Genomic DNA, 114,971 nt, shown 5'->3' on the forward strand with positions numbered 1-114,971 from the left:
GCGATGCGGCGAAAGCGCTCGCAGCGGGCGCGTCTTCGGTCATGATTGGCTCAATGCTCGCCGGTACCGAAGAGGCACCCGGCGAGACGTTCATCTATCAAGGGCGCAGCTATAAAAGCTATCGCGGGATGGGCAGCGTTGGCGCGATGGCACGCGGTAGTGCGGATCGCTATTTCCAGCAGGACATCTCTGAGCAGAAATTGGTGCCAGAAGGTATTGAGGGACAAGTCCCGTATAAGGGCGCAGCAAGCGCGGTCGTTCACCAACTCGTTGGCGGGATTAAGGCGGCAATGGGCTATACCGGCAGCGCGACGATGGAAGATTTGCGTACGCGGGCTCAATTCGTTCGGATCACCAATGCAGGGCTGACCGAAAGCCATGTCCACGATGTGTCGATCACCCGTGAAGCGCCGAATTATCCGACGCGCTGATCCCACATGAGACCGGCGGCACGCGTTCAGACCGCGATAGAATTGCTTGATCAGATCATCGCGGCTGCTGCGGGGCAGGGCGCGCCTGCGGACCGCATTCTGGCGCAATGGTTCAAGAATAACAGATTTGCGGGATCAAAGGATCGCCGAGCCATTCGCGAACTGGTTTATGCCGCGATCCGCGCATGTGGTCCATTGCCGCAATCCGGTCGCGCAGCGATGCTGCGCCTTGCCCAGTTGGACGATACGATCGCTCCGCTGTTTGATGGATCGCAATATGGGCCAGCTGAGATAGCGGGGGCAGAAGCTGTCGCGGATGGCGGGGTTGCGCCCAAGTGGCTTGAGCAAATGCTGGGCAAATCGGGCATTGAGGATGAGGAAGCTAAAGCCTTGCTTGGTCGTGCACCGCTCGATGTGCGGGTGAATACGCTCAGGGCGGAACGCGCGACGCTGCAACTTTCGGTCGAGGTAGAGAATACTGTCGCGCCAAATGGCCTGCGCCTGCCAACCGGTACGCAGGTTGAACAGTGGCCCGCCTATCGCGACGGTTTGATTGAAGTTCAGGACACCGGCTCGCAGCTTGCTTGCGAAGCCGTGGCCGCTAAGCCCGGCGAAACGGTGATTGATCTATGCGCGGGGGCAGGGGGCAAAACTCTGGCCTTGGCCGCGCAGATGGATAATCTCGGTCGCTTGATCGCATGTGATACCGACCGCGGTCGTCTATCCCGTCTTGTCCCGCGCGCCGAGAGAGCTGGTGCGACAAACATTGAAACGCGGCTGTTGAATCCCAGACGCGAAATGGAGGCGCTTGAGGATTTGGTAGGACAAGCCGATGCAGTGCTCATCGATGCGCCATGTTCGGGCACTGGCACATGGCGGCGTAACCCAGAGGCGCGCTGGCGGCTGACCGAACGTGAACTTGCCCGACTTGTAGATCTTCAGGCCTATATTCTTGGTCTCGGTCAGAAACTCCTCAAACCGGGCGGACGGCTGGTCTATGTTACGTGTTCGCTATTGGACGCGGAAGGTGCTGAACAATTCGACATGTTCCTGACGAATAGTCCCACATTGAGCGCTTGCGAAATCGCCCTTCCAGCCGGACGTAGGCATGGTGCGGGCATGCGCCTCACCCCGCTCCATGATGAAACTGACGGATTTTTCATCGCATGTGCAGGATGAGCGTGTTACGACGTTGACAAATGGCTGTCACACCGCCTTCTACAAACACCTCCCCGACGGAGATATTTATGCGTTTCGCCCCCGCCGCAGCGGCCCTATCCTTAGCCTTGGCCGTTACCACAAGTGCAAGTTTTGGTGCGGAACGTGATCCTGAGCCGAGGGCAGCTATGTTGATCGCTCAAGGCGATGCAGCGCTAAAAGCCGGGGACACGCAGGGTGCCATCAACGCATATGAAGCAGCTTTGGTGATTGATCCGGGTTATACTCCGGTGTTTCTCGATCTTGCTCAAGCTGCAAGAGCCGATGGATTGCAGGGCAAAGCCATCCGATATTACCGCGAAGCGCTGACGCGTGACCCGGGCAACCTCGCCGCGATTTCTGGCGAGGGTGAGGCGCTCGTTGAAAAAGGCGCTCTCGAAAAAGCACGACTGAATCTGGCGAAGCTGGAATCACTTTGCGGTGGTGATTGCACTGAGACGAAGACGCTCGCGGCTGCAATTCTTGCAGGCCCGACGGAAACCGTTCTGACCGCCGAGGCAGTGATGCCTGATACTGAGGTTGTTCAGTCGAACTAACACGCTTCGTTAGTCGACAAATGCGGCAATGACCTGCTCATATACTTCGCGCTTGAACGGCACGATGAGCTGTGGAACCTGATCAGGTGACACCCACTGCCATTCGCAAAATTCAGGCGGGTCGTGCGCCTCCAAATTGATATCGCCGTCTGTCCCATCAAAGCGTACGAGAAACCACGTTTGCTCTTGCCCACGATATTTTCCGCCCCAGAGCTTTCCAACGAGTTCATCTGGCAGGTCATAGCGAACGGTCTCTTCCATACACGCCAGCAGAGTGCAGAGATCAGGATTCACCCCTGTTTCCTCAGCTAGCTCACGCAAAGCAGCATCCGCGGGCTCCTCACCGGGATCAATCCCGCCCTGAGGCATCTGCCACGCGCCGCTATCTTTGTTGTCGATCCTTTTACCGACAAACACTTTGCCATCCGCATTGATCAACATGGCCCCGACGCAAGGGCGGTATGCAAGTTCGCTATTCAAGAGTTCTGCTCCAGCATACATTTCATAGCCGCGAATATCCGTTCAAGATCACCTTGGGCGCTCGGGACTGCTTTGCGTAAATTTGTGAAGCTGTGCGTGATACCCTTCATTTCGATCAAGGAGTGGTCCACGCCCGCCTGCGCAAGCGCCGCCGCATAGTCCCGACCAGAATCGCGGATTGGATCAAGGCTGGCGGTGATTACGAGTGTTGGTGGGGTGCCGGTATGGTCAGCAAGCGTAGGGATCGCACGCGGGTCTGACTTGTCAGGCTGATAATTGGACTCAAAGAACTCGATTGATGCTTTGGTAAGGACAAACCCATCGGCGAACTCGTTGATACTGGCCGATGTTATCGCGTCGCTCGCGAGTGGGAAGATCGGCACTTGCAGCGCAACTGGAACGTCAGCCGCATTGTCAGCCAGCGCTTGTGACACGACAATCGAAGCGTTGCCGCCCGCGCTGTCGCCCATGAGGACAAGGCTCGTGACCTTTCGACCAAGTTCGGCCGGGCTGGTTGCTATCCAGCGGGTTGCAGCTTCGCAATCCTCTATCGCAGCGGGGAAGGGGTGTTCGGGTGCGAGCCGATAATCAACCGCCACCACTGGCAAATCCATCTGCGCCGCAATTTCGGTGCACAGGCTGTGATGCGTGTTGAGATTACCAATCACAAAGCCACCGCCATGGTAGAACACAATCACGGGCCCTGGTTCTCGCGTCTCGCGTGCGTCATACAGCCGAAGCGGAATGTCCCCCGCTGGCCCGGGACAACTCAAATCGCGAACCACAGCAAGATCGCGTGGCGGGGCATCGGCCATGATGTGCAAAGCCAGATAGGCGGTGCGGGCCTCTTCGAGCGATACTTCGCTGATCGGCGGTCCATTCATCGCCGTCAACATATCGAGAAATGCTTGCATATCCGCACGAATGAAGGGTTTGGTGTCTGCCATGAGGCCTCTCTGCATTGTGGCTTTGTAATCCACGGCTTAGCCAACAAAGCGAAATGTGCAAATCGGCATGTTCTATGGACCTGATCAATCGGTCTCGCTAGGCGGCGCGATATGGATAATATCACGCACTCGCTGGTTGGCGCGCTGATCGGGCAGACAGGTCTGAAAAAGAAAACTGGCTTGGCAATGCCCGCGCTTATCATCGGCGCAAACCTGCCCGATGTGGATGCGGCCTGTTTCTTCTGGCTGGAGGGGACAGAGCATCTAGGCTTCAGGCGCGGGATCACCCATGGGCCACCGGCGTTGATCCTCTTGCCGATCATCCTGGCCGGCCTGTTGTGGGGTTTTGATCGATGGCAGGCGAAACGTGGAAAGCGCCCCGAGGGGCGACGCCCGGTCAATTTTAAGTGGCTTTGGGCGCTCAGCTTTCTCGGTTGTCTGACGCACCCGGCGCTCGATTGGCTCAACGTGTACGGCATCAGGTTGCTGGAGCCATTCTCTTCGCGCTGGTTTTATGGCGATACTCTGTTCATCATTGATGTTTGGTTGTGGGCGCTAATGGGGTTCGCCACGTGGTTTTCCCTTCGCAGAGAAAAACGAGGTGGCGACTGGAAAAGGCCGGCACAAACGGCGTTGCTCATCAGTGTAGCCTATATCGCAATGAATGGCCTGATCACTGCGAGAGCTGAGAGTAACCCGCAAGACGCACCGACGGGCACGGACATTGTTATCGCCAGCCCGCCGCCGCTTGCGTTTTGGGAACGCGATGTGATTACCGGTGGCAACGGGCTTTACGCCATCAGCGGCCCGACTGCGCAGGGGCCAACACTGCCAGGGGTCCCGCTGGACCGCTGTGACCTGGACGCTGCGCGCGAACAAAGCACGCAGATTGACGCGTTCCTTTTCTGGTCGCGCACACCCTATATCGAACCCAGGCAGGATGGGACATTGTGGCTTAAGGACGCTCGCTTCAGCGATCCCCGCGCTAGCGGTCGTTTTGAAGTTCGACTGCCCGAAGGTACGTGCGCCGGATTGCGTACAGAGTTTTGAGGCGGAACCGTGAAGCGCTATGGCGGTTACTCTATTTATGAGTAAACCACAGATAGTTTGGCTGCGTCGCGACCTGCGCATGGCCGACAATCCGGCCCTGTATGAGGCCGCAAAACTCGGCCCGATTGTAGCAGTTTATGTGCTCGATGATGAGCGGCCCAAATCGCATGCCTATGGTGGTGCGAGCCGGTGGTGGCTGCATCATTCGTTGGAAAGCCTTTCTGCAAGTCTTGGACAGCGCAATGCCAAGCTGATTCTGAGGCGCGGCGATGCGGTTGAGCAGCTGCTAATGGTTGCGAAAGAAGTGGGAGCCGAAACGGTCCATGCGAACCGGCATTATGAACCGTGGTGGCGCAAGGCGCAGGGCGACCTGAAGGATCAGATCGACGTGCAGCTTTACGATGGCAATTATCTGTTTCCGCCGGGGCATATCACCACCGGATCGGGTGATCCGTATAAAATCTACACCCCCTTTTCCAAAGCTATGCTGACGCAGATGCCCCCGCGCGATGCAGTGCCGGAACCTGAAACAATCTCCTCACCGGGCACGCAGCCCAAATCAGACAGTCTTGACGATTGGGGGTTGCTGCCCACCAAACCTGATTGGGCAGGCGGCATGCGCGAATTCTGGGATGTGGGCGAGAACGCGGCCCATGAGCGTCTCGATTGGTGGGCGGATCACGTCGCTGATTATGACAATGATCGCAATTTGCCATCGGTCGACAAGACGTCGCAACTATCGCCGCATTTGCATTTTGGCGAGATCAGCCCGGTTCAGATCTGGCACGCATTGAAAGGGCGCCGCGGGGATGGCTGGGCGACGTATGAGAAAGAGCTGATCTGGCGCGATTACGCTCAAAACGCGATCTGCCAGTTTCCCTCATATGCGTCGCAGAATTATCGCGAGGACTTCGACAGACTTGAGTGGCGTGACCCCGACAACGAGGATCAAGCGGCGGAGGATTTTGAAGCATGGACCAAGGGGCAAACCGGCTATCCGATCGTCGATGCGGGCATGCGACAGCTGTGGCAAACCGGGTGGATGCATAACCGCGTGCGCATGATCGCGGCCAGCTTCCTCATCAAGCACTTGCTGATTGACTGGCGCAGGGGGGAGCAGTGGTTTTGGGACACGCTGGTTGATGCTGATCTCGCGTCCAATGGGGCAAACTGGCAATGGGTCGCTGGCACCGGAGTAGATTCCAACATGTTCGTGCGGATCATGGCTCCATTGACTCAGAGCGAGAAGTTCGATGCGGCTCGGATACATTCGCGCATACGTCCCGGAACTGGCCGATCTATCCGATGCCGACATCCACGATCCGCACGACGACAAGCGTGGCGACTATCCGGTCAAGATCATCGCCCATAAAGAGGGACGAGCGCGCGCTCTGGCTGCATACAAAGCCATTAAAGACTAGCCATCCGTCGCATGCACGCTTGCCAGCGGAATAGCGCTTCGCCATAGCATCCGATATGGATGGGATGACGGGCAATCGTGGCGTTGATCTGATCGACGGTGGGCAGAAATTTGCCCGAAAGCCGGGACTTGTCGCCCGATTGATCGCTCCCGGATTCTCCAAAATTGCCGATCGTGTTGACCGGGCACTGATTGACGGCGCAATTCACACTACCTTCCCGGATGGTTCCCAACGGACCGTCGGTGGCCGCGTTCCTGGTTTCGAATGCTCACTACACCTTCACAGCTGGAATGCCCTCGTTCGCCTAGCGAGCAACGGCTCCGTTGGTTGGTATCAGGCGTGGGAAGCAGGCGAATGGTCCTGTTCTGATCTGGTGGCGTTGTTTGCGCTGTTCAATCGCCATGCCGAGCGTTTGGGGGATACTGCGCGTGCCAAGGGACCATTCAAGCATGCGCTGAGGCTCGCGCATCTGTGGAACAGGAACACCCAAGCTCAGGCGCAAAAGAACATTTCGGCTCACTATGACCTGGGAAATGATTTTTACGCGGCGTGGCTCGATGAAACGATGAGCTATTCGTCGGCGCTTGAGCTGACCGACAGATCGCTTGCCGATGGCCAGCAACGCAAGTGGGAGGCGCTGGCCTTGCGGCTTGGAGAGCCAGAGGACGTGCTTGAGATCGGATGCGGTTGGGGCGGGCTTGCCGGTTTTTTCGCTCGGGGCGGTTCGCATGTCACAGCGATCAGTCTGTCGGACGAGCAGCTACGTTGGGCGCGAGCAACCCAGTCGCCCGAGATCGATTTTCGCAAGCAGGATTACCGCGATGTCGCGGGGCAATACGATGCTATCGTCAGTGTCGAGATGGTCGAGGCACTGGGTCGCGAGTATTGGCCGACATTTATGGATTGCGTCGCCAGCAACCTGAAGCCGGGCGACCGCGCGGCAATTCAATATATTTCGATGCGCGATGATTTGTTTGATGCTTATGCGGCCAGCGCTGACTTCATACAGGCGTACATTTTCCCCGGTGGATTGTTGATCCGCACGAGCGAATTCCGCAAGCTTGCGGAAAAGCGCGGCCTTGAATGGCGTGATCAGGTCGATTTCGGCCAAGACTATGCTGAAACGCTGAAACTCTGGCGTGAAAACTTTGACATTGCCGTACGTGAACAGCGTTTGCCTGCTGGTTTTGACCAGAGGTTCTGCGATTTGTGGCGATATTATCTTATGTATTGTGAAGGCGGCTTCCGCGCAGGCGGCATTGACGTCCATCAAGCAACTCTGGTTAAGTCCTCTTAATCGGAGGGGACCACCATGAAGAAAATACTTGTCACGGCTTTGATCGTCATAGCCGCCGCGGTCGGCATTGGGTGGTTCTCGCTCGACAAAGATGCCCGGGCCGTCATCGCGCAGATGCCGACCGATACAAACGTCCTGTTCTGGGATGTTGAGCAACGCGATGCCGCCTTTCGTGCTCTGGATGCATTCCCGGCGTTGGCAGAGGCGCGTGTCATTGAGTCAGGCGATACAGTGTATCCATTGCCGGTAGGTGAGCCGCTGACAATCGCGATGGACACCGTGCAGTATATGAAGGATCAGCGCGCCTCTTCTCTGATTATCATCCACGACGGCAAGGTAGTTTTCGAGGAATATGGGCTGGATTTCTCCGCTGATGGGAAATGGACCAGCTTTTCTGTGGCCAAGAGCCTGACCTCAACCATGGTAGGCGCGGCCATCAAAGATGGGGCAATCACGTCGCTCGACGATCCGGTGACAAAGTACATCTCTGACCTTGAAGGTTCCGCGTACGCGGATGTTTCTGTTGAGCAGCTGCTGACGATGACATCGGGCGTGCAATGGAATGAGGATTACACCGATCCAAACTCCGACGTCGCAAAATTCAATGATCACGTCGCCGAAGATGGTCTGGACGTGACGGTCAGCTATATGCGCCAGCTTCCTCGAGAGGCGCCTGCGGGCGAAAAATGGGATTACAAAACCGGTGAAACCAATCTGATCGGCGTCTTGGTGAGCGAAGCCACCGGTAAGCCGCTTGCTGAGTATTTGTCGGAAAAGGTCTGGAAACCCTTTGGTATGCAGCAGGATGCCACATGGCTACTCGGCCCGACGGGTCATGAGATTAGCGGCTGCTGTATTCAGGCCGCAACGCGCGATATGGCGCGCTTTGGCCTATTCATTGTGGGCGGTGGTCAAATCGACGGCGAGTCGATCCTGCCGGATGGATGGCTGGAAGCTGCGACGACCAAGCAAGCGCCCACAGGCGCTCCGGGCCGCGGTTATGGCTACCAATGGTGGACCAATGATAATGGTAGTTTCGCTGCACAGGGTATCTTCGGACAGGGGATATTTATCGATCCGGCGCGAAACCTGGTGATTGCATCAAACAGCAACTGGCCAACTGCAACAGATCACGCCGGCGTGGGTGCGCAGCGTGAGCGATTCTATCGGTCTGTTCAGGAAGCGGTGGACGCGCGAGAAATAGCGAGCAATTGAGGTCAGGGATATTGCGAGTCAGACGCGCGACCTTGCGCCTTGCACTCACACATCAAATGATCAGTTACCGTATACGCCTGCGCCGCTGTAGCGTGCGATGATGTTGTCATGCACGATTGGGCTAAGCAGTTCAGTGAATGCGCAACCGACCTGGCAGTTTTCCCACCAGACAACTTGTGCCTGAAGCGATTCGAGACCGGGCAGCGTTAACCAGCAAACCTGGCCTTCATGCATGCGATTGATCGCTGCGGCAGAAAAGCCGGACAGTGACAGGTCATGCACAACAGTTTGAAAGGCCCGACCTCCCGATGCACGCAACTGTCCGGGGATGGTCAGCTTTGTACGGGGTGAGCAGCGATCTTCCTGTGCTGCGATGTGGTAACGGTCCTGGGTGGCATAGGACATAGTAATTTCGCTCCTTAAACACTCGGTTAGGAATCACTTGCCCCCTGTGATCCGCGATGAGTTTTGGCACGTTTTCGGTTTAAGAAGTGTCTAAGGAAAAGGTTAAGGATTCCTTTCCACGCGCTCTTTGTGGCCCGTCGGGTAACCTGCCGTCACGAGTTCACAAATTCGCGCCGCCACATCCTCTGGTGGCTTCACGGTATTTGGGTCCTCACCGGGATATGCTTTGGCTCGCATGTCAGTGCGTGTGGCGCCCGGATCAATGATGGCGATACGAATATCACCAAGGTTTTCAACCTCTTGCGCATAGCTTACAAGGAGATTGTCAAATGCTGCCTTGGTTGAGCCATACGCACTCCAATATGCACGTGGCGTGGCCCCGACACTGCTGGTAAGGCCAATTACGTAAGCGGTATCTGCACGCTTTAGCATCGGATCAAATGCGGCGAGTAGTGCCTGAGTTGCGAGGACATTAATTGTTATGGCCTGACTGAACTGTTTGCCATCAATCTGAGTAATTGGTGTTAAGCTCGGCAGGTATGCCCCTGAAATAACGAGAATATCAAGTGTATCCCAGCGTCCGGACACGGCATTTGCCAGTCTTGCGATGCCGTCAGCCTCCGTCAGATCAACAGGCGCAATGGTTGATGTGCCGCCATCATCATGGATGGCGTCTTCGACGCCTTCAAGCGCGCTGACGTCGCGTGCCGTCAAAATGACATGGGCGCCAGCCGCAGCCAGAGCTTTTGCCGTCGCAGCACCGATACCCTTGCTTGCGCCGGTAACGAGTGCGGTCTTGCCCGCCAACGGGCCGGAATCCGAAGACGCTTGTTCTGTCATCAATCCACTTTTTCTACTGGAAGCGAGAGCTGGCTATCCTCGTTCGTGCGCTGAGCCAGATCGGTCAGCGAGGTTGGATAATTGCCAGTGAAACAGGCGTCGCAAAATTGCGGCGCTTCCTCTATCCGTGGTTTCTCGCCGACCGCACGGTACAAACCATCAATCGACACGAATGCGAGACTGTCTGCTTTGATGAATTCGCGCATCGGCTCCAGATCCATGCGCGCAGCGAGCAGTTTTGAACGTTCAGGCGTATCGACTCCGTAAAAGCAACTATGGGCGGTCGGTGGACTAGCCACTCGAAAATGCACCTCGGTCGCGCCAGCATCACGCATCATTTCGACGATGGAAAGGCTGGTAGTCCCCCGGACAATCGAATCGTCAATAAGAACGATGCGTTTCCCCTCGACCAATCCGCGATTGGCGTTGTGTTTGCGCTTCACCCCGGCGTGACGCGCGCCGTCGGATGGTTGAATGAAGGTTCTGCCAACATAGTGTGACCGGATAATGCCCAATTCGAACGGAACGCCCGATTCCTGCGCATATCCGATAGCTGCTGGCACACCGCTATCCGGTACAGGCACGACCAGATCGGCATCGCAAGGGCTTTCGATTGCGAGCTGCGCGCCGATGGCTTTGCGCGCTTCATAGACGCTCCGCCCGGCAAAATAGCTGTCAGGACGACTGAAATAGACATGCTCAAAAATGCAGGGCCGCGGATTGTGATTGCCGAAAGGTCTCAACGATTTGACTTTACCGTCAAATCCAACCTGGACTAGCTCGCCAGGTGCGATTTCCCGCTCCAATTCTGCGCCAACCACATCGAATGCCACACTCTCGCTGGCAAAGAGCACTGCATCACCGATCCTACCCATAACCAGCGGCCTGATGCCAAGTGGATCGCGGCACGCGATCATGCCCTCTGGTGTCATCACCACCAGCGCATAGGCACCCTCGAGCAAACGCAGGGCGTCGACCAGCTTGTCGACCATGGTGGGGTATCGGCTCGTCGCGACGAGATGAATGATCACCTCAGTGTCAGAGGTGGACTGGAAAATCGCTCCGCGCTGGACCAATTCTTCGCGCAGCACCTGAGCGTTTGAAATATTGCCGTTATGCGCGACCGCAAAACCGCCACTGGCGAGATCAGCATAAAGCGGCTGCACATTCCTAAGGCCCGCGCCGCCGGTCGTCGAATAACGGACATGACCTGCGGCCATATTGCCGGGCAGAAGGTCTAATGCTTCCTGGCTTGAGAAGTTTTCCGCAACATGGCCGAGACCTCGCTGCGAGTAGAACATCTTGCCGTCAAAGCTGGTGATACCAACTGCTTCCTGACCGCGATGCTGAAGGGCATGAAGACCCAAAGCCGTTGCTGCGTACCGCGTCAGTTGCCCCGATAGCGCCAAACACTCCGCATTCCTCGCGAAGTTTGTCACCATCTGCATCACACCATGGATGAGTGAAATTCATGCCGCCTGCGCCTGTCCCGTTCGCCGCCAGTGAACCGCGCTGGCAATGGCCATATTACGATCAGATTACAAGGGTGCTTTGGGTCTTATCGCACGATTGTTCGATTAGTTGGCCAAAGACACATGCATGTTGATGCAAGCGCGTGCTTCATTGCAGCGCAAGCAAAGAGCGATTAGTGGCTGAAAACTAATCTTCAGCAGGGCACCTAGTGTTACTTTCGACATTCGAACGGACAATCGCAAAACGGTATTTGCTGCCGGGCAAGGGCGAGGCGTTTATCGCGCTGGTCGCGGGTATCTCCATTGGCGTGGTGATGCTGTCGGTGGCGATGCTGGTTATCGTGATGAGCGTCATGAACGGGTTTCGTGCCGAGTTGCTCGACAAGATCGTCGGCTTGAACGGACATGCCATCGTTCAGGCCTATGGCGGTCGTCTCGATGATTGGGAGACTGTTCTCGAAGAGGTACGCGAGACGCCCGAAGTGGTCGAAGCATCGCCTTTGATTGAACAACCTCTGCTCACGACATTCAATGGCCGTGTTGAGGCGATATTGCTGCGCGGCAATACCGACGCCGACATTGGCAAGTTGAGCGATAAGCTGATCAGCGGCAATTTGTCAGAACTTCAAGCGGGGGCGAGCAACGTCGCGATTGGAGTGCGGCTTGCTCAGAATATCGGCGCACAGGTCGGCGATACCATCACCATCATTAACCCTCAGGGGCGCAGTACACCATTTGGAACTGTCCCGCGCCAGGTCGGCTATCGGGTCGCGGCCATCTTTGAGGTGGGCATTTACGACTATGATCAGGCGTTTGTTGTGATGCCGATGGAGGATGCGCAGACGCTGCTGCTGATTGGTGAGACAATCGGCATGATCGAGGTGAAGGTGACCGATCCGGATCGCGTCGAAGATATACTGGAGCCAATAGCCGAAAGCCTGTCCGGCAGGGCAATCGTAAACGATTGGAAGACAATCAACGCGTCGCTGTTTGAGGCATTGCAGGTCGAGCGTGTCGCCATGGCATTTGCACTGAGTTTCATGGTGTTGGTCGCCGCTTTTAATATCCTGTCGAGTCTCGTGATGCTGGTGCGAGCCAAAACGCGCGACATCGCAATCATGCGAACGATGGGGGCGACGCGGAAGAGTTTGCTCAAGATATTTGTCACAACCGGCTTCACGGTCGGGGCAATCGGAACGGTGGCCGGTTTGATCTTGGGCGCTGTGGTGCTGTATTTCCGTGAGTCGATTGTTGGCGTCATCGCGGCAGTGACCGGGCAGGAACTATGGGATCCGGAAGTGCGCTTTCTGTCCGCTCTGCCGTCGCGGCCTGATCCGGTGGAGATCGCGATGATTGTCGGGCTCGCGCTGCTGCTTAGCTTCCTTGCGACGCTGTATCCCGCGTGGAAGGCAGCAAGCACAGATCCAGTGCAGGTGCTCCGCTATGAATAGCGCCACACCCATTGTTGAGCTTCGCGGCCTGACACGCAGCTTTGAACAAGGCGGCGTGAGGATTGATGTGCTTCGCGGTGTAAATCTAACCATCAATCCGGGTGAGATCGTGGCGCTGCTTGGTCCCTCCGGCTCAGGCAAGTCGACAATGCTTCAGGCCGTTGGCCTTTTAGAGGGCGGTTTTGGCGGCGAGATTGTCATTGCCGGTGAGGCTGCTGAAAGAAGCAACGCAAAGGCGCGCACTCGGTTGAGACGCGACCACCTTGGCTTTGTCTATCAATTCCACCATCTCTTGCCGGACTTCGATGCGCTGGAAAACGTAGTTTTGCCTCAGCTGATTGCTGGCACTGCGCGCGAGATGGCGACAGAGCGAGCAGAGCATTTGCTGACATCGCTCGGGCTTGGTCATCGCCTCGATCACCGACCAAGCCAGCTTTCGGGCGGTGAGCAGCAACGCGTAGCTGTCGCGCGCGGCCTGGCTAATCAGCCCAAACTGGTTCTCGCTGATGAGCCAACCGGAAATCTCGATGAAGCGACCTCTGACCGCGTGCTCGCGCAATTCCTTGAACTTGTTCGCGGCGAGGGCAGCGCGGCGTTGATCGCTACGCACAATGAGCGGTTGGCGGCCAAAATGGACCGCGTGGTTCGTTTGCATGAAGGGATTTTGGAATGACCACTATTGCCGATTTCACCGTGAAAACGAACAGCGGCGAAGAGCTGAACCTTTCTGATAAGAAAGGCAAAGTCCTGCTCGTCGTAAATACGGCGAGCAAATGTGGTTTCACACCGCAATATGACGGTCTTGAGGTGCTGTTTCAGCAGTTCATAGATCGCGACTTTGAGGTGCTGGGCTTCCCGTGCAATCAGTTTGGCAATCAGGAACCGGGCGATGCCGATGAAATCGCGGAGTTTTGCAAGTTGAACTTTGGCGTCACATTCCCTTTGATGGAAAAGGTCGAAGTGAATGGCTCTGGTGCATCACCTTTGTTCGATTGGATGAAAGGTGAGGCAAAGGGATTGATGGGAACAACTGCGGTCAAATGGAATTTTACGAAGTTTTTGATCGACCGCGAAGGTAATGTAGTGAAGAGGTTCGGACCAAGCGACAAACCGGAATCTATCGCGCGGCACATCGAAAAACTACTGTAACCGGCAAGGCTCACCCATCGAAAGGAACCAATATGTTGGCAGACATCAATGAATGGTTCCTCGCGCTTGGCGCAGAGTATGGCGTAAACCCCTATATTTTCGGGGGAATTTATGTTGGCGCGATCCCGTTTTTCATTCTCTCAATCGGTTGGCTGGTGCGCAATGCACGGGCAGGTAAGTCGACCGTTTTGCCCACGATGCTCGCGGGTTTCTTCTTCGTATCTGCTTATATCTACCTCGCCATTGCAGGCCGTAACATTCCGGTGTGGGTCTGGATATTCCTGGCCGCGCTGATCGCGTATGGCGCATGGTCGACCATTCGCGATACGCGCAAGAAGATTGCCGATGCCAAAGCCGAAGCGAAGGCGGAGGATACCATCTAGGGCGCCTGTCTAGTCGATCAGGTGCCAGCGCAATGGTTTGCAATTTTCGCGAACCATGGCTCCCCTGGCTTCAAGGTCGAGCTGAACAGTTTTTGCCCACCAGCCAGATGTTTTTCCGCCAGGAAACAGGTCTTGATCAAGCCGTGGTTTTACGAGTTCGCGGATTTCATCTTGCGTCGCTCCGGGTGCCGAGCGGGGCAGTGCAGCCTCAAATGCGCGTTTCATCTCGGCATATTTGGCGGCGTTCACGCGCGTTTTCCGACCTGGATGGTTGATGTTCTCCACTTCGATCATGTCTGTCATGTTGGCCTCACGCGGGGTTCCCTCCACGTCTTAACACAGTTTTTCCCCAAGGCGACTTTGCCTGCCTCTTGAACCGGTGGGTCCGCCGTATACCGTGGCGTTCATGCCCTTCGCACCTTTCGTTCCATTTCGTGTCCTGTCCTCCTACTCCATGCTTGAAGGGGCGATTGAACCGAAGGCGATGGCGAAGCTGGCAAAGGAGCGGGGGTTCCCGGCGATAGCGTTGGCTGATCGTAATGGCCTCTATGGCGCAGTGATGTTTGCCAAGGCATGCCGCGATGAGGGCATCCAGCCAATCGTAGGGACGTTGCTGGGCATTGCACGCGACGAAGAAGGGCGGACAGTCGATTATCTGCCGCTCTTCGCGCAAAATGATCAAGGTTATGACAATCTGTGTCATCTGGTCAGCAAAGCGCATTTGGATCGCCCATTAGAGTTTGAGCCTCATGTCCAGATTGCAGAATTGGACGGTCGAACAAGCGGGCTGATCGCGTTTACCGGGGCGAGTGAGGGAGCCGTCACTCGCTTACTGGCGGAAGGTCAGGTTGAACATGCGACAACGCAGCTGGATCGATTGCAAGAGCTCTTCCCTGACCGCCTTTATGTCGAGCTTTCCCGTCGAGGCGATCCGGTCGAGCAATCGGCCGAAGAGCAGTTGCTTGAAGTCGCTTACGCACGTGATCTGCCACTCATTGCGACCAACCCTGCCAATTTTGGCGATCCGCATATGCACAAGGCGCATGACGCGATGCTGTGTATCGCAGGGTCTACCCATGTGGATGCGGAGGATCGGGCGCGTTCCAATGCTGAAAGCTTCGTCAAATCCGCCAGAATGATGGAGGAGGCATTCGCCGATATTCCGGAGGCGATTGGCAACACGTTGGTTGTCGCGCGGCGCTGCGCCTTTGCGCCGCCTTATCGAGACCCAATCTTGCCGAGTCTTGCCGGCGATATCGAAGGCGAGGCGAAAATGCTGGCGGAGGATGCGCGAAAGGGTTTGGAGGAGCGGCTCGCGCCTTATGGTGAGCTGACCGAGGACGAGCGTAAGGCCTATTTTGATCGGCTCGATTACGAGATCGAAATTATCGTCAATATGGGTTTTCCGGGCTACTTCCTGATTGTTGCCGACTTCATCAAATGGGCCAAGGATCAGGACATTCCAGTAGGGCCGGGCCGTGGGTCGGGTGCCGGTTCAGTCGTCGCATGGGCGCTGACCATTACTGATCTGGACCCTCTTCAGCTTGGCCTGCTGTTTGAGCGCTTCCTTAATCCCGAACGTGTCTCAATGCCCGACTTCGATATCGATTTCTGCGAAACGCGGCGCGGCGAGGTTATCCGTTATGTGCAGGATAAATATGGCCACGATCACGTCGCGCAGATCATCACCTTTGGTAAGCTGAAAGCGCGTGCTGTCCTGCGCGATACAGGCCGCATCCTGCAAATGAGTTATGGTCATGTGGATCGGCTCTGCAAAATGGTCCCGAACCACCCGACTGACCCCTGGACCCTGCCGCGCGCATTGAATGGGGCGGCGGAGTTCAAGCGCGAATATGACAATGACAACGAGGTTAAGCGGCTCGTTGATCTGGCGATGCAGCTGGAGGGGTTTCCGCGCAATTCCTCAACGCATGCCGCCGGCGTTGTGATTGGTGACAGGCCGCTGGCGCAACTCGTGCCGCTGTATCGCGATCCACGCTCTGACATGCCGGTGACCCAGTTCGATATGAAGCATGTCGAAAGCTCCGGTCTGGTCAAATTCGATTTCCTCGGTCTCAAGACGCTGTCCGTATTGCGCAAGGCCGTCGATCTGCTTGAGAAGCGGGATATCGCCATTGACCTGTCTGCGCTCGAACTTGATGATGCGGCAGTCTATGAGTTGATGCAGGCGGGTAATACGGTCGGCGTCTTCCAGCTTGAATCCGAGGGGATGCGCCGCACGCTGACGGCGGTGAAGCCTAGCAATTTCGGCGATATTATTGCGCTCGTTTCGCTTTATCGCCCCGGCCCAATGGACAACATTCCGCTGTTCGGCAAACGTAAGGCGGGTGTCGAGCCGATCGAGTACCCGCATCCCAAGCTCGAGGGCATTCTTGCCGAGACATACGGAATTTTCGTCTATCAGGAACAGGTTATGCAAGCCGCGCAGATCCTGGCCGGATACTCTCTGGGAGACGCGGATTTACTGCGCCGCGCCATGGGTAAGAAGGTTCAGGCGGAAATGGACGCACAGCGTCAGCGTTTTGTTGACGGCTGCCAGGAAGTCTCTGGCATTGAGAAAAAGCAAGCGAATGAACTGTTCGATTTGATCGACAAGTTTGCTGGCTATGGCTTTAACAAATCACACGCCGCAGCTTACGCTTTGCTGGCGTATCAAACGGGATGGATGAAGGCGCATTACCCAGAGGAATTTTACGCCGCATCGATGTGTTTCGACATGCACCAGTCAGAAAAGCTGGCCGTGTTCGTCGATGATGCGCGGCGGCACGACATCACTGTGCTGGCGCCTAGCATAAATCACTCTGAAGCCGAGTTCACCGTCGAGGCAACTGATGATGGTTTTGGTGTCCGGTATGCGCTGGCGGGCATTCGCAATGTTGGCGAAAAGGCGATGGACGCCATCGTTGCAGAACGCGAGGGCAGCGGGCCTTTTGTAAGCTTGAAAGACCTGTTTGAACGTTTGCCGAAAGGCGCAATGAACTCACGCGGGCTTGAGGCGCTCGCATGCGCTGGCGCTTTGGATGAGTTGGAACCAGACCGGGCGAAGGTGCACGGCAACGCTGACTTGTTGCTGGCCATCGCTGACGCTGCCGAACGCGAGCGGTCGAGCGGGCAGGGCGGCCTGTTCGGAGGCGAAGATCAAGCCGAAGAGGCCTTGCGATTAAAGGAGGTGGAGAGCTGGACCCGTGCCGGGCAGATGGCGATGGAGCGCGAAAACTTCGGCTTTTATTTCTCTGCTCATCCGGTTGAAAGCTACCGTCAGGTTGCATCGGCCAATGGCGCACGATCGTATTCCTCCTTGATGGAGGGCGGTGCGCCTGCCGGTGGCCGAGCGCCGGCTGTGATGGCGGCGATGGTCGAGAAGGTAAATCGCGGGAAAACCCGACGCGGTAAGGACTTTGTTCGCGCCGATTTCTCTGACAGTTCGGGGCAATTCAGCGCGGCGTGCTTTGAAGAGGCCATGGTCGAGAAATTCGAACAGTGGGCGGCTGATGGCTCATGCGTATTGCTGCAGGTGGAGCTGGACTCCCCGAACCCCGATGAACCTCCTCGCATTACCGTACGCGGAGGAACCCCACTGGAGCAGGTGAGCGCCAATGCGCGCATGCGGATGACGCTGGAGGTGTTGAGCGAGGAAGCGCTTGGCGAGTTACAGATGGAGTTAGGGGCAGGAGGTGGAACCGGAGAGGTTTACGCGACCTTGCGGATTGGCGGCGATGTTGAACCCACATTGCGGCTTGGCGGGAAATTCCAGCTTGATGGCGAGCTGGCAGAACGGCTTGCAGGAGTGGAAGGGTTGGAGAAGGTGCAGCTTACCTCGCGTCGCACTGGCGGCGCTCAACTACGAGCTGTCGCTTAGGCTCACGACTTTTTTTGATGCCGGACTCCGTTTGAAAATCGGTGTAAACCGCGCCGTCACCAGCAGCATAGTTGGCACCAGCATTGTGTTCCATAGGTCGGTGTAATGGTATTCCCAATTGGTCGTATATTCACGCGACACGTTCCACTGCCAATCGAGAACTTCGCCCAGTACCGCAGCAAATAGTACGAGCAGCCACGGCTTCACACTGGCTGCGGACCAGCGCATGATCAGGCATGATCCCAAATAGATGATCACCGCGACATAGATATGCAGTGCGTCTTTCGCGAGACCAACATTCTCAACGATCAACTGCTTCAGCTCAAAATACGGAGTGGCTAGGTCAAGATTCTCAATCATTGCCAAGCGCCTAATCCCTCGGCATGAATACCTCCAGAACATATTGGGAGAGAGATAATAATGTTGGGAGCAATGCAGGATTGGAGCATGCGGATCACGCATGTGATTGACCATGCAGCCCGCGAGTCAGGTACGCGCGAAATCGTGACGCGCTGGGCCGATGGCAGTGAGACCCGCACCGACTGGGCCGGTATCCGGCGCGATGCACTCAAGATGGCTCAGGCGCTGCAAGCTCTGGGCCTGAAGAAAGGCGATAAGGTCGCCAGCCTTGCGATGAATCACTCTCGCCATCTGGTCAGCTGGTATGGCGTTGCGGGTATGGGCGGGGTCCTCCACACGGTGAACCCGCGCCTGTTTGATGATCAGCTCGAATACATCGTCAACCATGCTGAGGATAAGGTGCTGTGTTACGATGCAGCGTTCCAGCCAATCGTCGATAAGATGAAGTCCAAATGGACCACCGTTGAGCACTACATTTGCTATGATTCTGGTGAGCACAGCCCCGCTTTCGAAGACTGGATCGGGGCGCAGGATGGCGAGTTTGAGTGGGTGACAGGGCCTGAAACTGAGCCATGCATGATCTGTTATACCTCAGGTACGACCGGCAATCCGAAAGGCGTTCAGTATGAGCATCGTTCTACCATGATGCATGCGCTGGCAGGTTTGCAGCCTGCTGCGTTCAACTTCAGCGCGTCATCGGTGATGCTGCCCGTTGTTCCTATGTTTCATGCCGCGAGCTGGGGGCTGCCCTATGCAGGCGCAATGGCGGGGATTAAATTCGTGTTCAGCGCGGTCAACGATCCCGCTGTCCTGCACGAATTGATGCTCCGCGAAAAGGTGACGGACAGCGCGGGTGTGCCCACGGTCTGGCTTGCGCACTTCCAATATTGCGACAAGGAAGGCATCGACCTCCCACCGCTCAAGGCCGCGACGATTGGCGGCTCTGCCTGTCCGCGCTTTATGATCGAGCGGCTGATGAAGAACGGCACGCGAGTACAGCATGCCTGGGGCATGACCGAAACCAGCCCCATTGGCACGGTTGGCGGGCCAACCTGGGATTGGGACGAGCTGACCTTTGAAGAGAAAGTCGACAAGACCGCGATGCAGGGGCGCCCGATCTTTGGGGTTGAGCTGCGCACGGTTGACCTCGACGACATGGCGACCGAGCTGCCGCGCGATGGCAAAACCTCTGGCGCGCTGCAAATTCGCGGGCCGTGGATTATCAAGCGCTATCTCAAGGCGGAGCAGGATGCGGCCAATAATGAGGGGTGGTTCGACACTGGCGATGTTGGCATCATCCATCCGGATGGCACGCTGCAACTAACCGATCGAACCAAGGATGTGATCAAATCGGGTGGCGAGTGGATCAGCTCAGTCGAGCTGGAAAACGCAGCCGTCGGGCATCCCGATGTGGCCGAGGCTGCGTGCGTCGGCATGTATCATCCCAAGTGGGATGAACGGCCTGTGCTGTTTGTGGTGCGCTGCGAAGGCTCCGAAGTCACTGGCGGCGAGATTATCGAGCATCTCAAGCCGCTGATCGCGAAATGGTGGTTGCCCGATGCAGTGGAGTTCGTTGACGACATTCCGCACACCGCAACCGGCAAGATCAGCAAGAAAGATCTGCGCGACCGTTTTGCTGATTATAGGCTTGAGGGATAACGTATTCGTCATTCCCGCGAAGGCGGGAAGCCAGCTTGCTACCATAGTGGCTCCTCATCTGGACCCCCGCCTGCGCGGAGGTGACAAGAAAGGTAAAAACAATGTTCCAACCCCATATCGACCCGTCGCGCGCAAATTGGCGGGCATTTAAAGACCTGCCGCGCGACGAGCCGATCCATATGCTTAACCTGCTGCTCTATCGTGATGCGGCAGAGTATCCAGATGGTCATGAGCATGCGGGTAAGGGGTGGTCTGGTCACCGGGCCTATGAGGAGTATGGCAAGACCAGCGGACCGATCTTTCGCCGCGTAGGCGGAGATATTGTGTGGCGCGGTGTGTTTCAGACGATGGTAACCGGGCCAGAGGAGCGCCCGTGGCACGATGGCTTTGTCGCGCAATATCCGGGTGCCGGGGCATTCTTTGAGATGGTCAGCGATGCAGACTATCAGCTAGCTGTAGTGAACCGAACGGTACCGCGCTGGTCGATAGCCGTCTGATCCGGTTTAAGCCGGGTGATGTTGGCGGGGGCTTTGGGTGAAGTCCGCTATCGACCCAAAGCTCGCCGAAGCTTTGTTGGCGCGGCCTAAAATTCAGAACAACTCGGAAAGTTGATCTGGCGGTCCTCAATATCAATCGTTACGATCCTGTTCAACGTAGAGGATTACCCATGTCTCAGCTACACCTATCTGTCGCTATCCTAGCATTGGGATTGTCGAGTCCATCGTTGGCTTTAGGGTCAAAGGACACCCCGCCGAATCCAGATGATTGGGCCGGCTACACACCGATTCCGAACCTCGATTGGGAAAGCCAAAGCACTCGTCGCGCCACCTTTATGCCGCAAGATATTGGAGCAATATCCATTGAACTTCAGGTGGACTACAAAGAACGCGTCGTTTTGATCAGAGTGAAAGACCAGCGCTCGCGGCGATCAGGTAATACCCCCGGAGGCCTTAGTTCCAAGATCATGTCCGGTAGTGCACCACTTGAGAGATGGAACGATCTGATTGCTTTGGATCAGACAATTTTGCCGCAACAAACCCGCTTTATTGTTGAGCCTGATCCGGATTTTATTCCGAGTACACGAGATTGTTTTTTCGACGAACTGTACATCGAAGCTTCGAACGGCAACGGTGAGTTTTGGCGTCGGGCTGTCGACGAGTGCAATCAAGACGATAGAGTTTCCGCCTACTTCGACAAGATGGTCGAGATTGCTCTTCCTGCCTTAGAAGAATGCGATCGATATGCTACTCTGACAGATACTCGGAAGGCACTGTTTAATTGCATTGGGGACTTTGGGCAGTCCGCTCAATAGCGAAGAAATCACGGAGCCAACGCGCGGCACTCCTTAGTTCGAGCTGACATGAACGTCCGCCTGGAGTCGACCCATTTGCGGACTGAGATCAGCGGCGAAAAAGAGCGAAGGATCGCTACGGACGACTACCTAAAGCCACACTTCCCGCTATCCAGCCGCACATTGAACTGTTGCGGGTCTTTGCTCCTTTTTCGCGGCGTAGAACTGATCATATAGCGTGCAGGGAACATTGCTGGTCGGTTGAAGCATTTCCAATACTTTACCATCGCGTTCCACAAAGAAAGTCGCGGCTTTCTCTGATCGACCATTAAACTCGAATGCCAGGATTAAGACGCCGTAGCTCCCGCTCCCGGCGGAATCATGTACCTCGAAATCGGCTGCTGCACTGGTTAGCTCATTGCGAAATCTGCTCCCGCCGATTTGTTCGCGGGCCCGCGTCATTTGCTCCACAAATGCGCCAGGATTATCCGTCAAACTCGCGGCATCTTGAAGACTGCCAGCCGCAGCTTTTTGACGAACCTGAACGTAGGTCTCTAGCATTGTAGCCTCATCCGTCGATGCGCTTGCTTCGCAGCCAGAAACAGATATCGCGACGACAACAAGGGCTGACCAAATGTACGTTTTCACGGCAACTCTCCGACAGAACCTACGAGCTTATCCGTCAGGCATTGAGAATTCGCAAACAGTCGAATTGTCCGCTTTCACCCCCAATTTCTGATATTCACAACAACCGCATCTGCCCGCCAACTTCCGGCCTTCTGAACTGCGTGCAATCCAGCTCAAACCGATCGCTCATCTCGCTGCTCAGGCCCGTCGCGTGAATGCCGGCGCGCTTGCAGGCCACATTAAAACGTCGTCGGAACAGCTCCGCCCAAACCCCGCTTGGTCTCAGCCGAGAGAAGAACTCCGGGTCATTGTCGCGGCCATTTCTGATAGAGCGCACAATGCTCATCACCTTGCCCGCGCGTTCGGGGTAATGCACATCCAGCCATTCGCGAAACAGCGGCGCAACCTCATGCGGCAGGCGTAGTGGTATCCAACCGGCGCTCTGCACACCCATTGCAGCGGCGCGTTCGACAATCTCCTCCATAAACTCATCGGTGATAGCCGGGATAATTGGCGCAATCGAGCAATGGGTGGGGATGCCAGCGTCCACCAACCTGCCAATCGCCGCCATACGTTTCGCAGGGGAGGCCGCGCGCGGCTCCAGCTTTTGCGAGAGGGTGGGGTTGAGGCTGGTCACTGAGGTTGCGACTGCAACCAGCCTCATCTCCGCCATAGCGGACAGGATATCGAGGTCATCACAAACCCGGTCCGATTTGGTGGTAATGGTTACGGGGTGGCGCGCGTCCAGACACACCTCGAGGATCTGTCGCGTGATGCGATAGCGCCGTTCAATCGGCTGATATGGGTCGGTATTGGTGCCCATCGCGATTGGTCGTGGTTTGTATTTTGGCTCGGCTAGTGTTTTGCGCAGAATTTCTGCCGCATTGGGTTTCGCGAATAGCTGCGTCTCAAAATCAAGGCCGGGGGAGAGGTCATGATAGGCATGGGACGGGCGCGCAAAGCAATACACGCATCCATGCTCGCACCCGCGATAGGCATTGATGGACCGGTCAAACGCGATGTCGGGTGACTGATTAAACGCGATAATGGTCTTGGGATTTTCTTCGGTCACATGCGTGCGCAGTTTGACGGGTGGGCCGCCTTCATCTTTGGCAAGCGCCTCAATATAGTCACGCCAGTCGCCGTCGGTTTCGCGCTCCGCAAGGCCGAAACGGGTCGAGACGTTTGCCGAGGCCGCTCCTCTGCCTTTTTCCACTTTCCGCGCGACGCCCATATGGGAACAAATAAAGAACAAAAGCGTGGATGGCAACCTGTGCCTAAAATCAAATTTCCTTGAGGCGCGGCATTAGCTCAACAAAGTTGCAGGGCCGATTGCGGCTGTCGAGCTGTTCATCGAGGATACCGTCCCAACCATCTTTCACCGCGCCGTTCGATCCGGGCAGAGCGAAGATGTATGTCCCGCGTGCCACCACTGCGCAGGCTCGACTCTGCACGGTGCTGGTGCCGATGGATTTAAGGCTGAGATAGCGGAAGACCTCGCCGAAACCGGGAATGTCTTTGCTTTTGACGCGGTCGAGCGCCTCCGGTGTCACATCTCGCCCGGTCAGGCCAGTGCCGCCGGTGGTGACGATGGCATCGATGCTTTCATCATCAATCCAGCGATGCAAATGCGCAGCGATTTCCTCGGCGCTGTCTCTGCTGATTTCGCGGTCGGCCAGCTCATGGCCTTTGCCTGTAATCCGCTCTGCCAGAATATCGCCCGATGTATCATCGGCGAGCGTGCGCGTGTCTGACACGGTCAGCAATGCGATACGGATCGGCTTGAAATCTCGGCTTTCGTCAATCGCCACGTGATTCTCCGTCTTATCGCTCTTGGGGAAATGCTGGCCATTCATTCTGCGCCAAAGCCTCGCGGCTTGCCGCCGGCGCATTAGCCTGACGCAGATACATCCAGTAGTTGCGCATTACGATATTCACATAGCCGCGCGTTTCCCAATAAGGGATCGATTCCATCCAAGTCAGCGGATCATTCTGGTCTCGCACCTCAAAGTTCCAACGGGTCACGGGGGTAAGGCCTGCATTATACGCCGCCATCACTTTTGGCAGATGGCCGCTTGTAATGCTGGACTGACTCAGCGCTTCCAAAGCCCGCTGCCCGAAGGCGAGGTTAGTCGAGGCGTCCTTAAGGTTGGCATAGCGCGCATCGAGGTTGATCGAGCGGGCATATTCACGCGCGGCAATCGGGCGGATTTGCATCAGGCCGATTGCATTGGCGGGGCTCACCACACGCTCGCGAAAGTTCGATTCCTGCAAGGCATGGGCAAAGGCCAGGGCCGGGTCCACGCGCCATCCGCCCAGCGGTTGTTGATAGGTAACGGGCCATCGCCAGCTGGGGTCAGGAGCAGCCCCACGCGGGGCATTGTAGGCCATAAACCGCTGCGTGCTTGCGAGGCCCAGCGCGCGGGCGAGCCTACCAAGGCTGCGGAATTCGCGCGGATTGCCAGTGCGTGCCTGAAACCGCAGCGCTTCATCAGCCGCGCTCTTGCGCCCCAGCTCGGCAAGCATGACCGCCTGACGAACGGCAGGTTCATCAGACAGGCTCTGCCAATCATCGCGCGACAGGTCGGGCGTCGCGTGATCGCCGGGCAGGGCATGTCCCAAGGCCTCGATCGCCAGCATGCCATACAGTGTTTCGTCATATTGCGACGCGGATCGTAGCTCGCGGACGGCCAGTTCGGGTTCGCGGCAACGGGTCAGCGCACGGCTCGCCCAGTAATGCCCGGCGGCTCTTAGCTCCACGTCGCCCGTCGCGGCGGCTACGCTGCGAAAGCTGTTGCTGGCCTCCCCACAATTGCCGAGCCGCCATGCCGCAAGCCCGGCAACCCATTCACCCTCCGCGACCCAAGGTCCGCTGCCTTCGGCTACCGTCCGCGCAAGACCCAGCGCCTCTGGATCTCGGTTCTCAATGTAGTAACTCCACGCAACGCGCTGACGCCATTCTGCCCGGGCGGCGGATGAGAGCGAGGCATCAATGCCATCAAGCAAGAGGCGCGCACCGTCCGGATCATCATCACGAATGTGTTGGAGGATCGCCGAGGAAACCGAGCCCGGCATCGTGCCATCATTAGTCGGGCGAGGGCGAATGCGCCGCGTGATCCCCGGTTGCCTGCTGAGCGATTGCGCGCGAGCGAGACGTGGTGGATTGGTAAGACCCCGCTTTTCCGCAAGCCGCACGATCCCCTCTGCCTCTGGCAAATCGCGATAGGCGCCGAGCCAAGCGGTAAGCCGCTCAAGCGGGATGGGTGGGCTATCGGGATGGAGGAAATACTCCGCCATTACCGCGCCATGAAGCGGACCGCTGGCTCGCTCAGTCAGCAACTCTTCGACCCGCAGCCAGTTTCGCGTGTCCAATGCCTCATAAAATGAGCCGTAATAAGCCCGGTCGTCTGTATTCAGCAGCGTTGGCAGCGCCGCCGCTTTCCCCTCGGTGAAATACGCAATGCTTTGCTCATTCGCATTTGCGGGTGCGAAGGTGAGCAGTGTTGCAGCGCTCAGCGCGATCAGAGTGGGTTTCATAGGGTTATTGAGACCAATCCAGCCATTGTTTCCAGAAGCGCTCTCTGCGTCCGGCAGAGCGCGCGAGATTGTCTAGAGAAGGAGCGAACATGACGGGCGGCAAGTCCTGATCGGCATCGCCAATCGCCTCTTGCAGCGCGCGGCCAAATACGATCACCCTTTTGGCCGCGGCGAGCCGAATATGATGCCGCGTCAAAGTGCCAAGCCCTTGAGAGGCGAGCGTCTCCCAATCCGGCATCGCCATTACCGAGGGCAAAACGGATCCGCGATATGTGCGCGCCGCATCAATCTGCATCGCCCGCAGCACACCCTGCATAATCTGCCCTTGAGGCCCGCTAAGCAGTTGATCTTTGTCCTGTTGATCGGGCTGCGCGACCAGAACCATCAACTCGGCATTGGCTGAGCCAATTGGAGCAACACGGTGTGCGGGTGCAAGTGGTGACAGGCTATCATCGCTCATCCAGAAGCTTTGGAAGGCAGCCAGATCGCTCGGCAGCCCTTCAGCATTTGCCGCGATCTGCGTCGCCGGTTTGTTCGACAGGGCACGCTCCAAAGCATTTGCCGGCTCCTTGGGCCGCTTCGCCGCTTCAACTTGTTTTGCCTGCGCCTGTTTCTTGATTGGCTCTGCAGACGTTTCCGGCGCGAGCCAGGTCGTGGTCTCACCCGCAAAATCGCAGTCGACCCCGGCCAGTTCCCACCATTGAGCTGCGGCGGCGAAATCGCGTGCCGGGTCAGAATTCTGCAAGATATGATGAGAAGAATTGCTCATGGATTACGTGGCGTCACTCTTGACCTCTCGCGCGCCTGCAATCAAGGCATGATCCACGTACTTGCGACGAAAAGAGAGAGTTATGAGCGAACGTGAATCGATGCCTTGCGATGTTGTGATCGTTGGTGGTGGGCCAGCGGGCCTTTCAGCAGCCATCAAACTGAAACAGCTGAATGAAGAGCTGGAAGTCGTTGTTCTCGAAAAAGGCTCTGAAATCGGCGCCCACATCCTCTCTGGCGCGGTGGTCGATCCCAAGGCGCTGGATGAGCTGTTCCCTGACTGGCGCGATATGGACTGCCCGATGGCGGAAACGCCGGTGACTGATAACTTGCACTGGGTGTTGAGCAAGAATGGCAAGTGGGATTTGCCACACCTGATGATGCCGCCGCTGATGAGCAATAATGGCTGCTACACCGGATCGCTCGGCAATTTGACTCGCTGGCTCGGTGAGCAGGCCGAAGCATTGGGCGTGATGGTGTTCCCTGGCTTTCCGGCGTCAGAGGTGATGTTTGACGATGATGGCGCGGTACGCGGTGTCATCACTCAGGATATGGGGATTGCCGAGGATGGCAGCCAAAAGCCAGACTATCAGCCGGGCATGGAAATCGAAGCAAGATACACGCTGTTTGCCGAGGGCGCGCGCGGCAGCCTGACCAAACAGATGAAGGCGAAATATGACCTTGAGGCGAATTGTCAGCCGCAGGTTTATGGCCTCGGAATTAAAGAGCTTTGGGACATTGCGCCCGAAAAGCATGTGCCCGGCCGTGTGATCCATACACAGGGTTGGCCCTTGTCCGAAAGTGAGAGCTGGGGTGGGGGCTTCCTCTATCATCAGGCGAATGGGCAAGTCGCTCTCGGCTTTGTGACTGCACTCGATTACGAAAATCCGTATGTTTCGCCGTATCAGGAGTTTCAGCGGTGGAAGCAGCATCCGGCGATCCGCGAGTATCTGGAGGGCGGCAAGCGCGTCGCCTATGGTGCCCGCGCGATTAACGAGGGTGGCTGGCAATCGGTGCCCAAGCTGACGTTCCCCGGAGGCGCGTTGATCGGCTGCGCAGCGGGCTTTGTGAACGTTCCGCGTATCAAGGGCAGCCACACCGCGATCAAGAGCGGGATGTTGGCCGCAGAGGCGATTGCCAAGGCTGCCGAGGGTGAAAAAGAGATCACCTCTTACGAAACTGAGCTGCGCTCAAGCTGGATCGCTGACGAGCTGAAGCTGGTGCAGAATGCGCAGCCAGCGGTCGCGAAATATGGCGGCGATATTGGCACCGTTCTGGCGGGCGCGGATATGTGGATGCGCACGCTGAAGATCGGCCTGCCAATCTCGATGAAGCACAAGCCGGACTATACCTATACCGGTCGCATGGATCTGTATCAGCCGATCAAATATCCCAAGCCGGATAACGAGATCAGCTTCGATCGCCTGACGAATGTCGCCTACAGCTATACCAACCATGCAGAGGATCAGCCGGTCCATTTGCAGGTTGAGGATCTAAGCCTGCAAAAGGTCAGCGAGCTGGGCGTTTATGGCGGGCCATCAACGCGATACTGCCCGGCGGGGGTCTACGAATGGCTGGAAGATGAAGACTCTGGCGAGATGAAGTTCCAGATCAACGCGCAAAACTGCGTCCACTGCAAGACCTGCGACATCAAGGACCCGAACCAGAATATCAACTGGGTCACGCCCGAAGGCGGCGGCGGCCCGAACTATCCGAATATGTGATTTTCCTCCCCAAATTGGGGAGGGGGACCACGAAGTGGTGGAGGGGCAGGCATGATTACTGGATCGCGCGACACGGTAAAGCTTGCCCGCAAGTTGCGTAGTGAAATGTCTTTGCCGGAAAGTAGGCTTTGGCAGGAGCTTCGGAAGCGTCCGGGAAATTACAAGTTTCGACGCCAGCATCCTGCCGGCCCGTTTGTGCTGGATTTTTATTGTGCTGTAATCCGTTTGGCGATCGAGATCGATGGTCAAACGCATGATGGTCCAGCCGCAATTTCTCGCGACAGGCGTCGTTCGGCTTGGCTTCGTTCTCGAGGAATAGCGACGACACGCATCCCTGCTCGTTATGTATTGGAAGACCTTGAAGCTGTTGTGACTAAGGCTGATCGAAATTTGTGATGTGAGGCGGATGAGGAAGAAGAGAGATCTTTGCTCGCCCCTTCACCATCCTCTGGATGGTTCCCCTCCCCAAATCGGGGAGGAAGAGTGATAGAAGAAACCGCCTACGCCAAAATCAATCTCGCGCTGCATGTTCGCGGGCGGCGGGATGATGGCTATCACGAATTGGAGACGGTTTTCGCCTTTGTTGACGCTGGCGATGTGCTCACCGCGCGCAATATCGACAGTGATGGCGACGACATGCGCAATGACGCGGGCAACATCGACAACACCGCAACTACTCCACTTCGCATGACAGGTGAGTTTGCGGACGGCCTGGATGCGGCCTCGCACAACCTTGTAACGCACGCTCTGGACACGCTTAGCTATCGTGACAAGTTACAGATAACGCTTGAGAAAAACCTGCCCATCGCGGCAGGGTTGGGTGGCGGCTCCGCCGATGCAGGCGCAGTATTCCGCATCGTAGATCAGCTTGGCGGCTTGCCGGATGACTGGCGGACGCGCGCAGCAAAGCTTGGCGCAGATGTTCCCGCCTGCGTTGAAAGCGTCACCTGTATTGGTCGCGGCACGGGCACGGAGTTGGAACCGATTGAAAGCGATCTTTCGGGAAAACCAGTTCTGCTTATAAATCCGCGAGTTCCGCTAAGCACCGGATCTGTTTTCGAGTGTTGGGACGGAGTTGACCGGGGGCCAATACCTACAGGACCGGTCAGCCAGATAGCCCTCACAGGACGCAATGATCTGGAGGGTCCCGCGATCAACCTCTGCCCGGAAATTGCGACGGTTCTCGACGCGCTCAGAGGAACAAATCCGTGGTTCGTCCGTATGTCTGGTTCAGGCGCCACGTGTTTTGCGCTGTATGATAGTGCCGAAAAACGCGACGATGCTGCGGCACACATCCAACGTGCCCACCCCAATTGGTGGAACATGGCCGGAGCGTTACGATGATGGGTGGGGCGATGATTGATGGCCAACCCTTTCGCCAAGTGGGTGAGCTCGGCACGCACGCGATCATGTGTGTTGCCGATCATGCCTCAAACTTCGTTCCTGACGACATTGAAATTGGCGTCGACCCAGCCTTGCTGAATACACATATCGCGGTGGACATTGGCACGGATGGTGTGGCTGACCGCCTTGGCCGGCGGCATGGAATTCCCGCGCATATTGCAACGGTTAGCAGGCTAGTTTGCGATCTTCACCGAACCGAAGACAGTCCGGCGGTCGTCCCGACGAGTTCTGACGGCCATCTGATAGCAGGCAATATCGGGGCTGATATTGAGAAGCGCCTGGATCGCATTCATCGCCCATATCATACCGAAATGGCGGCGATGATTAAACGTGTGTCACCGCGCCTGTTACTTGCAATCCATAGCTTCACACCGAAACTCGAAACCAGCGATGAAGACCGCCCCTGGGAGGTCGCTCTCCTGTATAATCAGGATGATAGCGCCGCTCGCCACGCCATCCGCATGTTTGGAGAGCAGGGCCTGACCGTCGGCGATAACGAGCCGTATTCTGGCAAACAACTGAACGCGACGATGGATCGCCATGCGGAGGCGAATGGCATCCCCTATCTAACCATCGAGATCCGCCAGGATCAGGTCGCGACCAAGGCTGATCAGGCGCGTTGGGCGAATATGATTGCTGATGTTGCAGGGCGAGTGTTGCTGGCGCTTGAGTCGCAATAACGAAGCAGTTGTCCTAGACCCGTTCGGGCTGAACTTGTCGAAGCCCTGCTTTTTCTTTCCCACCTAGTGCTTGAAGAAACGACGACCCTTCGACAATCTCAGGGCGAACGGAAATTGAAGGACCATCTAGTGTCAAGATTTGATAAATCTAAACTGCCAAGCCGTCATGTTTCCGTTGGGCCGGAACGTGCGCCCCACCGTTCATATTACTATGCGATGGGCCTGTCTGAGGAGGAGATCGCACGGTACGTTTGTTGCGGTCGCTTCTGCGGGCAATGACAGCGCGCCGTGCAACACCACGCTCGATGCCCAGGCGAACATTTGCCGTAGCGGGGTGGAGCAGGGCGGCGGCATGCCGCGCCGGTTCAACACGATCACGGTGACAGATGGCATCGCGATGGGTCATCAGGGCATGAAAAGCTCGCTCATCAGCCGAGAAGTTATCGCGGACTCCGTCGAGTTATCGGTGCGCGGGCACTGTTATGATGCGTTGGTCGGCTTTGCAGGGTGCGACAAGAGCCTGCCCGGCATGATGATGGCGATGCTTCGCCTCAATGTGCCGTCGATCTTTGTCTATGGCGGCTCGATCTTACCAGGTACCTATCGCGGTGAGGACGTAACTGTTGTCGATGTGTTTGAGGCCGTGGGTCAGCATGCGGCGGGCAATTGTCCGCTTCAGGAGCTCATCGAGTTGGAAAGGTTGCATGCCCCGGTCACGGAGCATGTGGTGGGCAGTTTACTGCGAATACCATGGCCTGTGTTGGAGAAGCGATCGGCCTTTCTCTGCCCAACAGCAATATGGCGCCTGCGCCGCTCAAATCGCGCGAAGAAGTTGCTGTCGCGGCGGGCAAGCAAGTGATGGCTTTGCTTGAGAAAAACCTACGCCCACGCGATATCTGCACCCGTGAAGCATTTGAGAACGCCGCGCGGGTTGTTGCCGCAACGGGCGGTTCGACTAACGCAGCGCTGCACCTGCCCGCGATGGCGCATGAGGCGGGGATCGAATTCACGTTGTTCGATGTGGCTGAGATATTTAAATCAACGCCTTACATAGCAGACTTGAAGCCTGGCGGGAAGTACGTCGCAAAGGATATGCACGAGGCGGGCGGGGTCTATATGGGTATGAAAACGCTGCTCGATGGGGGTTTTCTGGATCCGAATCCGATGACAGTTACGGGCAAGACACTTGGCGAAAATATCGAAGAGATCACCTGGAATCCCGATCAAAAGGTTTTCTACGATGTGAAATCTCCGATCACCCCAAGGGGAGGTGTTGTTGGCCTCAAAGGGTCGCTCGCACCAGAGGGAGCTATCGTGAAGGTTGCCGGCATGGAGCGGCTTGAATTCACTGGCCCTGCGCGGGTTTTTGAATGCGAAGAAGATGCTTTCGCCGCGGTGGAAGCCCGCGATATCGCGGAAGGTAGCGTCATCGTAATCCGCTATGAAGGGCCAAAAGGTGGCCCTGGTATGCGCGAAATGCTCTCAACCACCGCTGCGTTGTATGGGCAGGGGATGGGCGAGAAAGTTGCTCTCATCACCGATGGGCGCTTCTCCGGCGCAACACGCGGGTTCTGCATCGGGCATGTCGGGCCAGAAGCGGCGGATTGCGGGCCAATCGCGCTGGTAGAGGATGGCGACACGATCAGCATCAATGCCACCCAAGGCACGATTGATCTGGACGTTGACGAAGCAGTGCTTGCCGAGCGGCGCAAGGCATGGCAGCCGCGTCAAAATGATTATCAGTCCGGTGCTCTCTATCGCTATTCGAAAACTGTCGGCTCCGCGCTTGGCGGCGCTGTCACGCACCCTGGGGCCGCGAAAGAGACGCATTGTTTCGCGGACATCTAGTCTGAGCTTTGTTCTCGCGTTGGTTGCCGCGTGCTCTCCAACGCAGGAACAGGCCGATCCAGGCGCTATCCCCGTGCAATGCGCGCTCGGCCCTGGCAGTGAATTCACCGACGATTGCTTGGCGGAGCGCGCTGGCGAGCATATGATCATACGGCATCCAGATGGCAGTTTTCGCCGACTGGTAAGTAGCACGCTTGAGGCGGTCGATGGCGCGGACGAGGCCGAAATCGTGAATGATAACGGAATTATGCAGGTCAAAGTCGCGCAGGATCGTTATCGGCTCGACCTCGGAGCAATTGATGGCGAGTGACGCCGTTCTGACCGTTGCAGAAATGCGCTCTGCGGAGCAAGCTGCTATCGATGCTGGCGTCAGCGAGTGGGCGCTGATGCAGTGCGCCGGGAAGGGTGCCGCTCAATGGATTTGGCGTATCGCTGCGGGCCGCTCTGTGACAATACTCTGCGGACCGGGGAACAATGGCGGCGATGGCTATGTCATCGCCGAATGGCTGCGCATGAAGGGTTTAGAGGTAAGCGTTGTTGCTCCGGTTGAACCAAAGACAGAAACGGCGCGTGTAGCGCGGGAGCGTTATGACGGTGATGTGGTCACCAGCGTCAGGGGCACTTCTGCTTCGATTATGGTCGATGCCCTGTTTGGATATGGGCTGTCACGCCCGGTCGAGGGTGTTTTTCAGGATTGCTTGCAGACGTGCGCTCGCAATCATGAGTACCGTGTTGCGATTGATGTGCCGAGCGGTGTGGATTGCGATTCCGGCCAGTTTCTCAGTGATGTGCCGCAATACGACCTGACGCTGGCGCTTGGTGCCTGGAAATGCGCGCATTACCTTATGCCATCGCGAGCGCGCATGGGAGCGTTGAGAAATATCCCCATCGGATTGAAACTGAACAATTTTTCCCGTGCGCTTTCACTTAGACCGTCCCTCGATACGCCACCTGTTGATGCTCATAAATATACGCGCGGCCTTGTCGCGGTCGTTGCTGGACAGATGCCCGGTGCTTCATTGCTTTCTGCCGGCGCGGCGATGCATTCGGGCGCAGGCTATGTGAAGTTGCTTACGGACAATGAAAAGCCCTCTGCTCCCGCTGATTTGGTGGTAGAAAGTGGCGAGCTGACAGAACAGCTGAACGACGATCGCCTAGGCGCGATCCTGATCGGGCCCGGTTTGGGTCGGAATTCAGAGGCTCAGGAGAAGCTCTCGCATATCCTGGAGGCTGCAAAACCGACCGTTCTGGATGCCGATGCTCTGCATTTGCTTGATAGCGACATGCTGGAAGGCGTCGATACATCGAGGATCGTCGTGACACCGCATGAAGGCGAATTGGGCGCGCTGTGTGCTGCGCTCGGCATCGGAGAAAAGCATAAGATAGCTCGCACGATGGCCCTTCGCGATATGACAGGCTTGACGGTTTTGGCGAAAGGTCCCGATACGATCCTCGCTATGGCTGGTGGGAAGCTGCGCTTCTTCCCACAAGGCTTAAGCTGGCTGTCTGTTGCCGGTAGCGGCGATGTGCTTGCCGGAATTATCGCGGCGCGGCTTGCGAGTGGTCTTTCGCCGGGTGAGGCGGCAGAGCAGGGCGTATGGTTGAATAATGTGTCTGCGCGGCTCGCTGGTCCAGCATTTAGCGCGAGCGATCTAACCAAACATATCCCTGCGGCGATTGGGCAGCTTTCATGACAACTGAAATCGTGAGGATTGCCGCGAAAGGTGACGGCGTCACTCGGGACGGTCAGCATGTGCGTGGGGCCGTCACCGGCGACCGCGTTACGGACGATGGGCGGATATTGCGCGGACCGCATCATATCGAACCGGCGTGTCGGCATTTCGACAATTGCGGCGGTTGCCAATTGCAGCATTGCGATGAACTGGTCCTTCGAGACTTCGTCACAAGCCGTGTAGCGAACGCCGCCGAGGGACAGGATGTGGCGATTGGGACGTTGTTGCCGACTCACCTCTCGCCGCCACAATCAAGGCGCCGAGCAACCCTGCATGCTCGCAAAACGCAAGGCGGCGTGCAGCTTGGTTATCGCGAGGGACGATCGCATCGCATCGTCGCGCTAAAGGAATGCGCCGTCTTGCGACCGGAAATCCTTACACTTCTGGCGCCACTACGGCGTTTCCTAAACGTTGCGGGTGGTAGCGCGTCCATCGATATTGCGATGACGATAACAGATCAAGGCGTCGACTGTGCGATAAAGGGCTTGGAAGTGGACGGCTTGGCTCCGACTGAGGCTGCGCTGGATTTTGCGCGTAACAATGAGTTGGCGCGACTGTCGCTTGATCAAGGTTTCGGCGCAGAGGCGATGTGGGAACCAGAGCCGGTCACGGTGACGCTGGCTGGGAAATCGGTTGCATTCCCCGCAAACGCGTTCTTGCAGCCAACCGATGATGGTGAGGCTGTGCTGCTGGATGACGCACGAGTGTTTCTCGATGATGCGGCGACAATTGCGGATCTTTTCTCAGGTCTAGGTACCTTCGCATTTGCACTGACCGATCCGGCCAAAGTGCTGGCGGTAGAAGCGGCCAGGGACGCACATCTTGCTTGCAAGAATGCTGCTGCGGCAGTGCAGCTCCCCATCCATGCACTACATCGCGATCTGTTTCGCGCGCCGCTGCAAGCCGACGAGTTGAACCGTTTCGAGGCCGTTCTACTTGATCCTCCGCGTGCAGGAGCGCGTGAGCAGGTGGCTCAGATTGCTGACAGCCAGGTTCGACGTGTCACCTATGTGAGCTGCAATCCATCGAGCTGGGCGCGAGACGTGAAGACGCTAGTCGATGCTGGCTTTAAACTTGAGAAGCTGCGTCCAGTGGGACAATTTCGCTGGTCCACACACGTCGAACTCACCAGCTATTTGTGTCGTTGACTGCGCAAGATTGCGATCAGCTGTTCCTTTAGCCAGACGCTCGATTCCGGTTCGACATAGGCGTGGCTAGCGCCCGGGCAGCGGGCGATCCGCGGGTCGTCCATCGGCCATCCATCCATGAAAACCTGCGCGGTGCGATCACTTTCGGCGAGGAAAAGGGTTGTGTCACCGCCGAACGCGTCGAGACCGTCCTTAAACTCCTGTAAGAGTGAGGAGGGAGCTTGCTTTGGCCCGATAGCTCGGCCCAACCCTCCCATCAATTTGCGCAGGTCAACTTTGCCGGTCAGCAGTCGGCCAATCTCCGCCGGGTTCTTGAGCTTCTCAACATATCGTGTGCGGAGTGCTGAAGGCGGGGGCGTATCATTCGACGCTTCGTCGATCACCCATGGATTGCTTAAAACCAGGGCATCGAATTCATCGCCTGAACTCAGCGCTAAAGCGGTCGCCGCATCGCAATTACCAAAGCCAACAACTTTCGAAATGTGCGGAGCAATCGCCTTGAATGCGGATAATGCGGCGGCGATGTCCTTCGCCTCTTTTCGGAAGCCGCGATTCTCACCCTCGCTATCGCCTGTGCCACGCCGATCAAAGCGGAAAACCGGGAACCCTTGCTTGGCGATCTCGCGCGCAAGTGAGGCCTGTCCGCAAAAGGCGCCGCTGCGGATCTCGTTTCCGCCAGAAACGATCAATAGCCCGACTGTTCCCGGAGCGTTGTCGAATGTGGCGGCCATTTCGCAGCTACCACAGGCAAAGGTGAGCGGTAGACGGGTCATTCGCCCATGATCCCCAGGGCGAGCATCGCCGCCAAAGCGTCGGCCTGTTCGGGATCATCGTCAGGCTCCGCTCTTAACCAGAGCGACGATCCGCCAAGATCTGACTGGGCGATCTGAACGGCATTCTGATTAAGGTCAAACTCAGCGATGGACAGCTCGTGGACCATGCTCGGACCAAGCGAATAACCCGCCAGAACCAGCCCTGATTTTATACCGCCCGCGAGCAATTTATCCCGGTCCTCTGACTGCCCAGCCTCCCGCGCGGCAATGACGCGCGCTCGCAAAAGACCATTAAGCAAGGATTTTCCTGTTTGCGAAGCATACGTAAATGTCGGCAGATCTGCTGGTGCTATGAGCGCTCCAGCTCGTACAGCCAAGACATGCGTAGCTGCAAAGTGCTCCGCTGCAGCGGTCGTCGCGTCTCGCCACGAGGACACTGACTGCAATTCAAGGGGAGCCAGGCTCTCATTACAACCCGGCAAGTCTGGCAAAAAGGAATCAATTCCGCGCAAATCGAGGCGCCGCATGACTTCAACCAGCTGATGACGTGTCCTGTTATGCTCATCAAACCACGGTGGCAGGATGAGCAGCCGATCGTTTCGCTTCTGATCGAAAACTAGCGCGATTTCCTCGCTGGTCTCTCCGTTGGTGAGAGGGGCTTTCCAGCTAGTATACACCGGGTGATCAGGCCTCTTTGGCCTTCATTTGCGCAAAGCCGAGCAAACCGCCGAAATCTTCAAGCATTTCACCATCAATCTCATCATCGTCGATCACGATATCGAGACGATCCTCCATTTCGGTGAGGAGACCAGCGACCGCCATAGAATCCAGTTCTGGCAGGTGGCCAAACAAACCGGTGTCCGCGTCGAACTCGGCGACATCTACAGGGTCGAGGCCCAGAACATCGCATAGGATCGCGCGGACTATAATATCTACGGATACCCCGTCCGCTGCACTCTGATCAACCGCTTGCGCCGTTGAGTTTTCCGCGTCCTGCTCGGTCGTTTTAGCAGTATTGTCGTCCATATTCGCGCGGCGTCCCCTTAATCATCGCGAATTCTGGTGATGCTCACATGCGATCACCCATTGGGGGCAGCGCATTAGCGATGTGGTTAGGGCGACGCAAGGATACGCAGCCCATGCTTTGCTATCGCAGGCCATGCTTTGGGTTGGGAGGGATTGAGGCAGGTCAGGCGAAAACGTGGTCGTACCTCTTCCATCCAGTCGCTTTTATACGCATCACTGCCAGTTCCAAAGTCGACCATGTTGACACTGTCGACGTCTATCGCGTGCTCAAACAAGGCCGCAGATAGTGTGGTGCCGGCTGAAAGCGCCTTGGCTGCCTCAATATGCGCCAGCTTGTGGATGTAGGCCGTGCCATTTTCGACCGTCCAGAATTGGGCGGCAACGGGTTTGCCCTCGTGGCGGGCCAATCCGATCCGTAGATTTCCCTGCGCTCCTTCGGTTTCGGCAAACGCTTTCAGCAGTGCGTCTTCCTCTTCTTCCGGCTTCCAGCTTTGTTGGTACACTTGTTGGTAGGCCGCCCATACCGTCTCATCAAATGCGGCGTGAAGCGAGACGTCGACCTTCTTCGCTTTTCGCTTCAGCGTGGTGCGCATACGGCCCGGGCGACCCGCCCAGTAATCCGAGAAAGTCCGACCGTTAATGGGTAAGACGTGGTTCTCATCTGACTGCTCTCGCCTTACAATCCATCCAGCTGAGCGAAATGCCTGCTCTAGCAGAGTGGCTTCTCCGTGTTCATCAGGCAGTGGAGCAAGCAAAACACGATGTGTCTCGGACCGCAGCCTACGGGCGATTGCAGCCAATCCATCGCGGTTCTTGCCAAGTGGACGCCATGTAAAATTGAACCAGTTTGCGAGTGAGGCTAGCCCTCCGCCTTGCGTCATGAGCGGCAAGGCAACGGGATTGTCAGCTTCTGCAACCCAAAGCTGGATGGGATATCCCTGTCTTACCAGCAGCTCATACCATTCGACCCGGTCAAATGGTCCGCGAGCAAATTCAGCAAACTCTTGCAGTTTGTTCACGCTATCGTGATAGCTGACTGAGATGCTCACCAAATCACCTTTGCGTTCAAAATCAATAGGGCACGTTTGCCTAAATGCCTGATCCCACGCCCCATCCGCTTGATCAACTGACGCAGAAAGGCGCTCCACAGGCACCTGCGCTTGTCCTGCGCGATAAAACGCTGAGCTATGCCGATCTTGAGAAACGTATCGCACGTTTGGCCGGATGGTTGAGTGGCCAGGCAAATACAGGTGATCGCGTTGCAAGCTGGGCGGCGAAGGGCGAGTTAACATGCTTGTTGCCACTGGCTACTGCGCGCGCAGGGATGGTCCATGTGCCGATCAACCCCCTTCTGAAACGGGCTCAGGTTGCGCATATTTTGGCGGATAGCGGCGCGGTTCTTTTGATGGGGACGACCGCCCGCCTGAAATCGCTGGAAGACGGTGATGCATCTGACATTTGCACCATTCTGACCGAACAAGAGGTTTGGGGGGCGGTAGACGCCTGCGACACTACTTTGCCTCTCTCACGCAATAATCCAGATGATCTGGCTGCGATACTGTACACCAGCGGCTCCACGGGCAAACCCAAGGGTGTGATGCTCAGCCATGCCAATTTATGGCTGGGTGCGGTCAGCGTGGCGCACTATCTCAAACTGGCGGATGATGACGTTACTTTAGCTGTGTTACCGCTATCTTTTGATTATGGACAAAACCAGCTCTTGAGCACCTGGCATGCCGGGGGATGTGTAGCACCATTGGATTATCTGTTCCCACGCGATGTTGTAAAGGCGTGCGCAAAGTATGGCGTGACAACTCTCGCCGCTGTACCGCCGCTATGGGTCCAACTCACGGAGTGTGATTGGGATAACAAAGCTACCGCCAAGATGCGACGACTGACCAATAGCGGCGGAGCGCTAACGCGTGATTTGGTACAAGACTTGAGGGGCTTATTTCCCGAAACTAACATTGTTCCGATGTATGGTTTAACCGAAGCGTTTCGATCCACATACCTTGATCCTGCCCTGACAGACGCGAACCCGACCTCTATGGGCACCGCCATTCCTTTCGCAGAGATTCTGGTGATCAATGATGAGGGTAACCTGGCCGCACCTGATGAGGAGGGGGAACTTGTGCATTGTGGCCCCCTGGTTGCGCAGGGATATTGGGAAGACCCAGAAAAAACCGCAGAGCGCTTCAAGCCTGCGCCACTGCAGAGCGAGTATGGCGGGGTGGCCGTGTGGTCTGGCGACCGAGTGAAACGCGGTGAAGACGGTCTTTTGTACTTTGTCGGTCGAGGTGACGCGATGATCAAGAGCGCCGGCAATCGGATTAGCCCGCAGGAGCTGGAAGATGCAGCCCTCGCGACAGGGCTTGTGGCCGAGGTGGTTGCGTTGGGGGTTCCGAACGAACGATTGGGCCACGAAATTCATCTGGTGGCGCGGCGGGATTTATCCGTCACGGCTGATGAAGCCGAGGGACTAGCTAAGGTATTATCAAAGAACCTCCCGAATTTTATGCAGCCGCATGCAATCCATTGGCGCGATGAAATGCCGACAAATCCCAATGGTAAGCTTGATCGAACGACTATTGCCAAACAGATCATCGCCGCGGAGATCGAAGGATGAGTGTGAAGCCGAAACCACTTGGCCCAATCCCCGCTGGGTATGCCGCGATTGATGGTGAGTTGGCGGTGCCCGGAAAACGGATATCTTATCTAATTGAGGAGGCTGGGCAAACCCCGCTGTTTGTCTATTCCCGCAGTTTGTTGGACCAGCGGATGCAAGCTTTGCGCGAAGCGATGCCAGATCAGTTGAAGATAAATTATGCTATCAAAGCCAATAGCTTCAGGCCGGTTCTTGAGCGCATGCATAAACTTTCTGATGGGCTTGATATAGCGTCTGGCGGTGAGTTGGCGATGGTACAGGCCATTGGCGCAGATATGGCCAATGTGAGTTTTGCAGGGCCCGGCAAAAGGGATAGTGAACTGGAAGCTGCCATAATTGCTGGTGTGACTCTTAACCTCGAAAGCGAGGGTGAAGCGCGGCGCGCACTCAGGATCGCTGACAGTGTTGGGCGCACACCGCGGCTTGCTATTCGTGTAAACCCGGATTTCGAGCTGAAGGGCTCGGGCATGAAGATGGGTGGCGGCGCCAAACCGTTTGGCATTGACGCCGAGCGTGTTCCCGCACTGGCGACCGAGATCATCGCCGCAGGATGCGAATGGCGCGGTCTACATATTTTCACTGGAAGTCAGGCTCTTAGTGCTGATTTTGTAATCGAAGCGCAGGGCAATATTCTGGACCTTGCTGCACGTCTTGCCGACGAAACGAAGCAAGTGTTACCAAAGCTCAATATGGGTGGTGGATACGGGATCCCCTACTTTCCCGGTGACCAGTCGCTGGATGTCAAAGCGGTTGGCGAACGCTTAGAAAAGCGGTTTGCTGATCTGCCAGAGAGTTTGTCATCCACGGATCTCTTCATTGAGCTGGGACGCTATCTCGTGGGTGAAGCGGGTGTCTATCTCACTCGCATTATCGACAAGAAGGTGAGCTACGGTGAGACCTATCTCGTCACCGATGGCGGTCTGCACCACCAACTTGCGGCTTCGGGCAATTTTGGCACGGTGGTTCGGCGGAATTATCCCGCCGCAATCGCCACCAGATTTGATGCTGAACCCACTGAAATTGCAAGCATCGTCGGTTGCTTGTGCACTCCGCTCGACCGATTGGCTGACAGGGCCTATCTGCCCGCTGCAGACGTTGGGGATATTGTCGCGATCTTCTGCGCAGGTGCGTATGGTGCAAGCGCATCGCCAAGTGCATTCCTGGGCCAGGGCACAGCGACAGAAATACTCGTTTGAGACAGTCCCATTTTGAGACAAACCGAGCGCAAATGCCGGAATTCTGCCGGATTCTGGAGTATAACTAACGCAATGTTCACCTTTCCGCGCCAATGAGGCTCGGATAAATGGGGGCAATGGGTTTGCGATCGACGTCGCTGACCTAGCGCCTTGCATAGGTGTTTAGGGAAGCCGATTGATGAAAAGACGTTCTTTCGCCGCCGTCTCACTGGCCGTCGCAACTGCTGCGACAGGTTTGTCTGGTTGCGCATCCTCACCGAGCAGTGAGCTGCCTCCTGCGACGTTCGTTGCCATGCAAGAGGGCCCGGGCGAGGAATATGTCATCGGCCCGCTCGACAACCTGACCATCCATGTCTGGCGCAATCCAGAACTTGGCGCTGAGAAAATTCAGGTACGCCCCGATGGTCGCGTGACCATTCCGCTCGTCAAAGACATGCCCGCAGTGGGCAAGACACCAGCTATGCTAGAAGAGGACATTCGTCTTCAGCTTTCTCAATATATCGAAGACCCGTTGGTTTCGGTGATCGTCAACGAGTTTGCAGGCACCTTTAGCCAGCAAGTACGCATCGTTGGCGCGACAGAGAAGCCGGCGTCTCTTCCGTACCGGGCAAATATGACCGTGCTCGACGCGATGATCGCCGTTGGCGGGCTTTCTGAGTTTGCCGCTGGCAACAAAGCGCGCCTCATTCGTTTCGATAAACAATCCGGCAAACAACGTGAATACGCGCTTCGGCTAAGCGATTTGCTCAAACGCGGCGAAAGCGAGGCAAACGTTCTGCTCAAGCCCGGTGATGTGATCATCATCCCCGAATCAGCGTTCTGAGGACTAATCCGGAATGAACGAAGTCTTCGAAGAACTGCGCGCAGCGCTTTATCAGGTCTGGAACCGGCGTTGGCTGGCCCTTGGCGTTGCCTGGGGCGTTGCCGTTTTGGGTTGGCTGATCGTCGCACTGATCCCCAATAGTTATGAGAGCAACGCGCGCATTTTTGTTGAGCTTGATGACGTCTTGAGCGAGCAGCTTGAGATATCCGGCGATGGAAAGCAGGAAATCACTCGCGTTCGTCAGACTTTGGTGAGCGGCGTAAACCTGCGCAAGGTTATCCGTGAAACGAAGCTCGGCGAAGACATTCAGACTGAGAATGAACTGGACGCAGCGGTGCAGAAGCTCACGGAAAACGTCACAGTTGAAAGCGAGCAAGATAGCCTGTTTGAACTAACTGCAACGATTGGCAAGGGCGATCTCTCTGATGCCGAAAACGCCAAACTGTCGCAGGATGTTATCCAAAAACTGATCGACATCTTCCGAGAGGATAATGTTGCTGGAAATCGCGGTGAAGTGGCCCAAACTCTGGTCTTCCTCGATGAGCAATTGGAAGAACGCAAGCGCGAGTTAGAGGCGGCGGAGCAGCGCCGTCTGGCATTTGAGGCGCAGAACCCTGAATTGATCGGAGGTACAGCAACTGTGTCGACCCGTTTGCAGACATTGCGCAGCGAAATGCGCGGTGTCGACGCAGACATTGCCGCTGCTCAGAGCGCGTTTGCGGCGATAAATGGGCAAATTGCGGGCACACCTCGGACGCTAGTGACCTCTGGCCAGGCTAGCGGTGCGCGAGGCGCATTGATCCAGGCACAATCTCAGCTTGCGGCTATGCGCGCACGCGGGCTGACTGACAGCCACCCTGACGTAGAGGCCGCAACACGACAGATTGCGCTGCTCGAAGCTCAAGCCCGCAACGAAGACCCTAACGCGTCTGGCGCGCCAAACCCGGCCTATACATCGCTACTATCGATCCGTGCAGAGCGTCAGGCCAACGTACAAGCGCTACAGGCACGTAAAGCCGCGCTGCAAGCCGACATTTCCGGTTTGATCGCTGCGCAGGCGCAAGAGCCTGCTGTGGCTGCAGAAGCAAACCGTATCAGCCGCGATTACACCGTCCTGAAGGACAAGTATGACGAGCTGCTACGCAATCGCGAGGAAATGCGCCTGCGCGGTCAGGTTGAGACACAGAACAGCGCGCTGAAGTTCCAGATTGTTGATCCGCCGACCTTACCACGCAAACCCGCTGCGCCGAACAGGCCACTGTTGTTGTTAGGTGTACTGTTTGTTGCTTTGGCATCAGGCGCGGGCGCGGCGTTTGTGATGAGCCAGCTAAAGTCGAGTTTTGTGACTGCGGACAAGTTGGAGCGTAGCTTCGATCTACCGGTGGTCGGCACAGTTTCGCGCGTCATGAGCGACAGCAGAAAATCGGCAGAGCGCACGCAATTGAAGAAGTTTGTCGGCGCATCCGCTGCACTTGTTGCCATCTGCGTGCTGCTACTCGCCGTGGAATTCATCCAAGTCGGTTCGGTCGCGTGAGGGAGCAGTGAGCATGAACAAGCCCACCAAGATCACGCCGCCGACAGAGGCAGAAAAACAAGAGGATACGTTGCTTGAACGTGCCAGCAGCACATTCGGCCTGGGCAAATTGAGCCCAGCCAAAGTGCCGCAGAAGCTGGCCGATGAAAAAGCGCGACGGATGCCGCCGAGCAAGAAAGCTCAGCCTGCCGAACGTAAGCTTGATAAAGAGGCATCACCACAGCCCAGCGCTAATGCTGAACCGGTCGAGGGATCAGCGGCAGATGCGCACGAAACCGTTTCAGAGAAAAAGAATCGCGTTGCTCAACGTGGGCCCGCGATAAAGCTTCCAACGCGCAAGCAGGAGGTATCGCGGCAACGACTGGCTGAGCTTGGCTTTATCGATCCAGATGGCGGAGCGAGCGCGCTTCTCGAAGAATTCAGGATCATCAAGCGCCAGATCCTCGCGACTGCCGAGGATGAGGATACCGCACAATCACGCCGTGTTCTGTTGTGTTCGCCGCATTCGGGTGAGGGCAAGACATTTTGCGCGACCAATCTGGCACTGGCTATGGCGGGCGATAAGGATCGCGAGGTCATCCTGATTGATGCCGACTTCGCAAAACCATCGGTGATGCAGACATTCGGCCTCGAAGCGGAGCACGGGCTGCTCGATGTTCTGTCTGATAAGACGATGAAGCCTGAAGCTTGTGTTGTCGCCACTGATATTTCAGGTCTGTATTTGATGTCTGCGGGCAAGCGGACCGGGCGCGACAGCGAATATCTGTCGAGCGAGCGCACTTGGGAGGTGCTGGGCCGGCTTACACGCGGCGCACCAGAACGGATTGTAATTTTCGATAGCCCGCCAGCGCTAGCGGCCTCTCCAGCAGCGGAACTTGCCAAACATGTGGGCCAGGCAATGCTGATCGTGAGAGCGGACAGCACGGGCCGGGCGGCGATTGATGATGCGCTGGATTTGCTTTCGGCATGCCCAGACGTGCGTCTGTTGCTCAATGACGCGACATTCAGCCCCAGTGGCCGCCGCTTTGGCAGCTATTACGGGGCGGGGGAGTAAATGATGTTTGGTAAGCACCTGACGGCGCCAATCGCCGCGAGCATCCTTGCCGTTAGTCCGCTTTCGGCACAGGTAAGTGATGAGGGGCAAAGCGGCGGATTTGGTGATCGTGAGCGGAGCGAGGAAGCGACGTCCGGTCCTCGAACCTCCATCGATCCGTACATCGAGGCATCGCAGATATTCTCGCAAGAGTTATCGCCCGGCGATGACTTCGTGACTTATACTCAACTTGCTGCCGGTGTTGATGCGACCATTGCGGGTCGTCGCAATGCGGGCACCGTGTCGCTGCGTTATGAGCGTAACATCGCCTATGATGACGACGATTTTGGTGGAGATACGCTAACCGGTATTGCGCGCGGCTACACAACGATCGTTCCGAACAATCTGACGCTCGAAGCTGGCGCACTCGCTAGCCGTACGCGGATTGACAGCAATGGCAGCAACATCATCAATCCGATCAGCGGCAGCGATCAAACAGCCGAAACTTATTCAGGCTATGTTGGCCCGAACTTTCAGGCACGTGCTGGTGATGTCGAACTGACTGGCAATTACCGTCTTGGCTACACTAGGGTCGATTCTCCAGAATTCACAACCAACGGCACTGACACGATCAGCGTCTTTGACGAGAGCGTTACGCACAGCGCGCAAGTGCGCGCAGGAACGCGACCGGGCGAGCCATTGCCGGTTGGTGTTGGAGTTGGCGCGGGATATTTCCAGGAGGATGTGGATACGCTGGATCAGCGGGTTCGCGATGCCTATGCCCGCGCAGATGTGACATTGCCGGTGACGCCCACCTTGGCGGTTGTTGGTGGCGTCGGGGTCGAGGACGTCGAGGTATCAAGCCGAGACGCCCTTCGCGATGCAGGTGGTGTGCCGATTATCGATGGCAGCGGCAGGCTCGTCACGGATGAAGCATCGCCGCGTCAGATCGCCTTCGAAGCCGACGGCTTGATCTGGGATGTCGGTGTTGTCTGGCGGCCAAGCCGCCGCACGCATCTGCAGGCAACCTTTGGCCGCCGCTATGACAGCGAAACCTATTATGGCAGTTTCACGTGGCAGCCATCACGCGACACCAATCTGGGTATTGCTGTTTACGACGGCATTTCTGGCTTGGGGGCAGGCTGAACAACTCGCTGGCCTCGTTGCCAGTTGATTTCGATGTTGTGCGTGATCCGATCAGCGGTGATGTTATTGGCTGTTCCAACTCGCTTGATGGCTCAGGCTGCCTTAGCGGTGTTCTTGGCTCCGTTCGTTCATCGGTGTTTCGCGGACGCGGCGTTGCTGCAAACTTCTCTCGCCGTGTGGGGCGCATGACCGGCAGCATCAATGCCGGATATGATCGTCGCAAGTTCCTTGGCGCAACTGGCACTATCTTGGCCGCTGCTAACGGCGTCGTAGATGAAAGCTATTACGTCAGCGGCTCGGTTGGCGGACCTATCGGTCCGAACTCTGATTTTGCGGTCACAACTTACGCAAACTGGTTTGACAGCGGATTTGTAGGCGTGGGCGATGTTTCCGCATTGGGCACATCAGCGGCGTATAACCATCGGTTAACGCGCGGTCTTACCGCTCGCGCGGCTGCGGCACTCAACTATCTCGACAGCGACATCGTAGCCGAAGATTTAAAGATTGTTTCGGCGCTGGTCGGTTTACGTTATGATTTCTAACGCTGTGAATTGGGCAACAGGGCACATCAGCTATGTATGAAGACTTTTACGGCTTTTCAGAGCGTCCGTTTCAACTGACGCCAGATCCCGCTTTCTATTTCGAGAGCGTGACCCACAAGAAGGCGCTGTCTTACCTGGGCTATGGGCTTAGCCAGGGCGAGGGCTTCGTCGTCATAACTGGTGAAATCGGCGCGGGCAAGTCTACGCTCGTGGCGCATTTGAAGCAAAAGCTTGAGCAAGAAGACATGGCCGTCGCGGAAGTTGTGACCAGCGCACTTGATGGTGAGGAAATGATCCAGGTCGCTGCGCGTGCTTTTGGCCTTGATGTCGATGGCTCAGATAAGGCTGCTGCCCTGGCCGCGATTGAAGGACACCTGCATGATCAGGCGCGTGAAGGTAAGCGTAGTCTGCTCATCGTTGATGAATCTCAAAACCTGTCGATTGGCGCGCTCGAAGAGCTACGCATGCTGTCGAACTTCCAGCTCGGCGCGCATCCATTGTTGCAAATGCTCCTGCTGGGTCAGCCGGAATTCAAGCAGCTGGTGCATCAGTCAGACGAATTGGAGCAGCTGCGCCAGCGAATTATTGCGGCACACCATCTTGCACCCATGCAACCGGGCGAGATTGAACACTACATACGTCATCGTTTGCAGCATGTGGGCTGGGACGGGCACCCAGAACTTGATCGCGGCCTGTTTAGCATCCTGCACAAGGAAAGCGGCGGCATCCCGCGCAAAATCAACCAACTCATGACACGCCTGCTTCTGCTCGGTGCCATAGAGCAACAATCGGTGCTTGAGCCGGGCATGCTCGAATCGGTTATTGAAGAGATGGCTGGTGATGACAGCGCGTTTGATGAAGAGGATGCGATAAGGCCGCGCCCGGATCAAAATTTACCCGCTGCACATGCAGTTGCAGAGGCAAAGCGAGCTGCGCAGATTACACCTGTACAAGCGTCAACCGAGCCGCAGAAAGCAGGCTTGAGCGAGGCACAACTGCGGGCCATCGAACAAGCATTCGATAATCATGGGGCTGATGTCGCGCAGCTACGCGAGGAGTTGGCCGAGCTCAAAGAGCAAGCGACCAAGGTCGATTCGAACGTACCCGCCAATGTGGCGGAGCGTCTAACGAACATCGAAGCACGATTGGATGAGCAGGAAAATTCGCTCCGCCACGTGATGGAAATGCTCATTGAGTTCTTTGAGGCTAACGGCCATCGTCGCGCGGCCTGAACCGCAAGACAGGAAGCCAATCTGACATGAGCGAGCATTCGCATCAGACACCAACACCGATCAACGGCATGTCGGTTGATGTTGAGGACTGGTTTCAGGTTGGCGCATTCGAGCACACAATCTCTCGTAATGATTGGGACGGGCTGGAGCTGCGCGTTGCCGACAATGTCAGTCGCATTCTCGATCTGTTTGATGCGGCAGGTGTCAAAGCAACTTTCTTCACATTGGGCTGGATTGCGGAACGCGTGCCCAGCACCATGCGTGCGATCGCGGATCGCGGGCACGAGGTCGCGAGTCACGGTTATGATCATGTGCGCGTATTCACACTGTCGCGCGAGGAGTTTGCGCAGGATATCGCAAAGACGCGGACTATTCTTGAAGACCTGAGCGGGAGCGCAGTCACAGGATATCGCGCTCCGAGCTTCTCTATCGACAAGCGCACACCATGGGCTCACGAAGTGCTGGCCGAACAAGGCTATGCCTATTCATCCAGCGTCGCGCCGATTGTGCACGATCACTATGGTTGGCCGGAAGCGCCTAGATTTGCGTTTGAGCCTGTTGCAGGCTCGCCGATGATGGAAATTCCTGTGACAACCGCGATGCTGGGCAATCGGCGTATGGCAGCAGGCGGCGGGGGCTTCTTTCGCGTTCTCCCATATGCATTCACAAAATGGGCAATCAATCAGGTGAACCGTCAGGACCGTCGACCGGCGATCTTTTACTTCCACCCATGGGAGGTCGACCCCGACCAACCGCGTGTTGCAGGCGCACCACTCAAATCTCGCCTGCGCCATTATTCGCGCCTCGATGCGATGGCCGACAAGATCGAGTATCTCGCTCGTGAATTCAAATGGGGTCGCATGGATGCCCTCGCGCAGATCGAGGCTGACAGGGCATTGCAGCGTGCAGCATGAATGCACCGATCCAAAACTCATCGAGAACGCTGACCACCCTTGATTTCGGCGACCCTCTAGAGGTCGCGCGGGTGGAAATGTTTGTCGCGCACCAAAACGGATCCCCCTTTCACCGTCCTTTGTGGCTGAGCGCAATTGAGCGTGGTACAGGGAATGAAGCCCATGGATTGGTGCTGTCTCGTGGTGATGACATCGCTGGATGGTTTCCTCTTACACTCATGCACTCGCCACTGTTTGGGCGTGCGCTCGTATCGAGCGGCTTCGCAGTCGAAGGCGGTGTCTTGGCTGAGAATGATGACGATGTGATTGCGCTATGTCGCGCGACGGAAGAACTTGCGAACAGGCTGGCCGTACCAAGCATCGAAACGCGCGGTGGGGCTGTGCCTAATGATTGGCATTCGACCGATGAAACCCATTGCGGGTTCGTGCGCCAGCTAGGCAGCGATGACGAAGAACAATTGCTGGCTATCCCGAGAAAAGCACGCGCCGAGGTGCGCAAAGGCTTAAGGAATGGTCTGACTGTGCGGGTTGGTACAAGCGCGCAGGACCGAACCGATCACTACGCCGTGTATGCGGAAAGTGTTCGCAATCTCGGCACGCCTGTTTTCCCGCGAAGCCTGTTCGACGCTGTCCTTGATGCGTTTGGTGACCACGCGGATATATTGACCGTCAGCAAGGATGACGAACCAATCTCTAGCGTTTTGTCGCTCTATCATCAGGGTAAAGTCATGCCGTTTTGGGGTGGTGGACGCTGGGAAGCGCGCGCGCTCAGAGCCAATGAGCATATGTACTATTCGCTGATGTGTCATGCGCGACAGCGGGGATGCACTCACTTTGACTTCGGTCGCTCAAAATCGGGGAGCGGACCATACAATTTCAAGAAGAACTGGGGTTTTGAACCTCAGGCGCTGACATATTCGACATGGTCAGCCGACCCTACGCAGGCGCGTAATATCGATCCCACCGATGATACGTATTCTCGTGCGGTCGAGCTATGGCAGAAACTGCCGCTGACTATCGCAAACCGGGTTGGTCCGTTCATCGCGCGTGGCCTCGGCTGATGGGAGGCATACTTTTCCTCGCTCATCGAATGCCCTTTCCGCCCAATCGCGGCGACAAAATTCGCTCGCACCACCTGCTCAAAGGGCTGGCTAAGATCGCGCCGGTGCACGTAGCTACATTCGCTGAAACTGATGAGGACCGGGCCGAAGAAGCTGCGCTTGCGGCAGTTGCCGAGACTTACTGTCTGGTTGATAGCGCAAAACCCCTGCCGGTTGCTGGGCTCCAGGCACTTGCAAGCGGAAAGCCCGTAAGCCTAACAGCATTTGATGATCGGCGCATTCGAGACTGGGTGCGCGAGACTTTGGCAAAACAACAGATCGACACGATCTTCGTTTTTTCGGGTCAGATGGGGCAATACATTCCAGGCGATTTCGCGGGCCGAGTGATCGTGGATCTATGCGATGTCGATAGCGCCAAGTTCGCTGACTATGCCGCGGATGCCACTTGGCCAAAGAGCGCCTTGTTCAGACGCGAGGAGCGACTGCTCAGTCTTGAAGAAGAGCGACTGCGAGTTCAGGCTGACCACATGCTCCTGATCTCGCAGGAAGAAGTCGATTTGCTCGAGACGCGCCTCGGGCGCGATGAAAAGGTGACGGTGACAGCGCTTGGCAATGGGATCGACGTAGCGTTCTTTGATCCGGCACAGGTGAGCACCAATGACGAAATCGCCGCGCAGGCGGGACCACATCTGATCTTTACCGGCCAGATGGACTATCCCCCAAATGAGCGGGCGGCTTTGTGGGCAATCGATAATTTTATGCCAGCACTTCGAGAACTTCACGACAGCGCGCAGTTCCATGTTGTGGGGCGCGCTCCGACGGCCACTCTCAAATCGCGCGAAGGCATTAACGGCGCGCGCATCTGGGGCGAGGTTCCGGACATCCGCCCATTTTTGGCCGCATCAGATCTAGCGTTCGTGCCTCTGACAATTGCACGTGGTGTTCAAAACAAAGTTCTTGAGGCGATGGCGATGCAACGCTGCGTACTGCTGACACCTGAAGCCGCAACTGGAATACCCGGCGTCGATGGGCGCGATTTTGTCATGGCAGACGCCGAGCTCAAGGATACGGTCGGAATAGCGGACGGTCTGATATCCGACGCAGCGCAACGCGAGACTATTGGCAAATCTGCTCGAGCATTGGTTCAATTGCAGATGAGCTGGGACTCGGTCTATACGCAATTGGCGGACTTAATAGCCGGGAATGCAAAAGCGGTGGGATCGCGCGATGCCGCCTAGCGCAAGCGTAACTAACCCGACAAACCCAACCGATGCTTTGGAGACGAATTGGCGGAAGCATACCGCGCTTCTTCTGGTTCTGTGGTGCTGCTCTCTTGTTGTTACAGGTCGTGAATGGGCCGAAATGATCCACCAATGGTGGAATATTGACACTTACAACCACATCACGCTGATCCCGTTCATAATTGGGTGGCTGGTATGGATGCGCCGTGATGAACTTTCGAAAGTAGAACCACAAGCCTGGTCTCCCGGTGTCGGTCTGGTCATCATCGCAAGCGCACTTTGGGCAATTGGCAAGGGCACCGGCATAAATCTGCTTGCGCATGCCGGAGCGGTTGGTGTTGCGCAGTCCATGGTTGTCGCAGCCTTGGGACTGAGAGCGTCCGCAATCCTGTTGCTCCCGCTCGGGTTTTCGGTGTTTCTCGTGCCTTTCGGCGATGAGATCATTCCGCAATTGCAACACATCACAGCACAAATCACAATCGCGCTCACCCAATGGAGCGGTGTCCCCGCGACGATCGAAGGCATCTATATTTCTACGCCAGTCGGCCTCTTTATCGTTGCTGAGGCATGCTCAGGTGTGAAATTTCTCGTGGCCATGGTCGCGCTCGGCGTTCTGGTTTGCTTCACTGCCTTTGATAGCTGGTCAAAACGCCTTGTGTTTTTACTCGCGTCAATCATCGTTCCGATCATCGCCAACGGAATTCGGGCATGGGGCACCGTTTTTATCGCGCAGAGCCAGGGCGTCGAGTTTGCCGAAGGATTCGATCACATTGTCTATGGCTGGATCTTTTTTGCGATTGTCATCGCGATCTTGATTGGCGGCTCATTCCGTTACTTCGAAAGAGAACCAGAAGATGCAGGATACACCGTAGATGAACTGGATGACATCGGGATGATCAAACGCCTGCAGAGTCAGGCCAGCAAGCCATGGTTCGTTGGGGTGCTGACAATTGCGACTTTGGCCGTAAGTGCTCTGGCCGTTGGCACCGTCAACGGCTAGCGAACACCTATGTGCGGAATTGCTGGCATCTTTCATTGCGGCACACCCAAGCCGGTTGACCCAAAGCGCGTTGCGGCAATGTCTGACGCACTTGCGCATCGTGGGCCGGATGGTTCAGGCGTTTGGACAGCGCCGGGCATTGGCCTTGGCCATCGCAGGCTATCGGTGATTGATGTGGCCGGCTCTCTACAGCCGATGCTTTCGACCGACCGGCAGGCAGTTATCGTCTTCAACGGCGAGATCTATAACTATCGGGAATTGCGCAGAGAGCTGGAGGCAGATGGGGCAGTCTTCCGAACAGAAGGCGACACTGAAACGATCCTGGCCGCATGGCAACGATGGGGCCCCGATTGTCTGGCGCGCCTCAACGGCATGTTTGCATTTGCCATATATGATTTGACGAGCCGCCAACTCTTCCTCGCTCGGGACAGGTTTGGCGTTAAACCCCTCTATACGGCAATGCTTAGCGATGGCAGCATGGCTTTCGCCTCCGAACTTAAGGCTTTACTCAAGCACCCGTTGTTCAGGCGCTCGATCGATCCGCTGGCGATCGAAGATTATATGACCTGGGGCTATATTCCGGATCATCGGGCTTTCCTGAAAGGCGTAAGGAAGCTGCCTGCAGGGCATTTTCAACTGCTGGACCACGGTCGTGATGTCGCGCCACCTAAGCAATGGTGGGACATTTCGTTTGAAGCGCGCGCCAAGGGTTCTCGTCAGGATATGTCAGCGCAACTGCTTCACCATCTGCGTGAAGGCGTCACGAGCAGAATGACCGCAGATGTTCCTCTAGGCGCATTCTTGTCGGGCGGGGTCGACAGTTCCAGCGTTGTCGCGCTGATGGCGGAAGAAAGTAGGGCTGCGGTGAAGACCTGCTCCATCGGCTTTGATGTCGATGACGTTGATGAAACCTCATATGCCCGTCAGATTGCCAAGCTGTTCAATACAGAACACTTCGAACAATCGGTACAAGCCAACGAGATCGCAGAACTTGATACGCTTGCGCGGATTTTCGATGAACCGTTTGCCGATGCGTCGGCGTTGCCAACGTTAAGAGTGTGCGCCTTGGCGCGACAGCATGTCACGGTCGCGCTGTCCGGCGACGGCGCGGACGAAGCATTCGCGGGCTATCGCAGGCAGGTCTTTCATCGGCGTGAGGAACAGGTGCGCCGGTTACTGCCATCTGCACTGCGACAGCCGGTTTTCGGTGGTCTTGGCCGTGTATGGCCCAAGGCGGATTGGGCGCCCCGTTTCCTGCGCGCGAAAACGACATTTCTCTCACTCGCTGACAATGGTGCGCAGGGGTATGCGCGGGCCTTGTCAATCACATCGCCCGAGCAACGCAATGTGCTTTACGGCCCGCACCTCAAAAGTGAGCTTCAGGATTATCGGGCGGAGCAGCCATTTGTGGAGCTGATGGAGAACGCGCCTGCACGAAGCGGTTTGGACGCTGCGCAATATGCCGATCTTAAATTCTGGCTACCTGGCGATATTCTCACCAAGATTGATCGGACGAGTATGGCGGTGAGCCTGGAGGCTCGCGAACCATTACTGGATCATCGCTTGGTCGAATTTGCTGCTCAACTGCCAGATACGATGCGTGTGCGCGGCAAACAGGGCAAATGGCTGATGAAGAACACAATGGAGCGGTATTTACCGCAGGATATTCTCTATCGTCCCAAACAGGGGTTTGTCGTACCGCTCAGCGCATGGTTTCGCGGTCCACTCCAATCCGAAGCGCGTTCGATCGCAAATAGCGAGCTGCTGCTCGATAATCGATGGTTTGATCAGGATGCGCTTCTGCAGCTGAGTGAGCGGCATATATCCGGGCGAGCAGATTATGGCAGGACGCTGTGGCAATTGCTGATGCTCGAACGATCAATCGCGAACTTGCAGACATCGACTTGAGGGTCGGGACCACTAACCAGCCACTCCGTGACCCTGTGCCATATAGTCTGCACTCTGCATTTCCTTTAGCCGGCTAACGGTTCGATCAAATTCGAAGCTGCCATCTCCTTTGGTGTAGAGGTTCTCAGGCTCTGCCGCAGCAGTCACAAACAGTTTCACGCGCATCTCATACAGTGCGTCGATCAGCTTGATGAACCGGATCGCTTCGTTGCGCAGTTCCGGGCTCATTTGGGGGATCCCGACCACGATCACCGTGTGAAAGGTCTGTGCGATGGCGAGGTAATCCGCAGCACCCCGGTTCTCTCCACACAACCGCTTAAAACTGAAAACGGCAACTCCCTTTAGGCATTTGGGAACATGAAGCGTCCGTCCACCTGAGAGCCCTAGCTCTCCGCTTGGAACATGCTCCGCATCTTCCGGCTTGAAGTCAGTAAGGCGAAAGAAAACCTCACGCACTTGCTCGGTAGATTCGTCGCCGAGTGGCGTGTGCCAAGTGTCGATGTCACCGAGCCGATCAAGCCGATAATCAACCGGTCCATCGAGCGGCACTACGTCAAGTTCCTCAAGTACCAAATCTATAAAGGGCAGAAACAGCGATCTGTTCAATCCATCCTTGTAAAGATCTGGGGGAGGGCGATTGCTGGTTGTGACCACAGTAACGTGCTCATCGATGATGAGCGCCGTGAAAAGCCGGCTCATTATCGCTGCGTCGGCCGTGTTTGTGACTACCATCTCATCAAAAGCAAGGCACTTTATATCTTGCGCAATATCCCGTGCGACCCGCTGGATTGGGTTTCCTTTGCCAGTGTCGCGCCATGCTTTCATCATCTGGTCAACTTCGATCATAAACTGATGAAAATGGACCCGCCGCTTTTCAGCGATGTTTAGCGTATCGACAAACAGGTCCATCAGCATCGATTTGCCGCGCCCGACGCCGCCCCACATATAGACGCCCTGCGGCCTTGTCTTTTTGGGGCCGAAGAGTTGGGCCAGCAATCCGCCAGATGTCTCAGCCTCAAGTTCTTTCTGAAGATCATTGAGCCGCTCTGCCGCTCGGCGTTGATCTGGATCAGGCCGCAATTCTCCAGATGCGACCAATTGCTCATAACGGGCGAGAACGCCGCTCATCAGTCTTCTTTGCGCGGGGTGAACTTGCATACGATCCCAGAGAACGCGGCGACCTGATGATCCTCCTGCTCTACCACGCCGCGCAAGAATGCGAGCTTGCCTGTTTCCCGCATGACTTCGGCCACTGCGTCGAGCGGCAGAGCTGGATCACCGCCACCGATAAACTGAGTCGAGATTTCAAGAGTAACTGACGGGCCTGCGTTCCCCGAACCCACGGTGTGCATCGTCGTGAACAGAGCGATATCAATCAGTGACTGTGTAACGGCACCGTGGATGATGCCTTGCAGGTTCTCGTGCCGCCGTTCTGGAAACATCCGCAACCGACAATGGTCACCTTCGCGGCGTGTGATGAGCTTGCCCATCACCGCGCCATTGAACAACGTGTCGTCTTTCAAATTCCAATGGTTCCAACCCGGATTATCCGGATCGGGCAGGTGATCAAATACGTCGTCGGTCAGCGCCATGGGAGAGGCAGATCAGATGTGACGTTCAGCCATCATCTTCTTGGTTTCGGCGATCGCTTTTGCTGGCGAAAGTCCCTTTGGACATACATTCGCGCAGTTCATGATGGTGTGGCAGCGATACAGACGGAACGGATCTTCCAGATCGTCAAGGCGTTCACCAGTCATCTCATCCCGGCTATCCGCCAACCAACGATACGCCTGAAGCAGGATGGCTGGACCCAGGAATTTGTCCTGATTCCACCAATATGATGGACAGGATGTGGAACAGCATGCGCACAAAATGCATTCATACAGGCCATCAAGCTGCTCGCGCTGCTCAGGGGTCTGTAGACGCTCTTTGCCGCTTGGCGTCGGTGTTACGGTTTGCAGCCAAGGGCGGATTGACGCGTATTGAGCGTAGAAATGCGTAAAGTCAGGCACCAAATCCTTGATCACGTCCATATGTGGCAGAGGCGTAATCTGAATTTCGCCCTTGAGGTCGTCAATTGCGGTGGTGCACGCAAGACCGTTTTTGCCATTCAAATTCATTGAGCATGACCCGCAAATACCCTCGCGGCACGAACGACGGAATGTCAGCGTCGGATCAATCTCGTTTTTGATCTTGAACAACGCATCCAGAACCATGGGCCCGCAATCATCGAGATCGATCTCAAAGCGATCATAGCGCGGATTCTCACCCGTATCGGGATCATAACGGTAAATCTTGAATTTCTTGACCCGGCTCGCACCCTCGGCCTTGTGCACCTGACCCTTACTGCGGATCTTGGAATTCTTAGGAAGAGTGAAGGTAGCCATATGTCGTCAATTATCCTGATATCTTTCATCACCTATCTAGCGGCTCAGTCGCTTGAGGCAAGCTGGCTTTGTTGCGAGGATTGAGACGATTGTTGAGCGCCTCTCACCTGCAGCCACACAATAGGCTTTCGCTTGCTGAATTCCTACCGGATGGAACACATGGAACACGGTACTGGATCGAAAAGTACATGTAGCGCGCAGATGCTGCTGCCTGCCATCGCGTTGATCTCTTTTGTGGCTTTGTGGAACTTGTGAACCATTGCGGCTTTGTATCGGGCATGGACGATGTAGGACAGCAACAAAGCCAAGCGCCCAAGGTAGCCGTCGTGTTCGGCGCATCGGGCGGTATTGGAGCGGCGCTGACCGAAGCTCTGTTGGCGCAGGATTACGTTGTTCACGCAGGGGCTAGAACTGCGCCAAATAGCACCTCTGACACGCTTATTCCCTTTGCCTTCGATCTCACAGATGAAAACTCAATCGCCACAATAGCTGAGAAGCTGAAGCCGACACCTCCGGAAATGGTCATTGTCGCGACCGGCGTGCTCACACTTCTTAATGGGCTTGGGCCTGAGCGTTCCTTTCGCAAGCTCGACGCTGCAGCCATGGAGGAAGTCTTGAAGTTGAACACGATCGGGCCAGCTCTGATCGCCAAGCATTTTCTTGCACTTATGCCGCGCGATAAGAGGGCCATTTTCGCCGCTTTGTCGGCCCGTGTAGGGTCGATTTCTGATAATGCGCTTGGAGGCTGGCATAGCTACAGGGCAAGCAAAGCCGCCCTCAACATGCTGCTAAAGAATTTCGCGATTGAGCTGGGGCGCACGCATAAACAAAGCATTGTCGTGGGCCTGCATCCCGGCACGGTCAATACATCCTTGTCAGAGCCTTTTCAGTCAAACCTACCGGATGGGCAACTGACTGCTCCCGCCGATGCCGCCGCCAATCTGTTGGGCGTTCTGGATGCTCTCACTCCGAGCGACACGGGAAAAGTGTTTGACTGGAGAGGCGAGGAAATTCCCGCTTAAGAGATCAGGGCATTCCTTCGAAACGCCTCGGCCAGGAGCGTTTCCAGCAAATCGGCATGACTCAGTCCAGCCTCCGCCGCCGATTTCGCAACGACCTTCTCAGACCATAAGTTGCAGTTGAGGTTGATTTCGATGAAATTGATGTCGCCGGTGTTCAGGTCGAGGCGGAACTCGATGCGACCGTAGTCGAACGGCAAAAACTCGCGTGCAACCCTCTTGGCCATCGCCTCTATCTTCGGTGCAATGTCGGGATCGTCGAAGCGTTTCAGCGCCGCCTTCTCGGTATTCTGCACCAGATCGCGTTTTTCGTAATAGGTCCACAGGCGCTGCGTATCCTCACGCTCATACCAAAGCATGGGGAGGGCGGTTGGCTCGCCGTTCATTGTGATAAATGCGCATTGGACATCATAACCGTCGAGATACGGCTCCACGATTGCATCATGACCCTGGCCGTGAATGTCTGCGACGGCGTTAGCCACGCCGGCGAAATCATGGGCATCACTGATCCCCCAGCTCGCCGAGGACGCGTTTGGTTTTATGACCCAACGGCTGTTGGCCGACGGCGGAAGATTTGCCTCTTCTACAGGCGCTCCACGGCGATAGCAGAACCACGGCGCAGTCGGCACGCCAGCATGCGAACACACGAGCTTTGAAACGGATTTATCATCACCCAGTCCGCGCAAGAATGGCATCGCGCCCAGATATGGTATGCGGTGCATATTACATAGCACCGGGATGACCATCTCCGAATTCACGAACCCGCCACGGTTGAGCAGTGGGAAAACAAAGTCGGTATCCGGGCCGGAGAACAGCACATCATAGCTGTTGGCGAAGCTGAGATTGAGACCGAGGCTTTCGAGGGTGGTACGGACCTCGTGATGGTAGATCGCGTGATTGCCATCCTCTGGATGCATGCCGCCACCCCATAGCGCGTGCTTAGCCATAAACAGGATGCGAATACGCTCCTTGGCTTCTTCTGGAATGCGCAGTGGTGATAGGTGTGCTGACATTAAGCGTCCTTAGGCGATCGAAGCGACAGTCAGTGGCCCTAGGCAAATTTAACGCGCCTAGCCAGAGGGTACAACTAAGGGACGTGTCCGAATTAACTTGCGATTTGCATAAGCAGCGTTAGCCTCCAACCACAACCGAGCCACTTGGGAGAGGGTATGGGGCTCAAATCCTGGTATGATGCGCACTGCATGCCGCGCCTTGTTACCTTTGCCTGCAGTCAGGGTGGAATATCCAAACGACGCGCGGATGTCGTACCTCTTGCGCGCGGTAAAGTGTTCGAACTTGGCTGCGGAGGTGGATTAAACCAGGCTTTCTATAACGCCGATGCGGTCGCCGAGTTTGCGGGCATAGATCCCCATGACAACCTATTAGAAGGTGCCAGAGCTCTAGCCAAAGAGCGGGGCTGGGACGTAAACATCAAACAAGGCGTGGGTGAGGACATCCCTTTCTCCGACAGTATGTTCGATACCGTGGTGTGCACATACACTTTGTGTACCGTACAGAACCCCGATCAAGTCATGCGCGAGATGCGGCGTATTCTTAAACCGGGCGGGCAATTGCTATTTTTGGAGCATGGCCGGGCGCCAGATGCGAGCATCGCCAAATGGCAGGACCGGATCGAACCGGTGTGGAAACCGCTCGCTGGCGGCTGCCATTTGACTCGTCCCATCAGCAGCGCGCTTCGGGGTGCAGGCTTCGATGTCGAGCCGCTTGGGCAGGATTATCTTGCAAAAACACCGCGCCCGTTTGGCTGGATGGAGTGGGGCATTGCCCGCAAGGCTGGCTTTTAATTAAGGCGCTGAGGCAAAACAAAAAGGGCCAGCGAAGCTTCTACCTGCTGACCCTTTCCAATACCTAAGTCTTATTGGCGTCATTCGCCAAATGTGCGTTGCCACCATCCGCGACGCGGTTTGCCGTCTGCTTTCTTATCCTCCGGCGCAACGCTGGCTTTGGCAGATGCCGGCTCTTTCTCGCTTGTCTGAGCGCTATCAGTGTCAGCCTTCGCAGCAGCCTTTTTCGCGGGTGCCTTGCGCGTGCGCTTCGGCTTTTCCGCAGGCGCAGCTTCCTCGGCATCCGCTTCACTCGCTTCGGTCTTTGCCTTTTTCGCTCTAGCTGGCTTCTTGGCCGGTTTCTTTGGCTTAGGCTTCGCCTTACCTTCATCGTCAGCTTGGTCGCCAGTTGCCGCCACCTCAGCATCGTCAGCCTTCTTGCGGCGACGCGTTGTCTTGGCCTTCTTCGGCTTTTCTTTCGCGTTCTCTGCTGCCATCGCTTCGGCGGTCTGGGGCGCGTCATCCGGACCGGCGACAACCGGCATATCTTCGACGACCTGCTCCGATATGTCGTCTAGAGCCTCGGTGGCTTCATCCTGTTCATTTGCAGCATTGTTGCGACCCTTCCCGCCACGACGGCCACGTCCGCCTCTACGGCGACGCTTCTTGGGTTTTTCCTCACCGTCATCATCAGCGGCGTCATCGCGCTCGTCAGAGGCATTCTCATCCTCGTCAGAGCTACCTTCTGCGCCGTTTTCATCCTGTTTCTTGCGACGCCCACGGCCGCCTCTGCGACGACGACGACGTTTTTTGCGCGGCTCACCGTCCTCGTCGAGTTCGTCTTCCTCGTCGATTTCGAGTTCGTCATCTTCGTCGTCATCGACAATGGGATCAAATTTCGGTGCGTTCGCCGGGCGAGGGCCAGAGCTTGCGACCCGCATTTTCGCACCCTCGTCTTCACCCTCTGGAATGACCTCAACGGTGACCGAATAACGGTCCTCGATTTCCTGAAGATCCGCACGTTTGCTGTTGAGCATATATACGGCAGCTTCGGTGCTGGCGGCAAGCGTAATGACCGAGCCTTTGCCCTTGGCCGCTTCGTCTTCGATAAGGCGAAGAGCAGAAAGGCCAGCGCTTGAGGCAGTCCGCACGAGGCCAGTCCCATCGCAATGCGGGCATTCGCGCGTCGTCGCCTCGAGTACGCCGGTGCGCAGGCGCTGGCGGCTCATTTCCATCAAGCCGAAGCTTGATATCCGGCCAACCTGAATGCGTGCACGATCCGATTTGAGCGCATCTTTCATCGCACGCTCAACCTTACGGACGTTGCCGTGCCGCTCCATATCAATGAAGTCGATCACGACGAGGCCTGCCATATCACGCAGACGCAATTGGCGTGCAATTTCGCGGGCTGCCTCAAGGTTGGTATTGAGCGCGGTTTGCTCGATACCATGGCCTTTGGTTGAGCGGCCCGAGTTGATGTCGATCGAGACAAGCGCTTCGGTCGGATTGATGACCAGATACCCGCCTGATTTCAGCTGAACCATCGGATCATACATGGCCCGCAACTGATCTTCCGCGCCATAACGCTGGAATAGAGGAACCGGATCGGAATACGCTTTCACCCGGCGAGCATGGCTCGGCATCAGCAGCTTCATGAAGGCTTTGGCTGATTTATAACCTTCCTCGCCCTCAACGATGACTTCTTCAATCTCGCGATTATAAATGTCGCGGATTGCCCTTTTGATCAGGTCGGAATCCGAGTGAACCAGAGAGGGTGCGCTGGACGTGAGAGTCTTTTCTCGGATCTCGTCCCACAAGCGTGCCAAATAGTCGAAGTCACGCTTAATCTCTGTCTTTGTGCGCGACAGTCCGGCTGTGCGAACGATAAGTCCCATAGTCTTGGGCAGCTTAAGATCGGAGACAACCTGCTTTAGGCGCTTACGATCAGAAACGGAATTGATCTTGCGACTGATACCACCGCCATGGCTGCTGTTCGGCATGAGAACCGTGTAGCGACCGGCAAGGCTGAGATATGTGGTGAGAGCGGCGCCCTTATTGCCACGCTCTTCCTTAACGACCTGAACTAGCAGAACCTGCCGACGCTGGATAACGTCCTGGATTTTGTAGCGACGGCGCAAGGCCATGCGTTTTGCACGGACCTCATCGACCTCTTTGGCACGTGAGCGGCCTTTTCCTTGTTTGCGGCGACCGCGGCCACGACGCTTCTTCGGCTTCTCATCTTCGGAGGCTTCTTCGTCAGCATCCTCGTCGCTGTCATCGTCTCCGTTCTCGTCATCATCTCTGTCGAGATGACCTTCCTCGATCGTTGCCACATCGTCTTTCTCCGACGTGTCGATTTCTTCCAGACCGTCTTCGGCGATTTCTTCCGCTAGAGCTCCGGAGCTTTCATCATCTGCGTCGTATTCGTCACCGGGCAGTTCGCCGCGCTCTTCCTCTTCGGCGCGAAGGCGAGCCTCTTCTTCCGCGGCTTCGGCTTCCTCCGCCAGCAGAGCTTCGCGATCTTCCTTGGGGATCTGATAATAGTCAGGATGGATTTCGCTAAAGGCCAGAAAGCCGTGGCGATTGCCACCGAAGTCGACAAACGCCGCCTGCAAACTCGGTTCGACTCGAGTCACTTTCGCTAAATATATGTTGCCTTTGATCTGCTTGTGTTCAGCAGATTCGAAATCAAATTCCTCAATCCGGTTGTTCTTTACGACCGCCACCCGCGTTTCTTCCGAGTGGCGCGCATCGATTAGCATGCGCATTGCCATGTATAATTCTCCAGGCGCGAACTGCGGGCATTGTATGCCGCACATGATCACGCATTATTGTTTGGGGAGCGCCGATTGTGGTGTTGCGGCGCCAAGTTGCTTGCCGGGATACAGCCAGATTGCTGTCATGCCGGAATTTCGTGTCTGCAAGATAGAGCGTGCGTCCTCTTGACGCGACCGGACCCGCAACGCCGCAGGCACAGACATTTGTCTGCACTGCCATCGTGGGTGAGGTACGGCTCATAATCTGCATCAACCTCTCATCGGTTACGTCGGTTGTTCGCCGGTAACCTCGGTATTCAAAGAAAAACTTGTAGCACGAGACATCTTAACAAGAGCCCGCGTGGCAACTTCTTCAGTGTTTTGAGCGCTAGCACCGTGGGTATCATTCAGCAACCTTATTGCGCGATACACCCTATTCCTTTTAACGGTTGCCGCAATGTTATTGCGCTTTTCGCCGATTGCGCCGGTAATGCTGGCGCTCTTGATCCTCGCTGTTCTGGCAGTTGCCGGGGTGAAGATACCGCTACCTTTTGTGAATGAAGGGTATCTTTCGCGGATTGAGCTTCCGGAGGCAGGGCAAGTCGCATTGCCTGAAGTTGTCGGCGCAAACGCAAGAGAGCTGCCTCTTATAGTGATTGATCCAGGGCATGGCGGACGTGATCCGGGCGCCACGGGGCAGGGGCTTCAAGAAAAAGCGCTCGTCCTCAATCTTGCTAAGGTGTTGCGGGATGAATTGGTTGAGCAACGTATCGCAAGGGTTGCGTTGACGCGTGATGATGATCGTTACCTAGTTCACGAAGAGCGTTTTGGCATTGCACGGCGGCTAAACGCTGATTTGTTTCTATCGATCCACGCTGATTCGGCAGGAGAAGCGACCGAGATAGCGGGGGCGAGTATTTACACCTTATCGAATGACGCTTCGAGCGAGGCAGCAGCGCGCTTCGCCGCAAGAGAGAATAGTACGCGTCAGATCAATGGTCTGCGGGTGGAGGATCAAGATGATGCTGTAAATTCAATCCTTGTTGATCTTGCCCAGCGTCGCACGCAGGAGCAATCGCGCGAGTTCGCACGGCTGATCGAGCGGGAGGGGGCACAAAATGTCAGATTTCACCCGCAGGCTCAGCGATCCGCCGCGCTGAGAGTTCTGCGTGCTCCTGATGTGCCATCAGTGCTTTATGAGAGCGGATTTATCACCAACGCCGCTGAAGCACGCAATCTGACCACGTCTGAGGGACAGGATCGTTTTGCACGCGCGCTTGCAAGAGCGATCCAGATTTATTTTGTGCGCAATCCAAGAGATCGGGAAGAAGCGCAGGGCAGCTGAATTTGAGATGCTCATAGCCGGATAATTCAGTGTGGCTTTTGTCAAAGGCACCATGCTATCGAACACTGTCGACAAATGCAGAGTATTGAATGACCGAACAATCCACCATTGATCGATTTCGCTATCGGATCAGGCGTGATGCCTCAGGCGTTCTTGCCTGGTTTCGCGAGCGGATGGACAATCGCCCTCGTTTCCGGCTGCTTGTGATCGGCTTGGTTATCGTGCTGGCGGTCTTCGCATTGGCATGGGCTGCGCTAGCGCGCGGCCTTCCCGATGCATCTGGGTTGGTTGATTACGAAACGCCTCTGCCCACGGTTGTTCGCGGCAATGATGGTGAGATCGTCCACTCCTATGCGCGGGAGCGGCGGGTACAGCTGCAATATCGCGATTTTCCACAACCATTGATCAACGCTTATCTCGCCGCAGAGGATAAGACGTTCTTCAGCCACGGCGGTGTCGACATTACGGGAACGGCCAATGCAGTTTTTGACTACGTAACGAAGCTTGGGTCTGGCGAACGCGCGGTTGGTGGCTCGACCATTACACAGCAAGTCGCAAAGAACCTTCTCTTGGGCGATGAGTACTCTGTTACGCGCAAGCTCAAAGAAATGATCCTGGCTCGCAGGATTGAGAGTGTGCTGGACAAGGAAGAGATTCTCGAACTCTATCTCAATGAAATACCGTTGGGCCGCCGCAGTTTTGGCGTTCAGGCGGCCGCGCGTGCCTATTTCGATCGTGATGTCAGTGATCTCGACCTCCATCAGATGGCGTTTTTGGCGATTCTTCCCAAGGCGCCTGAACGCTATGGCCGCTCACAAAACCGCGAGCTTGCCCTCACGCGTCGTAACTTCGTTCTGGACCAGATGGAGGATAATGGCTTCATCACTGCAGACGCGGCGTCCTCTGCAAAGGCCGAGCCACTTGGCCTGAGTCACGCAGCGCACTAGCCGCTCCGCCGATGCAGGTTATTTCCTAGAGGAAGTACGGCGTCAGCTAATCGATCAGTTCGGCGAAAATGCAGAAGACAGCGCCAACAGTGTCTATGCTGGCGGTCTGTGGGTACGCACCTCGCTGGATATGGGTTTGCAAGACGCGGCACGTGATGCGCTGCGCGAGGGACTTCTCCGATATCACGGACGGAGGGGGTGGAGCGGATCCATTGCAACTATCAATTTTGATGACGGCCCGTGGGCAAGCCAGCTGGCCAGCTCAAACCTTGGCATCAATTACAAGGATTGGCGTGTTGGCGTTGTGACTGCACGCTCTGGCTCTCAGGCCACCATTGGTTTTTCGAATGGTGACGAAGCCCCGCTCATCGGTGCGCCAAACGCGCTCGAGGCGGGCGATGTGATTGCCGTTGCGCCTAGCGGTGGGGGTTACCGCGTCGCAACATTACCTGCAGCGGAGGGCGGATTGGTCGTCCAGAATGCGCAAAGCGGTCGAATTCTGGCAATGCAAGGCGGTTTTGATAGCCGTCTGGGATCGTTCAACCGGGCAACGCAGGCTGAACGGCAGCCGGGCTCCACCATCAAACCATTTGTTTATGCCACCGGTCTCGACAATGGCATGACACCATCGACGCAAATTGACAATTCCAGCTTCTGCTATTTTCAGGGGCGCCGTCTCGGTGAGAAGTGCATCCGTGGTGGCCGCGCGGGCGAGTTCCCAATGCGCTATGGGCTTGAGCAGTCGCAGAACATCATGACGGTCCAGATCGGTGTTCAGGCGGGCATGGAAAATGTCGTCGATACGATTGAGCGGCTCGGGATCGGTGAGGCAGATCCTTTTGCGGCCACGGCTCTGGGTTCTGAAGAAACCACCGTCATGAAGCTGGTGGCGGCATATGCGGCCTTGGCAAATCACGGTAAGTTGAACACCCCGACGGTCATTGATTACGTCCAGGATCGCCGGGGCAAGGTGATCTGGAAAGCCGATGACCGCCTATGCAACGGCTGCAACATGGAAGAATGGGATGGCAGCCCAATGCCGCGCTTTGGCCTGAAAGGTGATCAGGCGATGGATGCGCGTACTGCGTTTCAAATCATGCATATGCTGCGCGGGGTTGTTGATCGCGGCACTGCCACAGTCTTGCGTGATCTCGGCCTGCCGCTGTTTGGCAAAACCGGAACCACTACCGGCCCGAAAGACGTTTGGTTTGTGGGCGGCACGCAGGAACTTGTGGCGGGCGCATATGTCGGGTTTGATCAGCCGCGTAACATGGGCGGTTATGCCCAAGGTGGTACGATTGCCGCGCCGATCATCAAGAGCCTCATCCGGGAATCGCGCCCGTACTGGTCCGACGTACCGCCCATCGCACCGTCTGGTGTTCAGATGGTGAAAGTGGACCGTCAGACCGGCAAGCGCGTATTCGGCGTGACACCAGGCAATGATCCAAGGGCCGCTGTCATTTGGGAGGCCTTCAAGCCGAATACGGTGCCTCCACGCGCAACCCGGCAGGACAAGATCGAGGCGATGCGTAAACAGATTCTGGAACAGATCCGTGCTGGTCGCGCCCTGCAGGAAGATGGTGGCCTGGCGTCTGGCCGTAATGACGAACCGTCTGACTTTGTCGAGGATCAGGGCGGCATTTATTAGCAGGCGAGCGGTGCCCGCCGCTTTACTTTCGCAGTTGGCTCATTAGTGCCATCGCTGGCGTAGACGCCTGCGTTCAGGCGCGGATGTTAAGAATAAGGATGTGCTTTATGCGTGCCGAAGGGCAGGCTCATATTGATCGTATCGAGGCAGCGCTCTCTCTGGTTCGGCAATCGCTGGATTGGGAGAAAGCACTACGTCGCCTGGATGAGTTAAATGCGCGTGTGCAGGACCCGACTTTGTGGGACGACCCAAAAGAGGCGCAGGCAATCAGCCGTGAGCAGAAGCAGCTCGAGAACGCGGTAAATACGGTCAACGAGATTTCATCTGAGATGTCTGACGCGATCGAGTTCATCGAAATGGGCGATGCGGAGGGTGATGAGGATATCGTTACCGATGGACTGGCAAGTCTGGAGAAGCTGGCCGACCGCGCTGATGCCGACAAGGTGCAGGCGCTGCTTTCAGGCGAGGCAGATAGCAATGACACATACCTAGAGATCCACGCTGGTGCTGGCGGTACGGAAAGTCAGGATTGGGCCGAGATGCTGTTCCGCATGTATGGCCGTTGGGCTGAACGGCGCGGCTTCAAAGTCGAAACGGTGGAATATCAAGCCGGTGATCAGGCCGGCATCAAAAGCGCGACGTTGCTGATCAAAGGCGAGAATGCGTTCGGTTATGCCAAGACCGAGAGCGGCGTACATCGCCTTGTCCGGATCAGCCCGTATGACAGTTCCGCTCGTCGCCACACATCGTTCAGTTCGGTCTGGGTTTATCCCGTGATCGATGATGATATCGACATCGAAATCGACCCATCCGATCTCAAGATCGATACGTACCGCGCCAGCGGCGCTGGTGGTCAACACGTCAACACAACTGACAGCGCGGTTCGAATTACGCACCAACCGACCGGCATCGTTGTGGCGAGCCAGAATGATCGCAGCCAGCATAAAAACCGCGCGACAGCGATGAACATGCTCAAAGCGAGACTGTTCGAACGCGAGATGGCGGAACGTGAGGCAGCTGCTTCGGGCGAGTATCAGGAAAAGAGCGAAATAGGGTGGGGACACCAGATCCGCTCTTACGTCTTGCAGCCCTATCAGATGGTCAAGGATCTGCGGACTGGCGTTACATCTTCGTCTCCTGATGATGTGCTGGATGGCGCGCTGGAACCCTACATCTCGGCCGCGCTGGCGCAGCAGGTCACTGGCGAAAAAGTAGATGTGGAAGATGTCGAATAATGCGAGGCTTGCTGATCCTGACTGTGATGGGATTGTGCGTAGCGGGATGCAAAGAGCGCTCGCCTGACCGCCCCGCGACCGCTGTCGAATTTCCGTTGCCCGACCGACCTGTTTCTCAATTAGGGTCGAACCAGTTTTCAACCGAAGCTGAGCGTGACAATCGCGGCGAAGCGCAAGCTGTCATGGATCTCGCCGAAATTAATCCCGGTATGAATGTCGCCGATATCGGTGCCGGTAATGGCTATTACACGGTTCGGCTTGCCGAACGCGTCGGTGAAGACGGTCGCGTTCTGGCACAGGATATTGATGAAGATGCGCTCAGCCGTCTAGGGGATCGCGTTGTACGAGAGCGGTTCGACAATGTCTCCATCAAGCTTGGTGCAGGGGATGATCCGCGCCTGCCAGAAAACAGCTTCGACCGAATATTTCTCGTTCACATGTATCATGAAGTGCAAGAGCCATATGCTTTTTTATGGCGCTTGTGGCCCGCTTTGCGCGAAGGTGGGCAGGTAATCGTCGTCGATATTGACCGCCCCACGGACCAGCATGGCATTGATCCGCTATTACTCTCTTGCGAATTTGAGCAGGTCGGTTTTGAGCTCGACAAGTTTAAGAATGCGCCTGAACTGGCTGGTTATTATGCGCAATTTACACGAGCGGACACGCGACCAGAGCCAAGCGACATCAAGACCTGCCGCGAATCTGTCGTCAACGGTGGGGATGGCGGCTGAGCGCCCTTTTCCTTGCAGGGGTGGGGTGCTAGGCGCGGCATCAAATGACCCGCATTTTGCTTAGGAGTACTGCCTGGGATGACAGATTTCCCAACCAGCTTTGATCGTGAAGATTTGCTGAAATGCGCGCGGGGCGAATTGTTCGGTCCAGGCAACGCACAGCTGCCTGAACCGCCGATGCTGATGATGGATCGGATAACCGACATCTCCGGCGATGGCGGACCTGATGGCAAGGGGCACGTGGTGGCGGAATTTGATATCAAGCCAGACCTTTGGTTCTTCGACTGCCATTTTCCCGGCAACCCGATCATGCCCGGCTGCCTTGGCCTTGATGGCCTGTGGCAGCTTACCGGCTTCAACTTGGGATGGCGGGGTTGGAAGGGGCGCGGATACGCTCTGGGTGTTGGCGAGGTAAAGCTTACGGGCATGGTACGCCCCGATCGCAAGATGTTGAGCTATTACGTTGACTTCACAAAGGCGGTGCAAACACGGCGTTTGACCATGGGCGTGGCTAACGGCCGTGTTGAGGCCGACGGTGAGGTCATCTACCAGGTAAAAGATATGAAAGTCGCTCTTTCAGAGGCCTAGTCAGGCCGCAGGTCTGAGGGATTCTTAGAGTGGGAAAAGGGGAACATGCGTCGCGTCGTCATCACAGGGCTGGGGATTGTATCCTCAATCGGTCACAACACTGGTGAGGTGCTAACCGCGCTGAAAGCTGGCAAATCTGGCATCACTTTTAACGAGGACATGGCAGAACACGGTTTTCGTTCGCAGATAGCCGGTGCGGTGGACCTTGATCTGACTGACCATGTCGACAAGCGCACCCTGCGGTTTATGGGGCCCGGAGCGGCATACGCCCATATCGCTATGGGTCAGGCCATTAGCGATGCTGGTCTGGAAGAAAAAGATGTCATCAACCCAATGACTGGGGTGATTGCCGGGTCTGGCGGGCCATCAACCTCGGCCATGCTGGCGGCGCATCAGACCGTGTTGAAAACTGGCGCCACCAAGCGGATCGGACCGTTTGCAGTGCCCAAGACCATGTCTTCGACGGTGAGCGCGAACCTCGCCACGGCATATCAGATCAAGGGTATGAACTTCTCGATAACGTCGGCTTGCTCCACCTCACTTCACTGTATTGGCATGGCCGCACAGCAGATCGCGTTGGGGCTGCAGGATGTGATGTTTGGCGGAGGCGGTGAGGAGCTGGATTGGACGTTGTCCTGTCTGTTCGACGCCATGGGCGCGATGTCGAGCAAGTATAACGACACACCAGAGCGAGCCTCACGCGCTTTTGATGCAGACCGCGATGGCTTTGTCATTGGTGGTGGAGGCGCGATGGTGGTGCTGGAAAGCCTTGAGCATGCTCAGGCTCGTGGTGCGAAGATTTATGCAGAGGTAACTGGTTTTTGCGCAACGTCGGATGGTGCTGACATGGTGGCGCCCTCAGGCGAGGGCGGAGAGCGCGCTATGCGCGGAGCGCTCAAGGCGTTGGGTGAAGACCGCAGAGTTAGCTATATCAATGCGCATGGCACCTCGACACCCGTCGGCGATGTGGGTGAGATTGAGGCAGTGCGCCGAGTTTTCGGTGAAGGTTCGACACCTCCAGTCAGTTCGACCAAGTCGATGACTGGTCACAGCCAAGGGGCCACAGGAGCGCAGGAAGCAGTCTACTGCCTACTCGCGCTCGAGAACGATTTCATCATTCCATCGATCAACGTGGAAACTCTTGATCCGGCTTTAAAGCCAGAAGAGATTGCCACCGAGATCGTGGAAGACGCTGGGCTTGATACAGTGATGACCAACAGTTTCGGCTTTGGCGGCACAAATGGATCGATGTGCCTGTCAAAGTTTCATGGGTGAGCCTGACCGCCAAGATATGAGGTGAAGTGGATATGAGCGTGCTTGCAGGAAAACGCGGCCTGGTGATGGGAGTAGCTAATGAGCGCTCAATTGCCTGGGGAATTGCCAAGGCCTGTGCAGAGGCGGGGGCAGAGCTGGCCTTCACCTATCAAGGGGAAGCGTTCGGCAAGCGTTTGGAACCACTCGCGGCAAGTGTTGGGTCAGATTTCATGCTCGATGTGGATGTGACAGATGACGCCTCACTCGATGCCGCTTTCGGCGCACTTCAAGAAAAATGGGGCACGATCGACTTCGTAATTCACGCCATTGCTTTTTCCGACAAGTCGGAGCTGACGGGGCGCATACTCGACACGTCACGTGCGAACTTCAAAAACTCGATGGATATCTCTGCGTACAGCTTCATCGAAGTTGCGCGCCGCGCGCACCCATTGATGGTCGAAAATGGCGGAACGTTGATTACGCTCAGTTATATGGGCTCAAACCGGGTGACACCGAATTACAATGTGATGGGTGTGGCCAAAGCGGCGCTGGAGGCGGCGGTGCGTTATCTGGCGAATGACCTTGGGCCAGAGGGCATCCGTGTCAACGCGATAAGTCCTGGTCCGATGAAAACGCTGGCAGGCTCAGCCATCGGTGGTGCTCGCAAAACCTGGAAACATACTGAAACCAACGCACCGCTTCGCGCTAATGCCTCGCTGGAAGCGGTCGGTGGTACGGCGGTATATCTGTGTTCTGATGCTGGCGCTTGCACTACCGGCGAGATTATTCGCGTCGATGGCGGCTTTCACGTTCTTGGTATGCCACAACACGACAACCTTTGATTTTGGCCTTTGACGATGCGCTTTGGCGAAGCAAATGTTGATGATCGAGCAGTTCGTGATCTGCTGGAATACCATCATCGCAATATGTTAGAAGTATCACCGCCGGGCACCGCTTATGCTTTTGATGTTGAACGGCTTCGCGAAGCAGACATCCGCGTTTTTGGCGCGTGGGAAGGCGAGCAATTGCAAGCCGTTGGCGCGCTTCGATTTCATGAGAACTACGCCGAAATAAAGAGCATGCGAACGCTGCCAGAGTTCGCAGGCAAAGGGTTGGGTAAGGGGTTGCTCACTCATCTTCTCAATACGGCACGCAAAGCAGGTTTTACTACGGTCCGACTGGAGACCGGGATCAGTGCGCCTTTCACGCCCGCAAACCGCCTCTATAAAGCGTTCGGTTTCTCTGAGATCGGTCCATTTGCAGGCTACCAGGACAATGGCGATAACCGTTTCTACGAAAAGATGGTATAATCCACAGCCACCCTGCGTAGTCCCAAATTGGGTCATCGCGGTGCGATGTCGCTTTTTAACAAGCCATAGCGAATCAGTTTGGTTACTAGCGTCTTAATCGTGGCATAGATCACGAAATTTTAGGGACGCATTCTAGAAACTTATTCGGAGTGCAAACATCATGATACTATCAAAAATCTCGACATTGGGCACGGTTTCGCTTGGCGCATTGGCGCTGGCTACAGCTCCTGCGCAAGCCGCAACGGTAACCGTTGATCTCAGCGGTGCATCGACCGGTTCCACCGTGACAGGTGTTGGTGCATCCTTTGCTCAGGGCTTTACGTTTGGCCCAATCGCGTTGGATCCATCAGGTACAATCACCGTGAGCTTTTTTGCCCCTGGCCCTACGCCAGCCAGCAACTCATTGCTTTCACAGCCAGGAAATGCGGTCGATTTGGCCATGCTTCTTGATGGCGGGGCGATCGCTGACAGCCTCACATTCACCGCCGGCTTTTTCAATGGCGGCACGATTGACGCTATCGGTTATGACTCTGCTGGCAACGTTACTGGGATGGAGACATTCGGCGGTGGCAATGGCTATTCAGAATTCACTCTCAATAGCCTTGGAAACTTCGCCGGTGTTTTGTTCACGAATAACAACGACCCCGCAGGCGTCCGCTTCCAGAACTTCAGCTATGAGTCCGTGATGGGTGGCGCTGTTCCAGAGCCAGCAACTTGGGCGATGATGCTGCTCGGCTTCTTCGGTCTGGGCGCAGCTTTGCGGAGCAATAAGGGCCAGCAGCGTATCCGGGTGTCATACTCGTAACGCAATCGCCTGCTGACAATAAGGACGCCGCTGACCCGATGGTTGGCGGCGTTTTTCGTATCAGTCGGCTAAAGCGCGCTGAGCACCTGATCAGGAGGTCGGTGCCCGTCGATCCACATCTGGATGTTCGCTATGACCTTGAGGCCGGAGTCCTCGCGACCTTCCTGTGTTGCGCTGCCGATATGAGGGAGTGTCATCACGTTAGGGCTCTTGAGTAAACGCGAATCTACAATCGGCTCATCCGGATACACATCCAAACCGGCCCCGCCCAAGTGACCACTGTCGAGCGCATCCGCCAGAGCATTGTAATCAACCAGATCACCGCGTGCAGTGTTGATCAGACAGCTACCGGGCTTCATCAATCCTATCCGCCGCGCATCAAGCATGCCGCGTGTCTCGTCGCTGGCTGGACAATGCAATGTGACAATATCCGCTTGCTGCAAAAGCTCGTCCAAGTCGGCAATGAAACGCACGCCGAGCATCCGCTCGACCGCCTCCGGGAGAGGCTTGCGATTGTGATAGACAATGTCGAGGCCGAATGCGCGGGCGCGGTGTGCCACCGCCTGGCCAATGCGCCCAAGACCCACGATGCCGAGCACTTTTCCGCCAAGTTTACGCCCTAGTAGCGCCGTCGGGGTCCACCCGCTCCATTGTCCTGTCCGAACCAACTCAACACCCTCGCGAATACGTCGCGGCACGCCAATGATCCCAGCCATGGCCAAATCAGCAGTGTCGTCGGTGAAAACACCCGGCGTATTTGTCACCATGATCCCCCGTTCTGCTGCGGCTTTCAGATCAATATGATCGGTGCCGGCACCAAAACTGGCGATAAGTTTGAGTCTTTGCCCAGCCTGCTGGATCAAGTCGCCGTCAATGCGATCAGTGACAGTCGGAACGAGGACATCGCATCCCGCCATCGCGGTACCGATAATTCATCCCGGGTGAGGGGCTGATCATCGCTGTTTAGCTGCGCATCGAACAGATCTTGCATGCGCTCCTCAACAAGAGGCAGGAGATGGCGCGTCACAAACACACGGGGTTTGTGATCAATGCGTTTGGTCGGTGTGTCGGGATTAATAGCCATCACCACCCGGCTAGGCGGTGAAAGCCCATCTGGTCAAGCAGGTATGGGCGATAGCAACTGTTGCGGCTGAGCCAACTCGTCGGGTATCGGTAAGCCATGAGATTGATTCCCATGCTTCTTGCACTTTCGGTGCTGTGGATGCCGCCAGCGAGCGCGCAAACTCGTGAAGTGCCATACTGGGCAACCATTCGAGATAGCGCGACAACGCTCAACATGCGTGTGGGGCCCAGCAAGGATTATAAGATCGTTTGGGAGTATCGCCGTCCCGGCCTGCCGGTGAAAGTGGTTCGCGTATTGGACGGATGGCGCTTGATCGAAGATCCCGATGGTGATCAGGGCTGGGTTTCAGCACCTCTGTTGAGCCCGGCGCGTGGAGCGTTGGTCACTGGTTCGCAGCCTGTTGCACTGGTCAGTCAACCTGAGCCAGAATCAGCGGTACGTTGGATGGTGGAGCCAGGTGTCGTTGCGCGACTGAACAACTGTGACGAGGGATGGTGCCGCATCGATATTGACGGTCGTTCAGGGTGGATGCGGGCCACAAACCTGTGGGGCAGTGGCGACCCTTAGATATGACCGGAGCTAGCTCCCAGCGGTCGGGTTAGCCTTAGCCTCGTCTATCTTGCGCGCGGTCAGCATTATTTCGCCATCGGCGTCCATAACCTCAAAAACACCGTCGGTGTTAGGTTCACCACCAAAGAAGCATGAGGCACCTTCATCACCTTCGGGATCGAAGCAAATCTGCCCGCTTGCAACCACCCAAGTGCCCGTTTCGATGACCTCTCCATCGGACACGTCTTCATAAGTGCCATCCGGGTTGATCGTTTGCGTCACGATTGTACCATCGTCGAGCGTCGCTTCATACGTACCAACCGGAGTATCGTCTTGCGTTCGAGAGTTTTCGGAAGCCGCCTCACTACAGCCAGCGGCAAGCAAAGCGCAAACGCAGCCTACCACCACCGCTCGCGACCTCATACGAGTTCGACTGCGACAGCGGTTGCTTCACCACCGCCGATACACAGGCTTGCAATGCCTTTGGTCTTACCCTGAGTTTTGAGAGCATTGAGCAAGGTGACAATAATCCGCGTGCCGCTTGCGCCGATCGGGTGACCAAGCGCGGTACCACCGCCGTTTATGTTGATTTTGTCATGGGCGATGCCGATGTCCCGCATCGCAAACATAGCGACGCATGCGAAAGCCTCGTTCACCTCCCACAGATCAACGTCATCAACGCTCCAACCGGCATTTGCCAGAACCTTCTCGATTGCCCCCACAGGCGCGATGGTAAAGTCTTTGGGCTCACGTGCATGAGCCGCCATCGCGATGATCTTCGCCACTGGTTGCTGACCGTTTTCGCTCGCCACACTTTCACGGGTCAACACGACCGCCGCGGCACCGTCGGAAATTGAACTGGAAGTCGCCGCCGTGATTGTGCCATCCTTCGCAAAGGCAGGCCTCAGCTGTGGGATTTTGTCAGGACGACCTTTGCGCGGCGATTCGTCATTTTCGACGGTGACTTCGCCTTTGCGCGTGGCGAATGTAACAGGCACAACTTCATCGGCAAAAGCGCCGCTCTCAATGGCGGCATTCGCGCGCCGCAGGCTTTCGATGGAGTATTCGTCCATCTCTTCGCGCGTCATTTGATAGTCATTGGCCGTGTCCTGCGCGAATGTGCCCATAGCGCGCCCTTCCTCATAGGCATCCTCGAGGCCATCCAGAAACATGTGATCATAAGTCGTGTCATGGCCCAGTCGCGCACCCGAACGGTGCTTCTTAAGCAGATATGGCGCATTGGTCATACTTTCCATGCCGCCCGCCACGACATAGTCGATCGTGCCACTCGCCAGCGCTTCAGCACCCATGATGACCGTCTGCATGCCACTGCCGCACACCTTATTGACGGTGGTCGCCTGGACCGATTTGGGCAGACCGGCCTTTACCATCGCTTGACGGGCAGGGGCTTGGCCGAGGCCCGCTGGCAAGACGCATCCCATATAGGCACGGTCGAACTTGTCGCCATCAACGCCTGAGCGTTCAACCGCCGCTTTAACCGCAGTCGCGCCAAGATCTGTAGCGGACACATCGGCTAGCGTGCCTTGCATGCTGCCCATTGGGGTGCGTGCATAAGACAGAATGACGACAGGATCGGCTGAGGAGAACTGGGTCACTTGTTAAATCCCTTCGGTTCTGGAATATCAGTTTTGAAACGCGACTTAGTGTTGCGGTGCAACAATAGCAAATGGCCAGACTTTGGGGAATGCTCCAAATGGCTAAAGGAGAGAGCGATGGCCGATAATCAGCAGCAGATAATGATAGACATTCTTCGCAAACAACGGTCGGCGCACACCCAAATGCGCCCAGAACCGCTCGCAATGCGCCGCAACCGCATCGAACGCGCGATGAAACTGCTCAAAGACCACGGTGATGATCTGTGCAAAACGATGGCGGTACGATTTTGGCAATCGTTCGCCTCATCAATCGATGATCACTGATATCGCTGGCACAGTTGGCTTTGGTAAGTACTGCCTCAAGAACCTCGACAAATGGAGCAGGACGCAGAAGCGCAGTGTGCAGTTTCCCTAGGCCTGCTCGGCGCAAAGGCAGAAGTGCGGTACGAAGCGAAGGGTGTGATCGGTATCCTCAGCCCTTGGAATTTCCCCGTAAATCTGACCTTTGGCCCACTCATGCAGATTTTCGCTGCGGGTAATCGCGCGATGATCAAGCCAAGCGAATTCACCGAAAAGACCAGCATGTTGATGCGCGAACTGGTGGCGGATTACTTCACTCCCGATGAGTGTGCCGTTTTCACCGGTGGCCCGGAAGTGGCGCAGGCATTTTCCGGCCTTCCCTTTGACCACTTGGTCTTTACCGGTTCAACGCCGACTGGCGCAAAGGTGATGGAGGCCGCAGCTAAAAATCTCGTCCCTGTAACTCTCGAGCTTGGCGGCAAGTCCCCTGTGTTTATGGGAGAGAGCGCGGATTTCGCGAGAGCTGGTGAGCGCGTGGCTCTGGGTAAGATGCTCAATGCGGGGCAAATCTGCCTCGCACCAGATTACATGTATGTTCCGGAAAGTAAGCAGGATGAGGCTGTTCAGGGCGTTTCTGACGGAGTTCACAACATGTATCCGTCGCTGCTCGATAATGAAGACTACGCTAGCGTCGTTACGGATCGCCACTTTGACCGGCTTCAGTCAATGGTTTCCGATGCCAAAAGTAAGGGCGCTGAGGTCATTGAGGTCAATCCGGGCAACGAGGACTTCAGCAACACGAACGCTCGCAAAATGCCTCTTACGATCCTTAAAAACGTTACGGATGATATGCAGGCAATGCAGGAAGAGATCTTTGGCCCGGTCCTGCCGGTGAAAACGTACAAGAATATTAGCGAAGCGGTCGACTATGTGAACGACCGCGATCGTCCGCTGGGTCTCTATTACTTTGGCAATGACAAGGCTGAGCAGGAGCAGGTGCTCACCCGTACCATCTCTGGCGGCGTGACCGTAAATGACGTGATTTTCCATATATCGATGGAAGATTTACCGTTTGGCGGGGTTGGACCATCTGGCATTGGCTCTTATCACGGGGTTGAGGGCTTTAGAGAATTTAGTCACGCCCGCAGTGTTTACACACAGCCTAAGATCGATGTTGCAAAACTGGGCGGGTTCAAACCCCCTTATGGAGCAGCCACAGCCAAGGCGGTGAAAGGCATGATGAAGTAGTCTGCATGGCTCGTGGCGCGGATTGCACGATTCGCGCCCTTGCACCCTGCGCAAGAGCGGCTTAAGGGCGACCCAATTGTAAGCCTTCTGGGCTTCTTTGTGGGTGTTATCTGTGGTCGATCTAAGCCAATATCTTCCGATCTTCATCTTCCTGGTCATCGCACTCGGTTTGTCCGTGGCGTTCGTGTTTCTGCCCATGGGCGTTTCTCGCCTTACCGGCGCGCACAATCCGGATGCAGAAAAACTCAGTGAATATGAGTGCGGATTCCCCGCATTTGATGATGCGCGTAGCCAGTTTGATGTGCGGTTTTATCTCGTGGCAATTTCGTTCATTCTCTTCGACCTTGAGGCATCGTTCCTGTTCCCATGGGCGGTGAGCCTTGAACACACGGGTTGGACCGGTTGGATTGGAATGGTGATCTTCCTCGCGATCCTTGCCATTGGTCTCGCATATGAGTGGAAGATGGGGGCCCTTGATTGGGATTGATCGGATATGAATCAGCCAAACATCATAACGCCGCCATCCGAATTGCCCACAGCGAAGGGCGGCGAAATTCGTCAGCCGGATCAGGACTATTTCAACGCGCTCCAATCCGAGGTGAATGACAAGGGCTTTCTCGTTACCTCGACAGAGGATGTATTCCAGTGGGCGCGCACGGGCTCGCTCTGGTGGATGACCTTCGGTCTGGCATGCTGCGCGGTCGAAATGATCCACGTGAACATGCCGCGCTATGATATGGAGCGGTTCGGTGCCGCGCCCCGTGCTTCGCCACGTCAGTCAGATCTGATGATCGTCGCGGGCACTCTGTGCAACAAAATGGCTCCCGCTTTGCGCAAGGTTTATGACCAGATGTCTGATCCCAAATATGTGATCAGCATGGGCAGCTGCGCGAACGGTGGTGGTTATTATCACTATAGCTATAGCGTAGTGCGCGGCTGCGACCGGATCGTGCCGGTAGATATTTATGTGCCCGGCTGTCCTCCAACTGCCGAGGCGCTTCTTTACGGTGTGATGCAGCTGCAGCGCAAAATCCGCCGCGTCGGGACGATTGAGCGCTAAGATGGCCGTTCTTCACTCAGCCCCCAAATTCACGCAAATTGATGGTCTTGCCGACACACTAGGCAAGGCGATCGGCGGTGATCTGCTGGCGACCACCGAAGCGAATGGCGAGCTGATTTTTACCGTCAAACGCGGCGCGATTGAGACTGTCCTTCGTACCCTTCGTGATGAGCACGGCTACCAGCAATTGATGGAAATCGCCGGTGTCGACTTTCCCGACCGCGATGAGCGCTTCGAGGTCGTCTACATGCTTTTGAGCGTGACTAAGAATAGCCGTATCATGATCAAGGTTAGCGCATCGGAAGATACGCCAGTCCCAACCGCTACCACGCTATGGCCAAATGCGGGCTGGCTCGAGCGTGAAGTGTTCGACATGTATGGCGTGCTGTTTGACGGCAATACTGATCTGCGCCGCATCCTCACTGATTACGGCTTTGAGGGGCATCCTTTCCGCAAGGATTTCCCGCTCACTGGTTATACCGAACTACGTTATTCTGAGGAAGAGAAGCGGGTGGTGTATGAACCTGTTGAACTTGCGCAAGACTTGCGTCAGTTTGACTTTCTGAGCCCTTGGGAAGGTACGGACTACGTGCTGCCCGGCGACGAGAAGGCCGGTGCACCCGATGTCGATAAGCCGAAGGTGACCGAGGATACCGGTGATACCGGCGCGGGTAAGAAAACCGACAAGAAGGCAGCCAGAAAAGTCAGCGCTGATGCGTCGGCCATGAAGAAGGCCGAGGGCAAGGGCGCGGCCAAATAGTGGGACGTGGCGGTCTCTTGATCTCGGCACTGGCTATGGGTGTTGGCGCATGTAACGAACAGCCTGCTGCGCCTGAAACCGTCGACGAGTTTGCCGCGCGCGTAGGCGCGACGACAACGAGTGGGTCGGCAGCCGAAGGAAACACGCAGCAGCCTCAGGTCGTGCAGGCCGCGCCGGTTGCCGAAGAGGCGCAAACAACGGTGAATCTTCCCAAGCTAGAAACACTCGGCGATTTCAGTGAGGTGAATCTTGGTCCCAAAGCGGGTGAGTGCAATTTTAGCTCGGGCAGCACTCAAATTGTGAGCGCCGTGGGTCCCGAAGACAAATCCCTGCCTGGCAAAGCGGCTGTACGGATCGGCGGTGAGTTGGTTGTTCTCGACGCTCCTCCGGGTGGGTATGAGGCCGTAAAAGCTGGTACGACATTCCGCGGCGAGGGCTTCGCGGTTCAGGTTTTCCCGTCCGCAACGGGTGCCGCGCAGCTCGCAATCACTAACGGGCAGGGCGGCAGAGAAATACTCGACGGTCAATGGGTGTGCGCATGAGTAACGGTTTGCAAATCGAAGAATCGCCAACCACTGGCGACCAGACGATCACCAATTACACGATCAATTTCGGGCCTCAGCACCCGGCTGCCCACGGCGTTTTGCGGATGGTCATGGATCTGGATGGCGAGATTATTGAGCGGATCGACCCACATGTGGGTCTGCTGCATCGCGGCACGGAAAAGCTGATCGAGAACAAGACATATCTTCAGGCGTTGCCGTACTTTGACCGCCTCGATTACTGTTCGCCGCTGTGTCAGGAGCACAGCTATGTGCTGGCCATTGAGAAACTGCTCAATGTCGAGGTGCCGGAGCGCGGGCAGTATCTGCGTGTGCTGTTCGCCGAGCTGACCCGGATATGCAATCACATGCTCAATATGGGAGCGCATATCCTAGACGTAGGCGCGTTCACGCCGAACCTGTGGATAATGGATCTGCGCGAGGACATGCTCAACTTCTTTGAGCGGGCGTCGGGCGCGCGTATGCATATGGCGTGGTTCCGGCCAGGCGGAGTGCATCAGGACGTCCCGGAAAAGCTGCTCGTCGATATTGGCGAATGGCTTAATGCGCGGTTCTTCCCACTGTTCGAAGATGCGATGAGCCTGGTGATGGACAACCGCATCTTTAAGCAGCGCAATGTCGATATCGCCGTGGTCAGCAAGGAAGACGCGCTTGCCTGGGGTTTTAGCGGCCCGATGATCCGTGCGTACCGGCATCCCGTGGGATTTGCGCAAATCGCAGCCTTACGACGTCTATGATCGGATGGATTTTGACATCCCCGTCGGCACCAATTCTGACTGTTACGACCGGTTCATGGTCCGCGTGAAGGAAGTTTACGAAAGCGCGAAGATCATTCGCCAGTGTCTGGCTGAGATGCCAAGTGGCCCGGTGTGCTCGGATGACCGCAAGGTTTCCCCGCCCAAGCGCGGCGAAATGAAGCAGTCGATGGAGGCACTGATCCATCATTTCAAGCTTTACACCGAGGGCTTTCACGTTCCTGCTGGCGAAGTCTACGTCGCGACCGAAAGCCCCAAAGGCGAGTTCGGAGTTTATCTGGTGAGCGACGGGACCAACAAGCCCTATCGCTGCAAGATCTCGCCCGACCGCTTTCAGCCACCTGCAAGCGATGGATTTCATGAGCAAAGGGCACATGCTGCCCGACGCGACCGCGATCCTGGGCGCAATTGACGTTGTGTTTGGGGAGTGTGACCGGTGATCCTCCGCGAGCTCCTCATATTTCTTGCCGGCTTCGGCGTCTTTGCCGCTGCAATCGCTGCATATTTGCTGCTGTTCCATGGCGAGGCGCCGCGCAAGGAAGTCTTCTCGACTGCCGCTGCGGCGGTCATTGGCCTCTACGCAGGTCGTTATTTACAAAACAGGTTGAGCAATGGCTGACCGGACACCCGCACCAGATACACCCGAACTGCGCGAGCGGTGGGGCTCTTTCGCATGGACGAAAGAGAACAAGAAGACCGCTGATTGGCATATCGCCAAATATCCCGAAGGCCGCCAGAAATCGGCGGTGATGCCGCTGCTCGATTTGGCGCAGCGTCAGGTTGGCGCAGAGACAGACACGCAAGGCTGGCTCCCGCTGCCGGTTATCGAATATGTCGCGGATTATCTCGACATGCCGGTGATCCGCGTGCTCGAAGTCGCAACCTTCTATTTCATGTACAACATGAAGCCTGTCGGCAAATATCATGTCCAGGTGTGCGGCACGACGCCGTGTATGCTGCGCGGGTCAGACGACATCATCAGCGCGTGCAAGAAGCGTGGCATGGTGAAGGGCGGCGTATCTGAAGACGGCCTTTGGACCCTGACTGAGGTCGAGTGCATGGGTAATTGCGCGACTGCGCCGATGGTTCAGATCAACGATGATAATTACGAAGACCTGACGGTCGAGCGGCTCGATGCCGTGCTTGATGGGTTGGCCGCGGGTGAGCAACCCAAGGCAGGCACGCAGGAGCCAGGCCGACACACGTCAGAACCCGCAAATGCGCTGAGCAATCTTAAAGAGATGGTCGATGCCAATCATGACTATCGAGGGGAGTGGTAATGGATAGCTCGATTATCACTATAGTAGTGGCGGTAATTGCCATTGCGGTCGTCTGGAAGCTGCTGAAAGGGATTGTGAAAACGCTTGCTTTGCTCGCCATTGCGGGTGTCGCGGCACTGCTCGTTTCTGGAGGTTATCTATGAGCCTTCTCGATAAGGATCGCATTTTTACAAACGTCTACGGCTTCCAGGATTGGGGCCTCAAGGCGGCGCAGTCTCGCGGCGATTGGGATAACACCAAGGCGCTGATCCAGCGCGGTAACGATGCTATCATCGACGAAATCAAAGAGTCCGGTCTTCGCGGTCGAGGCGGAGCGGGCTTCCCGACCGGCCTAAAATGGTCGTTCATGCCCAAGGAAAGCAAGGATGGCCGTCCAAGCTTCCTCGTCATCAATGCCGACGAATCCGAGCCGGGCAGCTGCAAGGACCGCGAAATTATACGCCATGATCCGCACAAGCTGATTGAGGGCGCACTGGTCGCAGGCTTTGCTATGCGTGCACGCGCGGCATATATCTATATTCGCGGTGAATACATTCGCGAGGCCGAAACGCTGCAAAAGGCGATTGATGAGGCTTATGACGCCGGACTGATCGGTAAGAACGCCAGCGGTTCGGGCTATGATTTCGATGTGTTTATGCATCGCGGAGCGGGCGCGTATATCTGCGGTGAAGAAACCGCGATGATCGAAAGCCTGGAGGGCAAGAAAGGGCAACCGCGCTTAAAACCGCCATTCCCGGCGGGTGCGGGTCTTTATGGTTGCCCCACGACCGTGAATAATGTTGAGAGTATCGCGGTGGTACCGACGATCCTGCGACGCGGCGCGAGCTGGTTCAACAGCTTTGGCCGCGAGGGCAATCACGGTACCAAGCTTTTCCAGATCAGCGGCCATGTGGAGCGACCCTGCGTTGTTGAGGAAGCCATGAGCATTCCTTTCCGCGAGCTGATTGAGAAGCATTGTGGCGGAATTACGGGTGGTTGGGGTAACCTCCTCGCAGTCATTCCAGGCGGGTCGTCTGTGCCGTTAGTGCCTGCGGAGCAGATCATGGACGCACCGATGGACTTTGATGGGCTTAAAGAGCTCGGCTCTGGTCTGGGTACAGCGGCGGTTATTGTGATGGACAAATCCACCGATATCGTCCGCGCGATTTCGCGTCTCAGTTATTTCTACAAGCACGAGTCATGCGGCCAGTGCACGCCGTGCCGCGAAGGCACCGGTTGGATGTGGCGCATGATGGAGCGTTTGCGCACAGGCGATGCCGCGATTGAAGAAATCGATATGCTGCAAGAGGTTACCAAGCAGGTGGAAGGTCACACAATTTGCGCGCTGGGCGATGCCGCAGCATGGCCTATTCAAGGCCTAATCCGCCATTTCCGTCCCGAGCTGGAGCGTCGTATTCACGAGCATAATGCCCAATTCGCGGAGGCTGCGGAATGAAGTCTCTCTTGGTCTTTGCATGCGCGGCATTCGCATTCATCTCGCAGGGCGCTCTAGCCAAGGGCCAAGATCCGGCCATTGCACTGGCAGAATGCGCTTGGGAGAAAGTTCCCGCAAGCGCTTCCATCTTGTCAAAGAAGAAAGCCAAAAAGCGTGTGGTCTACGATGAGCCGGAAATTGAGGGGGCTGGGCCGTTTATGCGGGTTTACGCGGCTTGTGCTGAGGAGCGGGCGGCGCTGCTTAACTCCGTCGAGCGCGGCGAAGCAGCCTACAAGCTCTTGAGGGCGGTTCGAAAAGCAGAACCTGATGCGGTGCCAAGTGATACCTTTAGCATCCCGGTTTACCGATGCGAGGCTAACTTTCCGGATAAAAGCGACTTAAATCAAAGCCCGGTCATCTGGTGGGGTTACGGCGCAGACCGCTCAAAGAGCCAACTCGGTCGAAAACAGTCGGTGTTCAACAATCAGGTTTCGATAACCGCTGGCGATCTTGCGGCTCTTGAGAAGCGGGGTGATGGACTTCAAAATATGCTCAAACTTCTGGAGCAGGCCGAGAAGCAGGAAACGGTTGAGGCAGAGTCCTTTGAGATAGGCATGGCTTCTGAGAAGGCTTTTGTGATCAAGCCTACCGAGGCCAATACGTCTTGCCAGCTAGTCACCCTCGAAGGAGGACTGCGCGATGCCTAAAGTCACCGTAGACGGCGAAGAGATCGAAGTCCCAGCAGGTGCGACGGTTCTGCAGGCGTGTGAGCTTGCGGGAAAGGAAATCCCGCGTTTCTGCTATCATGAGCGCCTGAGCATTGCTGGCAATTGCCGCATGTGTCTGGTCGAGGTGGCTCCGGGTCCGCCCAAGCCGCAGGCATCGTGTGCGCTTCCGGCCACTGATGGTCAGGAAATCCGCACTGACACGCCAATGGTCAAAAAGGCGCGGGAAGGAGTGATGGAGTTTCTCCTCATCAATCACCCGCTTGATTGCCCCATTTGCGATCAGGGTGGCGAATGCGACCTGCAAGACCAGTCGATGACCTATGGTCGCGGCGCGACGCGCTATGACGAGAATAAGCGCGCCGTTAGCGAAAAGCACATGGGCCCGCTGATCAAGACGGTCATGACCCGCTGCATTCACTGCACGCGCTGTGTGCGTTTCTCCGAAGAAGTTGCAGGCGTTGACGAAATCGGCGCGCTGTATCGCGGCGAGGATATGCAGATCACGACATATCTTGAACAAGCGGCTGCGCACGAGATGAGCGCCAATGTGATCGATCTGTGTCCGGTCGGTGCGCTTACGTCGCGCCCCTACGCTTTCGAAGCGCGGTACGTGGGAATTGAAGAAAACGCTCAGCATCGATGTTTCGGATGCCGTTGGCGCGAACATCCGCCTCGACAGCCGCGGGCGTGAAGTCATGCGCGCGCTCCCGCGGGTCAATGATGACGTCAATGAGGAGTGGATTTCAGACAAGGCCCGCTATCAGGTGGATGGCCTGACCAAGCGGCGTCTCGACAAGGTTTACCTGCGCAAGCGAGGCAAACTTACCGAGGGCACGTGGGACGAAGCCTTCAAAGCGATTGCCAAGCAATTGAAAGGCAATGCATCTTCCATCGCGGCAATTGCAGGCGATATGGTCGATTGCGAGACGATGTTTGCGGCCAAGGCGCTGCTCAAGGCGTCTGGTTCGACCCTGCTCGAAGGCCGTCAGACTGGCATGGACTACGACGTGTCGAACCTCGCAGCGGTCAATTTCAACTCGACACTAGCGGGGATCGAGACGGCTGATGCAGTCCTGATCATTGGTAGTCACGTTCGATGGGAAGCGCCGCTGGTTAACACGCGGCTGAAGAAAGCCAGCAAACGCGGAGCCAAGATTTTCGTGGTTGGGCCAGAATGGGATACGACCTACCCCGCGACATTCCTCGGCGATGATCTCAGCGTGTTGAACCGCGTTCCCAAAGAGCTCGGCGATGCGATGAAAGCGGCTGAACGGCCAGCAGTGATCCTGGGTGGGGCGGCTCTGGCGAAGGGTGCACTGGCACCTGCGCTCAAGCTCGCTGACAAGTTCAAACTGGTCCGCGATGGTTGGAATGGCTTCAATGTGATGCACTTCTCCGCCGCGCGGATGGGGGGCTGATGCTTGGCTATGCGCAAGAGAACGGGATTGCTGACATTGTGAAAACAGCGCCAGAGGTAGTGTTGTCGCTCGGCGCGGATGAGATGGATTTCGAGCCATTTGCTGATGCGCTCAAGGTCTATATCGGCCATCATGGCGATAAGGGCGCGCATGCGGCGGATATCATCCTGCCAGCGGCGTCTTATGCGGAGAAAGATGGCACTTACGTCAATACCGAAGGGCGCGTGCAGTTTGCCGAGAAAGCTGTGTTTGCACCGGGTGACGCGAGGGAGGATTGGACAATTCTGCGCGCTCTCGCGGATGCACTGAAAGTGGATGTTGGATTTGACAGCTTTGCCGAGCTGCAAAGCGCCATGATTGCAGAAGTGCCTGCCCTGGGTGAAGAGAGTCTGGCCGATTATGGCGACCTGCCGAAAGCAGACAGCAAAGCGAAGTTTGAAGGCGTCATTGCTGGCTATCCGATTGCTGACTTCTATCTGACCAACCCAATCGCCCGCGCCAGCGCAGTGATGCAGCAATGCTCGGTACTGAAATCCTCCACGCGGATGAACTTAAGGAGGCGGCAGAGTGACGGAAGAATTATCATACGTCATTGCGAGCCTCGTTAAGCGAGGCGCGGCAATCCAGGGCTGGCGAGCAGTTCAACTGGATTGCTTCGCAACGCTCGCAATGATGGGGAAGGGGCATAACGCGTGACCGAATTCTTCCAATCTATCGGCATGAGCTATGAATGGGCGTGGTTTGTTGCCACGGTCAGCGGCATTTTGCTGATCGCGTTTCCGGTGATGCTCGCCGTTGCGATGGTCATTTATGTCGACCGCAAGGTACTCGGCGCAGTCATGCTGCGGCGTGGGCCGAATGTTGTGGGTCCGTTCGGACTGCTGCAAAGCTTCGCCGATGGCCTCAAGGTCTTCCTGCAAGAAACGATCATCCCCAGCGCCGCGAACAAAGGCATTTTCCTGCTTGCGCCGATTGTGACATTCACCGTCGCGCTGCTCGCCTGGGCGGTGATCCCGTTTGATGCGGGCGTCGTGCTCTCCGATATCAATGTCGGGCTGCTCTACGTGCTCGCGATCAGTTCGCTGGGTGTCTACGGCATCGTTATGGCGGGCTGGGCGAGTAACTCGAAATACCCGTTCTTCTCCGCGATGCGCGCTGCCGCGCAGATGATCTCTTACGAGGTCTCGATCGGTTTCATTCTGGTGTGCGTCGTGCTGTGGGCGGGGACGTTTAACCTGACTGAGATTGTCGAGTCGCAGCGTGGTCACGGTCTGGGCGTGGTCAACGGATACTTCTTCAACCTGCTGCTTTTCCCGATGTGGGTGATGTTCTTCATCTCGTGTCTGGCAGAGACGCAGCGCGCGCCGTTTGATCTGACGGAGGCCGAATCCGAACTCGTTGCCGGATATCAGACCGAATACAGCTCGATGGCGTTCGCGCTGTTCTGGCTCGGAGAGTACGCCAACATCCTGCTGATGTGCACGCTCAACACGATCCTTTTCTTTGGCGGATGGCTGCCTCCTGTTGATTGGGCGCCACTTTATGCTGTGCCCGGCATTATTTGGTTCCTGCTGAAGACGTTCTTCTTCTTCTTCCTGTTCAGCTGGATCTGGGCGACTGTGCCACGTTATCGGTATGACCAGTTGATGCGGCTTGGCTGGAAAGTGTTCCTGCCGCTAAGTCTCCTGTTTGTTCTGCTCATATCGGGCTATCTTATGCTCACGAGGTATGCACCGCTATGACCTCCGTTTCCCAACTCATCAAATCCTTCACCCTGTGGGAATTCCTCAAGGCGCACGCGTTGACCTTGAAGTATCTGTTCAAGCCGAAGGTGACGCTCAACTATCCGTTTGAGAAGAACGCGCTCAGCCCGCGTTTTCGCGGTGAGCATGCCTTGCGCCGTTATCCAAATGGCGAAGAACGGTGCATCGCGTGTAAGCTGTGCGAAGCGGTTTGCCCTGCGCAGGCGATCACCATTGAGAGTGAGCCGCGCGAAGATGGCTCGCGCCGCACGACCCGCTATGACATCGACATGACCAAGTGCATCTATTGCGGGTTCTGCCAAGAGGCATGCCCGGTCGATGCGGTCGTCGAGGGGCCAAACTTCGAATATTCCACCGAAACACGCGAGGAGCTGCTCTACGACAAGGCGAAATTGCTGGCGAACGGGGACAAGTGGGAGCGTGCAATTGCCGCAAACCTTGAAGCCGACGCGCCCTATCGCTAGGCGGCGCGCAGTCCTGGACGGGGTTCAATGATTCAGACGATAGCCTTTTACCTTTTTGCGGCCATGTTGATCGCATCCGCTGTGCTGGTGATTACCGCGCGGAACCCGGTGCACAGCGTGCTGTGGTTGATCCTGGCTGTTCTTTAACGCGGCGGGCCTGATGGTGCTGGTCGGCGCGGAGTTTATCGCGATGCTTCTCGTCATCGTTTATGTAGGTGCGGTCGCGGTGCTGTTCCTGTTCGTGGTCATGATGCTCGATATTGATACCGCCGCGATGCGTGCTGGCTTTGTGCGGAACTTTCCGCTTGGCCTGGTGGTCGCATTCATTCTGCTCGCTGAGCTTGTGCTGGGTATAGGGGCCTATCAGTCGGGCGCGCTTGAATTGGGCACACCATCGCCGACCACAGCTCCGCTGCCGGATGCGGGCAATATCGAGAGCCTCGGCGCATTGCTTTACACGGATTACATCTTCCTGTTTGAGATCGCGGGCATCATTTTGCTCGTCGCTATGATCGGCGCGATTGTGCTGACACATCGCCCAAGCAAATCGACGCGCGGGCATCAAAATATCAGCAAGCAGGTTGCGCGCCGTCCGGAGGATGCAACCGTTATGAAAGATCCGAAGGTCGGCGAGGGGGTCGAGCTATGATCGGCGTCGAACATTACGTCATCGTCAGCGCGATCCTGTTCGTGCTCGGTGTGCTGGGCATCTTCATCAATCGCAAGAATGTGATCGTCATTTTGATGTCGGTTGAGCTGATCCTACTTGCAGTAAATCTGCAATTGGTGGGTTTCAGCGCATTTCTAAACGATCTGGTGGGTCAGGTGTTTGCTATGTTCGTGCTGACAGTTGCCGCTGCCGAGGCGGCGATCGGCCTCGCCATTCTGGTCATTTATTTCCGCGGACGCGGGACGATTGCCGTCGACGACGTCAATCAGATGAAGGGATAATGTAAGCGGTGCAGACCTCCATTCTCCTCATCGTGTTCCTGCCCTTGCTCGCGGCGATCGTCGCGGGGCTAGGCAATCGCGCACTCGGTAACACTGTTTCAAAGTCGATCACCACGGGTGCACTATTTGCCTCGTGTGCGCTTAGCTGGCCGATCTTTATTGGCTTTCTGACCGGCAGCGCTGAAGCAGGCGTGGTGCCGGTTCTGAAATGGGTTGAAAGCGGCGCGCTGACATTTGATTGGACGCTGCGGGTCGATGCACTCACTGCCGTGATGCTGGTGGTGATCACCAGCGTTTCCGCACTCGTGCACCTCTATAGCTGGGGCTATATGGAGGAAGATCCGGATCAGCCGCGCTTCTTCGCCTATCTCAGCCTCTTCACATTCGCCATGCTGATGCTGGTGACAGCAGACAACCTCGTCCAGATGTTCTTCGGTTGGGAAGGGGTCGGTCTCGCCTCTTACCTGCTGATTGGGTTCTGGTTTAAGAAGCCAAGCGCCAACAAAGCGGCGATCAAAGCCTTTGTGGTCAACCGCGTGGGTGACCTTGGCTATATGCTAGGCATTTTTGGTACGTTCCTGGTGTTCGGAACGGTGTCTATCACCGAGATACTGGACGCTGCGCCTGCCATGAGCGGTGCGACCATCGGTTTCCTCGGATACCGCGTCTACACGATGGATGTGTTGTGCATCCTGTTGTTTATCGGCGCGATGGGTAAATCAGCCCAGCTCGGCCTGCACACATGGCTTCCCGATGCGATGGAGGGGCCGACACCCGTGTCTGCACTGATCCATGCCGCGACCATGGTTACCGCTGGTGTATTCATGGTCTGCCGTCTGTCACCGATGTTTGAGGCCGCACCAACGGCGCTCGCGCTGGTGACATTTATCGGAGCCGCGACATGTATTTTCGCCGCAACCATTGGCACGACACAGTGGGATATCAAGCGCGTCATTGCGTATTCCACCTGCTCGCAGCTCGGTTATATGTTCTTTGCAGCGGGCGTCGGCGCTTATGGCGCGGCAATGTTCCACCTGTTCACACACGCGTTCTTCAAGGCACTCTTGTTCCTCGGCGCGGGTAGCGTAATCCATGCCATGCATCATGAGCAGGATATGCGCTATTACGGCGGTCTGCGTAAGAAAATCCCGCTGACCTTCTGGGCGATGATGGCAGGCACCCTCGCAATTACTGGTGTAGGTGTTTACTGGCTTGGAGCTGGTTTTGCTGGTTTCCACTCGAAAGATGCAATCCTCGAAGCAGCGTTTGCACGCGGCACCGAACTATCCATGTTTGCATTCTGGATGGGCGCGTTCGCGGCGCTGCTGACCAGCTTCTATAGCTGGCGTCTGATGTTCCTCACCTTCTGGGGCAAGCCGCGCTGGATTGAGAGCGAGCATATCCAGCACAGCGTTCATAAGACACCCGAAGAAGCTGGCGAGGACACAACCGGCGGGTATCACCCACATGAGAGTCCGATGACCATGCTCATCCCGCTGGGTGTGCTCACCGTAGGCGCAATCTTCGCAGGCTTCGTCTTCAAATATCCGTTTATCGACGGGTCAAGCGAGGCGGTGAACGGCGCGTTCTGGGGCAACTCCATCTATTTCAACGAAAATTTGATCCACGCGCTGCACGCTGTGCCACTCTGGGTGAAGCTAACCGCGACGGTCGTGATGCTCGCTGGGCTTTTCTTCGCATGGCTTGCGTATATCAAGGATACATCTCTGCCCGGCAAAACGGTGGAGCAGCTCGGTCCGATCCATAAATTTGTCTACAACAAATGGTATTTCGACGAGCTCTATAAATACCTCTTCATCAAGCCAGCATTCTGGCTTGGCCGCCAATTCTGGAAGATCGGCGATGTTGGGATCATTGATCGCTTTGGCCCCAACGGTGCCGCATGGGTCGTCTCGCAGGGAAGCGCACTCGCGAAGCGGGTGCAGACCGGATATGTTTACAGCTACGCGCTGGTGATGTTGCTGGGCCTGGTGGCCGCCGTCACCTGGGTTCTGTTTTAAGGGGAGTGTGAACCAGTGAGCTTCCCAATTCTCTCGATCATGCTGCTTGTGCCCTTTGCAGCGGCAGCGATTTGCCTGTTCCTTCATGCGAGGGCGGCGCGCAGCACGGCGTTGATCGCAACATTGATCAACCTCGCGCTCGGCATCGTTCTCTGGATCGGTTATGAAGTCGGCGGGCCACAATGGCAGTTCACAGAGCGCGCCGACCTATTCGCAGGGTTCAGCTACGCGCTGGGCATTGATGGCATCGCGCTGATGCTGATCATGCTCAGTGTGTTCCTGATGCCGATTTGCATCCTTGCCAGCTGGGACAGCATCAACAAGCGGGTGGGCGAATACATGGCCGCTTTCCTGCTGATGGAAGTATTGATGATCGGCGTGTTCGCCGCGCAGGATTTGTTCCTGTTCTACATCTTCTTCGAGGCAGGCCTTATCCCGATGTATCTGATCATCGGCGTGTGGGGCGGCGATAACCGAATATACGCGAGCTATAAGTTCTTCCTCTACACGCTGCTCGGCTCCGTGCTGATGCTGATCGCGATGCTGTGGATGGTCAACGAGGCTGGCACGACCGACATCCCGACACTGATGCAATTCGACTTCGCCCCCGAGGCACAGACTTGGCTATGGCTGGCCTTCTTCGCCAGTTTTGCGGTGAAAATGCCCATGTGGCCTGTCCACACCTGGCTGCCCGATGCGCACGTTCAGGCGCCCACGGCGGGCTCGGTCATTCTCGCTGGCGTTCTACTGAAGCTGGGCGGCTACGGGTTTATCCGTTTCAGCCTGCCGATGTTCCCAGAGGCTAGTCACCAATTCATTTGGTTGATCTTTGGCCTATCGATGGTCGCGGTTATCTACACCTCGCTTGTTGCGTTGGTTCAGCACGACATGAAGAAGCTGATTGCCTATTCCTCGGTTGCCCACATGGCGATTGTGACCGCAGGCTTGTTTGCATTCAACGTGCAGGGCCTTGAGGGCGCGATGATCGTCATGCTCAGCCACGGATTGGTATCGGGCGCGCTGTTCCTGTGCGTTGGCGTTATATACGATCGACTGCATACGCGCGAGATTGACCGTTATGGCGGGCTGAGCATTAACATGCCCAAATATGCGATCTTCTTCCTGCTGTTCACAATGGCGAGCATTGGCTTGCCCGGTACGAGCGGGTTCGTCGCCGAATTCCTCAGTCTTGCCGGGGTCTATCAGGTGTCGACAACCGTCACGCTATTCCTGACAACCGGGATCATTCTCGGCGCAGGATATATGCTCTACCTCTATTGGCGAATTGCCTTTGGCGAACAGAAGAATGCCGACGCGGCGGCCATGACGGACCTCACCGCGCGCGAATGGATCATGCTGGGCCCAATCGCAGCGGTCGTGTTGTGGATGGGCGTGTATCCAGAGAGCTTCCTGGCGCCGATGCGCGAGGACATCAAAGCGCTTGATGTGCGACTTGCACGCGCAGCGCCTGAAGGAGACTCCCAGCTGAAAATCAACGCGCCCAGAGAGCAGTCTGCGAACTTCATCGCCGAAGGTGAGCATGGGGAGGGAGCGCACTGATGGCTATCCTCTCTTCATTGTACTTTGTCGCTGTTGAAATCGGCCTGTCAGTCGCCGGTCTGATCCTGCTGCTCGTAACGGCGTTTGGCGGCAAGAAGGCCGCGCGCGCAGTCACAATTGCTGCAGTGGTCGCGCTGTTTGGCGGTGTATTCTTCACCTTCGATCTGCTGACCAATCCAGCCTTTGAACTTGGCGCGGATGCATTTGGCGGCCTCTATCGCATGGATGCCTTTGGCAGCTTTGCGAAGATCCTGATCTATATCGCGACTATCGCATGCCTGATCGTGACGCCCCCATATTTTGAAAGCCGTGGTGCCTATCGCGGTGAGTACGCGGTGCTGATGCTCTTCGGTGCGGTGGGCATGGGCATGATGGTATCGGCTGTCGATCTGATGACGCTTTACATCGGCATCGAGCTTTCGAGCCTTGCATCCTATGTGCTTGCCAGTTTTGCGCGCAATGACGCCAAATCAAGCGAGGCGGGCCTCAAATATTTCATTCTTGGCGCTCTTGCCTCAGGCATCATCCTCTACGGAATGAGCTTGGTCTACGGCTTTGCCGGAACGACGAACTATTTCGAAATTCGCCAGGCATTCGGCGCTGAGTTCTCTACCGGCGTATTGTTCGGTGTGGTGTTCGTACTCGCCGGTCTCGCCTTCAAAGTAGCCGCGGTGCCGTTCCATATGTGGACACCCGACGTTTATGAGGGCGCACCGACACCGGTCACCACATTCTTTGCCAGCGCTCCCAAGGTTGCTGCGGTGGCGATGCTTGTGCGGATCGCTCTTGATCCGTTCGGTGATAATCCAGAGGTTTGGCAGCAGATCGTTATCTTTGCCGCTCTCGCATCAATTGTTGTTGGCGCACTCGGCGCCATTGGACAGCAAAGCCTAAAGCGCTTGCTTGCCTACAGCTCCATCAACAACGTTGGATTTATTCTGGTCGGTCTTGCGGCGGCAACAGAGGCCGGGGCCAGTGCGGTCCTTGTGTATCTCGATATTTACGTAGCAATGACTATCGGTGCGTTTGTCGCCTTGCTCATGCTGCGCGATGCGGATGGAAACCAGTTCGACACATTCGATGACATTGCCGGGCTTGCGACCAAAAACCCCGCGCTCGCATGGTGTCTGCTCGCTATCATGTTCAGCCTAGCTGGAATCCCGCCATTGTTCGGGTTCTGGGGCAAGTTCGTCGTCTTTCAGGCTGCTGTTGAAGCGGACATGATCACACTCGCCGCGATTGGCATCGCCGCCAGCGTCATCGGGGCGTTCTACTACCTCAAATTCATCAAAGTGATGTTCTTTGACGAAGCTAGCGATGCCGTTGTCGCGCCTGCGCCGGCAAGTCACTGGGTCGTACTCGGCCTGTGCACTGCGTTTATCTCGCCACTAGGGTATTTCGCGACGATCTGGCTCGGCGGACTGGCCGACAAGGCAGCCTCTGCGCTGTTCTATATCATTTGATTGAAACTGTCCCTGAAACCGGATCAACGAACACAGACTTGATCGCTCGTCTTCGTGATGGGGCTACGATCACAGAGGGTTACTGGCTGCGTACTGAGAGGCAGACCGGCGGACGTGGCCGATTGGGCCGGACATGGGATAGCCAGGCTGGCAATCTCATGTGCAGTACGGTTGCAAACCTGCGATCAAATGACCCATCGCCCGCATCACTCTCGCTCGTTACTGGCCTTGCCGTTTATGATGCGGTGGAACGGTGTCTCCAGCCCGATACACCCATGCTGCTCAAATGGCCCAATGACGTATTGGTCGACGACGCCAAGGTTGCTGGCATCCTGTTGGAGCGCCATGCTGATAGCGTTGTCGTTGGCGTTGGGATAAATGTAGCATCTGCACCTGATTTGCCAGATCGCAAAACCATCTCACTGGGTGAGGCGAACGGCAAGTTCGCCAATGGTCCAGAATCCGTGCTGACAATACTCGCGGAGGCGTTTCAAACGCGTCTCAAGAATTGGCGAGAAAGGCCATTGTCGAAAACGTTCCTTGAGTGGACGATCCGCAGCCACCGTTACAATGAGCACATCCGGGTCACGTCGTCGGATGGTAAAGTGACACATGCCCGTTATCGCGGTATCGACGCCGAAGGGGCGTTACGAATACTGCCAATAGGCGAAGTTGAAACAAGCGTGCATGCCGGTGACGTAACGCTGAATTGGCATGATAAGGAGTAATCTTCATGCTGCTTGCAGCTGACGTAGGAAACACCAATGTCGTTTTCGCCGTGTTCGAAGGACGCGAGATCAAGGCGCGTTGGCGCATTGCAACCGATCCCAGGCGAACAGGGGATGAGTATGCCGTCTGGTTACTGCAGCTGTTGCAAATCGAAGGTATCGCCCGCGAGGACATAACTCAGATTATCTTTGCCAGTGTCGTTCCACGCGCCGATCATAATCTTACGGTTTTATCCCAAAAGTATTTCGGAATTACGCCTCTTACCGCGGGCAAGGCGGCTGCGGCCTGGCCATTCGAGATCGATGTCGATCAGCCATCTTCGCTTGGCGCGGACCGTGCGCTGAACATTCTTGCGGCGCATGAGAAATATGGCGGCGATCTGATCGTGGTTGATTTTGGAACAGCCACAAAATTTGAGGCAGTCGATTTCAACGGTACTTACAAGGGTGGGATTATCGCGCCGGGCATCAACCTCTCGCTCGATGCATTGGTGGGCAAAACTGCCAAATTACCGCGTATCGCTATCCGTGCCCCAGAAAGCAGTAGCGTCATTGGGCGAAATACCGAGGATCAAATGTTAATCGGCATCTTTTGGGCGCATGTCGCGATGATGGAAGGGCTGATCGAACGGATGCGGGCCGAGGTAGGACGACCAGCCAAAGTGATCGCGACCGGGGGCTTAGCAATTCTGTTTGACGAAAAGACGGGCATTTTTGATCACGTGGATGCAGACCTCACAATCGAAGGCCTGGCCATTCTGGCGGAGCATGCGAGCAAGTGAAGCATGATTTTACTCCGGAAAAAGAACTGCTGTTTCTGGCCCTTGGTGGGTCAGGCGAAATAGGCATGAACGTCAACCTGTATGGCTGTGATGGCCGCTGGTTGATGGTCGATTTGGGCATGACCTTCTCGGGCAATGAATATCCAGGTGTCGATCTGGTGTTTGCGGACCTCGAGTTCATCGAAGAACGTGCAGACAAGCTGGACGGTATTGTGCTCACACATGCGCATGAGGACCACATCGGCGCCTTGCCATACTTTGCTGGTGAACTGGACGTGCCGCTATATGCGACACCTTTCACCGCTGAGCTGATCCGGCGCAAGCTACAGGAAGCGGGCCTGCTAGATCAGATCGAGTTGCATGTGATCGAAGATGACCACGGTTCTTTCGACGTCGGACCATTCACGATCGAATACATTCCGCTTGCTCACTCTATCGCAGAAGGCAACGCGCTCGTGATCGACACGCCTTATGGCCGCGTCTTCCATACCGGTGACTGGAAGCTCGACGAAGACCCAATTATCGGCGAGCCAACTACCGAAGAAGAGCTGCGTGCGATTGGTGATGATGGTGTCCTGGCGCTGGTGTGTGACAGTACGAATGTCTTCAATCCGGAACCGAGCGGTTCGGAAGGCGCCGTATATAGAGGCTTACTTGAGGAGGTGGCAAAACACTCTGGCAAGCGCGTCCTTGTCACGACCTTCGCCAGCAACGTAGCTCGTTTGCAAACGCTGGGTAATGTGGCGCGCGAAAATGGTCGGCAGCTATGCGTCGCTGGACGTTCGCTTGATCGCATAATCGAGGTCGCGCAGGATAATGGCTATCTGGAGGATTTCCCGAAGCCGGTTGATTTTGACACAGCAATGCGGCTGCCACGCGGCGAGGTTCTGATCCTTGCAACCGGCGGGCAGGGTGAGCCACGCGCCGCTCTATCTCGAATAGCAGAGGACAATCACCCGCTTTCGCTGAGTTCTGGTGACGTGGTTCTGTTTTCCAGTCGAAATATTCCAGGCAATGAAATCGCCATTGGTGCGGTCCAAAACCGTCTATCGGAACGCGGCATTGTGATGGTTACCGATCGTCAAAGTCTGATCCACGTTTCCGGTCACCCCGGCAGGCCTGAACTTGAGGCGCTATACGAATGGATACGTCCTGAGGTGCTGATCCCCGTGCACGGCGAAATGCGTCATATGCAGGAGCAGGGCAGGCTGGGCCTTGCGAGTGGTATTCCCAGCGCTGTTGTTCAAAAAAATGGTGAAGTTGTTCGCTTGGCACCCGATGCTCCCAGCAAAGTCGGTGCGATCGAGGCCGGACGTTTGGTGCTCGATGGTGACATCATCGTTCCAGCGGATGGCGAGGCGATTACCATGCGCCGCCGTCTTGCGCGCGAAGGGTTAGTGATCGTGGCGCTCGACAATGATCTCAACCCGCAGATCGACAGCGTAGGCCTTCCTCTTGATGAGGACTATGAGGAGTTTGTTGAGGAGGCAGAAGACGACATCCGTAACGCTATCGGTACGATTAAAGGGGCAAGCGGCGCGCGATCCCGCCGAAGTCCACGAAGCCGCAAGGCTTGCAGTTCGCCGCGCAGCCACCAGATGGTCAGGCAAGCGTCCGCAGACGCGGATACTGTTGCCGAAAGTACGCTCGAAAGACTAGGCCGTCATGCATTGGACCTCCATCCTTGCGATCTACATCCTGTTCTGGGTGATGTGCGCCTTCATCCTACTACCGTTTGGTGTGAGGACGCACGAAGAAGCCGGTGTTGAAAAAGTGCCGGGCCAGGCTGATAGCGCACCGGTCAATTTCCGACCTTGGCGAGTGGCGGGCAGGGCAACGATCCTTTCTGTGTTGTGCACGGCACTATATGCGGCCAACTATGTGTACGGGTGGGTCACGCCGGACGACATCAATATCTTCGGAACACCCCCTACGATCGCAGAGCAAGTCGAGGCGGCGAACTAAGGCTTACTGCCTCAAGCGCTCCAGTGACTGTGCAAGTGCGACATAGAGCTTGCCCATGTCCGAGCCCAGCAGTGTCACACTAACGGCATTACCATCCCGCGTTGACAACAACGTGCGAAGCATCGCTTCAAAGTCGTGAATGTAGCGGCTGACATGTTCTCTGAAGTCGCTGTCTGAATCGTATAGCTCGGCAATTTCGCGAGCCTCTGTGCTGTCCATCAGATGCACGGCGCGCCGGGTGAAGATACCACGGTCACCGCGCAAGTAAGACGCCCAGGCCGTGTCCGTGACCTCAGTAGAAAGTGCCTTGCCAATATCGATCGCATTCGAGTTGAGGCTTTCTGTGATCAAAGCAACCCTGCGTGAGAAGTCGCTATCCACCTGCTCCTCGGCGCGTTCCCGCGCTTGGGCAACTCTCGCTTCGATATTCGCCACCAACTCGTTGACCTTGCTGAGTTGAGAATGAAGTTGCTCCGCCGCAGCGCGCGACGCGCTCGTCGCCTTTGCCGAGGCGACATCAAGGTCAGCGATGATGGTGGTAGACCGCTCGCCGAGAGCGCTTTCAATTGCATCGGCACTTTGCTCAGAGACCTGCGCAGCGATCTTGCGGATAGTGGCACTTTGTTCGGTCTCAATGGCCGCTACCGCTTTCTGGCTGCTTTCCTCAAGTTCCCGCAATGCGTGGCGAAGTTCACCCTGCGCACGCTCGGCCATCGCATCGGCGTCGACGCCAAACTCGGCAAGTTTCGAATACAATTCATCGAGGGCGCCCGCTTGCTCATTTAATCCGCCACCAATCTTGGCGATTGCCGTTTCGATGTCAGCAGTTGCCTTCGCGCTACGCTCTGTGGCGTTGCTCACTTGCATGGCAAGCGCATCCCCAACGGATTGCGCGCTTTCCAATTGGGTGGTGAGGGCAACGGTGCGTTCTTCAACGCCACGAAGGCTCGCTTCAAATCCGTCAACCGCCGTCGGAAGTTCATCCATACTGTGCTTGGCGCTTGCCTGAATCAATTCAAGCAACCGTACGCTCGCATCGGTCAGCTCGGCCACGGCTTGGTTTGTTTGGGCAAGCTCCGCGCCGCTCTGTTCCAAAATCCCAGCGAACTTTTCAGCCCCGGTGGTCAGAGCGGTTTCAGCAGAAGCGCTCTGAGCAACAAGCCGCTCGACAGTCTCATCGGCTTGAGTGACTGCGTTAACAAATGCATCACCTTTCGCAATCAAGCCTTCGAATTCTTCCGATTGCTGACTGCGTCGTTCGCTTACCGCGCTATCGAATTTGGCGAGCCGCTCTTCAAGGCGGGCCAATGCCGCTTCTTCTTCAGTGTCGAAATCGGCTCGCCGCTTTGCAGTTTGAGCAAAGAACATTCCACTCCGTTCCGCCATGCGGGTATCGAGCACCTCGGCCTCTTTCGCCAGATCACGCAATTTCGCCTTTGATGCATCGAGCGCCTTGGCATCAATTTCTGCCACTTGAGAGATGACAGACTGCAGGCGATCCCGCATTTCATCCACCTGCCCATTCCACGCGGTGATAGCAGCCTCTTCACCTTCGCGAACATGCGCGCTGGCCTCGTCGGCCTGCCGCTTGAGCATGAACGCGCTTTCTTTCAGCGTCGCCACCGTCTGTTCATGCGTCGCTTGCTGAGTTTCTTCGATATCGGCAAGCTCTTTGCGCATCGCCTCCGCGCGCCCTCGAATGCCAGCAAGCGCGACAACTTCGCGATTGTCCAGCTCTGTTCGGAATTCCTCGCTTTGCCCCCGCAGAGCATCGAAACGGGCGTTAGCCACATGTTCAATATCGCTGAGCTGAGCCTTGAGCGTCGCGAGCGTTTCATCGATATTCTCACTCAACGCCTGAACCTGGCGTTCGCTCGCCTGACCAAACTCATTCAGCCTCTCAAAGCCGGACACCAGCTCTCCAAGGTGAGTATGCGCAGCGCGGTCGGCATTGCCGATCTGGTTGGTCACATCTTTCGCAGAGTTCGCAATTACGGGCAGATCATCTCGCAATTTTGACATATTGTCGGTTGCCGTTGCGCTTGCTCCTGCAATGGCGTCGATCTGAGTACCATTTACCGTAATGAGCGCCTGCAATTTGTCGGCATGCTCCGAAATTCGCTCGCTTGCTGTACGCCCCAAAAACTCAAGATCTTGCGATTGCGAGCCAAGAAACTCGCGCGCCAAACTCAACTCACGATTCACAGTCGTCAATCGCTGTTCAAGAAGCGCAGATTCGTCTGACAGTAACCTTGCTGCATCACCAAACCGGCTAGCCTCACGAGACGAATTTCGCATCACCAAGAGCCAGATTGCGACTACCAGCAGGACTGGTGTGGACCAGTTAACGATCAGGCCAACTGCCGTTTGCGGGGTGATCCCACCAGCGATCTGCGCGCTGTTTGCCCAACCAAAAAAGGCGGACCAAACCAGAATTATGCCGATCGCAACCGTAGGCAAAACCCATGCGAAAGAATGTTTTGCGCCTTCTTCCTCGAAGAACTCAAACGCCTCTTCATCGAAGACTTCGTCAGTCAGCAGCAAATCCTCTTCAGCAGAAGTGTCGCCGTCAGTGACAGTTTCAATCTCAGCATCCGATCCCGAATTGTGATCGTCCACAGCGCGAATATATTTTCCCGTACCCATTTGCCGATTCTACCACGATATGCGCTCGGTTAAAGTCATTTTAACGCTTAGGCATCACCACGTGTCGCATGACGTTAGAATCTGGACAATTTGATGCCGCTCTTACCGCTGCGGCGGGCGATGATCCTGCGCTGCAACTTGAGCTGCGTAACGCATTTCTCGAAAGCGCACTTAAGCAGCTGGATTTGCTTCGTCGTTCGCGTTGCGATGCCAACTGGGAACTCGCCGCAATACGCCTTAAAGGCCTGTCGGCGAGCTTTCATGCAGAGCGTCTTCAGGAACTCTCCGAAGAAGCGCTGACCTCCGCGCCGGGTGAACCAACGGTTATGCGCGCAATCAGCGAACACCTTACCGAAATCGGGGGAAAGCAGGCCGCCTAAAAAGGGTTTGCCGTTTGGCATCATTACCAAACCTCACTAGTCTCGTCCGACAGCACTCAGGCGAGAGACATCAATTTGCGAATTGCCCTGCTATCCGCTTTGGCAGAAAACCCGGATTTCAAGGGTGAACGGCTCGCATTCCGGCGTTTCGTCGGCAAAAGCGTGCTCGCACATCAAGTCAATCTGGCGCTGGCACTTCAGTGCGAAAAGATTCTCTGTCTAACCTCAGGCCTCTCTCAAGAAATCATTTCTTGTCAGCATCTTGCAGAGCAGAACGGTGCGCGGTTTGTGACCATTGACAGCAGCCGCCGACTACCCAGCATAGTCACGGCAGATAGCGACGTAATTGTCCTTGTTGACGGCTTGTTAGCGGATCCTGACGTGATCATTGCTGGTTTAGAAGCCAATGCACGTGTTTTGACACTGCCCGCTGAACTAGGTGTGGTCAGTGGTTTTGAACGCATCGACCAAGAGCGTGCCTGGGCAGGTGCAATGCGGGTGCGCGGTTCGCTTGTCGATCGTTTGGCCGATTTGCCGGACGACACAAATCCATCCTCTGCGCTGCTGCGTATTGCGCTGCAATCCGGCGTGAAAACGTCGGAGCTTGATCCGCAAATCATGCGCGAGGGGCGGTGGTCGCTTCACGAATCCCACTCAGCGCGCGAGACCAGGGAAAAGTCCTGGCTTGCCAGTCGTGTTTCGCCAGCACCTTACAGTGCGCCGGGTTTAGCCATTGCGGAACGTATCGGGATGCGACTGGCGAGGGATTTGCTCGGCGGAACACTGCAGCGGCTTCCCTGGATTAGCGCAGCAGGCTTCGGAATAATCGCCGCCGCTTTGGGGGCTTTTGGGCATCCATTGGCGGGACTGAGCGTCGCATTGGCGATGGTTTTTGCAATTGCTCTGGCAAGCGTGTTTGAACGCCTCACCCAAAACCAGACTGCAATTGCAAAGACGCTGACTATTTCCCAAGTCCTGGCGTTTGTAGCGGATGTTATGATCGCCAGTCTGATAGCCCTTTCAACGCCGGACGAAATTGGCTGGACCCGGGTGTTCATCCCCTTCGCGATGATTGCTGTCTTGCTATTGGGTGAACGCACAGGGCCAACCCGCTGGAGGGCAACGTTTGGCGATCGGATTGTCCTTATTGCGATAGTGCTTCCGGCCTGCGTTTTGGGGTATCCTCAAGAGGTTAGCGCTGCGCTGATCGCAGTCGGGCTGGGCGCGCTGTACTTTCTCCATCAGAGCGACGACGGACGACCCGATCCGGTCGACGATAAACCTGCAAAAAGCTAACTGCTGATTAACCATGACCTGCTACGCAAATCGGCATGATGCTGACCGAGACTATGGCTGAGACAGAGTGGCCCGAAAGCGATGCGCTGAGCGATGCGCTGGAGCGGAATGCTGCCTTGCGCCGCAAGCTGGGCCCAATCCTCGGTCTGCTGCTTACGACACCAGACCAGACCCTGTTCAGTGACGCCGTCATTGCGCGGGTTCGCGGAATGCTGCTGCATATTGCGAAGCACGTCTTGCGTATTCAGGCAGAAGCGACCGGCACCAAGGGTGCTGAGCAATTTGCCGTTCAAGGCGGCGATGGCTTGGCCGCCAGCCTTGCAGAGCGGCAACGGTTGATAACGCATTGCCATGCGCTCGCAATTGAGACGCTGACTACCCAGCGGCTGCAGGAACTTTACGCTTTGGATCCGGTACTTAGCCCACTGATACAAGAATTTATCGAAAGTGAAGAATCTGATTTGTCGAGCGCTGCGATGGGGGCGCTCGCAGCGCAGGCTCGCTTCACACAGCAGCAAAGACGGATGGAACTCCCTCTTAACGAGCTTCCGGCAGACCTGTTTCATGATGTCATCGAAACCTGGCGCTCATGCAGCAACACCGTTCATACTGATGGCCTCGACCGCGCCGAAAGCAAACTGCGCAGCGAGTATGACGAAGCGGGAACACGTATCGCTCTGTTAGAGCGGGTTGCAAATGCCGGTGGCGACAACATTGAGCGGGCAGTTGATATCGATCACGCGGGAGTTGCACTGTTCCTTACAAGCCTTGCCGCACATTCTCGTGTGACGCGCCAGCAGGCCACCTTGGCCACCGACGCGGGCCAGGTCGCGCATCTGCTTATCGCCTTGCGCAGCGCGGGCCTGAAAATCGAAGCGTGCGAACAGATTGCCCTGCGTATCAACCCTGATGCGGACTTGCCCGATGGTTTTCAGCAAATCGGCGTGCGAGAAGCGCAGCAAATGCTGCCCGTTTCTGATACTAGGCAGGGTGGTTGAGCGTGGGAACGGTTGGCACGCACTATCTCGCAAAGGCACGCGTCGATGGCGACGGGCGGTTGGTGAGTGCCGATGATCCTCTGCTGAATTTGCAGCGTCAGTGCGGTGGAACGCTCGGCGGGCCGCTTGCGGTACCCGAACTGCGCGCCCTTGCACGCAAATGCCAGAAGATGGGGTTGAGGCTCGCAAGACGATTTGAAGCAATTGGTGACGGTGAACGTGTTTCGGGCTGGGTAGAGATTGAACCGCTGGTCAATGCCGAGCGCGCCATCGCAGGCTGCGAACTCGGCTTTGTTAATTGGCAAAGCGAAGCAATCAGTGACGAGGAAACCGCTGAAGCGCTTACCTTGAAAGCAGAGATCAATCGCACCTTGTCAGAGGCGGTTATCAGGCTCGACGCCCAACAGAACGTTATTTCCGCCGAGTGCGATGCAAGCGACCTGTCTGATTTACAAAATGGATTGATGCAGGCCGTGGGTAAACCATGGACCGATTATGTTGAGCTGCAGGGTAATACCCATCAACAACCGATGCATTGGCGATTGCTTGATGGGGCGAGTATAACGATCAAGGGATCATCGCGGGCCTGGTCTGCGCATCTGGAACCACTGGGCCATCCCGAACCGGGCAGCGCTGGCTTTGTATTGCACCTCATTTCAGATACTCTGGAGTCGGGGACTGTCGATACTGACGGTCGTACAGAGGATGCCGATGCTCCGTCTCTTGGTCGGGATTTGGCGCCCGCCTTGCGCCAACCCATCAATCGCATCATTGCCAACGCCGAAACAATCCGGACGAAGCTCGCCGGGCCGCTTGGGGAGGAATATGCCGATTACGCGGCAGATATAGCCAGCGCCGGCCAGCATTTGCTGGGCTTGTTGGACGATCTGTCAGACCTCGAGGTCGTGGAGTCAGACGACTTCGTCACCGCACCAGACCGGATCGACCTAGCCGATGTCGCAAGGCAGGCATGTGGCATCTTGGGCGTTCGGGCGAGAGAGAAGGGGATTACCCTCGTTCCACCCGTCAAAGGTGAGTCTCAGCTGGCGATCGCCGAATTTCGCAGGGTCCTGCAAATCCTGCTCAATCTGATCAACAATGCGATCCGGTATTCGCCAGAGGGAAGCCAGGTCTGGATCCGTCTTGATGAGATCGGCAACAGTGCGATGCTGACCGTTGCAGACCAGGGGCATGGGATCGATGAAGATCAACAGGCCAAGGTCTTCGAAAAGTTCGAACGTCTGGGGCGTAGCGGTGATGGAGGGTCCGGCCTTGGCCTCTATATCTCGCGACGCATAGCGAGGGCAATGGATGGCGATTTGACCGTAGAGAGTGCCAAGGGGCAGGGCGCGCGTTTCACCCTGTCAGTGCCTATTGCGAAGGAGCTGCGGGATCGCCCACGATCAGCCGCTCCCGATGCACCAGCGGCAGATTCGTAGGCTCGGATAATGGTAGACTCGGATAAAGAAAGGGACGCCGAAGCGCCCCCTCAAAACTCGTTATGAAAAGCGCCTTAACGCTGGCCGATTGGTACGTAGTCCCGTTCTGTCGGGCCAGTGTAAAGCTGGCGCGGACGGCCGATGACCTGACCTGGATCTGAGATCATTTCATTCCACTGCGCGACCCAGCCAACTGTCCGTGCCAGCGCGAACAGCGCCGTGAACATGGTGGTGGGGAAGCCGATCGATGACAGGATAATACCCGAATAGAAATCAACGTTCGGGAACAGCTTCTTCTCACGGAAGTAATCGTCATTCAGAGCGATTTCTTCGAGTTGAAGCGCTGTTTCAAAGACAGGATCGTTGACGTTCAATGCGTCAAACACTTCGCGCAGCGTCTTTTGCATGACTGTCGCGCGCGGATCGTAGTTTTTATACACCCGGTGACCAAAGCCCATCAGGCGGAACGGATCATTTTTGTCCTTCGCCCGCTCAATATAGTGCGGGATGCGATCCGGAGAGCCGATCTCTTGTAGCATATTGAGCGCTGCTTCGTTTGCACCGCCATGCGCCGGCCCCCACAGGCAGGCAATGCCCGCAGCGATACAGGCAAATGGATTTGCGCCAGATGATCCCGCCAAGCGGACCGTTGATGTGGAGGCGTTCTGCTCGTGATCCGCATGCAAAATGAAAATGCGATCCATCGCTTTCTCAATGGCAGGGTGCAGTTCGTATTCCTCGGCAGGTACGCCGAAGGTCATGCGCAGGAAGTTACCTGTGTAGCTCAGGTCGTTTTTGGGCTGCATCATCGGCTGACCGATGGAGTATTTATACGCCATTGCAGCAATGGTTGGCATCTTTGCGATAAGGCGGTGAGAACTGATCTTGCGGTGCTCAGGGTCCGAAATATCGGTGCTATCATGATAAAACGCCGAGAGGGCGCCAACTACACCGCACATAATCGCCATCGGGTGCGCGTCACGGCGAAATCCCTGATAGAATTGGCGCAGCTGATCATGCAGCATGGTGTGTCGTGTGATGGTATAGGTAAATTCGTCCAGTTCATCCTGGCTCGGCAGTTCACCATTCAGCAGCAGGTGAGACACTTCCATAAAGGAAGAATGCTCAGCCAGCTGGCCGATGGGATAGCCGCGGTGAAGCAAGACGCCTTCATTGCCGTCAATATAGGTCAGGGCGCTTTCGCAGGAAGCGGTGGATTTGTAGCCCGGATCAAACGTGAACGCCCCGGTTTGGCCGTACAGTTTGCGGATATCGATGACATCCGGTCCCGTGCTGCCCTTAAGCACCGGAAATCCAGTCGTCCCGCCATTCAAATCCAGTTTTGCTTCCGTATCGGCCATTGCCGTCTCCTTAGTCCCGTCAGCCGTGCTCTATGAGGCTGCTTGCGCTTCGATCCGCGCCAGCGCCTCCTCCTTCCCCAACAGGACGAGCACATCGAAAATTCCAGGGGAGGTAGTGCTCCCCGTTAAAGCTGCGCGCATTGGTTGCGCCAGCTTGCCAAGGCCCAATTCGAGCCGTTCAGCAAGTGCTTTCGTACTGGCTTCAAGAGCTTCGATTGTCCAGTCATTTTCCGCGCGCAATTGATCAAGCACCAATGCAAGTCGCTCACGGCCTTCATCGTCGAGCAGCTTTGCCGCCTTTTCGGTCATGGATAGGGGACGTTTCGCAAACAAAAAAGCCGCACCTTCAGCAAGTTCCAGCGTGGTCTTCGCACGCGCTTTCAGCACCGGCATGGCCTGAGTGAGGAGGCCCTCATCAGCGCCGTCCCCGCACATTGGCGCGATCAATGCCGCCAAGCGCGCATCGTCAGCTTCACGAATATAATGCGCATTCATATTGTGCAGCTTCTTAATGTCGAAGCGCGAGGCGCTTTTGCCAACACCGTCCAGCGTGAATAGCTCGGTTGCCTCTGCCGCTGTGAACTCTTCGCGATCACCATGCCCCCAACCAAGCCGCAACAGGTAGTTGAAGAGAGCTTCTGGCAGAACACCTTCTTCATCTCGGTACGCTTCAACACCGACGGCGCCATGCCGTTTGGACAGTTTTGCGCCGTCCGCTCCATGGATCAGAGGAACATGCGCATAGATCGGTTCAGGCCACCCGCCTTCTATCGAATCCATCGCGTGAATGATTGGCAATTGGCGAAATGCATTGTTGAGATGATCATCGCCCCGAATGATGTGCGTGCACCCCATATCATGGTCATCAACGACCACTGCGAGCATGTAGGTCGGCGTACCGTCTGCACGCAGGAGAACGTAGTCATCGATCTCCTCGTTTTTAACGGTCACCGCGCCCTGTACCGCGTCCTGAATTGTGGTCTCGCCGTCTTGTGGCGTCTTCAATCGCACAACATAGGGCGCACCTTCTGGTGCCTCAGAAGGATCGCGGTCACGCCAGCGACCGTCATATCGCAGCGGCTGCTTGTTTGCGCGCTGCTCAGCACGCATTGTTTCCAGCTCTTCCGGTGACGCGAAACACTTGTAAGCGTGGCCATTCTCAAGCAGCGCAAGCGCAACCTCGCGGTGGCGATCCGCGCGCTGTGACTGGAACACTGGCTCGTCATCATATTCCAGCCCCAACCAGTCAAGTCCCTCAATGATCTTGTCGATCGCCTCCTGAGTTGAGCGCTTCTTGTCGGTGTCCTCAATGCGCAGCAACGCCTTGCCACCATGATGACGGGCAAACAGCCAGTTAAACAACGCAGTTCGTGCGCCGCCAATATGCAGAAATCCGGTTGGCGAAGGGGCGAAGCGCGTAACAACGGTGCCAGTAGTTTGCGCAGTATCGCTTGCCATATGTGCTGTGTTCCTTTCAAAGGGAGCTGTGGCGACAGAGGGGCCGCCTTTAATCCCGCTCTCAGATGCGGATACGCCCGCAATTTCTGCGGTCAAGCGGCCTTGGCTTACGCGTTTTGACTTGTCCAGCATTGCCGATGTGATCGAACACTTTTTGGCGCAGGCAGGATTTGACCGGGCACCTTGGCTCGTCGTCAGCTTTGCATTTGGAATAGCGTCGTGGTTTGCGCTCAATTCACCTTGGCAGTGGATCGCATTTATCGGCGGTTGCATGCTGCTGGCGATTGCCGGTTTTTCTGCGCTTAGGGGCAACGCGAGCCAATCCAGTATCATGGTCGCACTGATAGGTCTGAGCTTATCCTCCGCAGCGGGTATGACAACGATCTGGGCGCGTTCCGAATTGGTCGGGCAACCTGCCATCGAGTACCCAAGAGTTGAACAGTTGAGTGCCCGGATTCTCAAACGCGAGGAGCAACCTGCTGACAATCGAGTACGCTTGACCCTGGCGACCCGCATCGCAGAGGAGGGGCGGGCGATAAAAGTACGGGTCAATGTCCCAATTGAACGCGACCTCGCCGGTACGGAAGAAGGGGCGACAGTGCGATTGCGCGCGCGCCTGATGCCACCAGCTCCGCCAATATTGCCCGGTGCTTATGACTTTGCGCGGCGCGCGTGGTTCGATGGGTTGGCGGCAACCGGAACACTGATCGGCGATATTGAGTTGGTGGAGCCTGCTGAACAGAACAGCTTGATAGCATCCGCGCAAAGAAGCCTTTCCAGTCATGTGCGCGGGCAGGTCGATGGAGCGCCGGGCACCATCGCAGCAGCCTTCGCAAGCGGCGACCGGGGCGCGATCTCGGAGGCCGATGAAGCTGCCATGCGCGATGCAGGGCTTACGCATCTTCTGTCGATTAGCGGTCTGCATGTGAGCGCTGTCATCGCCGCAGCATACTTTGTGGCGATGCGCCTGCTTGCTTTGTGGCCAGCGCTGACTTTGCGAGTCAGATTGCCGTTGCTGGCTGCTGGCATCGCCGCTCTTGCTGGCATCGCCTATACTCTGCTGACGGGTGCACAGGTGCCAACCGTCAGGAGCTGCGTCGGCGCGGTATTGGTCTTGATTGCGCTCGCTCTGGGACGTGAACCCTTGTCGATGCGTATGGTCGCGGTGGCGGCTATGGTTGTCCTGCTGTTGTGGCCGGAAAGCCTCGTCGGCCCGAGCTTTCAAATGAGCTTTGCAGCCGTGATAGCTATTGTGGCTTTGCATGGCTCAGCGCCGGTGCGGGCCTTTCTGGCGCCGCGCGATGAGAGCGCGGTGTCGTGGATGTCGCGGCGCATCCTGATGCTGTTCATAACCGGCCTGATCATCGAAATCGCGTTGATGCCGATCGTCCTGTTCCACTTTCACCGTGCAGGGCTCTACGGCGCGGTCGCAAATGTCTTTGCAATCCCCCTCGTTACCTTCGTGTCGATGCCACTGATCGCGATTGCCCTTATCCTGGATCACGTCGGGTTAGGGGCACCCGCATGGTGGTTGGTTGAACAGTCGCTCGATCTATTGCTGGCTATAGCGCACTTCACTTCCGGCCAGCCTGGCGCGGTGAAGCTGCTACCGGAAATCGGCATCAGCACGCTGATGATATTCGTTGTTGGCGGTCTCTGGCTCGCCTTGTGGCAGGGCAGGGCGCGGCTGCTCGGCCTCATTCTTTTTGCGATTGGGGGGCTGGCGGTCATTGCAACCCCCACGCCAGATATCCTGATCACACGCGATGGTAGACATGTTGCGGTAACAGGTGAAGCTGAATCGCTGCTTGTATTGCGGGAGGGGCGTAGCTCCTACGCGCGGGACAATTTGCTCGAACTGGCTGGGGCCGAAGGAGACGTCTTGCCAATCGAGAGCTGGGAGGGTGCACAATGCAGCCCTGAATTTTGCCTGATAACCTTATACCGCGGGGCGCGCGACTGGACCGTCCTGATGGCGCGTAATCAGGAATTGGTGGAAGAACGGCAATTGGCCGCTGCTTGCGAGGCGAGTGATATCGTCGTGGCTGATCGTTTCCTGCCACGGTCGTGCAGTCCGCGATGGCTGAAGGCCGACCGCAGATTTCTAGACAAAAATGGTGGGTTGTCGCTCTTTCTCAGCAAGAGCAGCTATCGCGCCGTTGCCGACGGTCAGGGCAGTCATGGGTGGTGGCGCGGCGCTCCTCGCTAAATCAAATCCACACCACCAACCCTAACAGGCGAACCGCTTAGTGATAGCGCCTTAAAAGGCCGGCCAGTTTGCCCTGAACCTGAACTTGACTGGGGGCATACACCTGGGGTTCGTACGCGGCATTAGCTGGATCAAGACAGATATTGCCATCCTGCTTGCGCAGATATTTGAGCGTTGCTTCCTCATTCTCAACGAGAGCGACCACAATCTCGCCATCGCGCGCTGCATCTGTTCGGCGGATCAAAGCGAAATCACCATCGAAGATACCGGCCTCAACCATAGAGTCGCCTGATACCTCCAGCGCATAATGTTCACCCGGGCCCAGCAATGCTGCTGGAACAGGTAAGCTCGACTGGCCTTCGATAGCCTCAATAGGCGCGCCAGCAGCAATTCGGCCATGCAACGGAATCTCCATCACATCATTGGCGGGATCCGGAGCACTCACTTTCGCAGGTTGCCCCGCAAGCACGGTGTCATTCGCCGCTTTCGGACGGGTGCTCATCGCTGGCTCACGATCACCCAATACCGCATCTTCTGGAACCTTGATAACTTCCAGGGCCCGCGCACGGTTGGGCAAACGCCGGATAAAGCCGCGTTCCTCAAGTGCGGAAATCAGCCGATGGACACCTGACTTACTCTTGAGATCCAACGCCTCTTTCATCTCTTCGAATGAAGGCGAAATCCCGGTTTCTTCCAATCGTGCCTGAATAAATCGGATCAATTCGTGCTGCTTCGCAGTCAGCATGTCTGTCTACTCCATAGCGCCCACAGGGCCTTTGTCCGTCCAAGATGGCACGTACCAACTGTGAACGAATGCGGAACAATTAGGCAACTATGAGAACAGAGTCAACCGTGCCTCAATCGTTAGAGCAAGTAACATCGCACGCTGTCGCCAGCGCTTGCCGGCGGTGCATTGATCGGGCGATCAATCAGAGCGTCTGCTTGGGAAAGAGCGAGGAGGGCACTGCTATCCCGCTCGTTGATCGGTTCTGCGCGCCCATCCCGCACTCGCGCACGGACAAACTCCTGCCGTCTACCGCTAGGGCCAAGATTAGCGCTGACCGGAATCGGGATCGAGATGGGCAGCGGCGTCACACTGCCTTGCAACGCCTTGATCGCGGGCAGGGCGAAAAGAAAACCCGTTACAAACGTCGATACGGGGTTGCCAGGAAGGCCCAGGATGATCTGCCCACCGCGCGTCGCAACCAACAACGGCTTGCCCGGTCGGATCGCCACTTTCCAGAAATCAAGCTTTGCGCCCAATTGCTCCAGTACCGGTTTTACCAGATCGTGTTCGCCAACCGAAGCACCGCCTGACGTGATCACTAAGTCCGCATGACTTGCTTCTTCGAAAGCCTTTGCAAGTGCATCAAGGTCATCAGGAACAGGCCCGATTTGCATAACCTTCGCGCCTGCTCGCTGGGCCATTGCTGAAATGACCGCACCGTTGGAAGCAGGCAATTGATCATCACCGCAATCTGCAGGGTCAGATACCAACTCATCCCCACACTCGATAATGGCGACTTTGGGCTGCCGAGTGACGGACACCTCAGTCAAACCGCCTGCCCTGATAAGCCCAATTGCCGCTGGCGAAATCGTGGTTCCTTGGCGCAGCAGGATATCGCCGACCGCAAAATCGAAACCCGTCTTACGGATATGTTGGCCGGGCTGCGGTACCTCAGTTGCCGTCAGGTGATCGCCATCCACATGCGCGTTCTCAACTATAAGAACCGCGTTCGCCCCGTCCGGCATATGGGCACCGGTCGACACCCGCGTCGCTTCCCCAAACTGGATTACACCGTCATACGGCGTGCCAGCCTTTGACTCTCCGACAATAGTCCAAGGCCCGTGGCCCGCAACCGCAAACCCATCCATGGCCGATAGGTCGTACCGCAGGTTGCGTGCGACGCGCCCTGATATGTTCAGCCAAAACACGACCATCCGCGTCATCAACCGACATTGCCTCAGCAGGCAAGGTTTGGATCAAACTCAACAGTCGATCCCAGGCTTTCTCAAGAGGTATTAGCGAACTCATAGCCTGCGCTGGTGTTGCTCACACATCCGCATGCCAGTCACCCGATTTTCCGCCTGATTTTGAGATTAAGCGAACGCCCTCAATCACCATAGCTCGGTCGATCGCCTTGCCCATATCGTAAAGTGTCAAAAGCGCGACAGATACTGCCGTCATCGCCTCCATCTCGACCCCAGTTTTGCCAGTGAGAGAGGCGGTCGCAGTTACCCGAATTCCGTCTACTTCACTCACAATCTCTACCACGACGCTATCAAGCGCCAATGGATGGCAGAGCGGAATTAACTCGCCGGTTTTCTTTGCAGCCATGATCCCGGCGATACGAGCGGTTGCAATAGCATCGCCTTTCTTGCCATCGCCACTGGTTAAGGCGGCCAGTGCCTTTGCTGTCATGCGAATGCGGTCCGCTCGCGACAGCCACGCGCTCCGTCTCCGCCTTCGCACCTACATCGACCATGCGCGCCGCGCCTTTATCGTCGAGATGAGTGAGCTTAGCCATTCAGAAGGGCCTTGGTAGCCTGCTCTACATCGTCATTACGCATGAGGCTTTCACCCACGAGAAAGCTCCTGGCGCCAGCTTTCGCAAGACGCTGGCAATCCCCGTGAGTGGATATGCCGCTTTCTGATACGATTAGCGCGCCTTCGGGTGCCAGGGGTATAAGCCGTTCGGTCACTTCAAGCGAAGTCACAAAACGGGTGAGGTCACGATTGTTGATGCCGATCAAGCGTGATTGCAGAGAATTCGCGCGTTCCATCTCGCGCTCATCATGCACTTCCACCAGGACATCGAGCTGATGTTCAATCGCGGCACTTTCGATTTCTTTCATTTGTCCATCGTCCAATGCGGCGACGATAATCAAAACCGCATCTGCCCCCAGCGCTCGCGATTCCGCGACCTGCCAGGGATCAACCATGAAATCCTTGCGTAGAACAGGTAGGTCACACGCCGCTCTCGCAGCGACCATATAATCCTCATGCCCCTGAAAATATCGGGCATCGGTCAAGACAGACAAGCAAGCGGCTCCGCCAGCGGCATACGCTTTCGCATGGGCTGGTGCGTCGAAATCTGCTCGAATGAGCCCTTTGGAGGGGGACGCTTTCTTGATCTCCGCAATCAAGCCAAAGCCCGTTTCTTGCTTGGCTTGAAGAGCTCGTTGAAAACCACGCGGCGCACTTTGTTCGCGCGCCTTCGCCTCCAGTTCGGCGAGCGGGTTTACGGCCTTGCGGTCACGCACCTCGTCACGTTTATGTGCGCAAATCTCTTCGAGCTTGTTCATGCTTAGCGGGCCAGTTCAATCCAGCGGGCGAGCTTCTCTTTGGCTCTGCCCGAATCAATCGCCTCTGCCGCCATTGCTGCGCCTTCTTCCCAGCTTTCGGTTTTGCCAGCGACGATCAGCGTGCCAGCTGTGTTGAACAGCACAGCATCGCGATAAGGGCCAAGAGAGCATGCCAGCAGACCGCGCAGGGCAGATGCGTTGTAAATCGCATCACCGCCACGGATAGCTTTGACGGGAGCAGGGGTAAGTCCCGCAGCCTCGGCCCTAAGGCAGAATCATGTCCACCGTTTTGCCGCGCACATCGGCAACCTCATTACCGCCTGCCAGACTTAATTCGTCCAGTCCCTCGTCACCTGAGACAATCATCGTGCGTTCAGTGCCCAATTCAGCCTTCGCAGCCGCATAGATCGGCACATATGCAGGGCGTGCAATTCCGATCAGCTGCCGCTCAACCCCCGCTGGATTGGAAAGTGGGCCCATCAAATTGAAGATCGTGCGTTTGCCGATGCGTTGCCGGATGGGGTGGATCCGGCCCATTGCCGGGTGGTGGTTCTTGGCAAAAAGGAAACAAATGCCGATTTCAGCCAGTGTTTTTTCCGCCGTACGACCAGCGACATCCATATCAAGGCCAAGCGCCTCCAACGTATCGGCAGCTCCTGATTTGCTGCTGGCCGCGCGATTGCCGTGTTTCGCCACAGGTACATCACACGCAGCAACCACCAGGCTCACCGCAGTAGAGACATTCAATGTATGGTGCCCATCGCCGCCAGTGCCACAGCAGTCGACAGCCCCTTCAGGTGCTTCAATAGGAATCAACCGAGCCCGCAAAGCTTTGGCCGCACCCGCTATCTCATCGGATGTCTCACTGCGCGCACTCATTTCGGTGAGAAAGCGTTCAACCTCTTCATCACTGGTCTCGCCATCGAGGATCCAGCCAAACACCTCTTCAGCCTCGGATTGAACGAGATGCTGGTCAGCTTTGGGCAGTGTTTTCATGCGGGCACCTTCGCATCAACGCCGCAAATGGCGAGGAAATTGGCAAGTAAGGCGTGACCATGTTCGGTCGCAATGCTTTCTGGATGGAACTGAACACCGTGTATGGGCAATACTCTGTGACGAAATCCCATCACACTTTTGGCATCAGAGTTTGGCGTTTCGCTCGTCGCATTTACGACCAGGCAGTCTGGAGTATTCTCGACAATCAGTGAGTGATAGCGGGTCGCCTCATACGGAGAGGGCAGACCGGCAAATACGCCAGAACCGTCATGCGAGACCGCGCTTGTTTTGCCATGCATCAATCCGCCACGAACGACTGATCCACCAAAGTGTTGGCCAATCGCCTGATGGCCCAAGCATACGCCAAGTAGGGGCAGTTTTTGATCAGCACATGCGGCAACGATCTCGAGGCTTGCACCAGCTTCGTTTGGTGTACACGGCCCCGGAGATATCAGGATGCCCTTGGATCCTGAAGTCACGGCGTCATGCGCACTTATCGCATCATTGCGAACCACTTCGACATCAGCGCCCAATTCCATCAGGTAGTGGACGAGATTGAAGGTGAAGCTGTCGTAATTGTCGATGACGAGGATGTCGGGAGAGTTTCGCATCAATTCCCCTCGGGCCTCTTAACCACCGTGATGATCGGGCCAATCGGTCCTTCGGCATCCATGCGTCCGGTCGCCGGGTTCCAAAGGGCAGAGACCGTGCCATCAAGATAAAGAGCATTCTTAACCTGCAACTCGTCCCGGTAGAAGCGCGCCAGACGGCCAAAGGACAAGGGCGCATTAGACGTTACGAAGTGCGCCCGACCGCTTTCGTCCACACCGACCCCGTTGCGCACAAATCGTGAAGGTCCATCGTCCTGAATATCGGGATGTAGAGCACCATCGATCACCAGCATCGGACCAGATTGTGTGCCGAATTCTGGCCTTTGCGAAACATTGGCCAGAAAATCTTCAGTCGTGCGAATTTGCCATGTGTCCCCACTGCCGAAGAACACGCCATTGGGGCGGTCGTAAAAATTGCCTTCTCCAGTGCCGGTGTCCAGCGTGCCGATCCGGTTACCGCCCTCCACATAGTAACCGACAGGGCTCCCGTCTTCTTCGAACATGCCGCCGTTGACAGCAAAGGCGATTGTAGCGCTATCGACATCCCGGGCGAGGGCGGCGAAGCTGCGGTATGTTGCGCCAGACGCACCGGCTAGCCTGGTCGAAATTGTATGACGCGCGGGCACAGCCAAACAATGGGTAAGAGACGTGTCTTCGAAAATGACCGAGCGGCAGGATGATTCTACTTCGGACGAGATCGTCGTTGCCAGACCTGGCCCTGCGTCAGGATCGGCAGGCTGCGCCGGAGCATCGCCAATCTGCGCCCTTGCAACCGGTTCGCCGCCTTGTTGCCCATCGCATGCAGCAACGCCCATCGTGAGGACCAGCGCGAAAAAACCTGCTTTGTTGACTGCGAAATTCACTGACCGAAACCTGCTTCCCTAGCGATCCGAACCGCTTCTTTGGCGGCTGCCTTGAGTGCACCCGCTTTCGCTTCGCACTCACGCTGCTCATAGTCAGGATCACTGTCGGCAACAATCCCTGCGCCTGCCTGCACGTGCATGATGCCATCCTTTACAACCGCAGTGCGCAAGACGATGCAGCTGTCTACTGAGCCGTCGGGCGCGAAATAGCCAACGGCGCCGGCATAGGCTCCGCGTGTTTCTGGTTCGAGTTCGGCAATAATCTCACAGGCCCGAATTTTCGGTGCGCCGCTCACCGTGCCCGCTGGAAATCCGGCGAACACCGCGTCTAGCGCGTCGGACTGAGCATCCAACTTGCCAACGACATTGCTAACGATATGCATCACATGACTGTAGCGTTCGATGGTGAAGCTGTCTGTGACCTCGACACTGCCTTTTGCTGCCACGCGGCCCACGTCATTGCGGCCAAGGTCCAGCAGCATGAGATGCTCTGCACGCTCTTTTGGATCAGCGAGAAGTGATGTCTCATTGGCCCGGTCCTCCGCGCTGGTCGCACCGCGAGGGCGCGTGCCAGCAATAGGACGGATGGTGACCTCGCCATCGCGAACCCTCACCAAAATTTCCGGGCTTGACCCGACAACTGAAAAGCCAGGCAGATCCAGGAAATACAAAAATGGCGATGGGTTAACCCGTCTCAACGAGCGGTAGAGATCAAAAGCTGGCAAGGAAAACGGCGTTGAAAAGCGTTGGGCCAGAACAACCTGAAAAATGTCACCTGCCGCAATGTAATCCTGCGCAGCCAGGACCATCTCACGATAGCGATGCGGCGGAGTGTTATGCGCAAAGTCGATGTCAGCAACATCCGTGCGCGCGCCCTGTCTTTTTGGGCGATCCATATCGAGTACGCGCAATGCCTCATCGATACGATCACGCGCATGCTCAATGGATTGATCCACATTGTTTGCGGACCAGATTGGGGCGATGCAGAAGACTTCATCGCTGAGATTGTCGAAGATCAGAATCAGCTGCGGCCTCACAAACAGCATATCAGGCAGGGCCAGTTCACTCTCCGGCGCACGGGGAATGTCTTCGACCAAGCCGACTGTCTCATATCCGAAATAGCCGACAAGACAGGCAAGGGCGGGCGGCAGCCCCTCTGGAACATCAATGCGACACTCCGTCGCGAGCGCGCGCAGTGCGGCTAACGGATCGCCATCGCATGGAGCAAACGCATCGCGATCTATTTGCCATTGGCGATTGATTGTTGCGGCGCTCTTGTCGGCACGAAACACCAGGTCTGGGTCGCATCCCATGAGGCTATATCGACCACGCGTTTCCCCGCCTTCGACTGACTCCAACAGAAAATCGCCGCGCTCAGGCTCAATCAACTTAAGCGCTGCGCCAACCGGCGTAAGCGTATCAGCTACCACCCGGCGCCAAACAAGCGATGGCTTGCCTTTTGCTAGCGCAGATCGCGCGACATTCTCACCATCAAGCAAAGTCAGAATCGCCTCACTGAATGTCTTGGTGCTTTGAACGTGGCAATCAACGCTCGCCGACGAGCTGTTTACGCACCGCCTCGATAGCGGCTGGATTGGTTTCGACACCCATTGAGGCGCGCATGGCTGAAATCATCTGGCGCGAATACTCCTCGCCAACCGCAGGACCCAATTGGCTTTGCGCCTGCACGATCAGGGGATCATCGGCATCGATCTCGCCTACTTCGATTGCGTCAAGTGTGACAACGAACCAACCCAGATCACGACCGAGCCGCAAGGCGTTTCGTCGTACCCTGAGCCATGCTGAACAGCAGAGCAAGCGGAGGAGGGATGCGTTGCTGAGCCTGCTGGGCGAGCTCTTCACGCGAAAGATTGATCGTCTCAACAGGCGGCAGGCGTTGTTCTTCGGCCTGAATTGCAGGCGCCAGAGCCATATCGCCAGACACACGCTCCATAACGCGATCGGCGGCTTGTCGCGCGGCCTTATGGCCTTCTGACAATTTCCAGCTGGCGACCACTGCATCGCGTATTTCGGTCAGCGGTGCGGCGGCAGATTCGGTGATGTCCGACACTTCGTAAA

At 56.4% G+C, this 114,971-nt stretch carries 102 protein-coding genes and 12 pseudogenes (2 of these 114 only partly in view); 77 read left to right on the forward strand and 37 right to left on the reverse strand.

Translation table 11 applies throughout. The annotated features are described in order from the left end of the window. The 3 genes from guaB to ACZ1GM_RS07890 all read left to right on the forward strand — a co-directional run. A protein-coding gene (gene guaB / locus ACZ1GM_RS07880) for an IMP dehydrogenase (protein WP_472675973.1) crosses the window boundary here: on the forward strand, positions 1-431 show its final stretch. Its footprint begins 1,024 nt before the window's first position; 431 of the gene's 1,455 nt are visible here — the last part of the coding sequence; its start codon lies beyond the left edge, outside the window; its stop codon occupies positions 429-431. Between the two features lie 6 nt (positions 432-437). Further along, entirely contained in the window at positions 438-1,610 is a 1,173-nt protein-coding gene (locus tag ACZ1GM_RS07885; protein WP_472675974.1) for an RsmB/NOP family class I SAM-dependent RNA methyltransferase, read from the forward strand. A 68-nt stretch (positions 1,611-1,678) separates the two neighbouring features. Then, positions 1,679-2,185: a tetratricopeptide repeat protein gene (locus tag ACZ1GM_RS07890; protein ID WP_472675975.1), complete on the forward strand. Its 507-nt coding sequence runs from the start codon at positions 1,679-1,681 to the stop codon at positions 2,183-2,185. A 9-nt stretch (positions 2,186-2,194) separates the two neighbouring features. Here the strand turns inward: ACZ1GM_RS07890 and ACZ1GM_RS07895 are convergent, their stop codons facing one another. Both ACZ1GM_RS07895 and ACZ1GM_RS07900 read right to left on the reverse strand, forming a co-directional pair. Next, positions 2,195-2,665: an RNA pyrophosphohydrolase gene (locus ACZ1GM_RS07895; protein WP_472675976.1), complete on the reverse strand. Its 471-nt coding sequence runs from the start codon at positions 2,663-2,665 to the stop codon at positions 2,195-2,197. After that, positions 2,662-3,612, reverse strand: coding sequence for an alpha/beta hydrolase (locus ACZ1GM_RS07900; protein WP_472675977.1), 951 nt, complete (start codon positions 3,610-3,612; stop codon positions 2,662-2,664). Before ACZ1GM_RS07900 ends, ACZ1GM_RS07895 begins: the two co-directional genes overlap by 4 nt. A gap of 111 nt (positions 3,613-3,723) precedes the next feature. Between ACZ1GM_RS07900 and ACZ1GM_RS07905 the strand changes: the two genes are divergently transcribed. From ACZ1GM_RS07905 to ACZ1GM_RS07920, 4 genes and pseudogenes are all read left to right on the forward strand, one after another. Continuing rightward, entirely contained in the window at positions 3,724-4,662 is a 939-nt protein-coding gene (locus tag ACZ1GM_RS07905; RefSeq protein WP_472675978.1) for a metal-dependent hydrolase, read from the forward strand. A 37-nt stretch (positions 4,663-4,699) separates the two neighbouring features. Further along, positions 4,700-6,083 (forward strand): annotated as a pseudogene (locus ACZ1GM_RS07910) (cryptochrome/photolyase family protein). A gap of 55 nt (positions 6,084-6,138) precedes the next feature. Beyond that, a complete protein-coding gene (locus ACZ1GM_RS07915; RefSeq protein WP_472675979.1) occupies positions 6,139-7,380 on the forward strand; it encodes a class I SAM-dependent methyltransferase in 1,242 nt (413 codons plus the stop codon). A gap of 15 nt (positions 7,381-7,395) precedes the next feature. Further along, positions 7,396-8,595: a serine hydrolase domain-containing protein gene (locus ACZ1GM_RS07920; protein ID WP_472675980.1), complete on the forward strand. Its 1,200-nt coding sequence runs from the start codon at positions 7,396-7,398 to the stop codon at positions 8,593-8,595. A 60-nt stretch (positions 8,596-8,655) separates the two neighbouring features. Here ACZ1GM_RS07920 and ACZ1GM_RS07925 read toward each other — a convergent pair whose 3' ends face one another. The 3 genes and pseudogenes from ACZ1GM_RS07925 to purF form a co-directional block, all read right to left on the reverse strand. Further along, positions 8,656-9,000 carry a PilZ domain-containing protein gene (locus ACZ1GM_RS07925; RefSeq protein ID WP_472675981.1) on the reverse strand — a complete coding sequence of 115 codons (345 nt, stop codon included), beginning with the start codon at positions 8,998-9,000 and terminating at the stop codon, positions 8,656-8,658. Positions 9,001-9,102: 102 nt separating this feature from the next. After that, positions 9,103-9,840 (reverse strand): SDR family NAD(P)-dependent oxidoreductase, encoded by a 738-nt coding sequence (locus ACZ1GM_RS07930; RefSeq protein ID WP_472675982.1) that lies wholly within the window; start codon positions 9,838-9,840, stop codon positions 9,103-9,105. Next, positions 9,840-11,313, reverse strand: a pseudogene (gene purF / locus ACZ1GM_RS07935) (amidophosphoribosyltransferase). The gene ACZ1GM_RS07930 and the pseudogene purF overlap by 1 nt, the downstream one beginning before the upstream one ends. 208 nt (positions 11,314-11,521) lie before the next feature. Between purF and ACZ1GM_RS07940 the strand changes: the two are divergent. The 4 genes from ACZ1GM_RS07940 to ACZ1GM_RS07955 are packed head-to-tail and all read left to right on the forward strand — an operon-like array spanning position 11,522 to position 14,295. Then, positions 11,522-12,763, forward strand: coding sequence for a lipoprotein-releasing ABC transporter permease subunit (locus ACZ1GM_RS07940; protein WP_472675983.1), 1,242 nt, complete (start codon positions 11,522-11,524; stop codon positions 12,761-12,763). Continuing rightward, a complete protein-coding gene (locus ACZ1GM_RS07945) occupies positions 12,756-13,436 on the forward strand; it encodes an ABC transporter ATP-binding protein (protein WP_472675984.1) in 681 nt (226 codons plus the stop codon). Before ACZ1GM_RS07940 ends, ACZ1GM_RS07945 begins: the two co-directional genes overlap by 8 nt. Next, complete coding sequence (locus tag ACZ1GM_RS07950; RefSeq protein WP_472675985.1) at positions 13,433-13,912, forward strand: glutathione peroxidase; 480 nt, start codon at positions 13,433-13,435, stop codon at positions 13,910-13,912. The genes ACZ1GM_RS07945 and ACZ1GM_RS07950 overlap by 4 nt, the downstream gene beginning before the upstream one ends. A 32-nt stretch (positions 13,913-13,944) precedes the next feature. Continuing rightward, entirely contained in the window at positions 13,945-14,295 is a 351-nt protein-coding gene (locus tag ACZ1GM_RS07955) for a hypothetical protein (protein ID WP_472675986.1), read from the forward strand. A gap of 9 nt (positions 14,296-14,304) precedes the next feature. Here ACZ1GM_RS07955 and ACZ1GM_RS07960 read toward each other — a convergent pair whose 3' ends face one another. Beyond that, a complete protein-coding gene (locus tag ACZ1GM_RS07960; protein WP_472675987.1) occupies positions 14,305-14,598 on the reverse strand; it encodes a DUF6958 family protein in 294 nt (97 codons plus the stop codon). Between the two features lie 103 nt (positions 14,599-14,701). Between ACZ1GM_RS07960 and dnaE the strand changes: the two genes are divergently transcribed. Next, complete coding sequence (gene dnaE / locus ACZ1GM_RS07965; RefSeq protein WP_472675988.1) at positions 14,702-18,175, forward strand: DNA polymerase III subunit alpha; 3,474 nt, start codon at positions 14,702-14,704, stop codon at positions 18,173-18,175. Here dnaE and ACZ1GM_RS07970 read toward each other — a convergent pair. Next, positions 18,158-18,535, reverse strand: a complete 378-nt coding sequence (locus tag ACZ1GM_RS07970; RefSeq protein WP_472675989.1) for a hypothetical protein — start codon at positions 18,533-18,535, stop codon at positions 18,158-18,160. The genes dnaE and ACZ1GM_RS07970 overlap by 18 nt on opposite strands. A 60-nt stretch (positions 18,536-18,595) precedes the next feature. Between ACZ1GM_RS07970 and ACZ1GM_RS07975 the strand changes: the two genes are divergently transcribed. The 3 genes from ACZ1GM_RS07975 to ACZ1GM_RS07985 all read left to right on the forward strand — a co-directional run bounded on the left by ACZ1GM_RS07975 (position 18,596) and on the right by ACZ1GM_RS07985 (position 21,506). Beyond that, positions 18,596-20,194 carry a long-chain fatty acid--CoA ligase gene (locus tag ACZ1GM_RS07975; protein WP_472675991.1) on the forward strand — a complete coding sequence of 533 codons (1,599 nt, stop codon included), beginning with the start codon at positions 18,596-18,598 and terminating at the stop codon, positions 20,192-20,194. A gap of 101 nt (positions 20,195-20,295) precedes the next feature. Next, positions 20,296-20,691, forward strand: a complete 396-nt coding sequence (locus ACZ1GM_RS07980; protein ID WP_472675992.1) for a DUF1330 domain-containing protein — start codon at positions 20,296-20,298, stop codon at positions 20,689-20,691. A 170-nt stretch (positions 20,692-20,861) separates the two neighbouring features. Continuing rightward, on the forward strand, positions 20,862-21,506 hold the full coding sequence (locus ACZ1GM_RS07985; RefSeq protein ID WP_472675993.1) for a hypothetical protein: 645 nt from the start codon (positions 20,862-20,864) through the stop codon (positions 21,504-21,506). Positions 21,507-21,653: 147 nt separating this feature from the next. Here ACZ1GM_RS07985 and ACZ1GM_RS07990 read toward each other — a convergent pair whose 3' ends face one another. The 5 genes from ACZ1GM_RS07990 to ACZ1GM_RS08010 all read right to left on the reverse strand — a co-directional run bounded on the left by ACZ1GM_RS07990 (position 21,654) and on the right by ACZ1GM_RS08010 (position 26,418). Continuing rightward, positions 21,654-22,133 (reverse strand): hypothetical protein, encoded by a 480-nt coding sequence (locus ACZ1GM_RS07990; protein ID WP_472675994.1) that lies wholly within the window; start codon positions 22,131-22,133, stop codon positions 21,654-21,656. Between the two features lie 94 nt (positions 22,134-22,227). Further along, positions 22,228-23,346: a PA0069 family radical SAM protein gene (locus ACZ1GM_RS07995; RefSeq protein WP_472675995.1), complete on the reverse strand. Its 1,119-nt coding sequence runs from the start codon at positions 23,344-23,346 to the stop codon at positions 22,228-22,230. A gap of 49 nt (positions 23,347-23,395) precedes the next feature. Continuing rightward, positions 23,396-23,923 (reverse strand): molybdenum cofactor biosynthesis protein B, encoded by a 528-nt coding sequence (gene moaB, locus ACZ1GM_RS08000; protein ID WP_472675996.1) that lies wholly within the window; start codon positions 23,921-23,923, stop codon positions 23,396-23,398. Positions 23,924-23,936: 13 nt separating this feature from the next. Further along, the gene (locus tag ACZ1GM_RS08005; RefSeq protein ID WP_472675997.1) at positions 23,937-25,649 is read right to left on the reverse strand and encodes a lytic transglycosylase domain-containing protein; all 1,713 of its coding nucleotides are present in this window, start codon (positions 25,647-25,649) and stop codon (positions 23,937-23,939) included. Between the two features lie 4 nt (positions 25,650-25,653). Then, positions 25,654-26,418, reverse strand: coding sequence for a hypothetical protein (locus ACZ1GM_RS08010; RefSeq protein WP_472675998.1), 765 nt, complete (start codon positions 26,416-26,418; stop codon positions 25,654-25,656). An 82-nt stretch (positions 26,419-26,500) separates the two neighbouring features. Between ACZ1GM_RS08010 and ACZ1GM_RS08015 the strand changes: the two genes are divergently transcribed. The 9 genes and pseudogenes from ACZ1GM_RS08015 (at position 26,501) to ACZ1GM_RS08055 (ending at position 34,954) form a co-directional block, all read left to right on the forward strand. Next, on the forward strand, positions 26,501-28,141 hold the full coding sequence (locus tag ACZ1GM_RS08015) for an electron transfer flavoprotein-ubiquinone oxidoreductase (protein WP_472675999.1): 1,641 nt from the start codon (positions 26,501-26,503) through the stop codon (positions 28,139-28,141). A gap of 105 nt (positions 28,142-28,246) precedes the next feature. Continuing rightward, entirely contained in the window at positions 28,247-28,537 is a 291-nt protein-coding gene (locus tag ACZ1GM_RS08020) for an endonuclease domain-containing protein (protein ID WP_472678521.1), read from the forward strand. Positions 28,538-28,624: 87 nt separating this feature from the next. Beyond that, positions 28,625-29,485: a 4-(cytidine 5'-diphospho)-2-C-methyl-D-erythritol kinase gene (locus ACZ1GM_RS08025; protein ID WP_472676000.1), complete on the forward strand. Its 861-nt coding sequence runs from the start codon at positions 28,625-28,627 to the stop codon at positions 29,483-29,485. A gap of 11 nt (positions 29,486-29,496) precedes the next feature. Next, on the forward strand, positions 29,497-30,225 hold the full coding sequence (locus ACZ1GM_RS08030; RefSeq protein WP_472676001.1) for an N-formylglutamate amidohydrolase: 729 nt from the start codon (positions 29,497-29,499) through the stop codon (positions 30,223-30,225). Positions 30,226-30,436: 211 nt separating this feature from the next. After that, positions 30,437-31,362: pseudogene (locus ACZ1GM_RS08035) on the forward strand (dihydroxy-acid dehydratase domain-containing protein); the annotation flags it as partial. Between the two features lie 27 nt (positions 31,363-31,389). Next, a complete protein-coding gene (locus ACZ1GM_RS08040; protein WP_472678522.1) occupies positions 31,390-32,073 on the forward strand; it encodes an IlvD/Edd family dehydratase in 684 nt (227 codons plus the stop codon). 73 nt (positions 32,074-32,146) lie between these two features. After that, positions 32,147-32,383, forward strand: coding sequence for a hypothetical protein (locus ACZ1GM_RS08045; protein WP_472676002.1), 237 nt, complete (start codon positions 32,147-32,149; stop codon positions 32,381-32,383). Further along, positions 32,373-33,767 (forward strand): NAD(P)H-hydrate dehydratase, encoded by a 1,395-nt coding sequence (locus ACZ1GM_RS08050; RefSeq protein WP_472676003.1) that lies wholly within the window; start codon positions 32,373-32,375, stop codon positions 33,765-33,767. The genes ACZ1GM_RS08045 and ACZ1GM_RS08050 overlap by 11 nt, the downstream gene beginning before the upstream one ends. Then, positions 33,764-34,954 carry a class I SAM-dependent RNA methyltransferase gene (locus ACZ1GM_RS08055; RefSeq protein ID WP_472676004.1) on the forward strand — a complete coding sequence of 397 codons (1,191 nt, stop codon included), beginning with the start codon at positions 33,764-33,766 and terminating at the stop codon, positions 34,952-34,954. Before ACZ1GM_RS08050 ends, ACZ1GM_RS08055 begins: the two co-directional genes overlap by 4 nt. Here the strand turns inward: ACZ1GM_RS08055 and ACZ1GM_RS08060 are convergent. The 4 genes from ACZ1GM_RS08060 to ACZ1GM_RS08075 form a co-directional block, all read right to left on the reverse strand. Next, entirely contained in the window at positions 34,939-35,727 is a 789-nt protein-coding gene (locus ACZ1GM_RS08060; RefSeq protein WP_472676005.1) for a hydrolase 1, exosortase A system-associated, read from the reverse strand. The genes ACZ1GM_RS08055 and ACZ1GM_RS08060 overlap by 16 nt on opposite strands. Beyond that, positions 35,724-36,404 carry an alpha/beta hydrolase family protein gene (locus ACZ1GM_RS08065; RefSeq protein ID WP_472676006.1) on the reverse strand — a complete coding sequence of 227 codons (681 nt, stop codon included), beginning with the start codon at positions 36,402-36,404 and terminating at the stop codon, positions 35,724-35,726. The genes ACZ1GM_RS08060 and ACZ1GM_RS08065 overlap by 4 nt, the downstream gene beginning before the upstream one ends. 7 nt (positions 36,405-36,411) lie before the next feature. Beyond that, the gene (locus tag ACZ1GM_RS08070) at positions 36,412-36,657 is read right to left on the reverse strand and encodes a phosphopantetheine-binding protein (protein ID WP_472678523.1); all 246 of its coding nucleotides are present in this window, start codon (positions 36,655-36,657) and stop codon (positions 36,412-36,414) included. Between the two features lie 182 nt (positions 36,658-36,839). Next, positions 36,840-37,802 carry a GNAT family N-acetyltransferase gene (locus ACZ1GM_RS08075; RefSeq protein ID WP_472676007.1) on the reverse strand — a complete coding sequence of 321 codons (963 nt, stop codon included), beginning with the start codon at positions 37,800-37,802 and terminating at the stop codon, positions 36,840-36,842. 44 nt (positions 37,803-37,846) lie between these two features. On the opposite strand from ACZ1GM_RS08075, the gene ACZ1GM_RS08080 reads away from it, so the two are divergent. The 13 genes from ACZ1GM_RS08080 to ACZ1GM_RS08140 all read left to right on the forward strand — a co-directional run bounded on the left by ACZ1GM_RS08080 (position 37,847) and on the right by ACZ1GM_RS08140 (position 53,048). Beyond that, on the forward strand, positions 37,847-39,379 hold the full coding sequence (locus ACZ1GM_RS08080) for an acyl-CoA ligase (AMP-forming), exosortase A system-associated (protein WP_472676008.1): 1,533 nt from the start codon (positions 37,847-37,849) through the stop codon (positions 39,377-39,379). Further along, entirely contained in the window at positions 39,376-40,614 is a 1,239-nt protein-coding gene (locus tag ACZ1GM_RS08085) for a pyridoxal-dependent decarboxylase, exosortase A system-associated (RefSeq protein ID WP_472676009.1), read from the forward strand. The genes ACZ1GM_RS08080 and ACZ1GM_RS08085 overlap by 4 nt, the downstream gene beginning before the upstream one ends. Positions 40,615-40,792: 178 nt before the next feature. Beyond that, positions 40,793-41,437: an XrtA/PEP-CTERM system exopolysaccharide export protein gene (locus ACZ1GM_RS08090; protein WP_472676010.1), complete on the forward strand. Its 645-nt coding sequence runs from the start codon at positions 40,793-40,795 to the stop codon at positions 41,435-41,437. A 13-nt stretch (positions 41,438-41,450) separates the two neighbouring features. Beyond that, positions 41,451-42,971: an XrtA system polysaccharide chain length determinant gene (locus tag ACZ1GM_RS08095; RefSeq protein WP_472676011.1), complete on the forward strand. Its 1,521-nt coding sequence runs from the start codon at positions 41,451-41,453 to the stop codon at positions 42,969-42,971. Between the two features lie 13 nt (positions 42,972-42,984). Then, entirely contained in the window at positions 42,985-44,025 is a 1,041-nt protein-coding gene (locus ACZ1GM_RS08100) for a P-loop NTPase family protein (protein WP_472676012.1), read from the forward strand. Further along, positions 44,026-45,150 carry a porin family protein gene (locus tag ACZ1GM_RS08105; protein ID WP_472676013.1) on the forward strand — a complete coding sequence of 375 codons (1,125 nt, stop codon included), beginning with the start codon at positions 44,026-44,028 and terminating at the stop codon, positions 45,148-45,150. Positions 45,151-45,167: 17 nt separating this feature from the next. Further along, positions 45,168-45,692, forward strand: coding sequence for a hypothetical protein (locus tag ACZ1GM_RS08110; RefSeq protein ID WP_472676014.1), 525 nt, complete (start codon positions 45,168-45,170; stop codon positions 45,690-45,692). A 32-nt stretch (positions 45,693-45,724) separates the two neighbouring features. Continuing rightward, positions 45,725-46,924 (forward strand): XrtA/PEP-CTERM system-associated ATPase, encoded by a 1,200-nt coding sequence (locus ACZ1GM_RS08115; protein ID WP_472676015.1) that lies wholly within the window; start codon positions 45,725-45,727, stop codon positions 46,922-46,924. 26 nt (positions 46,925-46,950) lie between these two features. Then, entirely contained in the window at positions 46,951-47,838 is an 888-nt protein-coding gene (locus ACZ1GM_RS08120; RefSeq protein ID WP_472676016.1) for an XrtA system polysaccharide deacetylase, read from the forward strand. Continuing rightward, positions 47,835-48,899: a FemAB family XrtA/PEP-CTERM system-associated protein gene (locus tag ACZ1GM_RS08125; RefSeq protein WP_472676017.1), complete on the forward strand. Its 1,065-nt coding sequence runs from the start codon at positions 47,835-47,837 to the stop codon at positions 48,897-48,899. Before ACZ1GM_RS08120 ends, ACZ1GM_RS08125 begins: the two co-directional genes overlap by 4 nt. Then, a complete protein-coding gene (locus ACZ1GM_RS08130; RefSeq protein ID WP_472676018.1) occupies positions 48,833-50,137 on the forward strand; it encodes a TIGR03087 family PEP-CTERM/XrtA system glycosyltransferase in 1,305 nt (434 codons plus the stop codon). Before ACZ1GM_RS08125 ends, ACZ1GM_RS08130 begins: the two co-directional genes overlap by 67 nt. Continuing rightward, positions 50,127-51,140 (forward strand): exosortase A, encoded by a 1,014-nt coding sequence (xrtA, locus tag ACZ1GM_RS08135; RefSeq protein ID WP_472676019.1) that lies wholly within the window; start codon positions 50,127-50,129, stop codon positions 51,138-51,140. Before ACZ1GM_RS08130 ends, xrtA begins: the two co-directional genes overlap by 11 nt. 9 nt (positions 51,141-51,149) lie before the next feature. Next, positions 51,150-53,048, forward strand: a complete 1,899-nt coding sequence (locus ACZ1GM_RS08140) for an XrtA/PEP-CTERM system amidotransferase (RefSeq protein ID WP_472676020.1) — start codon at positions 51,150-51,152, stop codon at positions 53,046-53,048. A gap of 12 nt (positions 53,049-53,060) precedes the next feature. On the opposite strand, the gene zapE is transcribed toward ACZ1GM_RS08140, so the two are convergent. Genes zapE through ACZ1GM_RS08155 form a run of 3 tightly spaced genes read right to left on the reverse strand, consistent with a single transcriptional unit; the run spans position 53,061 to position 55,435 of the window. After that, positions 53,061-54,176: a cell division protein ZapE gene (gene zapE / locus ACZ1GM_RS08145; protein ID WP_472676021.1), complete on the reverse strand. Its 1,116-nt coding sequence runs from the start codon at positions 54,174-54,176 to the stop codon at positions 53,061-53,063. Further along, positions 54,176-54,640 carry a PaaI family thioesterase gene (locus ACZ1GM_RS08150; protein WP_472676022.1) on the reverse strand — a complete coding sequence of 155 codons (465 nt, stop codon included), beginning with the start codon at positions 54,638-54,640 and terminating at the stop codon, positions 54,176-54,178. Before ACZ1GM_RS08150 ends, zapE begins: the two co-directional genes overlap by 1 nt. Before the next feature lie 12 nt (positions 54,641-54,652). Beyond that, positions 54,653-55,435 (reverse strand): succinate dehydrogenase iron-sulfur subunit, encoded by a 783-nt coding sequence (locus tag ACZ1GM_RS08155; RefSeq protein WP_472676023.1) that lies wholly within the window; start codon positions 55,433-55,435, stop codon positions 54,653-54,655. Positions 55,436-55,713: 278 nt separating this feature from the next. Here ACZ1GM_RS08155 and ACZ1GM_RS08160 point away from each other — a divergent pair, with 278 nt between their 5' ends. Then, entirely contained in the window at positions 55,714-56,457 is a 744-nt protein-coding gene (locus ACZ1GM_RS08160) for an SDR family NAD(P)-dependent oxidoreductase (RefSeq protein WP_472678524.1), read from the forward strand. Here ACZ1GM_RS08160 and ACZ1GM_RS08165 read toward each other — a convergent pair. Then, positions 56,454-57,467: a D-alanine--D-alanine ligase family protein gene (locus ACZ1GM_RS08165; RefSeq protein WP_472676024.1), complete on the reverse strand. Its 1,014-nt coding sequence runs from the start codon at positions 57,465-57,467 to the stop codon at positions 56,454-56,456. The genes ACZ1GM_RS08160 and ACZ1GM_RS08165 overlap by 4 nt on opposite strands. A 156-nt stretch (positions 57,468-57,623) precedes the next feature. Between ACZ1GM_RS08165 and ACZ1GM_RS08170 the strand changes: the two genes are divergently transcribed. Next, the gene (locus tag ACZ1GM_RS08170) at positions 57,624-58,259 is read left to right on the forward strand and encodes a class I SAM-dependent methyltransferase (protein WP_472676025.1); all 636 of its coding nucleotides are present in this window, start codon (positions 57,624-57,626) and stop codon (positions 58,257-58,259) included. Positions 58,260-58,339: 80 nt separating this feature from the next. Here the strand turns inward: ACZ1GM_RS08170 and ACZ1GM_RS08175 are convergent, their stop codons facing one another. Next, positions 58,340-61,012, reverse strand: coding sequence for an Rne/Rng family ribonuclease (locus ACZ1GM_RS08175; protein WP_472676026.1), 2,673 nt, complete (start codon positions 61,010-61,012; stop codon positions 58,340-58,342). A 439-nt stretch (positions 61,013-61,451) separates the two neighbouring features. Between ACZ1GM_RS08175 and ACZ1GM_RS08180 the strand changes: the two genes are divergently transcribed. The 9 genes and pseudogenes from ACZ1GM_RS08180 to ACZ1GM_RS08220 all read left to right on the forward strand — a co-directional run bounded on the left by ACZ1GM_RS08180 (position 61,452) and on the right by ACZ1GM_RS08220 (position 70,857). Further along, positions 61,452-62,339, forward strand: a complete 888-nt coding sequence (locus tag ACZ1GM_RS08180) for an N-acetylmuramoyl-L-alanine amidase family protein (protein ID WP_472676027.1) — start codon at positions 61,452-61,454, stop codon at positions 62,337-62,339. Positions 62,340-62,428: 89 nt separating this feature from the next. Further along, positions 62,429-64,934, forward strand: a pseudogene (locus tag ACZ1GM_RS08185) (penicillin-binding protein 1A). Between the two features lie 107 nt (positions 64,935-65,041). Further along, a complete protein-coding gene (gene prfB / locus ACZ1GM_RS08190) occupies positions 65,042-66,169 on the forward strand; it encodes a peptide chain release factor 2 (protein ID WP_472676028.1) in 1,128 nt (375 codons plus the stop codon). Then, on the forward strand, positions 66,169-66,900 hold the full coding sequence (locus tag ACZ1GM_RS08195) for a class I SAM-dependent methyltransferase (RefSeq protein ID WP_472676029.1): 732 nt from the start codon (positions 66,169-66,171) through the stop codon (positions 66,898-66,900). Before prfB ends, ACZ1GM_RS08195 begins: the two co-directional genes overlap by 1 nt. A 78-nt stretch (positions 66,901-66,978) precedes the next feature. Beyond that, positions 66,979-67,488, forward strand: coding sequence for a bifunctional 3-hydroxydecanoyl-ACP dehydratase/trans-2-decenoyl-ACP isomerase (gene fabA, locus ACZ1GM_RS08200; RefSeq protein WP_472676030.1), 510 nt, complete (start codon positions 66,979-66,981; stop codon positions 67,486-67,488). Between the two features lie 45 nt (positions 67,489-67,533). Next, the gene (locus ACZ1GM_RS08205; protein WP_472676031.1) at positions 67,534-68,763 is read left to right on the forward strand and encodes a beta-ketoacyl synthase N-terminal-like domain-containing protein; all 1,230 of its coding nucleotides are present in this window, start codon (positions 67,534-67,536) and stop codon (positions 68,761-68,763) included. 32 nt (positions 68,764-68,795) lie between these two features. Continuing rightward, positions 68,796-69,584: an enoyl-ACP reductase FabI gene (locus ACZ1GM_RS08210; RefSeq protein WP_472676032.1), complete on the forward strand. Its 789-nt coding sequence runs from the start codon at positions 68,796-68,798 to the stop codon at positions 69,582-69,584. 15 nt (positions 69,585-69,599) lie between these two features. After that, complete coding sequence (locus tag ACZ1GM_RS08215) at positions 69,600-70,052, forward strand: GNAT family N-acetyltransferase (protein WP_472676033.1); 453 nt, start codon at positions 69,600-69,602, stop codon at positions 70,050-70,052. A 160-nt stretch (positions 70,053-70,212) separates the two neighbouring features. Further along, positions 70,213-70,857, forward strand: coding sequence for a PEPxxWA-CTERM sorting domain-containing protein (locus ACZ1GM_RS08220; RefSeq protein WP_472676034.1), 645 nt, complete (start codon positions 70,213-70,215; stop codon positions 70,855-70,857). 68 nt (positions 70,858-70,925) lie between these two features. Here ACZ1GM_RS08220 and ACZ1GM_RS08225 read toward each other — a convergent pair. Beyond that, a pseudogene (locus ACZ1GM_RS08225) lies at positions 70,926-71,941 on the reverse strand (2-hydroxyacid dehydrogenase). Between the two features lie 111 nt (positions 71,942-72,052). On the opposite strand from ACZ1GM_RS08225, the gene ACZ1GM_RS08230 reads away from it, so the two are divergent. After that, entirely contained in the window at positions 72,053-72,508 is a 456-nt protein-coding gene (locus ACZ1GM_RS08230; RefSeq protein WP_472676035.1) for an SH3 domain-containing protein, read from the forward strand. A gap of 12 nt (positions 72,509-72,520) precedes the next feature. On the opposite strand, the gene ACZ1GM_RS08235 is transcribed toward ACZ1GM_RS08230, so the two are convergent. Further along, positions 72,521-72,913 carry a hypothetical protein gene (locus tag ACZ1GM_RS08235; RefSeq protein WP_472676036.1) on the reverse strand — a complete coding sequence of 131 codons (393 nt, stop codon included), beginning with the start codon at positions 72,911-72,913 and terminating at the stop codon, positions 72,521-72,523. Further along, positions 72,910-74,106, reverse strand: coding sequence for a thiolase family protein (locus ACZ1GM_RS08240; protein ID WP_472676037.1), 1,197 nt, complete (start codon positions 74,104-74,106; stop codon positions 72,910-72,912). The genes ACZ1GM_RS08235 and ACZ1GM_RS08240 overlap by 4 nt, the downstream gene beginning before the upstream one ends. Before the next feature lie 117 nt (positions 74,107-74,223). On the opposite strand from ACZ1GM_RS08240, the pseudogene ACZ1GM_RS08245 reads away from it, so the two are divergent. The 23 genes and pseudogenes from ACZ1GM_RS08245 (at position 74,224) to ACZ1GM_RS08355 (ending at position 95,329) form a co-directional block, all read left to right on the forward strand. After that, positions 74,224-75,654 (forward strand): annotated as a pseudogene (locus tag ACZ1GM_RS08245) (coniferyl aldehyde dehydrogenase). Positions 75,655-75,766: 112 nt separating this feature from the next. Next, the gene (gene ndhC / locus ACZ1GM_RS08250) at positions 75,767-76,141 is read left to right on the forward strand and encodes an NADH-quinone oxidoreductase subunit A (RefSeq protein ID WP_472676038.1); all 375 of its coding nucleotides are present in this window, start codon (positions 75,767-75,769) and stop codon (positions 76,139-76,141) included. Positions 76,142-76,147: 6 nt separating this feature from the next. Continuing rightward, positions 76,148-76,714, forward strand: a complete 567-nt coding sequence (locus ACZ1GM_RS08255; RefSeq protein ID WP_472676039.1) for a NuoB/complex I 20 kDa subunit family protein — start codon at positions 76,148-76,150, stop codon at positions 76,712-76,714. 1 nt (position 76,715) lies between these two features. Then, complete coding sequence (locus ACZ1GM_RS08260) at positions 76,716-77,474, forward strand: NADH-quinone oxidoreductase subunit C (RefSeq protein WP_472676040.1); 759 nt, start codon at positions 76,716-76,718, stop codon at positions 77,472-77,474. Then, on the forward strand, positions 77,474-78,016 hold the full coding sequence (locus ACZ1GM_RS08265) for a hypothetical protein (protein WP_472676041.1): 543 nt from the start codon (positions 77,474-77,476) through the stop codon (positions 78,014-78,016). The genes ACZ1GM_RS08260 and ACZ1GM_RS08265 overlap by 1 nt, the downstream gene beginning before the upstream one ends. Further along, positions 78,013-79,232 (forward strand): annotated as a pseudogene (locus ACZ1GM_RS08270) (NADH-quinone oxidoreductase subunit D). The gene ACZ1GM_RS08265 and the pseudogene ACZ1GM_RS08270 overlap by 4 nt, the downstream one beginning before the upstream one ends. After that, entirely contained in the window at positions 79,229-79,411 is a 183-nt protein-coding gene (locus ACZ1GM_RS08275) for a hypothetical protein (RefSeq protein ID WP_472676042.1), read from the forward strand. Before ACZ1GM_RS08270 ends, ACZ1GM_RS08275 begins: the two are co-directional and overlap by 4 nt. Beyond that, positions 79,404-80,072, forward strand: coding sequence for an NADH-quinone oxidoreductase subunit NuoE (gene nuoE / locus ACZ1GM_RS08280; RefSeq protein WP_472676043.1), 669 nt, complete (start codon positions 79,404-79,406; stop codon positions 80,070-80,072). Before ACZ1GM_RS08275 ends, nuoE begins: the two co-directional genes overlap by 8 nt. Then, positions 80,072-80,215, forward strand: coding sequence for a hypothetical protein (locus ACZ1GM_RS08285; protein WP_472676044.1), 144 nt, complete (start codon positions 80,072-80,074; stop codon positions 80,213-80,215). The genes nuoE and ACZ1GM_RS08285 overlap by 1 nt, the downstream gene beginning before the upstream one ends. After that, a complete protein-coding gene (gene nuoF / locus ACZ1GM_RS08290) occupies positions 80,212-81,507 on the forward strand; it encodes an NADH-quinone oxidoreductase subunit NuoF (RefSeq protein WP_472676045.1) in 1,296 nt (431 codons plus the stop codon). Before ACZ1GM_RS08285 ends, nuoF begins: the two co-directional genes overlap by 4 nt. Beyond that, positions 81,504-82,193 (forward strand): hypothetical protein, encoded by a 690-nt coding sequence (locus ACZ1GM_RS08295; RefSeq protein WP_472676046.1) that lies wholly within the window; start codon positions 81,504-81,506, stop codon positions 82,191-82,193. Before nuoF ends, ACZ1GM_RS08295 begins: the two co-directional genes overlap by 4 nt. After that, a pseudogene (nuoG, locus tag ACZ1GM_RS08300) lies at positions 82,186-84,203 on the forward strand (NADH-quinone oxidoreductase subunit NuoG). Before ACZ1GM_RS08295 ends, nuoG begins: the two are co-directional and overlap by 8 nt. A 121-nt stretch (positions 84,204-84,324) precedes the next feature. After that, positions 84,325-85,374 carry an NADH-quinone oxidoreductase subunit NuoH gene (nuoH, locus tag ACZ1GM_RS08305; RefSeq protein WP_472676047.1) on the forward strand — a complete coding sequence of 350 codons (1,050 nt, stop codon included), beginning with the start codon at positions 84,325-84,327 and terminating at the stop codon, positions 85,372-85,374. Then, positions 85,371-85,859, forward strand: coding sequence for an NADH-quinone oxidoreductase subunit NuoI (gene nuoI, locus ACZ1GM_RS08310; protein WP_472676048.1), 489 nt, complete (start codon positions 85,371-85,373; stop codon positions 85,857-85,859). The genes nuoH and nuoI overlap by 4 nt, the downstream gene beginning before the upstream one ends. 27 nt (positions 85,860-85,886) lie before the next feature. Next, positions 85,887-86,508 (forward strand): annotated as a pseudogene (locus tag ACZ1GM_RS08315) (NADH-quinone oxidoreductase subunit J). Next, entirely contained in the window at positions 86,505-86,810 is a 306-nt protein-coding gene (gene nuoK, locus ACZ1GM_RS08320) for an NADH-quinone oxidoreductase subunit NuoK (RefSeq protein WP_472676049.1), read from the forward strand. The pseudogene ACZ1GM_RS08315 and the gene nuoK overlap by 4 nt, the downstream one beginning before the upstream one ends. An 8-nt stretch (positions 86,811-86,818) precedes the next feature. Next, positions 86,819-88,831 (forward strand): NADH-quinone oxidoreductase subunit L, encoded by a 2,013-nt coding sequence (gene nuoL, locus ACZ1GM_RS08325; protein WP_472676050.1) that lies wholly within the window; start codon positions 86,819-86,821, stop codon positions 88,829-88,831. Between the two features lie 15 nt (positions 88,832-88,846). Next, the gene (locus ACZ1GM_RS08330; RefSeq protein WP_472676051.1) at positions 88,847-90,391 is read left to right on the forward strand and encodes an NADH-quinone oxidoreductase subunit M; all 1,545 of its coding nucleotides are present in this window, start codon (positions 88,847-88,849) and stop codon (positions 90,389-90,391) included. Next, positions 90,391-91,854, forward strand: coding sequence for an NADH-quinone oxidoreductase subunit NuoN (nuoN, locus tag ACZ1GM_RS08335; protein WP_472676052.1), 1,464 nt, complete (start codon positions 90,391-90,393; stop codon positions 91,852-91,854). Before ACZ1GM_RS08330 ends, nuoN begins: the two co-directional genes overlap by 1 nt. Further along, the gene (locus ACZ1GM_RS08340; RefSeq protein WP_472676053.1) at positions 91,758-92,582 is read left to right on the forward strand and encodes a biotin--[acetyl-CoA-carboxylase] ligase; all 825 of its coding nucleotides are present in this window, start codon (positions 91,758-91,760) and stop codon (positions 92,580-92,582) included. Before nuoN ends, ACZ1GM_RS08340 begins: the two co-directional genes overlap by 97 nt. A 5-nt stretch (positions 92,583-92,587) precedes the next feature. Next, positions 92,588-93,364, forward strand: coding sequence for a type III pantothenate kinase (locus ACZ1GM_RS08345; protein ID WP_472676054.1), 777 nt, complete (start codon positions 92,588-92,590; stop codon positions 93,362-93,364). Further along, positions 93,361-95,023, forward strand: a pseudogene (locus ACZ1GM_RS08350) (ribonuclease J). The gene ACZ1GM_RS08345 and the pseudogene ACZ1GM_RS08350 overlap by 4 nt, the downstream one beginning before the upstream one ends. Positions 95,024-95,074: 51 nt before the next feature. Further along, entirely contained in the window at positions 95,075-95,329 is a 255-nt protein-coding gene (locus ACZ1GM_RS08355) for a DUF1467 family protein (RefSeq protein WP_472678525.1), read from the forward strand. 3 nt (positions 95,330-95,332) lie between these two features. On the opposite strand, the gene ACZ1GM_RS08360 is transcribed toward ACZ1GM_RS08355, so the two are convergent. Then, entirely contained in the window at positions 95,333-97,975 is a 2,643-nt protein-coding gene (locus tag ACZ1GM_RS08360; protein ID WP_472676055.1) for a hypothetical protein, read from the reverse strand. 68 nt (positions 97,976-98,043) lie between these two features. On the opposite strand from ACZ1GM_RS08360, the gene ACZ1GM_RS08365 reads away from it, so the two are divergent. The 4 genes from ACZ1GM_RS08365 (at position 98,044) to ACZ1GM_RS08380 (ending at position 102,088) form a co-directional block, all read left to right on the forward strand. Continuing rightward, positions 98,044-98,355, forward strand: coding sequence for an Hpt domain-containing protein (locus tag ACZ1GM_RS08365; protein ID WP_472676056.1), 312 nt, complete (start codon positions 98,044-98,046; stop codon positions 98,353-98,355). A 75-nt stretch (positions 98,356-98,430) separates the two neighbouring features. Beyond that, the gene (locus ACZ1GM_RS08370) at positions 98,431-99,651 is read left to right on the forward strand and encodes a hypothetical protein (protein WP_472676057.1); all 1,221 of its coding nucleotides are present in this window, start codon (positions 98,431-98,433) and stop codon (positions 99,649-99,651) included. Positions 99,652-99,704: 53 nt separating this feature from the next. Beyond that, a complete protein-coding gene (locus ACZ1GM_RS08375) occupies positions 99,705-100,649 on the forward strand; it encodes a hypothetical protein (protein WP_472676058.1) in 945 nt (314 codons plus the stop codon). 2 nt (positions 100,650-100,651) lie between these two features. After that, positions 100,652-102,088: a sensor histidine kinase gene (locus tag ACZ1GM_RS08380; RefSeq protein ID WP_472678526.1), complete on the forward strand. Its 1,437-nt coding sequence runs from the start codon at positions 100,652-100,654 to the stop codon at positions 102,086-102,088. A gap of 74 nt (positions 102,089-102,162) precedes the next feature. Here ACZ1GM_RS08380 and ACZ1GM_RS08385 read toward each other — a convergent pair whose 3' ends face one another. Both ACZ1GM_RS08385 and gltX read right to left on the reverse strand, forming a co-directional pair. After that, on the reverse strand, positions 102,163-103,449 hold the full coding sequence (locus ACZ1GM_RS08385; protein ID WP_472676060.1) for a citrate synthase: 1,287 nt from the start codon (positions 103,447-103,449) through the stop codon (positions 102,163-102,165). A 30-nt stretch (positions 103,450-103,479) separates the two neighbouring features. After that, entirely contained in the window at positions 103,480-104,907 is a 1,428-nt protein-coding gene (gene gltX, locus ACZ1GM_RS08390) for a glutamate--tRNA ligase (RefSeq protein WP_472676061.1), read from the reverse strand. A gap of 7 nt (positions 104,908-104,914) precedes the next feature. Here gltX and ACZ1GM_RS08395 point away from each other — a divergent pair, with 7 nt between their 5' ends. After that, on the forward strand, positions 104,915-107,116 hold the full coding sequence (locus ACZ1GM_RS08395; protein ID WP_472676062.1) for a ComEC/Rec2 family competence protein: 2,202 nt from the start codon (positions 104,915-104,917) through the stop codon (positions 107,114-107,116). 37 nt (positions 107,117-107,153) lie between these two features. Here ACZ1GM_RS08395 and lexA read toward each other — a convergent pair whose 3' ends face one another. The 10 genes and pseudogenes from lexA to ACZ1GM_RS08445 form a co-directional block, all read right to left on the reverse strand. Beyond that, the gene (lexA, locus tag ACZ1GM_RS08400; RefSeq protein ID WP_472676063.1) at positions 107,154-107,861 is read right to left on the reverse strand and encodes a transcriptional repressor LexA; all 708 of its coding nucleotides are present in this window, start codon (positions 107,859-107,861) and stop codon (positions 107,154-107,156) included. 119 nt (positions 107,862-107,980) lie between these two features. Continuing rightward, on the reverse strand, positions 107,981-109,066 hold the full coding sequence (locus ACZ1GM_RS08405; RefSeq protein WP_472676064.1) for a molybdopterin molybdotransferase MoeA: 1,086 nt from the start codon (positions 109,064-109,066) through the stop codon (positions 107,981-107,983). Between the two features lie 103 nt (positions 109,067-109,169). Further along, a pseudogene (gene moaC, locus ACZ1GM_RS08410) lies at positions 109,170-109,644 on the reverse strand (cyclic pyranopterin monophosphate synthase MoaC). Next, positions 109,637-110,422: an indole-3-glycerol phosphate synthase TrpC gene (trpC, locus tag ACZ1GM_RS08415; protein WP_472676065.1), complete on the reverse strand. Its 786-nt coding sequence runs from the start codon at positions 110,420-110,422 to the stop codon at positions 109,637-109,639. The pseudogene moaC and the gene trpC overlap by 8 nt, the downstream one beginning before the upstream one ends. Before the next feature lie 2 nt (positions 110,423-110,424). After that, a pseudogene (gene trpD / locus ACZ1GM_RS08420) lies at positions 110,425-111,418 on the reverse strand (anthranilate phosphoribosyltransferase). Then, entirely contained in the window at positions 111,415-112,029 is a 615-nt protein-coding gene (locus ACZ1GM_RS08425; protein ID WP_472676066.1) for an anthranilate synthase component II, read from the reverse strand. The pseudogene trpD and the gene ACZ1GM_RS08425 overlap by 4 nt, the downstream one beginning before the upstream one ends. Further along, a complete protein-coding gene (locus tag ACZ1GM_RS08430) occupies positions 112,029-112,892 on the reverse strand; it encodes a phosphodiester glycosidase family protein (RefSeq protein WP_472676067.1) in 864 nt (287 codons plus the stop codon). Before ACZ1GM_RS08430 ends, ACZ1GM_RS08425 begins: the two co-directional genes overlap by 1 nt. Next, on the reverse strand, positions 112,889-114,391 hold the full coding sequence (gene trpE / locus ACZ1GM_RS08435; RefSeq protein WP_472676068.1) for an anthranilate synthase component I: 1,503 nt from the start codon (positions 114,389-114,391) through the stop codon (positions 112,889-112,891). Before trpE ends, ACZ1GM_RS08430 begins: the two co-directional genes overlap by 4 nt. Before the next feature lie 46 nt (positions 114,392-114,437). Next, positions 114,438-114,668, reverse strand: a complete 231-nt coding sequence (locus ACZ1GM_RS08440) for a hypothetical protein (protein WP_472676069.1) — start codon at positions 114,666-114,668, stop codon at positions 114,438-114,440. Further along, on the reverse strand, positions 114,652-114,971 hold the final stretch of the coding sequence (locus ACZ1GM_RS08445; RefSeq protein ID WP_472676070.1) for a peptidylprolyl isomerase. It continues 541 nt past the right edge of the window; only the last 320 of its 861 coding nucleotides appear in the window; its start codon lies beyond the right edge, outside the window; it ends in the stop codon at positions 114,652-114,654. Before ACZ1GM_RS08445 ends, ACZ1GM_RS08440 begins: the two co-directional genes overlap by 17 nt.

The organism is Qipengyuania sp. JB2-7, assembly GCF_055693485.1.

What these genes read in the sequence shown, in the direction of transcription:
- ACZ1GM_RS07975 (WP_472675991.1), top strand. Translation starts at nt 18,596, where the DNA reads ATGTTGGGAGCAATGCAGGATTGGAGCATGCGGATCACGCATGTGATT.
- ACZ1GM_RS08050 (WP_472676003.1), top strand. Translation starts at nt 32,373, where the DNA reads ATGGCGAGTGACGCCGTTCTGACCGTTGCAGAAATGCGCTCTGCGGAG.
- ACZ1GM_RS08255 (WP_472676039.1), top strand. Translation starts at nt 76,148, where the DNA reads ATGAATCAGCCAAACATCATAACGCCGCCATCCGAATTGCCCACAGCG.
- ACZ1GM_RS08180 (WP_472676027.1), top strand. Translation starts at nt 61,452, where the DNA reads ATGTTATTGCGCTTTTCGCCGATTGCGCCGGTAATGCTGGCGCTCTTG.
- trpC (WP_472676065.1), bottom strand. Translation starts at nt 110,422, where the DNA reads ATGAACAAGCTCGAAGAGATTTGCGCACATAAACGTGACGAGGTGCGT.
- zapE (WP_472676021.1), bottom strand. Translation starts at nt 54,176, where the DNA reads ATGAGCGGCGTTCTCGCCCGTTATGAGCAATTGGTCGCATCTGGAGAA.
- ACZ1GM_RS08345 (WP_472676054.1), top strand. Translation starts at nt 92,588, where the DNA reads ATGCTGCTTGCAGCTGACGTAGGAAACACCAATGTCGTTTTCGCCGTG.
- prfB (WP_472676028.1), top strand. Translation starts at nt 65,042, where the DNA reads ATGCGTGCCGAAGGGCAGGCTCATATTGATCGTATCGAGGCAGCGCTC.
- ACZ1GM_RS08160 (WP_472678524.1), top strand. Translation starts at nt 55,714, where the DNA reads ATGGACGATGTAGGACAGCAACAAAGCCAAGCGCCCAAGGTAGCCGTC.
- ACZ1GM_RS08040 (WP_472678522.1), top strand. Translation starts at nt 31,390, where the DNA reads ATGACAGTTACGGGCAAGACACTTGGCGAAAATATCGAAGAGATCACC.
- ACZ1GM_RS08295 (WP_472676046.1), top strand. Translation starts at nt 81,504, where the DNA reads ATGAAGTCTCTCTTGGTCTTTGCATGCGCGGCATTCGCATTCATCTCG.
- ACZ1GM_RS07925 (WP_472675981.1), bottom strand. Translation starts at nt 9,000, where the DNA reads ATGTCCTATGCCACCCAGGACCGTTACCACATCGCAGCACAGGAAGAT.
- ACZ1GM_RS07900 (WP_472675977.1), bottom strand. Translation starts at nt 3,612, where the DNA reads ATGGCAGACACCAAACCCTTCATTCGTGCGGATATGCAAGCATTTCTC.
- ACZ1GM_RS07960 (WP_472675987.1), bottom strand. Translation starts at nt 14,598, where the DNA reads ATGACAGACATGATCGAAGTGGAGAACATCAACCATCCAGGTCGGAAA.
- ACZ1GM_RS07945 (WP_472675984.1), top strand. Translation starts at nt 12,756, where the DNA reads ATGAATAGCGCCACACCCATTGTTGAGCTTCGCGGCCTGACACGCAGC.
- ACZ1GM_RS07905 (WP_472675978.1), top strand. Translation starts at nt 3,724, where the DNA reads ATGGATAATATCACGCACTCGCTGGTTGGCGCGCTGATCGGGCAGACA.
- ACZ1GM_RS08150 (WP_472676022.1), bottom strand. Translation starts at nt 54,640, where the DNA reads ATGGCGCTGACCGACGACGTATTTGATCACCTGCCCGATCCGGATAAT.
- lexA (WP_472676063.1), bottom strand. Translation starts at nt 107,861, where the DNA reads ATGCTGACTGCGAAGCAGCACGAATTGATCCGATTTATTCAGGCACGA.
- ACZ1GM_RS08155 (WP_472676023.1), bottom strand. Translation starts at nt 55,435, where the DNA reads ATGGCTACCTTCACTCTTCCTAAGAATTCCAAGATCCGCAGTAAGGGT.
- ACZ1GM_RS07930 (WP_472675982.1), bottom strand. Translation starts at nt 9,840, where the DNA reads ATGACAGAACAAGCGTCTTCGGATTCCGGCCCGTTGGCGGGCAAGACC.
- ACZ1GM_RS07890 (WP_472675975.1), top strand. Translation starts at nt 1,679, where the DNA reads ATGCGTTTCGCCCCCGCCGCAGCGGCCCTATCCTTAGCCTTGGCCGTT.
- nuoE (WP_472676043.1), top strand. Translation starts at nt 79,404, where the DNA reads ATGGCTGACCGGACACCCGCACCAGATACACCCGAACTGCGCGAGCGG.
- ACZ1GM_RS08365 (WP_472676056.1), top strand. Translation starts at nt 98,044, where the DNA reads ATGACGTTAGAATCTGGACAATTTGATGCCGCTCTTACCGCTGCGGCG.
- nuoI (WP_472676048.1), top strand. Translation starts at nt 85,371, where the DNA reads ATGACCTCCGTTTCCCAACTCATCAAATCCTTCACCCTGTGGGAATTC.
- ACZ1GM_RS08215 (WP_472676033.1), top strand. Translation starts at nt 69,600, where the DNA reads ATGCGCTTTGGCGAAGCAAATGTTGATGATCGAGCAGTTCGTGATCTG.
- ACZ1GM_RS08220 (WP_472676034.1), top strand. Translation starts at nt 70,213, where the DNA reads ATGATACTATCAAAAATCTCGACATTGGGCACGGTTTCGCTTGGCGCA.
- ACZ1GM_RS08210 (WP_472676032.1), top strand. Translation starts at nt 68,796, where the DNA reads ATGAGCGTGCTTGCAGGAAAACGCGGCCTGGTGATGGGAGTAGCTAAT.
- ACZ1GM_RS08385 (WP_472676060.1), bottom strand. Translation starts at nt 103,449, where the DNA reads ATGGCCGATACGGAAGCAAAACTGGATTTGAATGGCGGGACGACTGGA.
- ACZ1GM_RS08205 (WP_472676031.1), top strand. Translation starts at nt 67,534, where the DNA reads ATGCGTCGCGTCGTCATCACAGGGCTGGGGATTGTATCCTCAATCGGT.
- fabA (WP_472676030.1), top strand. Translation starts at nt 66,979, where the DNA reads ATGACAGATTTCCCAACCAGCTTTGATCGTGAAGATTTGCTGAAATGC.
- nuoK (WP_472676049.1), top strand. Translation starts at nt 86,505, where the DNA reads ATGATCGGCGTCGAACATTACGTCATCGTCAGCGCGATCCTGTTCGTG.
- ACZ1GM_RS08055 (WP_472676004.1), top strand. Translation starts at nt 33,764, where the DNA reads ATGACAACTGAAATCGTGAGGATTGCCGCGAAAGGTGACGGCGTCACT.
- ACZ1GM_RS08115 (WP_472676015.1), top strand. Translation starts at nt 45,725, where the DNA reads ATGTATGAAGACTTTTACGGCTTTTCAGAGCGTCCGTTTCAACTGACG.
- ACZ1GM_RS08355 (WP_472678525.1), top strand. Translation starts at nt 95,075, where the DNA reads ATGTGCGCCTTCATCCTACTACCGTTTGGTGTGAGGACGCACGAAGAA.
- ACZ1GM_RS07980 (WP_472675992.1), top strand. Translation starts at nt 20,296, where the DNA reads ATGTTCCAACCCCATATCGACCCGTCGCGCGCAAATTGGCGGGCATTT.
- dnaE (WP_472675988.1), top strand. Translation starts at nt 14,702, where the DNA reads ATGCCCTTCGCACCTTTCGTTCCATTTCGTGTCCTGTCCTCCTACTCC.
- ACZ1GM_RS08095 (WP_472676011.1), top strand. Translation starts at nt 41,451, where the DNA reads ATGAACGAAGTCTTCGAAGAACTGCGCGCAGCGCTTTATCAGGTCTGG.
- xrtA (WP_472676019.1), top strand. Translation starts at nt 50,127, where the DNA reads ATGCCGCCTAGCGCAAGCGTAACTAACCCGACAAACCCAACCGATGCT.
- ACZ1GM_RS08020 (WP_472678521.1), top strand. Translation starts at nt 28,247, where the DNA reads ATGTCTTTGCCGGAAAGTAGGCTTTGGCAGGAGCTTCGGAAGCGTCCG.
- ACZ1GM_RS08285 (WP_472676044.1), top strand. Translation starts at nt 80,072, where the DNA reads ATGGATAGCTCGATTATCACTATAGTAGTGGCGGTAATTGCCATTGCG.
- ACZ1GM_RS08170 (WP_472676025.1), top strand. Translation starts at nt 57,624, where the DNA reads ATGGGGCTCAAATCCTGGTATGATGCGCACTGCATGCCGCGCCTTGTT.
- ACZ1GM_RS07970 (WP_472675989.1), bottom strand. Translation starts at nt 18,535, where the DNA reads ATGATTGAGAATCTTGACCTAGCCACTCCGTATTTTGAGCTGAAGCAG.
- ACZ1GM_RS07955 (WP_472675986.1), top strand. Translation starts at nt 13,945, where the DNA reads ATGTTGGCAGACATCAATGAATGGTTCCTCGCGCTTGGCGCAGAGTAT.
- ACZ1GM_RS08425 (WP_472676066.1), bottom strand. Translation starts at nt 112,029, where the DNA reads ATGCGAAACTCTCCCGACATCCTCGTCATCGACAATTACGACAGCTTC.
- ACZ1GM_RS08235 (WP_472676036.1), bottom strand. Translation starts at nt 72,913, where the DNA reads ATGAGGTCGCGAGCGGTGGTGGTAGGCTGCGTTTGCGCTTTGCTTGCC.
- ACZ1GM_RS08360 (WP_472676055.1), bottom strand. Translation starts at nt 97,975, where the DNA reads ATGGGTACGGGAAAATATATTCGCGCTGTGGACGATCACAATTCGGGA.
- ACZ1GM_RS08100 (WP_472676012.1), top strand. Translation starts at nt 42,985, where the DNA reads ATGAACAAGCCCACCAAGATCACGCCGCCGACAGAGGCAGAAAAACAA.
- ACZ1GM_RS08130 (WP_472676018.1), top strand. Translation starts at nt 48,833, where the DNA reads ATGGCAGAAACTGCCGCTGACTATCGCAAACCGGGTTGGTCCGTTCAT.
- nuoN (WP_472676052.1), top strand. Translation starts at nt 90,391, where the DNA reads ATGGCTATCCTCTCTTCATTGTACTTTGTCGCTGTTGAAATCGGCCTG.
- ACZ1GM_RS07950 (WP_472675985.1), top strand. Translation starts at nt 13,433, where the DNA reads ATGACCACTATTGCCGATTTCACCGTGAAAACGAACAGCGGCGAAGAG.
- ACZ1GM_RS08085 (WP_472676009.1), top strand. Translation starts at nt 39,376, where the DNA reads ATGAGTGTGAAGCCGAAACCACTTGGCCCAATCCCCGCTGGGTATGCC.
- ACZ1GM_RS08090 (WP_472676010.1), top strand. Translation starts at nt 40,793, where the DNA reads ATGAAAAGACGTTCTTTCGCCGCCGTCTCACTGGCCGTCGCAACTGCT.
- ACZ1GM_RS08195 (WP_472676029.1), top strand. Translation starts at nt 66,169, where the DNA reads ATGCGAGGCTTGCTGATCCTGACTGTGATGGGATTGTGCGTAGCGGGA.
- ACZ1GM_RS08125 (WP_472676017.1), top strand. Translation starts at nt 47,835, where the DNA reads ATGAATGCACCGATCCAAAACTCATCGAGAACGCTGACCACCCTTGAT.
- ACZ1GM_RS08015 (WP_472675999.1), top strand. Translation starts at nt 26,501, where the DNA reads ATGAGCGAACGTGAATCGATGCCTTGCGATGTTGTGATCGTTGGTGGT.
- ACZ1GM_RS08080 (WP_472676008.1), top strand. Translation starts at nt 37,847, where the DNA reads ATGCCTGATCCCACGCCCCATCCGCTTGATCAACTGACGCAGAAAGGC.
- ACZ1GM_RS08165 (WP_472676024.1), bottom strand. Translation starts at nt 57,467, where the DNA reads ATGTCAGCACACCTATCACCACTGCGCATTCCAGAAGAAGCCAAGGAG.
- ACZ1GM_RS08175 (WP_472676026.1), bottom strand. Translation starts at nt 61,012, where the DNA reads ATGGCAATGCGCATGCTAATCGATGCGCGCCACTCGGAAGAAACGCGG.
- ACZ1GM_RS07885 (WP_472675974.1), top strand. Translation starts at nt 438, where the DNA reads ATGAGACCGGCGGCACGCGTTCAGACCGCGATAGAATTGCTTGATCAG.
- ACZ1GM_RS08260 (WP_472676040.1), top strand. Translation starts at nt 76,716, where the DNA reads ATGGCCGTTCTTCACTCAGCCCCCAAATTCACGCAAATTGATGGTCTT.
- gltX (WP_472676061.1), bottom strand. Translation starts at nt 104,907, where the DNA reads ATGGCAAGCGATACTGCGCAAACTACTGGCACCGTTGTTACGCGCTTC.
- ACZ1GM_RS07995 (WP_472675995.1), bottom strand. Translation starts at nt 23,346, where the DNA reads ATGGGCGTCGCGCGGAAAGTGGAAAAAGGCAGAGGAGCGGCCTCGGCA.
- ACZ1GM_RS08010 (WP_472675998.1), bottom strand. Translation starts at nt 26,418, where the DNA reads ATGAGCAATTCTTCTCATCATATCTTGCAGAATTCTGACCCGGCACGC.
- ACZ1GM_RS07985 (WP_472675993.1), top strand. Translation starts at nt 20,862, where the DNA reads ATGTCTCAGCTACACCTATCTGTCGCTATCCTAGCATTGGGATTGTCG.
- ACZ1GM_RS08030 (WP_472676001.1), top strand. Translation starts at nt 29,497, where the DNA reads ATGATTGATGGCCAACCCTTTCGCCAAGTGGGTGAGCTCGGCACGCAC.
- ACZ1GM_RS07915 (WP_472675979.1), top strand. Translation starts at nt 6,139, where the DNA reads ATGGATGGGATGACGGGCAATCGTGGCGTTGATCTGATCGACGGTGGG.
- ACZ1GM_RS08105 (WP_472676013.1), top strand. Translation starts at nt 44,026, where the DNA reads ATGATGTTTGGTAAGCACCTGACGGCGCCAATCGCCGCGAGCATCCTT.
- ACZ1GM_RS07920 (WP_472675980.1), top strand. Translation starts at nt 7,396, where the DNA reads ATGAAGAAAATACTTGTCACGGCTTTGATCGTCATAGCCGCCGCGGTC.
- nuoF (WP_472676045.1), top strand. Translation starts at nt 80,212, where the DNA reads ATGAGCCTTCTCGATAAGGATCGCATTTTTACAAACGTCTACGGCTTC.
- ACZ1GM_RS08230 (WP_472676035.1), top strand. Translation starts at nt 72,053, where the DNA reads ATGCTTCTTGCACTTTCGGTGCTGTGGATGCCGCCAGCGAGCGCGCAA.
- ACZ1GM_RS08140 (WP_472676020.1), top strand. Translation starts at nt 51,150, where the DNA reads ATGTGCGGAATTGCTGGCATCTTTCATTGCGGCACACCCAAGCCGGTT.
- ACZ1GM_RS08120 (WP_472676016.1), top strand. Translation starts at nt 46,951, where the DNA reads ATGAGCGAGCATTCGCATCAGACACCAACACCGATCAACGGCATGTCG.
- ACZ1GM_RS08405 (WP_472676064.1), bottom strand. Translation starts at nt 109,066, where the DNA reads ATGACGCGGATGGTCGTGTTTTGGCTGAACATATCAGGGCGCGTCGCA.
- ACZ1GM_RS08375 (WP_472676058.1), top strand. Translation starts at nt 99,705, where the DNA reads ATGGCTGAGACAGAGTGGCCCGAAAGCGATGCGCTGAGCGATGCGCTG.
- ACZ1GM_RS08005 (WP_472675997.1), bottom strand. Translation starts at nt 25,649, where the DNA reads ATGAAACCCACTCTGATCGCGCTGAGCGCTGCAACACTGCTCACCTTC.
- ACZ1GM_RS08060 (WP_472676005.1), bottom strand. Translation starts at nt 35,727, where the DNA reads ATGACCCGTCTACCGCTCACCTTTGCCTGTGGTAGCTGCGAAATGGCC.